Source organism: Ignisphaera cupida (assembly GCF_030186535.1).
GTDB lineage: Archaea > Thermoproteota > Thermoprotei_A > Sulfolobales > Ignisphaeraceae > Ignisphaera > Ignisphaera cupida.
The window spans coordinates 1-115343 of the sequence record NZ_JASNVW010000001.1; the positions used below are offsets into that span (position 1 = coordinate 1).

Genomic DNA, 115343 nt, shown 5'->3' on the forward strand with positions numbered 1-115343 from the left:
AAGAGCTACTGGAGGAAGAATAGTAAGCAATATCGAGGATCTAACCGAGAAAGATCTTGGTGAATGTGCACTTGTCGAAGAGAGAAAGGTTGGCGAAGATAAGATGGTTTTTGTTGAAAACTGCAAAAACCCAAGAGCAGTTTCAATAGTGTTAAGAGCAGGTTTAGAAAGATTGGTTGACGAGGCTGAGAGAAGTGTTAGAGATGCTTTAAGTGCTGTAGCAGATGTTTACAGACTTCCCAAAGTTGTTTATGGTGCTGGAGCCTTTGAAATAGAGCTAGCTAAATACATTAGAGACTATGCAAATAAAGTTGGTGGTAAAGAGGGGTTAGCTGTAGAAGCATTTGCTAGAGCATTGGAAGGTATAGTGGAAACACTCATCACGAATGCTGGTCTAGACCCTGTTGACATGTTGATGAAGCTAAGAGCAGAACACATGAAGACTGATGGGAAGTGGATAGGCGTTGATGTATTCACAGGAAAACTTACAGATGCAAAAACATTAGGCGTTGTAGAACCTTTGCTTGTAAAAACCTCAGCATTAAAAGCTGGTACTGAAGCAGCTACACTAATACTTAGAATTGATGATGTTATAGCAGCAGCTAGAAGAAAGGAGGAAGAGAAGAAGAAAGAAGAAAAGAAGGAGGAAGAGTAGAGTATTTAACTAGAAATTAAACCAATTTTTACTAGTATAGGCTCTGGTAATTCAGGTATTATAACAAGAGCTTCGCCAGGTTTTAGCGAAGGAATCACCTTCTTATATTCTTTTTTAAGTATTGATAACCCCAACAGAGTTTTTATATCAATTGAAGATTTTATGGCGTGAATTATCCTAGTATTTGCATTTCTTAGAACAACAGGTGCTAATAATGAAGGTGTTTGAGTAACAATAACAAATCCCACACCCCATTTTCTAACCTCAGCAATTAAATTAGATATTGGATTATTCTTAGTAAAGATATTGTGTGCTTCATCCACTATTATTAGCAACGGTTTTTCAACTTCATTGTACTGAGCTTTTAATGTAGCAGTTTTTATAGCTATTGACGCTAAAATTCTTTTAACACGTGTATTAGGAATTGAGGACACATCAAATACTAATATCTTGCCTTTCTCTATTCCTACTTCTCTTACTCCTCTCCACTTTATATTCAAATACTCACTTGATAAAACCTTCAACTTTCTAATTAAGGCCTCTCTCGACTCTGAAACCCATCTTGCTGAAAGAGATGTGTTTTGTATAATATCCATTAGAAGATCTATATCATAAAGTTCCAACGCTTTTTTATTCAACAATGCTTTTATAGCTTCTTCCAATATATGCACTTGTGGTGGTGTTAACTCAAGAACATTTTCTAGAATTTCTATAAATGCTAATGGTTCGTATTCGATAATGCTTTTTAAATTTAAAAATGATGGTATAGTTCCCTCTACAGGATTTGTATATTCAATATTGTTGCAATCACTCAACAGTGAAGCATATTCGCCGTGCCAATCAATAATAAAAACTGTGTAGTTAATTCTAGTAGCTTCACGAGCTATTATTGAGGCTGTAGTCGATTTTCCACTTCCAGTAGCACCAACAATTATAATGTGCTTCACTAAATGCTCTGGTTTTAATTTTGCTGTAATATTAGTTGAATGAATAATACCTAGTCTTATAGCATTATCACTATTATCAAATATTTTTGATAAATACTCGTATTTTTGAGGTTCTATATTTGGATATCCCCATTCAAAAGATAGTGGATGCTCAAGTAAAAACACATTATTAATATTGTTTGAATCCATTCTTTTTGAAAATACATTTAATAACCACTTCAGTGGATTCTCTATTGAATCTCCATATAGACACCTCTTCAAAATGTTAATAGCACTTTCTGATTTCTCTACTTTGCAATTAATACTGTTATTAGATAGATTTTCAATGATGGAACATATCACATCTGCTTCTTTATTTATCTCATTTTTTTCTTTTGACAATACCATTATATATGTAGAAACTTTGTTGGAATCTAAACAACTTAGTAAAAAATATCGTTGATTAGCATTTACAACTCTATTTAGCAAGGATTCTAATATCCTATGTTCAATGTTTTTCACATATTCATGTTCAACTTTACCTCTGCTAACATATCTCAACGAAACTACAAGACTATATGTAATAGCCTTTGGATAAGATTCAATGCGCAAAACATTATCATCATATTTCTCAATATAAATTGAAAGACCATTATTTTTGGTGCTGTGCATCACAACCCCATAATTCATAATAATAAAAATAAAATGTAAACAATAGATAGCTATTATTAAAAATTTGTACAAATTACTCAACAAAATACATCAACATCATAGCTTATGATTGAACCCAGAAAATTTCATCCAGCCTAGGATGTTTTTAATTCATCCCAGGTTCATGAATTACTACTGAGCCTGATCATATAAAGTTCAAATCTATGAACATAGTAACGGCTTAGAACATTATCTTCTTGTTCATTTTTAGAAAATAATATAGTTATCAATTCATATAAGCTTTTCTCTTAATCGCTAAAATTTAGCTTTGTTTCATAGAAATTGCTAAAATTTTCAATACTCAAATAAATTTAAACCTTGTTTAAATAACTCAAGCTTGGCTAGGAAAACTCTGTTTTATCACATCTTAATGAGCTAGGCTAATGAGACATTTTAACATAAACTTTATCCATTATATTAAAGCCTGAGATCAAATTTTCATTTGTTACTGAAATTATTATTAAGAAGCCCCACAAACTTATGTACATGTTTGTATTGTTATTCTCAGCTTTCTTCGCAATGATGAATCCATGGGCTACAAAATCCTTTCCTTCAATATATTGTGGCAATTCTTTTGAGAGAATAAATGTAATTTCCTCCTTAGGTTTAAAAAGATTTAACTTTCTATGAATATCCATCTTAATTTCAACTTCATTGCTACATTTCATTTCAAGTATTTGAATATCTGGTATACGAGATTTTGACACATCCTCTATAATACATTTTAGCATTAAACTCATACCATGTTACCTAATCAAATTTTATTTGTAAAGTATTTACATAGCGTGTGTTAATAAACCTAATTCTCACTTATGTGACCACTAACAAAAGCGAATAGATCTAATTAGCAATTAAAAACATTTATTAAAGCTTTTATTTCTATATTTCAATAACATAGATGTGTGGTGATGCTTATTGAGCTATAGTAGTAGAAGCATTGTTGGAGAACTTGCGAAGAATATAGACAAGAAAGTGTTGGTTAGACTAGTTGATGGAAAAACATATATTGGTAAACTAATTTCCTTTGACCAAAACTCTCTTCATATTGTGTTAGGCAATGTTGAAAGTAGTGATGGTGGAAAATACTACAGAGTTATAGTTAATGGGTCGAGAATTTCGGAGATAATAATTCAAGAGCAGCCAATATTTAATGCAGAAGAATTTGCATCACTACTAATTTCAAAACTTGGATTGCGAGCAGATGTTGTAAAAATTCTTTCTGATACAAATTCTGTTATAGTTTATGATAGAATAAGAGTTAGTGAGGCTGGTGTTGAAGGCTCTGGTAGTCTTGCTCAAAAAATCTATGAAATATACAATGAGTATATAGAAAGCAAGAGAAAAGGCTGAAATAAGTTGTTTTGAAATTAGAGATCAAGATCTTGCAGGCAGAATAGGAAGATTAAAAACAAGATCAGGAACAATTGAAACTCCTTACATATTTCCTGTGATCGATCCATCTCTTAAAGAGCAATTTATTAAGCCTTCTGAGCTAATGAATATGGAATTCAATGCTATAATTACAAATGCATATTTATTGAAAAAGCATTTTCCACATGTAAAAAATATACATAGTCATTTAAATTTTAATGGAGTTATTATGACTGATTCAGGTGCTTATCAAATTCTTAGATATGGCAAAATAGATGTGAGTAATAAAGAAATTATAGAGTATCAATGTTTCATTGGAAGCGATATTGGAGTTATACTCGATATTCCAACAAGATTTGATGTAAGTAAAGAAGAAGCTTATAATAGTGCAAGAGAGACATTGAATAGAGCAAAGGAAGCACTTAGTATAATATCTGGTGAAGCTTGCAGAAATACTTTATGGACCTTACCTATTCAAGGTGGGATTTATTTAGATGTTCTCAGCGAATCTGCAGCAAAATCTGTAGATTTATTTTATCAAGGTTTTAGCATTTTTGCACTAGGAAGTCCAACAACACTACTTGAGCAGTATTTATTCGATAAAGTAATTGACATGATATTCACTGTTAGATCAAAATTGCCATTTGCTGCTCCTCTTCATTTATTTGGTGCTGGACACCCACTGATATTGCCTTTTGCTGTAGCCCTTGGTGTAGATCTGTTTGATTCTGCTAGTTATATACTCTATGCAAAGGACAATAGATACATCACGCGAAGAGGAACTTATAGACTTGAAGAGCTAGACTATGCTCCATGCCAATGCCCCATATGTTCAAAACATTCACCAAAGGAATTATTAGAAATGACAAAAAATGAAAGAATAAGGCTTCTTGCAATGCATAATCTGTATGTAATTAAAGAGGAAATAAATGAAATTAAACAAGCCATAAAGGAGGGTAGGTTTTGGGAATACCTAGAATTTAAAGCAAATGCTCATCCATCTACTAAGAAAGCATTTACAACAATTCTTAAGTATGTAGAATATCTTTACAAGCATTCACCATTGTCAAAACCAAATGCTAGAGCAGTCTTAATTTTGTCTGAATATTCTATATTTAATCCGAGAATTGTTCACGCCAAAAGAAAAATGCTGTCTGAGGGAATTCATAGTAACAAAGATGTATTGATATTTCTTCCCTACATATTTAAAGAAAAATATGAAGTTAGAGACCTCATAAAAAGTCTTACAAAAGAAATTGATATGAATACTCAAAAAATAGGTGTATACCTCTACTATCCAGTTATAGGGGCTGTGCCCTGGGAGCTCAGACATGTCTATCCATATTCTCAGTTTGAGCTTAGTTTAGATAAGCTTACAGAAAACATTGTTATTGATTTAGCTCATCACATCTTCAAAATCATTATGATGTCGAAAAATGCTTCAATAATATATTTAGTAAGTAGTGGAGAAGAATGGCAAGAGGAATTGTATAAAAAGATAGTTAAACTAGTAGAAAACTCTGGTAAGAGATCTTCAATTAAATTCTTATTATTTGATAAACAGTAGCTAGGTGTGCATAACACTTTCTTTTTTCTCCAACCCTAGCAACATTTCTTGCACGCTTCTCTCTAACTCCTCAATTTTTTCGGCATACTTTATGAGCTCTTCAACATCAACTGATATATCTAGCAATGAGTTTAAAGCCTTAATAGCTATGGCAGTTGCTCTATGATCAACACTTTCAGGCTCTGTATATGGGAATATGGCTATGGCTGGTATATTATTTTTTTCTAGTTCTATTAACAACGATGCTATTGGCCCCACGATATATGCACCTTTTATAAAGTAAGGCTTATCTAATGTAACATTGCTTGCTTTTGTTTTTAGCCATCTAAATTCTTCATTTCCTTCACGAAAACGTATATCAAGTCCTCCTACTAGATATACACATTCTATTTTCAAGCTTTTTAACAATTTAGTAAATGCTTTAACAAAACTCGTTAAGTATCTTCTATCTGGATTTATTCTATTAAGCAACACAGTTATGCCTAAATTATTCAAATCCTTAAAGAATACTTCATGTGGCATGCTCAATCCATATTCTTCAACAGATGTAAAGTCTGGAATGTATGGAGGTTCTATGTATCCTATTAAACTCATGGCAAGTTTTGACACCAAGTATCTTGTTGTTAAATATCCTACTGTGCCAAATCCTTGAAAACCAGTAATTAAAACCATTTTCTCCTTTACTATGCTATTAGTATTGACAAGTAACCTTAGGTTATATTTTCTCTTCACAACCATCACCTTTCTACTTTTTCACGAACTTGCACCGCAGGACCTCTTAAACTAGTTATCATTGCCTCATAACTAATAATCGCTCTTCCCACACCTATGAGATTATCTTCTTCATCTACTATTAAGACTTCATCAAATGGCTTTATATTTTCATCACCTTGTATAACATGTTTTGAAAAAATAGTGTGAGATCCCATTATATCAGGCACAATTTCGTTAATTACTACAATACGGTGCTTTGGAAATGGTATTACTTTATGGAGCAAGATGGCTAGTGGAATGTGAGGTATTAATCTAAAGTCAGAAGCTCTAATAAAAGCAAACATCTCATTTCTATACATTATTGCTCTTAATCTTTTTGTTTTTTTAGAATAGCAAAAGGATAAGTCATCTAGGTTAAGATTCTCTACAATTTTTTGTGTATAGTCTCCATAAAAATAGTTTAGCAGCAATATTAGCATGTCTATTTCATCTCTTGTAGGTTTGGAGCAATATTGGATTTTGCTAAGAGAATTTGACATGTGTAAATCACAAATATACTTATAGGTGATATTCTATTGCTTCTCTACTTTGTGACATGGATTGAGCAATACCTGCATAAGGTCTAAATCTTTTCTTCAAAACTTTTTCTATTGCATATAGAAAATCCTTTCTTTCTATAACCAATCTATTGCTTCTTATAGCATGTAAAGCAGCTTCTGTACATATTGCTCTTATATCAGCTCCTGTAGCACCTTCTGTCATCTTAGCTAATTCTACTAAATCAACATCTATTGCAAGTGGCATTTTTCTTGTATGGATTTTAAATATTTCATAGCGTCCTTTTATATCTGGTAGTGGTATTTCAATTATTTTATCGAATCTGCCAGGTCTTAGAATGGCTGGGTCCAATATATCAATTCTATTAGTTGTTGCAATAATCTTGACATTGTCTAAGGGGTCAAAACCATCTATTTCAGCTAGCAGCTGTGTTAGTGTTCTATGTATCTCTCTTTCACCACTTGTTCCCACATCAAGTCTTTTAGCAGCTATTGCATCTATTTCATCTATTAGTACTATTGCTGGTGCTTTTCTTCTAGCTAATGCAAAAACTTCTTTAACAAGTCTAGCACCTTCACCAATAAATTTCTGTGCAAGTTCTGATGCCACAATTCGAATAAATGTTGCATTACTTTCGTGCGCAACTGCTTTTGCAAGAAGTGTTTTTCCACAGCCTGGAGGACCATAGAGTAAAACCCCTTTTGGAGGCTCTATACCCATAGCCTTAAATATAAACGGGTTTTTCAATGGTAGCTCAACAACCTCTCTAATCTCAGCTATTTGCTGCTCCAAACCTCCAATATCGCTATATGTGACATTAGGTCTTTCAATAACCTCAAATACCCTAACACTAGGATCTTCAACTCTTGGCAAAACCTCTACAATTGCTGAACCTCTTTGATTTAGGGCGACAGAAACACCAGGTCTTAATTTTGATTTATCAACAACCTCTAAAACATTAACTATTAACACAGGTCCTGATGAACTTCTTACAATAGCTCTTCCATCCGGCAAAACATCTATCAATGTTGCTTCTACAAGAGGTGGTGCAGTAAGTTTTTCTAGCTGAGATTTATAATATTCAAGCTCTTCCTTGTATTTAAATAGCAGTTCTCTTAGTGTGGAAATATCTAGCATATCTATGTTTATTTCCGCATTATCCTTGTATTTATCGATACTATTCTCAAATTCCATTTCAATACTTCGCCTCTATTTCTCCTAAGATACTTAAATAATTTAAAGCTAAAAACATTTTTCCCAGATACTTATATAGGTGAGCGCAACTGGGAATAAGCAAAAACATTGTTTACTGCGAATTGTGTGGCGAGCCCATCACCAATGGAAAACAACACAAAGTCTCTATAGACAATACCATATTGACGGTGTGTGACAGCTGCTTTATTAAACTAAGCAAAAATAAGTTTGATGAAAAAACAAACAAAAAAGCAACACAGAAAAAGCCTAGTACAGCAAGCATTATATCCAAACAAGTGCAGAGCTTGAAAACTCAAGTATCATCAACTCAAATCAAAAAAAGGAGCACCATTTCATATGATCGCTATGAACTTGTTGATGACTATGCTGAAAGAATAAAAAAGGCTCGTGAATCATTAGGATGGTCACAGTCTACACTAGCTGTAAAAGCTAAGGTTAGTGAAAACATTATTAAGAGGATAGAAAGTGGAAAGCTTCGACCATCATTTGACTTAGCTAAAAAACTTGAGGAAATTCTAAACATAAGGCTTCTTGTACCTATAGTTGAAGAAGAGCTAAAAAAAGGTAGAGACATAGTAAAAGAGGTTACATTAGGAGAGATTGTGAATATTAGAGGAGAAAAGGAGTAAGTACTAGCATAATGGGGATTGATAATTAAAGAGAATACAATTTTAGTTATTAAGAAGGAAGATATGCAATACATAGATGAAATTGTTGCAGTGGTTAAAGAAGCAGGGTTTGAGCCCAAGCTTGTTGTTAAAATATCGAAAATCGATACAAGCTGCTACCTTACATACGGCAAAATATTGAAACTTAAATATGAAATGGAGAGCAACAATGTAAAAAAGCTTTGTATATATGATAATTTGAAGCCTAGGCAGATAACGTGTTTGATGAAGGAATTGAATGCAGAAATCATTGACCATGTTATGTTATTGCTTAAAATATTTCAAATGCATGCAGGTTCTAAAGAGGCGTTGCTTCAAATTGAAATGGCTCGACTTTTGCATGAATTACCTCTCATTAGGGAATGGATTAGAAGAAGCAAAATGGGTGAATTACCTGGTTTCCTTGGTGGAGGCAGATATGCTATAGATGTTCAGTATGAGCATGTAAGAAGAAGAATAGCTAGGATACGAAAAGAGTTAAGTGAGATAAGAGCTAGGAGACAAATTGAAAGAGAAAGAAGAAGAAGTTCTGGATGGATACATGTAGCAATAATAGGCTACACTAATGCAGGAAAGACATCACTTTTCAATGCTTTAACTAATCTAAACAAACCAACTGGAAATGAAATGTTTACTACATTAACACCAAAATCATATGCTATAAATATTTGCAGTGAAGATGCAGAGAAAATTGTATTGGTAGATACAATAGGATTTATTAAGAAATTGCCTATTGAAATTATTGAAGCATTCAAAGTTGTTCTTGAGGAAATAAGACATGCGGACATATTACTACTTGTTATAGATGTTAGTAAAGATTTTGCCTCTATACATAACGAAATTGATTCTTCGCTTAACATTTTAAGTAATATAGGCTTTGAAGGCAAACCTATGATTATTGCCTTAAATAAGATAGATCTTTTAAATTCTCAACACAAAAAAGAGGGAAACATTGATGAAATTATTGAGGCTATTCACAAATATTTGCTAAGTAGAAATGTAAATGTGATAGGAATTATCCCAATTTCTGCTTTAAAAGGTTTAAACATAGATACATTAAAGGAGTTTATATGTCGAGCTGTATCTCAGTTGAAGATCTTAAAAAACATGTATATGTATTAAGGCTTGGCCATAGACCTCAAAGAGATCGTAGAGTCACAACACATGTTGCACTTGTTGCTAGAGCTTTTGGTGCTAGGGGAATCTACATAGCTAATGTTATTGACAAAAATGTTAAACAGTCCGTAGATAAGGTTATTAAGAGGTGGGGAGGATCATATTTTGAAGTAATAGATGGTGTTAACCCATTTGAGATTATAAAGCAATACAAAAAAGAAAAATCATGTATTGTTCATTTAACTATGTATGGACTCCCAATAGATAAAGCAATTACAAATATTATAGAGGAATGCGAAAAGATTTTAGTTATTGTTGGTGCTGAAAAAGTTGAGAGAGTTTTTTATGAATTGGCTGATTATAATATAGCTATAGGAAATCAACCACATTCAGAGGTTTCTGCGTTAGCACTATTTTTAGATAGATTATGGCAAGGACGTGAAATGAATTTATGTTTCCCTGACGCAAAATATTATATTGTACCAAGTGCTAAAGATAAGATGGTGAAACGAGTTGAGAGATAGCGAACTACTTAAAATTATAGAGCAAATGTATGGAGCTAGTGGAAGAAAGGTTTTAGAAACTCTTTTAAATTCCTCTAGCGGCAAAACAATTGATGAAATTGCACAAGAAACAGGTATCAGAGTAAATGATGTGAGAAGACTATTGTATGAGATGAGTAGTGGAGGATTTGTTGCATATATTCGTAGCCAACGAGGCGAAAGTCATTGGTATAATTATCGCTGGTTTTCAAACTACTCAATGATTAAAGCTGCTATATCAAGAAGAATTAAGGATGTTATTAGGGTTTTACATGAGAGATTAAACTATGAATCAAATAATACATTCTATATATGCCCAAATGATTTCAGCATATACACATTTGATGAAGCATTTGAAAACAATTTTCAGTGTATACACTGTGGTTCAGATCTTGTAGAATTCAATAACAAACTTATAACATCTTATTTAACTAATGTCCTTGAGAAGCTTAGAAAAATCAATAACAATCATTTGGCTGATTTAAATAATGAAGCCTAGAATCATAGACTTGTTTTGTGGAGCTGGAGGTTTTTCAAGAGGATTCAAAGAATCAGGATTTAATATAGTTTTTGCTATAGATAATGATCCTGCATGTGGAAAGTCATATAAAACAAACTTTCCTGAAGCAATAGTACTTATAGATGATATAAAAAATGTTTCGGGTTCTGACATAACCTACTTTACCCAGGGCAAATATGATGTAGTCATTGGAAGTCCTCCATGCGAACCTTTTACAGGAGCTAATCCTAATAGAGAACGCGATCCTCTTGATAGACTTTACAAAGATCCAATAGGTAGATTAACACTTGAGTTTATTCGAATTGTTGGTGAGCTAAAGCCCAAGGTATTTGTGATGGAGAATGTTCCTGCAATTTTAGATGAACCAATAAGAAATAGTTTGATTTATGAATTTCAATATGTGGGATATAACCAAATATATTTTAATGTTCTTGATGCTGAGAAATATGGAACACCAAGTAGAAGAAGAAGAGTTTTCATATCAAATGTTCCAATAAATCCAAAACCTGTAAAAAGACTTATACGTGTTATAGATGCATTAAGCGATTTGCCACCACCGTCGCAATCCAATATTCCAAATCATGAGTATGTACCTATATCAGATAAGAAAATGAAGAAAATATCAAGATTGCGACATGGCAAAGCCCTATATTATTACTATGGCGATTCAAAGGTGCTTCCAAATTTCATTAAGTTAGACCCTTATAGAATTGCTCCAACAGTTCTTGGATCCTCTAGATTTATACACCCATTTGAGAATAGACTTTTAACAGTTCGTGAACAAGCTAGGCTCATGGGGTATCCTGATGACCACATATTTTTTGGTGGAAAAGATCAACAATTTAATCAAGTTGGGGAATCTGTACCTCCAACACTATCATTTGCCATAGCAAAATTTTTAATGGAAACAATGTTCAAATAATCACTGTGTGAAGTAGATTATGACAAAAATATACTTAGTTGCGCACGCTCCATCAAGTCCGTATAGACTAATAGACCTAGCTAAACTTGCTTATTCATTTAATTTCATCAACGGATTTGTAGTTGTGAAACCTGTTGGCCTGGCTGCGCAAAATGGTCTTCCAGAAGTATTTAAGTTAGCTTATAAGCATGGTAAATCACTTTTCGTATTATCACAATTAAGAGAGTTAAAGGATCTTTTATCAATTGAAATGCTAGTATTCATTATTCAAGGACACAAAGATGCACCTGACATAGAAAATGTAATAAATCGAAATGTAAGTTCTTTGGCAATTATAGTTCAAGCTGGGGAAACACCATTTAATAAGGAGGATATCTCATTGGGCTACGTTTCTAAAATTAGTGAAATGAGTGAAATTTTTTCGCCTAATGCTGTTGCAGAGGCTGCTGCTGCTCTTCTAAAGATTTCAAAGATTCTAAGGTAGATGCAAGTGGAGAATGTAATTGTTGTTGATGCTAATGCTAGAGGAGAGGGTAGAAGAGTTTCAACATTAGATGTTATAGGTGTAGGCCCAAGACTAATAACATCAATTATAAAGACGTTTGGTCTTAAAGCTACTTTATATCCATATGAAGCTATTTTCAACAATGAAGAAATTCTGAAGGAATTCGATGCCATAGCCATATCATTTATGATTAGTGATTATAAAGCTGTAAAAAGACTTGTCAGCAAATGGAAAAGGATTAATGGAGGTATAGTAGTTCTTGGTGGACCTGGCACATTAAGTCAATCAATATTAAGATTGCTCGATTTTTCAATTGCATTTAAGGGAGAAGCTGAGGTTACACTACAAAAACTTTTGTCGAAGTTTAAAACATTTACTGAAGCATACTATGAATTATCCAAATCAAAGAATATACTAAAGGGATTAGCAATAAAAAATGGTGAAAACATTTTAGATGGTGGCATAGGCGAGTGGACACCTAAACAAATGCTGAATATAATACCCGAAATTAATGACCTTAAAAATTACCCATTTTTCTGGGCATCAAGAGTTTATGTAGAGACTGTTAGAGGTTGTAGTAATTTTCGAAGAGCTATTCAAACATTTGATGGTAAATACTGCAATAATTGTCACATATGCTACAAGGGCTCATTAAGCCTTAGAATCAATTGTCCTATGAATATACCTCCAGGCTGTGGCTATTGTAGCGTGCCTATGATTCATGGACCTGCAAGATCCCGCAATCTGTATAGCATAGTTGAAGAAATTGAGAAACTGATAAACATAGGTGTAAGTAGAATAGTGTTAAGTGCTCCTGATTTTCTAGATTTTGGAAGAGATGATTTAGTAGAGGGTCCTCTTACAGATCCCTGCAAACCTTCACCAAATATTAAAGCATTAGAAGATTTGTTGAGTAAAATATCTAAGATCAAAGCTATTGCGGAAGAAAAAGCCGTTGTATTAATTGAGAATATAAAGCCATGTTTAGTTAACAATGATGTAGCAGAGGTTCTAGGGAGATATGTAAAAGATACTGCAATATATATTGGCTTAGAAAGTTGTAGTGATGATTTACTAGAAAAAGTTGGAAGACCTTCAAAATGCTTCGAAAGTATCAATGCTATTAAGCTGCTTAAAGAACATAGGCTTAGACCATATGTTTATCTTATGCATGGACTGCCTTTTGAAAAGGATGAGGATATATTGAAAACAATTCAAACTATTGATTTGCTTAGGGATTTAGGTGTAGAAAGAATAGTTTTGTATAGATTTACACCATTGCCATATACAGCATTCGAATTTGCCCCAAGACCAAAAGCAGCTATTTTTGATCCCTTAAGAAAGATTTTATATGACAAAGTAAAAGAATTTAATATTAATCAAAAAAAGAATTTCATAGGCAAATTAATGAAAGCAATCATAGCTCATAAATATGGTAAGAAGAAAGGATATCTCATAGCATATCCAATGAAACATGGACCTGTTGTTATTGTTAAAGGATCTAGTAGCTTAATTGGACATAGAGTTACCATTAGAATAACTAATGTAATTAGTGATCGAGTTGTATTTGGAGAAATTATCTATGTTCATGAAAAACATATTTGATATATTTCCATATAGTATTAATTGAAAGTACTAGGATATGTATTAGTTAATTTTAGTAAATATCCTTATAATCTCAGTATAATATAGAAACATCTAGAGGATGAGAGCATTGGTAAGAATATCAACAATAGAACTTGAAACATTTGAAGACATGATACTAATGCTGCACTCTCGCATGTCAGCGGTTAGCATGACCTCATCACTTATGTGTACAGACAAGAATTGCTTCACTATAATAAGTGCTGGAGATGAGCAAGTATTTATAATATCATCTCCACCTCCAGCTACAAAATGTCGTTTTGCATTTGTGGATGATTTTGGAAAAGTTAAGTGTAGTGAAACTCCGCCTACAGGTAGACCAATAGTATTTGTAGTTTCTGTGAAAAATATTAAGGAATCAGACAGTATTTTAAAGGCGTTACTTACATGATTCAATTATATTAAAAAAATCCATAAAGAAAAAACATTTTTAACGTCTACACAAAAGTAAATTTTGGGGTATTAAATAGCTAGTGCGGGGGTGCCCGAGCCAGGTCAAAGGGGTCGGGCTGAGGCCCCGATGGCGTAGGCCTGCGTGGGTTCGAATCCCACCCCCCGCATCAAAACATAATTAACTAATGTGATTGTATTATGAGTTATAGCTGGGAACCTAAGTGGATAAGACGAAAAATTAAACTTGCAGAAAGTATTGAAATCGAGACATGTTATGATGAAGCAACAACTCTATTTCTGTGTCCTCTATGTATAGACATAACTAAGGTATGTCCTAGCTATACTGATTATTCAAATATTATACCCGAAAAATCTCTGTACTTTTTCTCAATAGAGGATTTAATGCATCATATGAGAACACATGGCAGGGAAGGAGATGTGAGCAAGCTTTATATTGTTCAAACCGAGTCTGAGGAAATGGAAGAGGAAGAAGCAGAAGAAGAATAGATGTTAAGAATTAGCAACTTAGTGTTTTGTACATATACTATTGTAAACATTGCTATTTAGTTTTAGCAATGCTATGAAAACTACCCTATAAGCTTCAGCACTTCTATTTGACGCAATAAACAGTTTAAATGGTTGTGAAATTCCTGCATATGCTAAGCTATATAGCGATTGATTTACATTCTTAATTGTTGCATATATGCCATAAGATTCAAAATATTTTGATTCAAGTACTGGTTCAACAACAACTGTGAAGCTAGAGCCTATAAGCTCATAGCCTAGTACCCATGGCACAATCTTTATGTTGTATGATGGATACATTTTTGAGAATGTTTGAAGAATAGACCATGCATAGAGTCTTGGCATAGTAGCATTTAAAACAGTTGAAGAATTCCAATTAAGACCTATTTCTACAGTATACTGGCTTCCTCCTACATATACTCTTTTTGCAACAACCCACTTATTTGATGCTAACTCATTATATCCTCCTAGTGATGATGCTGATGCAGGATAACTTGTAATTGTGGTAAGAGGTATGCTTAAAGGTGATGAGCCTGTTGCTAAATATATTATTGCACTAATGAATTTTGCCATATCCCCGAAACTAAATTGCGATGGCGAGTTCAGACCTATGTAAACATTTTTTGAAGAGTAATTAACATAAACATCTATAGGGCTAAATATGAGCACATAAACATCGCTTTTCTTGCATATGCCAAATTGATTTAGATATTGCAAAGCGCTTTCATATGGCATGGTAAAGAATTGTGCAAGAACATGTATTCTCGTAGAATTTATTGTTGCACCATCAGCAACAGTAGATCTATTGCCTATAACAGATATCCAGTAGCCATAATCCCACCAGCTTAGTATTAAAGCGTTTGGCGATGTATTAAACCTTATGAATTTTAACGTGTCAAGCCAAACAGTTGTTGGTAAGAAGAAGCCCTCTGCTCTTGAAATCATTGTATAGGAGATGTAGTATTGATTGCTTTCAGCAAATGCTACAGGTATTGATGCTATAAGCACTATAATTGCAACAATAATTCCAATAATCTGCATAAAAGAAACTTTAACTCTGGTTAAACGACCAACAACTCTAATTTCAGGTTTTAAATATTGAAACAAAACACCCAGAGACAAACCCACACATGCAGCTGTTACAAGTTTCATGTAATCAACAAAATAGCTTAAATTATATGTTGCATACCATGTTAAACCAATCCATATCAACATTATTAGCAAGCTAATGGTCTTTGATTTAATTAAAATGTAAATTGTCATTGGTATGAGTATAAATATCATTAACATAAGTGTTAATATCATATATTGAGGCAATGAACCAAGCTCATACAGAGGCTGGTACTCAGCTACAGTTGCAGGTACACCAGGAGGCCTTATTCCCAGGCCAAGCATGATCTTTCCAGCAATTGGAATAAACTTTGTGAATTGTTCATAAAGTCCTGGAACAGTATCAAACAATATTATGAGAGTTCCTGCTAGTATTATTGAAGCCACAAAAATTGCTGCATATATCTTCATAGCTTTTCTTCTTTTAAATAAGATGTGAAGAAGCCAAGCAAAAACAAAAATTGCTAACGCAATGTAATATGCTATTGCAAGTACAAATCTTCCACCGTGATATGTTGGCATTAAATACATGACAATGAATGGTATTGTTGATTCTATAGCAAAACCAGTTAAATATTCTTTGAAGACAGTTTTTGAGGATAAATCTTTAACAAAGGGCAAAAAAATCATTGATGCATATACCGGTATTGCTGTAAGTCCAATACCTGTCCACACACTAGCGCCATATGCAAGTGCAATACCAGCAAGAGCAAAATTATATATTTTAGGGGATTTCAAAGCTCTAAAATGTAGCCATAGCGCTATAGGGGCTATGAACAATCCAAATGAGTATTTAACTGTAAATCCTGCTACTTCTCTACTAATGAAGAATAGCGAATAAATCAATGCAGCTGTTATTGACGCGATTTTGCTGTTTGTTACTTCATTTACAGTTAATGCAATAAATATTGTTACAAGAGCTCCCATTACCGGAGGTAAAATCGCCATTAAATCATATAATGAAACTCCAAAAGATTTAAAGATTTCATATAGCAAGTATATAGTTAGTATATGCCCTTGTAAATCAGATGCAAAAACATTTCTACAAGAAGGATACCAAAACACACATGTAGCTGGGTTAGTGCTTGTAAGACTAGTCCATGATTGTAATCCATTTTTATCAAGATATGACACAACCCAATAATTAAAGAATGTATCGAGTTCATCCAATTTAGCTTCAGGATAAACAGATGCTATACCAGAACTTGTCACATTGAAATATTGTTGCATTCGCAACCAAAAGGCAATGAAAGCTATCAATACTACAACAATGGCTGTAACAATTCTTGAATGCTTATCCCAAAGCCTGTAAACCAAGATAAAAATGTTGTTTTTCACAAAGTATCACCACAAAGTCATTTCATTTATTTTCAATTCCATGTGTTGAATTCCAATCTCATTTTCTTAGCCAAGGTTTTCCATTATCGAATTCTGAAGTACTCATTATGTGTTGTATTAGATGGGGTATAAAAACTTTACAAGTTTTTCATCACCATAATCATTTTATGATTAACAAATATTGATAATGTGATTAGGTCAACAGTATATGAAGTTTCTTTCCACTATTCAATAATACATTCTTCTTTACAAGAACCTTATATATAATGCTTAAGTTTTCGATATTTGTTATTGCTAACTTTAAAATACTTAAAATATATCAATGACTTTTAAAGCTCTTGATGCAACAAAGCTGAAAACTTTAAGGGAATATATTAGCATACACGATAGTTCTCATTGCTATGACTCTTCAAAACTTCAACACCATATTCGCTTTTTATAATAATGGTAATTTTCTTATTTACATTGCCATTTAATATTTCATTTAATAACTTTATGTTTTGCATGTTATTTTCACTACTTGCTATCTGCTCCAATAGTTCTAGAACATACAATAATATTGCGTCAATGGTTAGTATGTTTCCAAACTTTAGCTGAGATACTTCAATTTTTATGTTAATCTCAGAAATTTCTATAATTGAGTCCTCAGGTACATAAATAAGTGTGTTAAGATCTTGAGGAGTTGCTATTTCAATTGCAATACACTTATTTGAGAAAGATGTAGCTATTGGAATTATAGTTGAAGTTTTAAATCCGCAATTCTCACATTTCATTGTCATAATAATGATTTTTTCATTGGGAGGTGTTTCATATGTATATATGTTAATTGTTGCTATAGAATTACATACAGGACATTTTTCCGTGCCTATTACAAAAGGCTTTGCATTATTTAATTGATCTTCAGTATTCATATAAACCACTATCTATGAGCTAAAGTTTCATTAACGGCATTGTAGCTAAACCTTGTTTAAGGTTACTTAAGCCTTGAATAAGATTGGTAAATATCAAAAAATTAATGTGTCTAAAGGTAAAGAGATTTAATGTTCCTTCACAACCCTTATTATCTTACCTTTTTTACTCTCTTTCTTCTTCTTCAATCTAATTTCTAAAACACCATTCTTATACACAGCCTCAGCAGAATCAACATCAACTTCTGTTGGCAGCTCTATTTCTTTCTTATATTTTCTATCATGATTAGATCCCTCAACAACTATATGGCGATCATCAAGTGCTTCAACCTTTATTTTATTTTCGTCAACACCTGGCATTTCAAGAACTACTCTAATTTTGTCTTCCTCTTCATAAATGTCAACCAAAGGCTCAAGTTCTTCACTTACAATGACTTTTGGTCTTCCTCTTCCACTTCGTTTAACATTGCCAAATTCATAAATTTTAGGAATGCCATCAGGACCAATTTCTATTCTGAAACCATATACTATGGGTTTGCCAAATTCGCTTTTATCTAGTGGTGCAAGACCTATTCTAAAAGATCTCTCTAATTCGTTTAACTCTTCTTCTAATTCGCTAAACAAGTCATCGAATAAATCGAAAATGCTTCTTCTCCTCCTCCCCCTACGTTCTTCTGGTTCTGACATTAAAATACACCCATATTATTTGCTTCTATCAATCTATTATATTTTAACCAGAGTTATAAACACTCGTGAAAAACACTTGTACATAGCATCATTCACTATACCATGACGCAACTAAAATGTAACATTTTGAGTTTTTGCATACTTGTCTCATTACATCTACTAAATCTGCATCTAAGCTAGCAACATTATTTGTGATCTCAATGCTTAACTCAAGGACTTTCACATTTGGCATTAAAATATTTTTCAATTTATTCATAATATTTTTAGCTTCATCAAGACTTTGATAAACTCCTAGTACAGTTTTCATGCTTTCTTTAGCTACAACACCTAATGGACTTTTTCTATATATAAACCACATGCTTTTATTCACACAATGTTAATAATAATACATCTTTATTATCATTATAAATTTGTAAACAATGCTATAAAATATTTTTTTAGAGTTCAACGCCATAACATTAATGAAAAGTTAATAACATATAATTTCGTTTTTGCTTTTATTTTTGGCTTAAAGCTTTTCATAATATAAATCATTGTCATCAATGTTTCTTTATAATCGATGAAGATAAAGAATAGAAAGGATTTTTAAATTTTAATTATCTACTTTAAAAGCAAGGCTTTTAATTTTAAAACATCTTCTTGACTGATTTGGGTCACACTTTATCTAAATTTGTTTAACTATGGCTAAATCAGGAAATGAAAATAGTTTAGTGTAATAGTTATGAAGGGCCTTGTTTTAGAAGCAACAATATTTATGGGACTTGATGAAATGAGTAATGTAGCGTTGGATAATCTTAAAAAAGCTAGCCAAATTCTTTACACAAAATATGGTGTGAAATTACTTTTAAACCCAGTAAATATATGGCTTGACCCAATAAAAGCTGCTTTAAACTCGCTTCCTATCATATTTATTGGTGATAGAAAATTATTTTCTGGGTATACACCATCTATCGATGAGATTGTAAGTGAAGTTATTAAATTGATTTCAACACAGCAACATACTTATGTTGAAACATTGATGCCTGCAGGTATATTTAGAGATGATTTTGTAAATGCTGCAATAATTGAGTAGAATAAGATTTTATATCTAAGTACTTTAAACATTATTGTAGGAAAAGTAAATAGGAAATAAAATAATTAAGCATATCATATTCAATAATTAAGTCACTTACACATATAGGTTGTGATGTAATGATAAATGTTGATATTGCTATTATAGGTTCAGGAGTTGCTGCACTAAGGATGTATAAAGATGCTAGCGAACAAGGGTTTTCAACTTTGCTTATAGATATAGGGCCTCTTGGAGGAAGCTTATCATCTATTGGGGCTTTGTATAAGTTTCCCAAGATTCCAATACTGTTCGATTATGATATTAGAAAGTTGTTCGATAAATGTAATTTTATGTGCTATTCCACAAAGCTTTACACAATAAAAACAGGAAGTATTATAGATAAAATAAAGGGATTTGAAAAATTTGAGGCTCAACGTCTATGGATTTTTGAATTACTTAACAAAAAAGAGCTATGCTTTATCAATGATGTTATAAGCTGTATTATATCAACTTTAAAGCTTTCTCATGAATCGATTAAAAAAATTGAAGGTAATGTAAGAAGAATATATGTTGATTCAAGAACTATTATGTTATCAACAGGTCTTGTAATAAAATACAAAGAACTTGTGTATACATGGCCTTTAACCATGTTAGGGGATCTAATTGTTACAAAAAATAAGGAACTGAAACTTTTTTTAGATAAGTTAGTTAATGAGCTAAAATATTCATCACTATTTATACGTAGCTATATTGTTGAAGAAAGAAATGACAACGAAAATGTAATTAGTTTATATATTCATGCAACCAAAGCTTCAAGACTGCATACCATAATTAAGATACCTCTTGCTAAAAATACACACTTATTTTATGCAATAACAAGTTACTCTAAAAATTATCCTTTGTTGCCAGGAATTGGGGAAAAAATTGATTCGGAACTTAGGAAACATAAGCTTTTCACAAACATAACCAAAATACTAGAATTCAACAACATCAACATTGTTTATGGTGTACTTAACAAAATTGATAAAGAGCTTATTAACTTGATAAAAAATGCGTTACTGCCTTACAACATAAAGTTATTTGGGAGAGTAGCAGAATGGATAGAATATGATATCCCCACAATAATTTTTAAGTCTAGACCAGGTTAAAAACATCAATAATCGTTTTATGCACTTCCCCTTCCACGATAATCTTAAGTAATTTTCAGCATTTTTAACTCTGTGGAAAGAGTCAATCCTTTACATAAGTTAACAAGCTTTATTATATCTCATAGAGGCTGTTTTCGATTTAGCGATAAATTTAAATGCTTTTGATTGCTTCTAATTATTTGATAAGAAATCCTCTGTGATCCGCTATGCGGTGAGAGGGGGTGAGGGAGTGAGAGTTGTAGATGGGAGCCTTGTGGCGTTGGGCTCGACAGAGTCCCATGAGGCTTGGGTGAAGCTGGTGAACCCAAGCCTAGGGCCAACCCCACTCACGAAGTTAAAAGTGATTGAAACCAATTAAAAGTACCGTGAGTGGGGAAACGCCTATTAAACTCACTATCATTAGATTTCCATTTAAGAACTTTCTAACCTAATATGAATTACATAATGTTGGCTTAGTTAGAAATTTACAAGCTCTCTTATTAAATGCTATGGGCACTTGTATAGAGGATTTCGTCTCAATGGCTGTGAAATAGCTACCAGAAATAGGAGACTATACCTAGTCAACCAGGAGACAAGCTTTGTGGTGCTCACCAATACAGTCTTTGATGAGCCTATGAAAAGTGGGTGGGGTGCTGAGGAGGAAGCCAGTGCCCATAGTAATGGGCACTGACGACCACTTATTCACATTCCATCAACTAGTTAAAAACAATTTTAAATCCCAAAAACGACTTTACACACTCTAGTTGTTACTGTTTTTCTCAAAATCCTTATTTATTATTGTGATTAATGGCTTCAGGAAATATAATAACTAAAGAACTTAAGTGTTTAACTAGGTTAGACTAGGTTAGAGTATGTTGGTGTAAAAATGAAAATAGACTATATTAAAAAATGTAACGATCTTTGTGAAGATATTGTGAATTGTGATAACTGTGAAAATGATTTTTGTGAAAGTATTTGTGAAGATGTTGAAAGATACTGTGTAACTACATGTGTTGAACAACTTGAGAATCAATAGATATTTTATTACCTAACTCAACATAATCAATTTTTTCTGCTATTAACTGAGCTAATTGTATTACCTCTCTCAAAACATTGATTTCAATAAACAATTCGTCTTCAAACTCTTCTGCTTGTTTCAAAATCTTTATAAGTTTTGGTAATATGGCAAATGAAAATCTCTGAAATATTTTTATATCAGCTTTTGATAGCTTCTCCTTAACACCCATGTTTTTTAATTTGTTTAGCCAATACCTAGGCCTTAGACTTCTAAACTGTATTTTTATCAATGTTATATCCGGATCTTCTAAATCCTCAGATCCCTTAACTATGCTATCTATAATGGATTCTAGAACTTCTATACCGTATCTAAATTTATACCAATGTTGATTGCTAGTCTTATACGATGTTTCTATTATTCTGTATTCTTTTTCAAGTGTTTTTAGAAGAAGAGATGGGTTGTATGAATACCCCATTGAATTAAGCTTCTCTACAACACCTTTATAATCAAAATCACCCATGGAGTTGCTTCCACGCAGTTTATTTTCTCTTGCGACAGAGAGAGCTGCTTTCATAACTAAAACAAATTTTTGGCCATACCTATGAAAAGCATCTAAAATAGCAAGCCTAAGAGCATCAATGCTCATTTGTAAGTCTCACTTAAGTGTTTTTATTGCAAAGAAGACAAAAAGATTGCACAAAATAACTTCCATATTTCCTCTAACAAAACTGAAGTAGTAACAAGGTATTACATATGTTTAACCATATTCTCATAACACATCTACATTCATAAACTACGGTATTACACTTAATTAAATACATAAATTCAGTTGGGTAAGTTTATATCATGCATCTTTCAATACGGGGATAACTCATCATCCATATTTTAATAATAACTAAATAGTCTTTAAAGCTTAATTAGCTTAGAGGGTATTAATAAAAATGGGTTTAACAAGAATTGTTATGAACGCCTTTAAGTCTATGGGAAAACAAAATATCATTGATATTGCTAATCAATTATTAAAGTTAGATGAGGTTAGGAATGTTAATATAAAGGTTAATGACATAAATGCTGAAGTTGTTTCTGTTACAATTATTATTGAAGGGGTGAACCTGGATTTTGAAAAAATAAGAAGTGTTTTAGAAGATATGGGTATTGCCATACATAATGTTAGTGAAATTATAGCATCTAAGGAATGAACAAATCCTACGTTATGTAGGTGAAACGCAATAGCAAGTGCTATTTGCTCTATATGTGGAAGAAATAAAGCTATTTTCTATCAAAGACATACTGGTTTAAGACTTTGTAAGAAATGTTTTATTGAGGATGTTAAAAATAGGGTTTTAGAGCAAATTAGTAAGTATCAAATGATATTGCCTGGAGATACTGTATTGGTAGGGGTTTCAGGAGGTAAGGATAGCTATGTCTTATTAAAAATTTTAGCTGAGGTACATAATCCGTCAAAAATAATTGGATTAATGATTGATGAGAATATTCATGGATATAGCAGAGCCGATGTTTTTGACTTTTTGAAGAAAACATGCCATGATCTTGGTGTGGATTGCATAAATACAAGTATTAAGAAAGAGCTTGGCTATGGTGTAGATGATTTTATGTTAATGCAGATAAAGAAGTATAGCAGTATAAAAGTAAGTGCTTGTACTTTTTGTGGTATTGCAAGAAGAAGAATATTAAATGCTTATGCTAGGACATTTAATGTGAATAAAGTTGCTACAGGACATAATCTAGATGATGAAGTTCAAACATATTTGATAAACATATTGAGAGGTGATTTAATGAGACTTATACAACTACATCCATTGAGTATGACACATAGTAAATTACTTGTTAAGAGAATTAAACCAATCAGAGCCATATATGAATATGAAACATCGTTTATGGCGTATATAGAGAATTTTAAATTTCAGGAAACAGAATGTCCATATATTCTTCAAAGACCTACACTAAGAGCAAGAATACGTGAACTAATTAAAGATATTGAAAAATTCTATCCAGGTATTCAAATAAAGCTTTTGAAATATGTAGATGAAATTCTAGAGCCATTAGTTAAATCAACCAATACAAAACCAATAGAATTGCCACTATGCTCGAAATGTGGAGAACCAACATCGCCAGGCAGAATTATATGCAAATTCTGTGAATTAGTAAATGAGGTACTTAACATATAGATAAATGGATATAAATTTGGATATAAATTTTGCTCAACTAAAACGGGTATAATAAATAAAGCATTTAAAATACTATCTTTATATATAGCGTTTAGTGGTTGTGTGTTATGAGGATTAGAATAGAAGAGGAGCATAAAAATTCAACATTTGCTATAACTAGTTTAGTTGAAGATTATGTACTGCAAGGCCAAGGTTCTCAAGTAATATCAAAAACCACTTTTCCACGGTATAAACCATTTAGGGGTTATCTAATTGTAATTGTCTCAAGTAATAATAAAGTTAGTGACATTATAAAGTGGAAAGTAGCACTAAATAACATTGCTCTAACAAGAGAATTTAGACCACACATAGATGCAAAAATAAATGAAAAATTATACCAAGCCATATTTGTATACGAGGTTTCGAAAATACTATCATCAAATGGTTTAACATTTAAAATAAGCTATGAAGGAAAGGAACGAATAAAAATAGATGGGGCAGTTCTAATAACACTTCATCAATATGATGATGATAATACCTATTTGTTGTGTAATAGTGAAATTATCCCATTAATTGACTATTATGAGATGGAGCTTCCAACTCAGAAATATAAAGATTATAGAACAGCATACATACATATGGGGATTATAGCACAAAAACCATCGCAATTACACTTCATTGTTGATAGTAATCAAAACATATTGTTTCCCTTAGGGGAAGGCTTTAATTTCATTGAAACTAACATTCATGATGTTTCATCTCTAACTAAAATTAAGTTGAAGTGTGATAACGAGATGACAAGACATGTATTTAATTGTGTAGTATTCTCTTCGGCCTTGCAACCTGATATAATTTTAAATCATTATGAATTAAATGAAAATAACTTGAAGCTTCAAGTAAGAAATGTTGGAGCGTCTAGGGCTGATGCCGTTGAGGTGCTGATAATAAGAAGTGGTTGGGTTATGCAAAGACTTAGCTTAGGTACTATGAACTCTAATGAGGAAAAGTCTATAAATATTGTGTTGCCCAAAGATATAGCCAGAAAAGTTATGGTTAGGATACTTTGGCGAAAAGTATTAAGAACATTTGTAAGAGATTATCAAATTACTCTTTAGCTTGAGCTACAACTGCTATTCTTGCTGGTTTCGTTTTCCTAGCATTTACAATTTCCTTAATTTGATCTAGAAACAATTTAAGACTTTCAACATTTTCTTTATGCACACTTTTTCTTCTTGAATCAACTGGTATATTAAGTTGACGTGCAAGTTTATAATTCAAACCTACTTCTTTAAGCTCTCCTAGACTATATCCCCTTCCAATTTTGAATCCTAATTCAATTCCTCTATACTTGACTAATGCTACTTTTTTAACCTTTGGAGCTGGAACCTCAACAACAATGCAACATGTTTCACTATTCATAAATGCAAAACACCTATTTAACTTCGTCATTTCTATATTGTGTAGGATTTATAAGCTATTCTCAAGCATTGCTTTGACTTATGAACTTGTCTAATCCTATAGAAAGTTTTTTTGAGATGTAAGTGAAAAGCTCTTCAGCATTGTCTATAACATCCCTACTTATCTTTATTCTCTTACCACTGTTCATACTTGCTGACAAAAACTGTGTTAATTCGATGACTTTCCAGCTCTTCAAAGAATCTATTTTTATTGCTAATAATGCTTCACCACCAGCTCTTTTAGCAAACTCAATTGTTTTTAGGATTTGACTCATTTCTATGTAAACAGTTTTTGGTTCTTTACGTCTCTTTACCTCAAAAACAAATATCTTTGAATCTTTAATAGCAACAACATCAGGGTATATTCCTCTTTTTATCTTCGCTCCACTAGCAGGACCTCTTATAACTGCAAAACCCATTTTCCAAAGCTTTTTAACAAGTTCACGTTCAGCACTAGTACCGCTACTTCTAATCTTTTTCACATTATTATTTGACATAGTATAACTCCAAAAACAGTGTTTAAGAGAGTTTCAGGTCTACGTCAAATCCAATTTTATCTAGTCTTTTCCTAATTTTTCTCAATATTTTTAAGGTGTTAGAATTATAGAAAGATCGTGGTATGGATATAACAACAGTTTTACCAGTTACATCAACATTGGCATAGGGCATGAGCTTTTTCACAATATTTGCAGCATTATCAGCAGCAATTTCGCTACGTATCTTCTTAACAGGTACAACAACGGTTTGTTCACCAAACACATATATCTCATACTCTAATTCGTTTGTTAAAAAATCTCTTACTTCAACAACAGGTCTTGCCAAGTCTGCTTCTCTTAAACCTGTAGGTAAACGAACTGTAAGTGTGAGTTCATATACCTTTGACACACGACCCTTATCTATGAATATCACGGTATCTATTATACTTGGTATCATACCTATATCGACACGTCTAATAAATCTTTGGATAGCGTCTATAGGTGATGTTGCGTGAACAACTCCTATCATACCTATTCCAGCTAAACGCAAATCAGTGTATATCATGAAGTCCTCATCATCCCTCATTTCATCAAAAACTGTATAGTCAGGACGGCTTAGCAAAAGAAGATCGTGAAGATCTTTTGATGAGGCATAATGTTTTGAGTATTGTGCAACTGTTTGAGGAAGTCTCATGTCTCTAGGAGACTCAATTGTTTTAACAATTTTACCCATTCTTGCATAGTACTCTGCTAGTGCTTGAGCAAATGTTGTTTTTCCCATGCCAGGTGCTCCTGCAATCAATATTCCCTCTGCTTTTTCATTCAATCTCCTCACTAGTTTGTCTGGCAAGTTATAGTCTTCTAGCCTTAGTCTTGCAATAGGCTTTGTAATAGTCATTTCATATGCTAATGAAATTGGAGGAGTTACAATCACTATTCTATAATCTTTTAACTGTACAATCATTAAACCTTGTCTCTCAATTTCAATAACGCCTTCCCCATTTCTAGCCCTTCTAACCACTTCCTCAATAAGCATTTCTATTTCAGCTTTAGCCATAGGCTTATCGGTAACATAAACAAGTCTCCATTCACCTGGCTTCCCCTTTTTAGCCATGATAGGCGCTCCCTCCTTTATGTGCAAACTCAAAGTCTCTTCATCAACATATTTTTCAAACCAGAGTCCAGCTCCCTCTACATTCTCAACAAACAATACGTCTATGCCCATAGCCTTGCAAACAGCTTTTTGCAGAGGATCACTTGTAACTACTTTACCGCCTAGTCTTCTAGCCAAATCCTTTACAATGCTATTGAGCATATCTTGGTTAAGCTCCTCTGTCTCTCTAACTCCACCTTCAACAATTTCTATTGAAACCCCTGTTTCCTCTACACTATAATTTCTTAGTTCAGATAACTCCTGTAAACCGATATATCCAACAGCACTGCCACCTCTAGCCATGAACTCAAAATATCTTACAAGCTCCTTAGGTATTACAATCTTTCCTCTAATCAAACCCTTTTTTATCATGTCAGATAAGCTTCTTGTAGTTAGTGCTGAAATATCAGGAATGTAAACATCTTCAAAAGCTATTTTAACCATTTCATCAAACCACGTATAATCCCATAATAATTATTGACACGTTGCTATAAATTCTCTTAGAGAGGCTTAAAAGTTGATTACACAGTTTAAGAATAAGAAAGTCTTTATTACCAATGCTTGTATTGATGAACTAGCTAAAACCTTAATCCAAGGTTCTTCAATCTTTCGTATATATGCAATGATTCATCCTGAAATAGCTCAATAGCATTTCTTAGTTTGTTTTTATCAATTTTTATATCATTCTTTTTTGCAAGTTCTATTACCATAGATAATTTTGCTAAATCCTGATTTGAACCTCTTCTTGCTTTTAATACCATCCAACACTCTTTTGATATACAGGAAATTTTTTCTCCACTTATTTCATATTCCTGTTTGCATAATTCTATTAGTTCTTGTGGTATGTAAAAATCCATGATATTTTCAAATAACTCTACAACTACTTCTTCATCATTTACAGTCATTGTTATTGATGGTGTTCCCAGTGTTGTTACCCCTATACTCCAGCCTTTTTCCCTAGCTATCTCATTTATCTTATTAGCTTCTAGTAACGGACTTGTGGAAGTTACAAAAAGATCTATATCTCCTTCAAAAGTCTTATTTCCCATTTCCATATTTAAGCATGTATCTCCTATTATTATTCCTTCAATGCCTTCATTGGAAAGCTCTTTAAGAGCTCTGACTATGTGTTTTAATGTATATTGCGTATATCATCCCCAACTCTATTTCTTCATAGCCACTTGTTTCTTCTTAAATCTGAGATTTGTACTTCTACATCTCCTACATCTCGTAGCAGTTGGCGGATTCAAGGCTCCACATCTGCGACATACTTTCTTATTTAAAATCCTCGCTTCTACGATCTTCATCAACTCTGGATCTGATACAGGCATTTAAATGCACCACATACTTTACCTTATAAACATGCTTCATATAAGCTCTAAAACGTTTTAAATTTATAAGCTAAACGTACAGCACATTACATAGGAGTAAACATTTTAGAAGAGATACATTATTGTGCTGAGTGGTATAACAATGAAAATACCCCTCGACACAATATGTGTTAAAAGTGGTGTTTTATGTCCTCGCTGCAGAAAACTCGTAGATAGCGGTACTTACACATTACGTGAAGTGGAGATAATGAAACAGTTACTTGAGTTAGAAGAACAAGACCCGAATTATAGATTCCTTAAAGATGTTACATATGTGAAAAGCTATGAAACAAATTCAATTATTGTAACAATATTAGATGTTGATGACTCAATTCCTCAATCAATGTTAATAAGACTTGGAAAAACTTTAAGTGAAAAAATAGGACTGAGGGTTCGTGTAATAAGAAAGTCCGATCCAAAAACATTAATAGCACAAATAATAGCACCTGCAAGAATCCATGGAGTTAATAGTGTGTGGACTCCAGATGGCGATGTGCAACACATAATCAGAATCTCTAGATATGATGCAAGGTTTTTACCTGTTGAAGTTAAAGAGTTGGAACAGCTTCTTTCAACAATATTTCATGAGAATTACAGAATCAAAATATATTGAAGGTTAAAGCCGCGGCCGGGATTTGAACCCGGGACCTCCGCCTTACCAGGGCGGCGCTCTACCAGGCTGAGCTACCGCGGCTTTTTCTTCGCATAATGGGTCTTAGTAACTTATAGTATATAAGTGTTTTTGTTCAACCAATTACTGAACACAGAGTTGAAATGAATTGCTGCATTTCAGCATCCATAGCTTACCTCTTTTTGCTATAACGCAAAAGGAGAGTTAGTTTCTTCTGCTACAGAGAATTGTTTTGATGTATCAGGCTTTCAGCACTATTTATTAAATCCTTTTCATATGTAACTGAATGGTACAGGTTTTTGTCTCTAATTAGATTTATACATTCTTCCTCAACTGGGTGAAGCTTCTTTGCAGGTATTATTAGTGTGTATAGCGTGTTTTCGTTAAATGTTTTTTTCATAGCTTCTTCTACACTTAATACAAAAACCTTTTGTTTACGGCTAAACGCATCTGCTATTACTATCACAATATCTTCATTTGCTAGAACCTTTTCCCCAAGTCCTTTCTGTATATTCATTATCAATTCTATACCTTCATTCGGTTTCATATAATATTTTTTCTCCACATCTATTTCTAACAGAAAAAGTGTGTGCAAGTTTTGTTCACGATTCATTTTTAAAACAGTGAATGGATATTCGTATACTACACCATTTTTGCTACTTACAATGGTAGCTACTTTGCCAAATCTATAGATCTGTAGACATGATATTGAGATAGCTGTATTGAATATCGATGTTGCAGGCGAGACGTCAACTTCAACACCTTTTTTCAATGCTTCAACAATTATGATACTATGTGTAGTTGCAATTAATGGATCTCCAACAACAGCAATACATACATCCTTTTTCATTGCCTCGTTTACCACATTCTCTATGGCAGAACCCTCTAACATGTATCTTTTAGCAATAATCACATCTTTCTTCATATTTAACAATGTTTTTACAAGAATGTTTATATCAGGAAACCATACACTTGTATATGCATCTACAAAGATTTTGTCGCATAGTAAAAGTAATTTTTTCAAATTGCCCAATGGTATGGAATCTATTGATAGACCCAAACCAATAAGTCTTAGCATTAACCCAAACCCTTTTCCCTAATTAATTTCATGACCTTGTCCCAAACATTGAAAAGAGCATACAATCGCTTAACATGGTATTTTCTTGGAAGCTTTGGAATTATACTATTCTCGATTTGGAAAACTGGTATAGATTGCTTATTGCCTAGAATAACCCTTGGAGCAGTATGAGGATCTACTTCAATGATTCTTATATCATCAACAAACATCGCTATTTCATATGGTCTTACATATCTTTCTATTTCATTCATTATGTTCCTAAGTTTTTTAATACCTTCATCATTTTCTAGATCAAGTGCAGTATTACTAAATTTTGATTCTTCTAACACAACCTTGTATCCTCTTCTAAATAGAAATGCTCTAATCAACTCTTTTACTTCTTGAGGTGTTGAAGAGGCTTTATATAATCTTGTTATTAGTCCTGTTAGCCAATCGTCGTGCCATAGAACAATATCACCACTTTCTACAAGCCTTTTTAAATCATCTTCACTTTTTGGCAATAGAGTGTCATTGCTATATCTATACAAAACTTCATATATACTTCTAAGCAGTGTTTCATAACCAACTACTGTTTTGTGATAGTACACTGTTTTATACATGTGCATTCTAGCTAAGTAGAAATTTTCAAGAGCATCAATACCTTTATCAAGTATAGCAATATTTCCATCACCATCAACAACAAGTGTAGATATTATTCTCTGTAAATCTATCATTCCATATGTTACACCAGTATGTGTAGCATCTCTTATTAAATAATCCATTCTATCGACATCAATATCGCTGGAAAGTAGTTGATTGTATAAAGGCTCTTTATATCTTCCTTCTATTATTGCTGTTATGGTTTTAGGATCATAGCCAAAATAGTTTAGAATATCCCTAATCTCACTTTCTAGTATAATCATTCTAGTGATTTCCTCATGTCCTATGCCAAGCAAATCTTTGTAGAAAGGCTCAATAGCATGGCTAAACGGTGTATGACCTATATCATGAAGAAGAGCTGCTAATCTCAAAATTTGTACATCTTCAAAAGAATGTATATAACCTAGTTCAGCAAGTTTTTCTGCGACTAATCCCATGAGATGTGTGGTGCCAAGGCTATGACTAAAACGCGTATGAGTAGCTCCTGGATAAACATACCATGCTACTGCCAATTGCTTTATGAATCTAAGTCGTTGAAAGTAGGGAGTGTCAACAATTTTAATTTCAACATCGCTTAAGTCTATATATCCATGAACCTCATCATAAATCTTCTTCACACTAAAGCCACTTACTGATTTACTTCTATACCTATGCACATTTTACACCAAGGCACTTTACAATCGAAAAACTGTTTTTGGTAAACAGCTAAGTAAATCTATATGCAAAATCCATATCTCTTAACAATGTTTAATAACCTTTCAACAATATCCATAGAAACATTCTTTTTTCTCGAAAACTCATCAACAACATTATCTGGAGCTGGATAAACATCAGTACAAAGCATAATCAGACTTGCCACAAGCTCTAAAACACGATGATCTAATTGACCAATCTCATGTTTTGCATCTAGCAACATGTTTTCAACTTTTCGAATTGCTATATCCTCTGATTCATCTAGCTCAATATCTTGCACATCACCTAGATGCTGAAATACGTGGTGATAGTAATTTTGAAGACCCTTTGAATAAGGGCCTCTTGACAACCATTCAAACTTAAATCCATAGTCTAGCCCCCCAACTTTTTGAATTAAATAACCTAGTTTTTGAACTACAATTTTGAATTCCATTGAATCTTCAGAGAAATTTTTTACAACATCAAAATCCTTAATAATCTTGGCAATTAATACCGCAATTCTCTTTTTATTACCATTCATAAAATAAACCTTCACTTACTACATCTAAGTTATGAAAATAATATATGCACGGAGGGATAACCGAAACAAAACATGTGAGCTATGAAAATTGGTGGACCGGCCGGGATTTGAACCCGGGACCTCTCGGATGCCAACCGAGCGCTCTTCCAGCTGAGCTACCGGCCCATGTACACAACAGTTTTTAATTATATAAACGCTGGTTAAAAAGCGTATAATGTGCATGTAGAGAATGATCAGCCAAAGGGGTCGCATCATCTCTTTCTATTAGGCCTGCGTTTATCATCATCTATTTTGTGTTGCTTGTCATAGTAATCCTATTGATTGCTTTATAAGCTTTGTGTTATCAGAAACAAAATCTATGTTGCAAAGAGTTCAGTTTAAAGCATGATTGTTTAGTTTTTCTATGTTCTAGGAAAAGTTCTTGCCAAGAGCTTAGAACTTATAAAAATATTTTAGGAAGTATTATAATCTATGCTGATTGTCTATAGATTTGGGTAGCTAGACTATGGAGACAAGATACAAAAATGTTATGTGTGGTGAAATTACAAAAGAGTTTAGAGGAAAGGAAGTGGTAATTGCTGGATGGGTTCATCAGATAAGGGATCTTGGTGGGAAAAAATTCATAGTTATTAGAGATTCTAGTGGTGTTGTGCAGGTTACTATATCAAAAGATGCTGCATCAAAGAATTTACTTAGTGTTGTTGAGGAGCTAACCTTTGAATCTGTTGTGCAGATAAGGGGTGTTGTTAAAGAGGATCCAAGAGCACCAAGAGGAGTTGAAATAGTGCCTCATGAAATCAAGTTACTTAGTGTTGCAAAAAAGCCACTACCTTTGGATATCAGTGGTAAGGTTCCTGCAGACATTGATACAAGACTTAGGGAAAGGGTTTTAGATTTGAGAAGAACTGAGATGAGAGCTATTGTTAAAATAGGTGACACAGTTTTGAAGACCATTAGAGAGGTGTTGCGAAGTCTTGGATTTGTTGAGGTTTTCACACCAAAAATAATAGCCTCTGCAACTGAGGGTGGGGCAAGCCTGTTTCCAGTGATATATTTTGGTAAAGAGGCTTTTCTTGCCCAAAGTCCTCAGCTTTATAAGGAGTTGTTGGCAGCATCACTTGAGAGAGTATTTGAAATAGCACCTGCTTGGAGAGCTGAGGAAAGTGATACTCCATATCATTTAGCTGAGTTTATTAGTATAGATATTGAAGCAGCGTTTATGAATTATGAGGATGTTATGAAAATTCTTGAAAAGGTTATATATGAAGTTGTAAAAGCTGTTAAGCAAGAAAATGAATATGAGCTCAAGGTATTAAACTATATACCACCTGATGTTTCCTTGCCTTTACCAAGAATAAAATATATTGATGCTGTGAAAATGCTTAGAGACAGGGGTGTAGCGATAGAACCTGGTGAAGACTTGTCAACAACGCATCTAAGAATTTTGAGTGAAGTCATCGAATCTCCTCTATACTTTGTTACAGAGTTTCCAACGAAAATCAGAGCTTTTTATACAAAACCAAAAGATGATGATCCTACCTATAGTGAAAGCTTTGACTTAGTGTGGAAACACCTAGAACTTGCTTCTGGTAGCTCAAGAATTCATCAAAAAGAACTGTTAATAGAGGCATTGAAAGAGCGTGGATTAAATGTTGAAAGCTTTAGCTTCTTCCTAAAATGGTTTGACTATGGAATGCCTCCGCATGCTGGCTGGGGCATGGGATACTCTAGGCTGCTTTTAATGCTTACTGGAAGAAGCAGTGTCAAAGAGGTAACATTATTCCCAAGAGATAAGAAAAGGCTTATTCCCTAGGTATATAACATTGGATTGCAACGAATTATCTCCCTTAATAATATTGTTGCATAGGAGCCTGGTGAAAGATTAAATGTGAGTATAAGTTCATTTTTATTGTATCTATAGTTAAGGTTTGTAGCTAAAGCGATAGAGTCTCTGTAATCACCTGAAAAACATAGCTGGTTCAGCTTTCTCAAACAAAACTTTTCTAGTGTGATACCCTCTATCTCCATAACCTCATCTAAAAACCTTCTAATATTTTCATTAACTTGTGTGTTATATCCTGGCAGGGGCACATATCTATATTCCTTTTTTAAAACATGAAAAGCATCTTTAATATTCTTTGTCTCTACAATGCTAAGCCATATTGATGATAAAATTCTATTGAATAGATAAGCCTGATAAGCATGAGTAAACAACCTTATAATTTTGCCATATAACACATGTTTTAGCAATTGACCAAGCTTTTTCTCGATGTCATGCAACTCTAAACTGCATATCAATTTCTCTAAGCTTTCAACAAATCCCTTTGGTGATTTTCCAAAGTTTATGCACAACACATTAAAAAATTTTTCAAAGTCTTCATTAATTAAAGCCTTACCTAAAATGTGTGTAACAGGTTTTCTGCTACCAAATCTTTGATACCCGAAGAAATTAAGAAATTGATTGTTATGTTCCCTAAGCAAGTTTATTGTCCTTGAAAACTCCTCCAGAAAGCTACTCGACTTTATCGAAAGTATAATATTGAATTCATTCATGTCATGCATTAAAACAGGCTTAATCTTATCACAAAACCATGCATATGCTTCGAAGCTGGCATCCTCATAAACTACTTTAAAACTAGGCCTAGGATCTCTACATCCACGTAACAACACTACTTGGTATGCTATTGCATGAGCATCTTTTAATCCAAGTAAGTCAAAGTCTTTACATCTAAAACTTTTCCTTAGAATTTGTCCTAGCGAGAAAGAGTCAATGTTTCTCTTCTTAACAACATAAGCACAGTAGTTGTTGTAATCATCTCTACTAAATTGTGCAACCCTTCCTTCTTTCTGTAGTTCATAAAATAGTTCTCTCAAATTAATGGAGTTAACATACTCTGTTACCACAAATCCCTCGGGTCTTCTAATTTCTACACATTCACTATTAAAACAATTATTTTGCGATGGATATGTATATACATGAAGACCAAGTAATATGTCGAGCATGTATTTCGATGAAAAACTCATAGAAGAACCTTCAGCATATTGTTATAGAAGTGGCAAATTCCCAGTTATTTTATCTATAAGCTCTGCAGGAGCTGGTCCAAGACCTAGTGCTGTAATTGTTCCTGGTTCTAGTTGTGTTAATCCTGCATCAGCTATGATAACAGTGTTTATTCCCATTTCCTCAGCCATTTTCTTTATCTGTAGTAATTCTTCAAGACTTTTGACTTTAACTACTATCTTTTTCTGTCCCTGTCTCCTCCACACATTAAGCATATCAACACAAGTTTTTTTCTCAAGACATTGAAAAACAGCTTCAACAGCTGCATGAGCAACTTGTGTTGCTAACTTACCTTTCCCCATTTTAATATCTGTTCTAACCACAATTACTTGTTTCACTTCAATCATTTTGATATCCACATTTGTTGCAGCTATACTGTTTAATTGCAAAGAATTAATAGGCTTTTAAATCTGTGTGTTTAGGAGATATTCACAGCAAATTTTAATTAAGACAAGGTGAATAGTGCTGGCAATTGCTGTTACAAAAATTGTGCTTTATGAAATAGCTGGTGCAAGAATATGCTCAAGTTGTAAAAAGCCTATTGCACCAGATGAAAAAGCTGTTAGTTTTAGATGTCCAAATTGTGGTGCTGTAACTATATGGCGATGCTATAAATGTAGAACCATGGGAGTTCCATACAAGTGTCCAAATTGTGGATTTGAAGGACCTTAAATGGTGGGATTGCATATGGCTGGTAATGTTATAGTTGTTGTGAGAGCTTTTCCAAAAGAGGTAATGAATGATTTTACAGCATTGCTTGATAAAATACGTATGAAAATTAAGGGAAGTGCATATGAATTAGCGAAATGGGAATCAGTGGATATAGCCTTTGGATATAAGGCACTTGATCTCTATTTTATAATGCCTGAAGATATTGAGGGTGGAACAGAGAATCTCGAAGAACTCATAAAAAGTGTTGATGATATAGACAATGTTGAGGTAGTATACATTACTAGAATAGGTGCATAAAATGGGGAGTTTCTGTAAATGTTTATAAAAAGAAGAATACAACAAAAAATACTGGATTATATAAAAGAAAATGGTAAAGCTGAAGATAAGGAGCTGCTGGAGTATTTAAAGAAGGAAGCTGAAATTTCATATAATGAGCTGCTAAATCTTGTAATGTATCTAGAGATAGAAGGTTTTATAGAAGTTAGAAGACAAAAAGATGGTTTAGTAGTAATACCAAAACAAGCAGCAAAAAAGATAGTAGCATAACAAGTTTTAATCTTCTACAGCAAAAATTTTTTGGAAATAATGTATGGGTGTTAATTTAAAGGATTTAATTCCACCTAACTGCAAAACTGAAGTAAGTGATTTGAGGCAATTAGCTCGAAAAATTGTAGCATTTGATGCTTATAATGCTTTATACCAGTTTCTAGCTGCCATTAGACAACCAGATGGAACACCTTTAATGGATTCAAAATCTAGAGTAACAAGTCATTTAAGTGGACTTTTCTATAGAACTATAAATCTTGTTGAAAATGGTATAAAACCTGTTTATGTATTTGATGGAAAACCACCTGAAATTAAAAGAATTGAGTTGGAAAGAAGAAAAGTAAGGAAAGAGAAAGCACAGAAGTTGGCTGAAAAAGCATATGAGGAGGGGGCTATAGAGGAGGCTGCAAAGTATGTTGTACAGGCAATTAATCTTGAAAGTCCTATGGTTAAAGATGCAAAAGATCTTCTAGAGGCTATGGGAATGCCATATGTTCAAGCATCTGAAGAGGGAGAAGCACAAGCTGCGTATCTAGCCAAGAAGGGTTTAAGCTGGGCTACTGCAAGCCAAGACTATGATTCTCTTCTCTTTGGATCTCCAAGACTAGTTAGAAATCTTACTATAACTGGAAGAAGAAAACTGCCAGGTAGAGAAGTTTATGTTGAGATAAAACCAGAGATAATAGAGCTAAATACATTACTAAAAGCGTTGGGGATAACAAGAGAACAGCTAATAGATATTGCAATATTAATAGGAACAGATTATAACCCAGATGGGGTTGAGGGAATAGGGCCCAAAACAGCTTTACAAATAATTAAAATGCATGGCTCTTTAGAAAAAGCATTAAAGTTTTTACCCCAAGCCAAGTTCCCTGAAGACCCACTGAAAATACGAAGCTATTTCCTCAATCCTCCTGTAAATGAAAATGTTGATATTGAGTGGAGAGAGCCTGACAAAAATAAAATTATTCAAATTTTGGTTAAAGAGCATGATTTTTCTATGGACAGAGTTGAGAATGCTATTAAAAGACTTGAGAAAGGGTATAGAGAGTTTATAAAATCGAGCACTACAAGTTTAGATCTCTGGTTCAAGAAATAACATGGTGATGAGTAAAATGTTTATCAACAGCTTGCGTAACAGAGATTTATTGTCTATTGCAGATCTATCTAGAGATGAGTTAAAATCATTAATTGAGCTAAGCTTTAAGCTTAAAGAGCTTTACTATAATGGTGTTAGATATTTAAATGTGTTAAATGGCAAAGTTGTTGCATTGATATTTGAAAAGCATAGCACAAGAACAAGGGTAAGTTTGCAGGTTGCTATACATCAACTTGGTGGCCATTCCCTCTATCTCTCTTCACAGGAGCTTCAACTAGCTAGAGGTGAGCCTGTAAAGGATACTGCAAGAGTTTTGGAAAGATATGTTGACGGTATAGCAGCTAGAGTTTATAGCCACAAATCTCTTATGGAATTAGCAGATTATGCTAAGATTCCTGTTATAAACGCTTTAAGTGATGTTGAACATCCGCTTCAAGCACTAGCAGATGTCATGACCATTTTAGAATTTAAGAAGAATTTAAAGAATGTAAAAATTGTGTTTGTTGGTGATGGTAGAGACAATGTTGCACATAGCTTAATGCTTGCAGTAGCAATGCTTGGAGGAACAATATTTATAGCAACACCACAAGGCTATGAACCTGAGCCAAGACTATACAATTTAGCTAGAGATTATGCAAATGAGTCTGGAGGGTATGTAGCTATAGTTAGAGATCCCATAGAGGCTGTTAGCAATGCTGATGTGATCTATACTGATGTATGGATTAGCATGGGACAAGAAAGTGAGAGAGACAAACGTGTAAAAGATTTAAGACCTTATCAAGTAAATAAACAGCTTGTATCGTATGCAAAAAAAGATTACATATTTATGCATTGTCTTCCTGCACATAGAAACGAGGAGGTTACAGAGGATGTTATAGAGTCTCCAAATTCTGTTGTGTGGCAACAAGCAGAAAATAGATTACATACCTCAAAAGCTGTTTTCGCATCAATTCTAGGGTAAAACACCAATTCTTGATAACAAAACCTCAAATCTGTTTTCTCTACATGTGTAAACACATTCAGAAAAACACTCATTATCTCTATAACCATTATGGTTATGGCACTGAGCGTTGCATTCATGTTCACAAAGCAAAACATTAGGCTCTAAAATAATGAAGTTTCCTGCTTTATTAATGCGAAAGAGATGAGCTAGATTAGCATTTCTCAGATAATCCCATATTTTATTGCCGTAATCAATTGAAGTTATTACGAAACCATATTGCCTAATCATTTTTTCAATAGATCTAATTAACTCAGATTCACTCATTTAAGCTCAGCCTCAACATACTTTAAAATATTCTTAATTAAATGCACAGCCTCTCTATCTCCAGAAACATATCTTAGTCTACCTCTAATGTATTTAACCTTTAGCAAGTCTAGGCCATCGCTATTCTTTACATTGATATACCCCTTCACATGTTTTCGCCAGTTTATTGTTAACTCAATTAATACAACAAACAAATTATCTTCTACATCAATATGAACACACCTGCTTTCACCCCTTGAATATACTCCTTTGCAACTCCAAGAACTAGAAATCTTTATTGGTAGCACTTCCCCATTCTCGTTAACAATAAAAGCTTTTGCAATTCTTCGATGCTTACCACTATTGCTTCTAGTATTCTCAATTCTAAACGATATTCTACTCAACTTTTAAAACACCTCCAAGCATTTTCCATTTATTCACATTCTCAGCAAATATACATATAATGTCTTTCCCCATACCCATAGAACTTATGTCTATTCTTGTAACACCACTTATCTCTACAAGCTTTACATTTTCATAGGCACTGCTATCAATACAAGCTCCTTCATAATTATATAAATCAATTTTCACAACTTGTTTAGATGTTGAAAAACATATTCTTGCATACATCTGATTAAGCACCAAATCATAGTCTTGTAACTTAAAGCCTCACCTTTTATGGCAAGAATAAATATTTATAAAATTTTCTTCTTTTGCTTTCAATAGTTAAGGATGTTTGTTTTGCAATTTCAAACATAAACAAATTTGTTGGGGATAAACGTAAACTTTATCAGACAACTCTATTCATAATATCTTGTGTGAAAACTCTATGTCATCTGCTATTAAAAAGTTTGAGGTTATAGATGTTCCAATTCCACATGGTGCTAATGTTATTGTGGGGCAAAGCCATTTTATAAAAACTGTAGAGGATTTATATGAAGCTTTGGTAACTTCTGTACCCAATATAAAATTTGGGATAGCTTTTAATGAGGCTAGTGGAAAAAGGCTTGTAAGATATGATGGAAATGATGAGGAGCTTGTTAAACTTGCTATTGATGTTGCTTTAAAAATTGGTGCAGGTCATGTATTTGTTTTGTATATAAGAAATGCTTGGCCCATTAATGTGTTGAATGCTTTGAAGAATGTTCAAGAGGTTGTCAAAATATATGCTGCTACTGCAAACCCATTGCAGATAATAGTAGTGGAAACAAATCAGGGAAGAGGAGTTATTGGTGTAGTTGATGGCTATACACCACTAGGTGTTGAAGACACTAATGAAAAACGTGAAAGATATGAGTTTCTTAGAAAAATAGGTTACAAGAAATGAGTACACAAAGCACAGTAATTATTGAGAAGTATTGTTTCCAACCACTTGAAACATCAATGTTTATTTTACATGTTCTAAAAAAATGTGGTGAGTCAACGGAGCAGGTAGAAGAGGATACTGCTAATAAGTTTATAGAAAATGATGATTTATTTCATTCTTGGATTCTTTCAATTCTTGAAAAAGATTTTCGTGGAGGCGTTATAAAGGCATCGATAAATTATCATGGCAAGAATTACTCAACTCTATTTTTTAAGGAACCAGAAATAGATTCTAATTACTTGATTATACCAATACCATATATGGCAAGGTTAATGAAAATTATAGTATTACAGAATTTAGATAGTGGAGAGGTAACAGTTAAGGAAACTATAAGTCAAGACTCTACAAATATTCTCGAGTTTTCTAATGACAGCATTTATGTGTTTTTCAATCCAATAAAAATACATAATAGCTTAAGTAATTTCATTATAGTTACTGATACAGGTGTAGAGAGGATTTCAGTAAACAATTTGATTAAGCTACCTTTAGAGAAAAAGAAATCAGTTTCCAAAAAGAAAAAGAAAAGAAAGTCCAGAAAGAGAAAAACTAAAAAGAAAAAGAAGAAACAATAATAGCTACTACTTCCTGCTTGAAACAATTATATTGTAGAGAACTTCTCTCAAAGTTTTTGATAAAGAGTAGCATCCATATCCTTGTTCAAGCAAACCTTTTTCCACAAGTTTTCTTATCACAAATTTTGGATCACTAACTTTGTACATGAATCTCAATTCTCTTAAAGCTATTAATGAACCAACTGAAATATTTTGTATAAAGTATTCTAAAACCTTTACCTCATCAGAAGAAAGTGACAATATTTTTTTCTTCAAATCATCATCTTTGATATATTGCAAAAGATTTGACAAAATCTTGCTCTCCATGTTGCTAACCAGTTTTAACAACTTCTATTTATCATTGTTTTAAGCATTATAAACTATTTTTACAATTAACAAACACATAGCACATATTTTTATAGGGGGTACAATAAAAATTAAGTAACTCGCTAAACAGTTTAAATAGGGTTTTTAAGGGTCCTCAATTAATTATTGATAGAAAAGTTTATAAATAGATTTGATATGTAGCTCTTGGTGAGTCGAAATGAGTGCAGCAATGAGAACAGTGCTAGTATATGGTAAGCATGTAGTAGGAAATTTGTATAATTGCAATCCAGAGAAGCTAGGGAATATGCTATACCTTATAAATCTAGTGAGAAATGCTGCAAAAGTTGGAAACATGACTCTTCTTGACATCAAGTCCTGGAAAATAGGAAATGGTGTTAGTATTGTGGGAATAGTGTTAGAGAGTCATATATCCATACATACATGGCCTGAACACAATTTTGCAACAGTTGATGTGTATAGCTGTGGTTCTCATACAAATCCTGAAAAAGCATTTGACTACATAGCTTCATCATTAGAAGCGCAAAGAATTGAAAAGAGAGTTATTGATAGAAGCTATGAGATTTAAATTCTCTTACATTTATCTATTCTTTCAAAGCAATATGTTTAAACCAAAAATTCTTATTATGTTGATTAGTGGGCCCGCGGGGATTTGAACCCCGGACCTCCGCCTCGTCAGGGCGGCGTCCTACCAGACTAGACGACGGGCCCCAGTACTAACTCTGATTTTATGTGAGCATTATAAGCTTTAATTCAAAACAATTTCTTAAAAAAAAAAAGAATTTAGTTTAGTGGAGCCGGGGCCGGGATTCGAACCCGGGAATTATCGGGTCTCGACAGGCGGTTTCTTAGCCGGAAAGCCCGCTGCAGCCCGACGCCTTAGACCTCTCGGCCACCCCGGCTCTGAAAAGCACATAATATATTTTTGCCTTTAGGAGTAATAAGGTTATCGCTATTTTAAAAATTGAAGTTAGAATGCCGCCGGGGGGATTTGAACCCCCGACCTCCCGGTCTTCAGCTTCGCCGAACACCTGTGCCAAAGTTTCCTGGCACAGGTGTTCACGGGCGCTCTCCCAGCTGAGCTACGGCGGCTATTTTTCATTTTCTATTTTTGTTCCCAGGTTTTTAATTTTTGTTGCAGTTGTGTTTCTATTCTATGAAGTCTTGTGTTTGTATTTTCATTGGTATGTAGGTGTCCATTAGAAAGTGAAGTCCTTTTCCAGTTAATGCCTCTATTTCTAGTTTGCTTTGTTTTTGTAGAAATATGTTTATTTCTTTACTCCATTTCTCTGTTTTGAACCATTCGTAATTTAACAGTTCTTGAGCTCTTTTGATATCTGTTTTCTTAGCTTTTATTATAAAGTTTCTTCTTTCCGATTCTGATAAGTATGGCTTTTTGTTTTTATCTCCAAATATGTCTGTCATGCTTACTCCTAAGAATTTTGCTTTTGGCGTTGCTAGTCTTTCGCTTTCATATGATAGTGTTATTGAGCCAATTTTGAAAACACTGTATATGTACCATCCATATGGATCAGCATCTGTTAATATATATACCGGCAGCTTTAGCTCCTCATTCAATCTTCTTACAAATCTTCTTGTTGCTCTATCTGGTTGCCCAGCGCTTGTCACAAGTATTGCTCTATATTTTTTCCAGAACCCAGCTCTATGCAGTTGCTGAAAAACAGCGTCCTTCTCAACAACAAGCACAAACTCTGCATTAACATCGATAAACTCTATTAGATCTGGTGTTGGCTCTATAGCATATGCTCCATGACCCATCTTACTCAAGTCAATAACATCATCACCTGATCTAATCCTCATATCCCCAACAACTTTCCCTTTCTCCTTGCTCAAAATAAGCATTTCCTCTCTAAGCAAATTCACCAAAACCTCTATATCCCTCAAAACAGAATCACTTTCTTTTTGCTCATCCCACGTATTCTCCTCCTCGACCCTGCCCTTATGATCTCTATATCTAATGCTATGCTTACCCCTATAAAACAAATCTCTTATTGTTGGATACTCATTATTTATAAGAGCATCGTATATTATCTTAGCCATTAGAAGTGTTTGCATAAACTTTCTAGCTTCTTTAACATCCAAAAAGCTTCTCTCAAATGTTGCTGGACCTAAGAGAAGCAACCCCTTTTCCTTATCATATATAGTGTTTGACAGTGTTCTCTTCGGTATTACAAGCCTTGGTTCCTCGCAATTCAAAACAGCTTTGACAACTTTCTCAAAAACTTCATTAAACTTTTCAGCAGCTTTTATCCTAGCCCTGATATCCACAGAAGATATGAATTTTTTGGTTTGCTCCATAGCCATGTATTTCACCACATCATTCAACTGATAAAACAACGTCTCTTGGCGATGAAATATTCTTTAAGCTATCTCTAAACCTGTTCTTGACTAATTCAAAAAGCTTTGACTCCAAAGTCTCCACATTAACTGGTTCAGGATTGCTTTTTGCAAATACCACTAAGGCGCTAGCAATTTCTGGAATGTATTTAATCAATGTTATTGCTTTTCTAGCTGCCTCCTCCTCTTTTTGTTTCCTAGCTAAATAAAGCTTTAGAGATCTTGCAACATGTCTAACACCCTCCTCAATCTCATTCTCCAATATGGGAACCTCAGCAATACTTTCTTTACCAACACCCTTATACGGTATTTTAGTGCCGCAAACATGAACAAGAATAGCTATTGGTGCTGGAAAAACTATGTCGTAATAACCCCAGTCAATATTTTCTGATACCACTTTCCAAGCAACATCACTTTTCTCATCATACAGAAGCGGTATCTTGTTTGCAAATCTCAATAGCAAAGGTTCTTCAACAGGCTCTATAGCACCTCCATAAGCAATGCCAACCTCAACTATCATGGAGTGTCCCTCGTAAACAATAGGCTTTCTTGTAATAGCATCAACAAATTCTGGTTTTAGAATTGAACTCAACCCAATTTTTATAAGATCTGATCCTATTGGCGAAAGATGGTCAGATCTAGGCTTTCTAAATTCGTTAAACTCCTTTAATGCTCTAACAAGCTTTTCTAAATCATCTTTTGATAACGTCTTGGGATTTGCATTTGGATCAAAATTATTTTTAGTAATAAATCTTTCAGCCAAAACCCTGCCAACACCTTGAAACTCTTCCGAGAGAAAGTCTAGAAGTGTTTGTGTCTTTGTTTCACTAATCATTGCTTTTAGCATCTCAAGATCTATTCCATGTGGATGTGGCTTTGTTTCCCTTGGTGGTGGTGGTAGTTTATCGACAACTCTTTGATAAATCTTTATCTCTCCATCGGGAGTTCTAAAAACTATATTTGCATAGGGAGTGACTATAGCTGTTCTCTTAACATACTCCAAAACTTTTTGTCTAGCCTTGCCCCAATCACCCTCAATAGCAACTTTTACAATAGTTCCATGCCAACTGGTTTTATTTGGCCACCAGCTCTTCTCAAGCACAATAGGCTTGTTCTCCTTAATATCTATCATTATTTTGTATTTGTAAATCTTTTTCGAGTTTATCGTTGCAGACACTATTTCTGCAGGTTCTCCAACAGTTATTTGACCATATAAAATAACCATTTTTGCTCCAAGACCGAAAAGCCCTCTTGTTTGCCTCAAGACATATTTTGAGCTGAAAAGAACTCTTCCAAAAGCATCTGGAACATAGTTTTCTGGAACACCAATTCCATTGTCTTTAACAGTTATCCTATAGACATAGGTTTTGTTAGGATCTCTATCTATTGATATTGAGATTTCTGGTAAAATCCCATGAGAATCTGTTGCATCTAAAGCATTTTCAACAAGTTCTCTAACAGATTGATACAATGCTCTTGCGGGATTTGCAAAACCAGCTATCTCCTTATTTCGATAGAAAAACTCTGCAGGGCTTATGCTTCTAAACTTCTCTGCTGTACTCATTACCATCTTGCGCCTCTAATACACACCCTAATACTCTAAATTCTAATGGAAGAAAATATAAGCAATAATATTAAAGATATGTAGAAGAAGAATTGAACACTACTTTAGAAAAATAGCTGCATAAGCTATTATAGGTAACACCAGTGTTGCATCTGCATAAACAACAACATTCTTTGCTTTTTCCTTCAGCTTACCCCATGTAATAGCTTCTTTGGGTCTTGCACCACTCAATGACCCATCCCATTCAGTAGCTGTGGTTATGTATATTGCGTAATCTAAACCTCCATGAAATTGAGCCCACCACAATGTGTGATGCTTGCTTATTCCACCACCAATTATTAAAGCTCCAATGCAATTTGCATGAAAAACAATATCTGCAAGTTCTTTCTCATCCTTAAACACATCAATGTTAAACTTATTGAATTGTGAAAAGGTTAGAAGAGCTGTTCCAAAAGCACCGTCAAGAAACCCTGGAACATATATTGGTGTATTTGAAAGTGCGGCATTTCTAAGAATTGACTTTTCGTCATATATTCTTTTTCCAATTTCATAAAGAATTTCTCTTACACCAAATGCTTTCAAACCATATTGAGACACTATTTCATGTAAGAATTTGTGAACAACCTTTTCTATAAGTGGCCCATAGCTATCAACAGGTATAAACACATTTCCAAGTCTGTGCATACCCTTCTTATACAACTCCACATCATCTGCATCAAAAAAGCCCTTTAAATATTTGCCACCAAAACTTTTCGCAATATCATGATCTACAGCACCACAGGTTGTTATTACAACATTGAATATCTTCTCTTTAATGAGCTGAGCTATAATGCTTCTTGCACCTGTAGCCACAATGTTTCCTGTAAACGAAATTATTCTAATATCGCATTTGTCTCTAACTTCCTTAACAATGTTTATAGCATCAAATAGATGTGAAGCCATAAAACCATGTATTTTTCCATATATACTAATTAGATCCTCTACCTTCATATCTTTTAACAGAAAAGGTTCTTCAACTTCATGCAACTCCATGTTCTATTACCTCAACAAGTTGTTTCAAATCCACTTCTACTTGGCTCCACTTCCTCAAGTTTCTAACAACAACACTTTTCTTCTCAAACTCTCTTTTTCCAATTATAGCAACATAGTCAAACCCCATTTTAGATGCGTATTCAAGCCACCTACTCATCCTACTTGGTGAGGACACTTCAAGCTGGGTTACAATACCTTTACCTCTCAATTCCTTTAGCAAAGCCCTTACAAAACCACTTTCTATAATTGATTCATCCAACAATAAAAAGAGAACAGAACGCCTATGCAACATAGTTTTCAAGTCTATGCCAAGATTTTGTAAAGCTAGCAATGTTCTTTCAACACCTATTGCAAAACCTGTTGAGGATAGCTCCTCACCTCCATAAACTACTGTAAGATTATTGTATCTTCCACCTCCAGCAATGCTAATGGCCATTCCAGGTACTTGCACTTCAAATATGATATTTGTGTAGTATGCTATTCCCCTGGCAAACCCAGGGTCAACAACAACATTAACACCAATGCTCTTTAGAAAATCAACGTATTTTGTTAACAACGTTACATCATTTTCTAACTCTTTGTAAATACCCATTTCAATAAGCTTTGAAATTATGCTGTTCATTCCAAGCCCTTCTCTATGTGCAGTAGCCAAGAACATTACTAGCTCACTATACTTTGCAAAGCCTTTTAAATCAAACAAACTTGCAGCTTCTCTAAACATGCCCTTATCAAGTAAGTGCAACATTCTTTCCGTTTCTTCATCACTAAAATTAGCTAGTTTAGCAATTTTCTTAAACAATGCAACATTGTTTACCTTGTAAATTCTTTTGCTTAAACCTATTCTACTGTAAAACTCTTCTAGAAGCTCTATCAACTCAATGTCATAGTAAATATCATCTCCTCCAAGAATCTCCACACCGGCCTGGGTAAATTCTCTGTATCTACCATACTGAGGTTCATCATATCTAAACACATTTGCTATGTAAAACAATCTTATTGGCTTTGGCCAAGACCTTAGCTCTTTTAGATAAACCCTTACAACACTTGGCGTAACCTCTGGTCTTAAAGCAACTTCACGATCTCCCTTATCTTTAAAAACATACATAGAATTTCTTATTTCCTCACCAGACTTTAGTGCAAACAACTTAAAGTTTTCTACTGTAGGTGTTTTAACTTCTTTATAGCCAAATGATTTAGCAACTTCTTTAAAGTTGTCACAAATCCATGTGATTGCCTCGCTTTCAGGTGGTGTATAATCTTTGAAGCCTCTTATAGGCTCTAACAAATCCCTCAAATGAATTCACCACTTCTTTCAATTTTTGGAAAACTCATTTTTGAAACCTCGTAATACGTTACATCACCATACATATCAACAACAGCTATAACTAGTTTATATCCCTGCTTAATAGCTCTATCAACAGTGTTATAAAGATTCTCAACATTTATTACAGCATCTTCATCGAGAACAAGTATTCTTGTTTTTTCATCAACAAGTACAAGCTCATTCTTAGAAACACCCATTGAAACCTTTTTGCCTCTTTTCAGCAAATCCATTAATACAAGAAATATTGATGTGTTTACACTGCTTTGAATTCTTTTAATAAACTCATCAAAACCAATCTTCACATTATTTTCATTTACCACATCAGCCACATTATTATATATCAAATAAAACGCTAATGCTGGGTCAATTTGCTTACCAGCTTCGGGTTCTTCTACAACAATTCTACCATCAGCTAATATCTTTAGTATAGTCTTTTTCTTGGAACCCATTGAAGATGCTGACACCTAGTCTAGATAAGTTTAATACTAAGTAGCATAGTTACTTTAATAAAAAGGTTTTTGTTTCATTATTTGAGGTGTTTTAAATGTATCCAATAAAGGTTAAGGCTATTGAGTGGACTGGAAAGGGTGTTAAGTGGCTTAACACTAATCTTTTACCTCATCAGGAGGTTTACGAGGAGAGTAGTGATTATGAACGTGTTGCGAAAGCTATAGAATCTATGGAGATTAGAGGTGCTCCAGCAATTGGTGTGGCAGCAGCATTTGCGGTAGCAGCTGCAGTTGTTAATGCTGATATAAATGATGTTTCTAAACTAAGATTGCTTGCTGTAAAGGCTATTGAAAGACTTAGCAGAACAAGGCCAACAGCCTACAACCTTTTCTGGGCCTTGGAGAGAATGAGAAAAGTTGTGATGAAAGAGTATAGCAATGGAGATGAGTTGAGAAAAGCTATTGTCAATGAGGCTTTAAAGATTTACAATGAAGATATTGAAACAAATATAAAAATTGGTGAAATTGGTGAAAAGCTTATAGAAGATGGAGACACTATTCTAACACATTGCAATGCAGGTGCATTAGCTACAGCAGCTTTTGGAACAGCACTTGCAGTAATTAGAGTTGCGTGGTACAAGGGAAAAAGAATTAGTGTTATAGCTACAGAGACAAGACCTGTTTTGCAAGGTGCTAGACTAACGGTTTGGGAATTGAGAAAAGAGGGCATACCTGTAACCCTAATAACAGATAACATGGTTGGATATGTTATGTATAGAAAACTTGTTAACAAGGTTATTGTTGGTGCAGATAGAATTTTGGGAGATGGCCATGTGATAAACAAAATAGGTACATACACTATCGCAATAGCTGCAAAAAGACATGGAATACCATTCTATGTGGCTGCACCAACATCTACATTTGATTTAAGATCTAGAATAGATGAGGTGAAGATAGAGGAAAGAAATCCTGATGAAGTTAGAAAGGTTCTAAATAGAGCACTTATAACGATAGAGGATGTTAATGTGCTGAACCCGGCATTCGATATAACACCACCAGATTTGGTTACAGGTATTATAACTGAAAAAGGTATTGTTACAGAACCTTATACAGAGAACATAAAGAAGCTGTTTTCCCTTTAAACTTCATTTAGATAGTACAGATTTCTTCAGCTTACTACCCCATCTACTTTTTCTTAATCGCGCTAATAATTTTTATTGCGTCATCAATTTTCTCTTCAACTACAGTACCAGTAACTATTATATCTGCACCAGCATTTACGATTTCCAATGCCTTGCTATAATCTCTAATGCCTCCACCAACAATTAGTATTGTATCATCAATAGCTTTCTTAACTTTTTCAACAAAATATGGTGGTACAGGTTGTGGTGCACCAGACCCTGCTTCTAGATAAACAAATTTCATGCCTAAAAACTTTGCTGCTAAAGCATATGCTACACCTATTCCAGGTTTGTCGTAGGGTAAAGGCCTTGCTTTTCCAATTACACTTACAGATGTATTTGCATTGCCAACAACTATATAGCCTGTAGGCAAAACCTCTAAACCAATTCTTTTTATAAGAGGTGCTGCAGTAACATGGGCTCCAACTATGTAGTATGGATCGTCAGAATTAAGCAACGATATGAATAGTATTGCATCAGCATTTCTAGCAAGACCCATTGGATTTCCTGGAAAGAGTATTGATGGAACATTGAATTCCTCAACAAGCTTCACAATTCTTTCAACATCATCAACATAAACTTGGAGACTACCACCAACAAGTATAGCATCTGTACCAGCATCAACAACTTTTCTTAAGGCATTTGAGAACTCCTTCAAATTTTCTATTTTCTCAGGATCTACTAAGGTAAAGTGAAGTTTTAGCCCCTTATCAACACCACTTCTTATCATCTCATATACTTTGCCTCTAAACCTCAAAACACTTCACCATCCACATTAATACTTAACACTTTCATGATTATACTACTTTCTCAATACACTACTTAAATGTTTTCGTAACGTTTTTGAGAATCCCTGCAACGCTATCTCCAACACAATATCTTTTATTGTGCTAAGATCCAGCTCTAATTTAGTTATCTTCTGCTCTTTATAGGCTATGTAAAAACCTATCACATGATAACATGGATACCCTCTTTTACCTTGAATAAAGTGAATCACGAAATCTGTACAAGTGCAAAGCCTGCAAGGAGAAACTACATAGTCTTTGTTAAAACCTTTGAAAACATTTATGGTTACACCAGAGTTTTTATCTACTAGCAAAACAAATCTTCTATTTCTCAACGCCTCTAACAATTTGTCATAATTTTTAAATCTATTCACATTATCTTCAATACATAGATCATTTACATTACTTCACCAATTCTTCAACATCATACTATAAAACTTATAAACAGTGCTATAAATACAGATGGTAGAATAGGAAAGAGGTCTAAATAATGTCATCAAGAAGAAGAAGAGCAGGACCTGGCTTAGCAAGTTATGTAGGGTTAATAAGATTCTATGAGGAAGTCGAAGAACAGATTAAGCTAAATCCATACCTTATACTATTTATCGCAATAGCAACTTCAATACTTGCAATAGCTCTCACAAAACTTTTCCCACCACCAGTATAAAACACTGCTAAATCGCTTTAACAAGACAACAAAAGAATAATAACCATTTAAAACTAAATTCCATTAGGTCCCTGGCCCACAAGCTGCTACGGAGCAAATCCGAGGAAACACCATCCTCCGCACAGCACCAGAGCCCCGCAAGGGGCTAGGGTAACACCCTAGGCTCTGGCACAGAAACGACACAACTGCAAACCAATGAAGATGAAGCGGCGAGGTCCCCTAGGTAACTAGGGGACAGAAAACCCGCAGATGAGGTTTGCAGATGTGGTGAAACGGCCATCCTCTGGGGAGTAAGGAAAAACCCCGATGAATAGCTGTGTGAAGGGGGTGAAACCGCTATAGCCAAATGCAGCTAAAAACAAAAGATGGGTTATTGTGGGCCAGGGACCATTCTTCTACACATTGTTCATAGTGGTTTCTCAATTTTTTCCTATACCCCGAAGTAAAATGAGGTTAAATCTAAGCTTACCATGTTTAAATTTTTATGAGCGTTACAAGCTCATGAGAAAACATAGACTAAGCAAACACATAACACTAAATTAAATGACAATATTTAGGACATCAGAATATCATATCTTTAAAAATCTGAGAAGATTGCGTATTAGAAACTGTTACAGACATTAAAACTAAACAACTTCCAAGCATTCTTGGATATAGTATTTTTCAAAGCAGCTATACAAGGTTTCTTAAAAGTAAATTGTGCAGGATTTAACTGATTAGTAATTGATATAGCTTCGCTAATTTATTGAGAGCTTTTCCACAGGAACCAACGGGGTTAGTAATACTAAAACAAGTGTTGATTGCTGATCTGTATTTGTTACTAGCTAGGAGTCAGAGCCCTAGACTTCATATGTATTTTGATGTAAATATCCAAAAACTATAAATCAATGAATTATTTTATATTGTTTGTATAATGATCTTGAAATAGTTTGAATATTACTTTAATACTATTTTTTGCAGTTTATATTTATCTTGAAATATATAATGGTTTATGTTGTGTTTCTGTTTTGAATCAGCCTCTGAGTATGTTTATATGCAGCAAGTGAACCTGTGGGGTCTCTGTTTAAGTGGGTAAAAAGTGTTCTCTACAGGAACTGAAGGGGTTCGATAATATTTGTTGTTTCTGAAACAGCTATTAGCTGGACTAATCTTGGTGTAAACTTCTTTTCTTTTGAATATCTCGCTAAGGGTTTAATCAAGTGTTTTTGTGCATGTAGAGGAGGTAAATACATTTTGCTTTCTACTTGCCTTGGCTTTTCTTTGCAAGTAAGTTTTGGGTTGAAGTCTACATACCCACATTTTTCACATTTGTACCCCTTACCAAATCCTTTTTTACTCATTTTTGAACCACATTGCGGACATGTTGGTGATGTACATATAAATTCTCTTAATGTTTTAAGCACCACCATTTTTTCAACATGAAAGACTGCAAGCTCATTCCATTTCTTCACATGTCCCTGTACCTCAACAAGGTCTCCAACACTTAATTTCTCTGCTATTCTATTTAACTGAGATGGTTTGAAGAATACCAAAACTATTTCACCTGTACCATCAAAAGCTTTTATAATTACTGCCCCTCCTCTTATACGATAAGGCTTAGAACCTATAACAATTTTTGCTTTTCCTGTTCTAAACGGTTTCAAATCACTAACACTTCTTTGCATAGCATGAGCATCTGTTGCCTGGTTGCTTCTAAATATTGTCCAAGCTACTACAGGTTCACATGTTTTTATAATGCTCAATGCTTTTTTCACATCTGATGGGGTTTCTCCTCTAACACCATATAGAACTGGGTCAAAACCTCTTGGAGTTATCAAAACTCTTTTCTCATTATAGTCATAGTTGTTAAATGTTGAATTCTTGGTTATGGAGTCAAAAACTTTTACACTATTCTCATCAACACATCTTTTAGTTCCATAGAATTTCTTTGATCTATAGGTTAAGAGCTCGTATGTGTAATCATCCTCCTTGTAAAACCATGCAATAGCTGCTAAAGCCCCTATAACACCGCGACCACTATACCTTTGAGAAAAGATAATACCTCTCTCTTCAAACTTTTTCTTCAAATAATCATCAAATATAATAACATCTGTTAAAGCTTTTTCATAAATCCATGTTAACTCACTTGAAACATTTGTTGCTATTACAAGTCCAGGCTCAAAATCTGGTGTAACAAGATCAAATTCCTTAGTCATTGAATCTATGTATTTATCAACAATGCTTTCAACAATGAGCAAAACATTTTCAGCATTTTCCAATTGATCGCATTTTGTACAAAACCTTATTGCTATTGCACCATTGCCTCGCGTTTTCCAAGGTATAGAAGGGTTTAATCTAACAAGATTTGGATAGTCAATTAAAAACACGTTACCTATCTTCTTAGGCAATTCGTTTAAAACATATGTGGCTAAATGTGTTGTACAGCCATATTTAAGTAAATCAAAATCGTCTAAACCTAGGTGAACACAACAAATATTGCTATTATAATTCATTGCATCATCGTTTGTGTTTAGCAATGCATTAATTACTTATTGTTTTTTGTGGACACTATTATCATTGTTATTGTTGATCTAACCTTGGGAATTTTTCTAATCTTTGATGAGACAATATCCTTTAGCTTCTCAATGGTATCTGCCTCAATTTTTGCATATAGGTCATAGATTCCATAAACTATAAAAGCTTCTTTCACACCTTCCACATTCTTTATTTCTGCCAATACCTCATCCTCGGCTCCAACATCTGTATTAATCAATATTAACGCTTCTGGCATAGCACAAATCACATTAATATAAAGCTTTCATGTGTTAGGTATATAAATTTTATATGGGTATTAAAAAATTGTTGTTTAGCAAAAAGCTAGTGGAAATAGCCACGTTGTTGCACAGGTGAGATAAACGATAAACATATTTATATATTCGAAACATGAAGATGATCCTAATCTATGCACAGCTGAGAAGCTGATCAGATATGGAATTGCGAAACAAATACATAGGTATAGCGAAATACCAGATTGTTCAATAGTTCTAAATCCTTTGGCAAACAAATATTTGAAGTCTTCTGACAGAATATACATAGAGAAGTGTGGTATTGTAGCAATAGATGTTTCATGGAAAAGAGGCTTGAAGATTCTAAGAAAAATTAGAAAGGGTAATCACAGAATTTTGCCAATATTGATAGCAGCAAACAATATCAACTATGGAAAACCATTCAAACTAAGCACTGCAGAAGCACTAATAGCAGCACTACTTACAACAGGTTTTCATGAAGAGGCAATGAAAATAGCATCGCTATTCAAATGGGGTCAGCAATTCATAGAGTTAAACAAAAATCGCATAGAAAGATACATGTTAGCTCAATCCGATGAAGAGCTAGAGCAAATTCAAAGAGAATTATTCAGCATAAGCATTTCACAAAATATTAAAATAATTGATTTATTACACAAATACGTAGTAGAAACTTAGCAAAATACTAAATTGCAAAGCTAAAAACATTTAATAGCTCAGCTCTTAAAGAATTTGATTGGGGCCCGTCGTCTAGTCTGGTAGGACGCCGCCCTCACAAGGCGGAGGTCCGGGGTTCAAATCCCCGCGGGCCCACCAATCAAAAAGATCAAATTGCATAACCTTTTTGTTGTGACGCACTCTTATATTTTCAGCTATGTAATAAGGTTTGTGAGTGTTTGCTATGGATCCTTGCGAAAGATTACGCAACTATATTGCAAATTTTAAAGAGAGTTTGAAAACACTTAAAGTAGTTGATTCAGAAGCTGAAAAGCTTTTGGATAATGCTGTTAGGTATTACCAAGATTCTCGCTACTATCTTGAGAAAGGTGATTGCATAACAGGTCTTGTAGCAATATCTTATGCAGAGGGTATTTTGGATTCTTTGAGGGAGCTGGGCTTAGTTGAATTTTCTTGGGTTAAAGCGAAGGAGGTGAGGGTTTTGGCTGCAGGCTCTTTTGACATTATTCACCCTGGTCATGTAGAGTTTCTTAGGTGGGCTTCTTCGCTTGGTGACAAGCTATATGTTGTTGTGTCTAGAGATTCTAGCTATAAGAGGCTTAGAGGCTATGAACCAATATTTAGCGATGTTGATAGAGCTTTTGTTGTTAACTCTATTCGATATGTTTACAAAGCCTCTATAGGTTCTGAAGAAGATTTTCTGAAACCTGTTGAGGAGATAAAACCTGATTTAATTGCTCTCGGACCTGATCAAATTGATGTGGAGTTTTTGGAGAAGTTGCTTAGGGAAAGAGGATTAAATGCCAAGGTTGTTAAGCTTAGTAGCAGAGTTTATGGCTACTCCTCGTCAAGCATTAAGGAGAAGGTGTGTAGAGTTTGGTGTAAAAATATTTGATTTTCACATGTTGTATGCTAAAGTAACAGAGTCTAGAAGATTTGGTGTAAGAACTGTGGCATCTCCAATTCCTAGAAACTTTCTTCTTTTCTCAACCTCGTTGGCTAGACTTGCTATAGCGTTTTTCTCTCCATGAACTAGAATTATTCTTGATGGCTTTGGCTGCACATGTCTAAGATAATCAAGTAGCTGATGTCTATCGGAATGTCCTGAAAACCCCTCTATCGAATACACCTGCATTTTAACTCTAAGAATCTCGACTTTGCCTTTTTCATTCACAAATGCTATTTCTCTAGCACCATCTCTTATTCTTCTACCCAGAGTTCCCTCAACTTGATAATTAACAAATATCATGCTATTATTTGGATTGGGGGCCATGAGCTTAAAATACTCTACAGCGGGTCCACCTGTAAGCATTCCAGATGATGCTATTATTATTGCTTGTTGCGGAGACTCAACAATTTCTGTTCTTGGCTCTCTCCCCTCTAACCTAACAAATGTTTCAAAATCAAATGGGTTTTCACCACCTCTAAGTCTTTTTCCAAGGTCTTTTGATAGCAAATCAGGGTATGCAGTATGTATTGCTGTAACCTCATGAACCATACCCTCTATATAAACAGGTATTTTAGGTATTTTCCCCTGTCTCATAGCATCTGCAAGTATCACCATAACTTCTTGTGCTCTTCCAACACTTAGAGTTGGTATTAAAACCTTTCCACCCTTGTTATATGTGTCCAAAACTATTTTCAGCAGCTCATTCTCAGCCTCTTCCCTCCTTGGCTGATCAGTTGCTCCATATGTGCTCTCCATTATTATTGTGTCAACACGTGGAAACTCATAATCTGCTCTATCAAGCAGCCTGGTTTTGCCAAATTTTAAGTCACCAGTGTAAACAATGTTGTGAAAACCGTTGCCTATATGCAAATGGACTATAGCAGAACCAAGTATGTGTCCAGCATTGTAGAGTGTAAGTCTTATGTCAGGAGCTATATCCGTTACAACATTGTATTTTAGAGCTACTGTATGCAGAAGCATCTTCTCAACATCTCTCAAGCTAAAGGGCGGCTCAACACCCTCTCTCTCAGTTACTTCCAAAAAGTCTTTTAGTAAAAGCGTTGTAAGATCTCTTGTGGCCTCGGTCATGTACACTGCTCCATTGAAACCATATTTAAATAGATATGGCACAAGACCTGCGTGATCCAAGTGTGCATGAGTTACTATAACAGCGTCTATATCCTCTGGATCAATTCCTATGAGATCTATTCTTGGAAAGGCATTTGGAGACAAGCCTCTTCCAGGATTCAATCCAAAATCTAGCAAAATCTTGCTTTCAGCAGTTTCAACAAGCACAGCTGATCTACCAACTTCTTGTGCTGCTCCAAGAAATGTTAATCTTACATAGTTACTTCCATTCTTTGCCAGTAGAACATCTCTATGTATAGCCTCTCCCAAAGCCCTTAAAAACTTTAGTCTATAATCGCTTTCAGATAGATAACCACTCATAATCTCCTCATATACTCTCGATCTCATGGGAGGTGATCTAATTATTTTAGGTCTCCAACCAGTGTAAACAAGTATTTGATTAGCCTTCTCCTCCACAAGCTGCGTGTTCCTAGCCTTTATCACAACTTCTCCAAGAACTTCATCAAGCTCAATACTCTCTATTCCAGCCTCAGCTGGTACAACACTCTTTATATACTCTATAACCTCTTTCCCCTGTTTTCTTATTGATGGATCTGTTCTAATAACAATTCTCTTCTTTATTAGCTTAGCAATTTGGGAAACGATATCTCCCTGTTCCAGCAAAAACTGTGGGTTTTTAACATAAACAGCTATTTCAGGTCCTTCAAATTCTAGTCTTGTTAGCTGTGCTGCTGGAGGCATCATCTTGAATATTACTGATCTTATGTATGAAAGATCTATGTTAAAGCTCATGCTTCTTATCTACCGAGAATTTTTTTAATATCATCAACAGTGTATGTGTATTCTCTATAGAAATCCTTTCCAATTACAGCAACATCAACTCCAACACCACCAGTAAAAACATCTCTAGCAATAGCTGTTGCAACAGCTTTAACTGCAAGAACAATGGATTTATCAACATCTAGATCTGGTCTATACTCAGCTTCTATAATTCCTATAGCTGTTGGTGATCCAGATCCAGTTGCTGTAAATCTTTCCTCAGTTACATCACCAAATGGCTCTATAGCAAAGATTTTAGGACCTTCATAGTAGTCGTAGCCTCCTAGAATTAGCTGGACAATGAATGGAAAGTACTTGTACTCATTTAGTATTAATCCTAGTAGAGAGGCCATGCTTTTTAGTGGCATGGGTCTATTATTCAATATGTGGTAGTATGCAGCTTGAGCTCTTATATAATCAGCAAGTGTTTGAGCATCTGCAACAAGTCCTGCAACAGTCATTGCAACTCTATCACTTATTTTAACAATTTTCTTCACATTCTTGTGGGCAACATAGATACCTGATGTAGCCTTTTTATCTGATGCTAAAACAACATGGCTATTGAATGCTATGCCAATTGTTGTTGTACCTTTATACACTTTTTCAATTACTTCCTTTAGCATTTCCTCGTTTTGATATTGAGTTTCTAAACCATGATAATACATGTTCAAAACCCTTTTCTATAGAAAGCTTTTTAGCAAAAACACCTGTAGCAAGTATCTTTTTATTGGAAAGCTTAATAAGTTTCTATGCTCCACAAAAAAGCTGTGGGTGTTTCATCTGTCTGCCTTGCATGAGATAACACTGCCCAAGAGATTTGTTGTTGGTGGCAATGTGCTTGAGAAGGTTTCTGAGTATGTTCTTAGTGTTGTTCAATGCTCAAAAGCATTAATTGTTACAGGATCTAGCGAAACTGCTAGATATGCGAGTATTGTTTATGATGGGCTTAGAGATACTCATGTTGATAGCTGGATTGTTTCAGTCAAGTCTTCTACAATTGGCGAGGTTAATAGAGTTGTTGAGGTAGTTAATGAGGTTGAGGCGGATGTTGTTATTGGTGTAGGTGGTGGAAAGGCTATTGATGTTGCCAAGTATTCTTCGTACATTGCTGCAAAACCCTTTGTCAGTATACCAACAGCTCCTTCGCATGATGGAATAGCATCGCCATTTGCATCAATAAAAGATGTTAACAGGGTTACATCTGTAAAAGCCTCAACACCTGTGCTCGTAGTAGCTGATGTGAATGTTATGGCGAAAGCCCCGAGAAGAAATATCGTGGCTGGTTGTGGCGACTTAATTGGGAAGTTTTCAGCTGTTTTGGATTGGAGACTTGCCCACAAGCTTAGAGGAGAGTACTATGGTGATTATGCAGCTTCCCTATCTCTCTTATCAGCAAAGCACATTGTTAAATATAGTAAAATGTTTAGTGCTAGGCAAATACCATTGGAAGCTGTAAGAGTTTTGGTAGAGGCTTTGATAAGTAGTGGTATTGCAATGGCTATTGCAGGTTCAACAAGACCTGCTAGCGGTTCTGAGCATCTCATTGCACATGCAATAGATGTTGTTGCAAACTTTCCAGCTCTTCATGGTGAAGAGGTTGGAATTGGTAGTATAATAGCTCTTTATCTACATGGAAAAAACTGGAGAAGAATTAAGAAGATGCTTAGTGATATGGGGGCACCAACAAAAATATCTCAAATAAATGTGTCTAGAGAGCAAATGGTTAAAGCACTTACAATAGCTCACACAATAAGACCAGAGAGATACACTATCCTAGGGGAAAAAGGGTTTAGTGAGGAAGCTGCAGAGAAAATAATTGATGCACTGGAGCTTGTATAACACCCAAAATTTGCATGTTGCTGCAAAATGCTTTGCCATATCCAAAAACTGTTTTTGGATTTTTAATAAGTTTTTGTCTACTTCTTCTCAGTTTCTTTCTCAAATTTCTCTATGTACATAACTGTGTTGTATTTTCCTATGAACCTATATATCTCCTCAGCTACAATGGCTTTAACCAGCTGCAAATCCCTGTCGAGGAGAATCTCCTTTGGAACTTCTATTGTTACAGAATTGGTGTTTTGATCTATAGATACTTTGAATCTGTCCAACGGTATTCTCCTATATCTTCTATGAAGCAAATGCCTTATCTTTTCAGAGTCATCTTCAATAATTTTAACTATTTTGTATGTGCATAGAAGGGTTTTTCCTGCAAGTGGATGGTTAAAGTCTATAAGCACTCTACCACCTGTAACAGCTTTCACAACTCCAACTTGCCCATTTAGCTCAACAGTTTTTCCAACTTCTGGAATAATGTTATTTCTTATGAGCTCTCTAACACTAACTATTTTAACTTTTGAAGAGTCTCTCACACCATATGCTTTCTCAGGTGGTATTTCAACTTGCATCTCCTTTTCAGCTTCGCCAAAATTTTCAATATGCTCCTCCAATCCTCTAATAATTCTATTCTCACCAACAATAACTAGAAGAGGCTCGTAAACTCTATCAACTTCATATTTGTTTTCCTTTTTTGCAACATCTTCAATTGTTGTTTCAATTAGTTCTCCAGTGTCCTTAGCTCTTATAACATAGTCTATTAAAATGAAACTGTTTTTGGATATGGCCATGTTGCTTAACACCCTTGCCTTTTAACCATATTTTATTGAAAAGGTAAAAAAGCTGTTATAAAGATATTGGATAGAGGTGTGGTTTTTGCTTGAAACAGAGATTAAGTTAAGAGTAAACAACCTAGATGATGTGGAGAAGAAGCTGTTGTCAATTGGAGCAAAGCTTGTTGATTTTGTTGAGGAAACTGATTACTATATTGATTTAAGGCCATGCATAGACTTGAGATCATTGGACATGGCTTTAAGAGTTAGGGTTTCGAGAAATATTTTAAATGGTTCTGTAAAGTGTGAGCTAACATTTAAGGGTAGTAGAGTATCTAGCTATCCAAAGATTAGAAAAGAAGTTTCTGTGAATATAGACAATGCTGAGAATCTTCTTGAAATATTTAAGGGGCTTGGCTTCAACAAAGTGTATGCTGTTTCAAAAACTAGGAAGGTGTATCAGTTTGAAAACTTTCTTGTTTTTCTTGATAATGTTGCGGAGCTTGGGAGCTTTGTTGAGGTTGAGACTAGAAATGTAACTGGTCAAAGCATTAGTGAATTGGCAAATGCTTTGAGAAGCTTTTTGCTTTATGCTGGTATTGCTGGCGAGGTTGTGGAGAAAACATATCTAGAATTATTATTAGAGAAAAAAGGTTTGGGTTAAAAATATTTTTGTGTTTGCAAATCATTATTTTAATGTTGTTATGCTGCTAATTTTCTGCCAAGCTGTATTGCTGCATATATTGATGTTGCAGCAGCTATTAGTGCTAGCACAAGTGTTATTATGATGTATGTTTGTAGTGTTGATGATGCAGAATCTAATTTGCTTGCAACACTATCAACTTTTGAAGCAACATTGCCAACACTTGATGATACTGCATCCACTTTGCCACTAACACTGTTAACAGCACTTGCAACATTGTCAACCTTCTTAGACACATCTGCCACGCTTGAAGCAACACTATCAACTTTTCCAGATAGTGCATCAACCTTGCTGCTTAAACCAGTTAAACTAGCTATGGCAGAGTCTAGCTTACTACTCAAATCACCTAAGGTCTTCACAGTATTTGCAATAGTATCAGCTTTGCTTGATATAGCATCGATTTTTCCAGATAATGTGTCAATCTTTTCAGGTAGACCAGCTACAGCACTACCAACATCTTTAACAGCAGCTGAAACACTATCAATCTTTGTGTTAATGGTGTTAACAGTTGCTGTTAAAGTATCTACCTTGGATGATACTGCATCTACTTTGCTACTCACCTTGCCCAGGCTATCACTTAAGCCTGCTGCTGAAGTGGTTATTGCATTGGTTAGAGAAGCGTTTACACTTGTTATAAGCTTTGATAAACCGTCTAACGCTGTTGACACCTTGTCTAGTGATGATGCTATTGCGGATAGTGATGCCATTAGCGATGAGTTAACAGCTTTAATACTCTTTGAAACATCTGATATTTGACTACTTAATGTAGCTACTTCCTTGCTGAAGTAGTCTTTGTCAACAAGTTTGCTAACATTGTTAACAACAAATACATAGCCTGGCATTGTTGAGCTTGGTGTACCTTTATCAGGCATTACATAGGCTAGGCTAATAGCATATGCACCAGGTTCTAGCACAGGTATGTAGAGCCCAAGTTTTTCTGTGAATGGACTTGATAACACACCTCTTGAATCAGAACTCCATCTCTGTACCTGTAGATTTAGAGAGTATCCAGCATCGGTACCGTTTATAAGCATTGCAAGTACAGAAGCTCCTGGTGGGAATCCTGTTCCAATAACTCTTACAATACCCTGTCCAACAAGTATTGGCACAACATCCTTGTTTAGATCTAGCAACAACAGCTTTGGCACTACCTGTGGATAAACTGGGTTTGTCTCATTTCCAAGGAATGCTGTTGTGTTGTAGAATGTGTTAACATAGATTGTGCCACTAACACTACCAACAGCAACTAGTGTGTAGCTGCCTTGTGGAACTGTTGGAACAACAAATTCTATTGAAACCACTGACTCATTTGCCTTAACTTTCTTTACAGTGATTCCACCAAAACGTACTTCAACAGTTTCTCCTGGTGATAAACCAGCTAGTGTCACTCTTATGATATCGCCTAGATAGTCACAAGCTGCTGCATATGTAACACACTTGGCACAGTAACTAACTCCAGTTACACCTGCACTTTCTGGGCATGGACACACAACAATTCTCTTGTTATCATATCCTGCACTAACCTTTGGCTCCACCTTTGCTGGTGGTGCAAATGGTGGTGGGTAGACAATTGTCCAATAAGCCTTTGCTCCAATTACAATTGCTAGTGAGTATTCATAGCCCCACTTGTCAACACCCCATATGTAGTGAACACCAAATGTTGCATCACTTGGTATAGTCACTGTGAATGTTGCATTACCATCCTTTCCTAGAGGAACTGTTGTTAGCAATCTTATCTTCTCCCAGTAAACATAAAGTGTGTTGTAACCTGGATAACCCCATGCAGCACCAGGTCCATAGCCATAAGCAGCAATTGTCACGGTGTCACCAGGCTTTATAATACCAGATTTTAGCAACACTAGCAATGGCCTTACAATATAGTAAACATTGCGGAATGTGAATGATGGTCCTTTTGTTGGCTGTCCTGTTACACTCAAGTAGGCTTTCCTTTCTGTTGCATTGTATCTCCATGATATTGACCAGCTAATATCGGCATCACTAAACTTTATAGTTTCTATCGAAACAACATCTTTTGTTACAGACATGTTTGCTGGATACACATAGAACTTCTTAATAGTTGTTCCAGTATCAACATTTGAATATGTAATTGTTAGGTTTGCTGCTGTTACAACAAAGCTCCACTGCTTAAGCTCCAAGTATATGTAATTGGTGTAGTTGTAGAATGTTGCCCAGAATGTGTATTCTCCAGGAGTTGACGGCGCAGTAAGGTTGTAGTCCGTACCTATGAGGTAGGGTGGAGTCTTTATATTAAATGATACATTAGCTGTGTAAGCACCATAATAGTTATTGTATAGGGTTGTTGTAGTATCGGTAAACATTGTTATTGGTGGAGTAACTGTTGTGTTATATAATGTAAATCTTACGACATTGCCTTCGATGTTTGCTGCTAGCATGTATTTCTTGCCAGCATATGTTATATTAACTCTCAGAACCTCTGTTTTTGTATAGGACATTGCAGATGATGCTACAACATACTTAAATGTTCCATTGACAAATGATTTTGCTGTAACAGATGCTCTTGTCCCTAGGGCATTGTATATAGCGCTTTGACTAATCACAACAGTTCCTGTTTTTCCGAGATCAATGGTGGAGCTATTTGATAGTGTCTTTGGTGTTGGAGCCTCATAAACAATTGGTATGTATAGACCAGCACTCATGTTTGTTCTTAGGACTTCCGCAAGATTACTCACATTGAAGAATCCATATTCATTTGTTGTTGTTAATCCACCAGATTTTGTGAATGTGTATCTAACGTTTGTGAAGTTCAGGTTCCACAAATCTATTTTGAGTATTGAAACATTGGGGTCGAAGCCATAACCAGTTATTGTTATGTTTATTAGATCACAGACTCTTGCATCACATCTTCCATTGCCTTCAGTTGGCTTTATAACAACTTGTGGAACTATTGTCAAAGTACCGTTCTTAGCCTTTGAAATACTTGTTTCACCAGCTACACCATAAACAGTGTATGTTCCTCTTGGAAGACCATAACCACCTGTTAACATGGTTAAGTTAGCTCTTGTTGTTGCCGTTCCATCATCTCCAACATATATTGAAGTGTCGTTGTATGTTGTGATAGGTCCTTCAAATACTGTTAGTGATATTGTATCACCTGGTATGTATCCAAGGAATCTTATTGTTACAAGCTGTGATTTGTTAAATGGATCAACATTTGCTGTTTGTGGTGGTGACACAACTACTTTTGGTGCTATAGGCACTTCCTTTACATCGAGAATAGAGGGAGCTTTGATACCAACAAACAGACTGCGCATCATACTAGGATGAATATTTACAGGGCCAGGTAGGGACTCTGGTAATGTTAGGCTTACTGTGTATGTTCCTGGTGATGGTGGTACAAACCATGTTGAAGCCCATACAGTAGTGCATGCAATATCTGCACAGAGATACACATAGACTGTTGTTGCCATGTTAACATCTATTGTTATATTTACTGGCTCTCCTGGGTATGCAACTGGTGGAACTGATCTAATTATTGCAAACTGTGCTTGCACAGGTACTGTTGATAGTATTAGTGGTGCTATGAATAGTATTGCTATGGCTAGTGAAGCTAGTGTTTTTAGATTTGGTTTCATAAATAGGTTCACCCAACTCATGTAAAAGGTTGGCATGGCCTGGTTTTAAAAGGGTTTTGCCTACAGGCTTCCAGCGTATTACTGTGTTTGTATACAGCTGTTTTGCTTTTATCTACAGCATTTTTCCATGAAAACCTTTTTGAATTCTAGAGAGCTAGAATAATTAGAAAGTGGTTGCCCATGCCCATTAGCTGGGTTACTTTTATTGTTTTAGTTGTTTTGGTTTCTATGGGCATGGGCTTCCCCCTCAGCACCCACTCACTGATCGTGGGGTCATCGAAGGCTACATAGACGGGCACCACTGAGCCCGTCTTGTGGAGAGCTAGGTATAGTCTCCCACTTCTGATGGCTGCTTTGCCGTCATTGAAGCGGGTTCACTCATATAGGTAACTCTAGTAGCTAAACTAGCTTAAAAATCTCTACCTATGAGACAGTCCTGGAGATATTTTGGAAGCGTTGCAGGATGACTAGATAAGCTCATGGGATAAACCCTAACAAGTCAAAATCCTTTCATCTTTAGTTTTAGTTGAGTTGCTAAACAAGTTTTTGTGTATGGAAACAAAGTGAAAACTAGCTAAATAATTGAAATTAAACTAAGAAGCGAGAAATTGACTGAAAAATGTGAATGTGAATATAAATAAAAAACTGTTAGTTGCTTGCTATTGTTTTTGCTGGGTTTTTGTTGCGTAAATGTCTAGAATTCCTTTGAATATGTTTCTTCTCTCAACTTTGTATGCCAAAGCCTCTAGAAAACCCTCTATAAACATTGATATTAGCTTCATTAGCTCTACTGGTATTTGTGGTGATACACATCTAACTCTCATTCCATTGCCCTCGTTCTGTATAACGAGATCGACGAATTCCCATCTAATTTCCTTAAGAATTTTTTCTAGGGATTGAGCATCTCTAAAGTCTTCTCTAAATCTAATTGTTACGTATTCCCCATACCATCTCCCAGCTTCTTTCCACAGCTTCTCAATTTCCTCCAAATCCCTTGGAGTAAGCTTAGAAACAATTGCAATTAATACATCAATTGGTACAAGCATTTGACCAGCACTCCTATTAGCTTTCAGCACTTCGTATGTGTCTAGAACATCTCTTAGTGTAACACCCATAGACTCTGCTCTTAATGCTTGCTCAATAATTTCATTTGTTAGAGAATATAGTGTAGAGCCTCTTTTCTTGGCTACAAGACTAAGAGAGTTAACCAAATCCTCTCTAGCAACAAGAACCTTTCTTTTTTGAGATGCTTCAGAGCTCAAAAGTATTCACTAACACTCTACAGATTTCTACGGAAATATAAAGTCTTTTGATCATTGAAAAATGAAAACATCCAATTCAACTTAAGCACTTCAAAATAATTTCCATGGTGATTACTATAAAAGCTTTGCTACAACAGTGATTTTATTGAATCTTTAATAGCAAATTGTTGTGAAAACTTTTGAATTCATTAATTGAAATTTTCAACTAGTAGAACTCGAGTTGGAATTGAATAGGTGAAATGGTTTTAGTCTCTTCCAGCAATTTCTCTAATTCTTTCAATGCCTTTGATTTCGTCAATGAATTTTGCAACAGATTGTGGAACAAGGCTTCTCCATGTTTCGTCGCCTATTAGCATCATTGTTCTTATTTTTGTTGAGCTATAAACCTCTCTATTGTATGGTGGTGGAACAAGAACTTCGTAACCAGCTTCCTTAAACAGTCTAACAACAAGTGGGTTTCTAGCTATTCCATATCTGAATGGTGGTGTGTACATTGCTACGTATTTTACCCAAACAACATTCATTAGAATATCTGGTACAGGTATTATGTAGATTCTTGACATGTCTACTCCAGCTTCCTTCAAAGCCTCTTTAACCATGACAACTCTTTCACCAGCTGTAAAAGGATTTGATAGTGTGTGACTTTCTTGAGCTGTTCCAATAACTATGACAACTTCATCAACTTTCTCAAGAGCCCACTTAACAACGTTTACATGGCCCCAGTGAATAGGTTGAAACCTACCTGGGTAAACACCTCTTACAACCATTTTTCAAAACCGCCTAAGAGCTTTTTCAACAATTTTTGTGTGTGAAGAAATTAAGGTTTTGGTGGAAACATGATTGTTGTTGATGGTAGTTTTGGCGAGGGTGGTGGGCAAATACTTAGAACAGCTATAGGTATTTCAGCTGCTCTTGGGAAACCAGTTAAAATAGTTAATATAAGGGCTAGGAGAAGAAACCCTGGTTTGCAGCCACAGCATTTAACTGCTGTAAAGGCTCTTGCTCAAATAGCTAGTGCAAGAGTTGATGGGGCTTACATAGGCTCTACACAACTTGTTTTTGAGCCAAGGGGTTTGAGAGGAGGGGAATACATATTCGATGTTGGAACAGCAGGTAGTGTAACCCTCGTTCTACAAGCTCTTGCACCAGTTCTTCCCTTTTTGGATAGGGAAACAGTTATTGAGTTGAGAGGTGGTACAGATGTTCCCTGGAGCCCACCAATAGACTACATAAAATATGTTTTTATACCGATTGTGAAAAGGCTTGGTCTAAACATTGGTGTTGATGTTGTTAGAAGAGGTCACTACCCAAGGGGTGGTGGAATTGTCAGAGTATATGCTCATCCAGCTAAAAAGCTTGTTAGTGTTGAGCTTGTTGAAAGAGGTTCTGTGATAAGAGTTGGTGGGAAATCGCATTGTGTTAAGCTTCCAAAGCATGTTGCTGAAAGACAAGCTAATGCAGCTAAAGAGTTTCTAGCATCTCTATCTATTCCAGTAGACATTGAGCTAGAGTTTTATGAGCCTGGTAAAGACCCTCATCTTGGTCCTGGAAGTGGTATAGTTCTCTATGCAGAAACTGAGAAAAGTATTTTGGGTGCTGATTCTCTTGGTGAAAAAGGGAAGCCTGCCGAGGTTGTTGGTAGAGAAGCTGCTGAAAAGCTTTTAGAGGAAATTGGTAGTGGAGCTGCTTTGGATAGCCACATGGGGGATATGATGGTATCTCTAGCTTGTTTAGCTAAAGGAGTAACAAAATACACAACATCTAAGCTAACATTGCATACAGAAACTGTTTTGAAAATTGCTCAAGACATTGCTGGATGCAACTACACTGTTTCAGACTATGGCAAGGCCAAGCTCATTGAGATTAGAGGTATTGGGCTTTAAAGCATTTTGCTATTTAACTCTAACCCTGTTATACTTTTTGTTTTGCCAACTATACCTCCTCATCTTGCTAGATCTTCCAAAACCACAGGCAGCGCAATAACCCTTGGAAACATTGAATGCGACTCTTCCACATCTTCTACACTTTATATGCGTAACCTTTTTGCTTCTTTTACCCATTGACGGTGTTCCTTTCAAATTTCTTCACCTCTACATAGGCGATATAACAACTATGTTTTCTCCTCTAATCAAAACAGTTCCAAGTTTTCTCCAATTGCCATCCCCATGCTCCTCCTCAGCATCATCCAAAACAATGTTTAGATGAAGATCATAGCTTCTCAGCCTACCTCTAATCGATTTACCACCTCTAAGCTTAATCAACACAAGCTGTCCAAGAGATTCCGCCAATATTTTATGGGCTGTATCAACTTGTTGACTACTCATAGCCACTCCTCGCAAGTTTTCACATGATAGGCTTAACTCAAGACAGAGTTATAAGCTTTTACAGCTAAAAAGTCTTTTGCCATTGTTTTATTTTTCAAAAGTTTATAGATATTAATACACAAGCTTTTTTCTATGGTTGCGGGATCTCTCTGAAGCTTCACCATCATAGGCATCTCAGGATCATTGCCGTGGATTGAGGTCGCCCAGAGTAGATGAAGCCCAATGATATGGGCTCTGATGGAAGAAGCTCTGAAGGCAATGAAGCCAAGGAAAGAGAGCTTGAAATCAAACAATATCAAACCCTATAAAACTTGAACTCCTAATACCACAATTTATAGTGAATATTTAACCATAGCAAAATCATGGTAAGGTGGTAATGCAAGTTTGAATGATATTATGATAACGCATTATAAAAACATAACTAAAAAGCATTAGCAAAACGTTTCTAAGGCTTATATGGAGACTCTAAACAAAGAAACTGGGGCGCCTACGAATCTCTAAAGCTCATTCGGTTATTATGAATTATGCTAGAGCAATGCATAGAATGTATATATTCATAGAATATATACATATCCTTGTTATCGACTTTACTTTACAAGCAGAAAATCGCATTGAAATTTAGAGCTATTTTCTGCTATATAATAAAATATATATGTTAGGAAAACATCAAACTTTTCTCCAGTTTAGTGGCATCATAAGCATTTGGGTAGATATGCCCAAATAAAGGAGAGCTTTTTCTTTGTCATATGAAAAAAGACTAAGCTTAAAATGCTTGTTTTTAAGCACATCAACAGTAATATGTTAATTTACTATTATTATAGTTCTGAAGAACCATGAGAGATTATATTATAAAAAATAGATTGAATTTAATTATATATGCTTAGCCTATGTTAAGTATCACCACCAATAGTAATACCAGTACCACTGAGATCCGCTCATTATCCAATCTTCAAATATGTACAAAGCGTCCCAGAAATAATAGCATCCCCTGTCCTTGTAGTATACTGGCAGTCCTGATGATGTTGGCATGTAGAGCACTAATATTAGAGAGATGTCCACTCTATTTGGATATATGTAGTTGTTGAACTTCAATGTAAACGTCAATGTGGTTCCAGGGGGTATGAAACCAGAATAATAGCTTGGAGTAACATTGGCATTGAAGTAGCTGTAAACAAATATTGGAAGCCATGGGCCAAGAGCAAAAGCCCAATATCGTGTAGCGCTGTAGGGCAGCTGAATTGTATAAGTAGCAGTTCCATATGGACCCAGCATAGCATTTGGAAGACCTGTTATTGTGAGTGGTTTAACAGTTAACAGGAATCTCTCCGCATTTGCGGATCCATCGAAGAGACCAGTTCTAACTATTAGTGTGTAGATTCCAGTATTTGGCTTTTGAGTTGGATAATTGATTAATCTGTATCTCGTGCTTGGGAAGGTTATAGCTGAACGATTTCCTCCAGCAATCCCTCCTGTAGCTGTCCAGAGGAATCTGCCTCCTCCGATGTAATCATGATAAGATATTGACTCGCCAAAATCAATATAACCAGCAAATTGCCCATCAGGTCCAAGAGCATATGTTATTAGGCTAGTATTGCTGTATGTCCAAGATGCTTTGAATTCAAAGGCAGCAAGGTATGGGGATTGAACGTTAACATAGAAATATCTCCAATCTCCAGCCTCATATCTCCATCCCCAGTCATTATTTCCTCTTATATGCGATGGACTCATCAATGTGCTTGTATCTGTATCTAGGTTCAAGTAGAGCGTTCCGCTAGAGGGCATGTCGGTGTAGACTGTGTAGCTCATTGGAACAAGGTATGTTCTTGAAGTTCCATCACTAAAGGTTGCTCTGACTTTCAGGAAGGACTGGTAGGTTGTTGGAGCTAGTGAGTAAGCATATATAGTACCACTCAATGAGACAGATTTTCCTGGGAGTAATGCCATGCTGACTGAAGGAACAGAAACAGCATAATCTTTGACTAACATGTACTGGGATATTGTTAAAGTAGCTGGGAAGTTTATTAGCGAAGCAGTGCTTGTATGTCTGTATATGAATACCCTTATAGCAAGCTTGGCATTAGGACCGAATTGTGATAGAAGTTGTCTGGGATTGCTGATTTCTACAGAATTGTAGTTTGAAATGGCATAGCCTACATTCACAAATGCTAGCTCGTTTCTGTCTGGAACTCCATTACCATTTATGTCATTTATCCAAACGTAAGCATAAACATTTATATCGAAATCAGGTATGTAATCATTATCATTGTCAAGTAACTTGAATGGAGCATTCACTTCAGCTAGCAATATACTTGTGCCTGTGTTGATGTCTAGTGGGGAAAGTATAACCCATTGGCTAGCTATCCATGCTGATGAAGACATGTTGAACTTAAGCTGTAGAGTAACAGGGCTTAACACTCTCTTCATTGTATACACTCCATCTACAGTAAAAGTAGCAGAATCTGAAGTTGGGTTCTGTATCATGAATGTGAAGGTTTTTCTTCCAAACTTTGGTACATCAGGGACATAAATTCCATAGGCATTCTGAGAGGAAAATGAGGCTGGCAGAGATGGATTAGGTACTGAGAAGGCAACACCGTACCACCAAAGGAAATAAGCTGGTATATGATCTTGAAATGTCCAATACCACATGTTGCTCATTTTCGCAGCACTCATGGAGTACACGCTCTGAGACGTTATCAAAAGCTCTTTGGATATGCCCAGGGCATATTGAACAGCTCTTGTGATGTTGACCCTTCCAGCACCTTGATCATATGGCATGTATCCCAAGCTATCTGCTGTGTTCATTAAAATCTGTTTGAGTGTTGATGGAGGAATGGAGCCAGCTAATGATCCTAACCTTATTCTTAATGCCTGTATGAGAAGGGCTGCAGCCCCTGCTGTGAGGGGTGTCGCGTAGCTAGTTCCTCCAAATATTACATAATAAATTGGTACAGGAGCTGCAGTTATGCCCCAGGCCCCAACACTGACAATATCTGGCTTGATGTATCCCATTGGTGTTGGGCCTCTAGCAGACCACATGATTATGTTATCCTTTGTATACCCTCCATAACCAAAGTAGTCCTTAAAGACTTTCCAGAGAGTTGAGGCGCCGACTGTGAGAGCTCCTACTGCTGCTCCTGGAGAGGTTACTGTTCCAAATCCAGGTCCTCCGTTTCCTGCTGCTTGCACAACTAAAGTTCCAGGGTAGGAGGGATCGAGGAAGCCAGGAGTGGTTATGGCATTTATAAGCATGGACTCGAAATCATATCCAAAGCCAGATATGTCATATATGAATGGGCTTATTCCCCAGCTGTTGCTTATTACATCAGCTCTCTTTTTTCCAGTATAGTATATGTTTCCATCATTGTTTACATCAAATCCCGCTGCCCATAAGAGGCCTATTTCAACATCTCCAAGCCATAAGGCTTTAACACCTATGATGCTAGCATCTTTAGCTATTCCATTTACTCTACCATTTCCAGCAGCTGCTGAAGCACATGCAGTTCCATGTCCATAGAAGTCATAGAATATGCTTATGTAATTTCCTTCGAGGTCCCATCCAGGATAGAATGAGCCAGGAAAGCCAAACCACCACCATATATCGTAGAAGAAGCCTCCAGCAACACCAAGGCTGAGATTAAGTGCTGGCGAGTATAGGATTCTGCTGCCGTCATAAGTCACATTAATATCTCCGCTATCTCCAAAAACTCCATTATCGTTGGCATCTATGACAAGCAGTGTGTAGTTCCCAGGAGTTTCTGGATCTGACATAACTACACCTACGCTTACAATTCCGGTCACAGTGTATTCAAGGGTCATGCCAAACTTGTAGATACCACTGGCTGAAGGAATGTTTCCAACATAGTAAGATGGGTAGCTTGGTTGAACTATCATGAAATAAGGGATAAGAACGATGAAGTAATTCTGACCAACATTTATATAGCCACTGATGTTGGCCTGGAAGCTATTTGTGAGTATTACCTGTGATTCATCAGCATCAAGAACAAGAGGTTCTCTAATGCTGGCACTTGTACCATATATGGTTCTGTAAGTTCCTGTGTAGTAAATTAGTTTGCTTTGAAGATCTGGATGCGCATAGTCTACTCCAGTATCTACTATTGCTATCTTTACCCCACTTCCTGTTATTCCATATGTGGATTCAACATAGCTAGCTCCAATAAGGTCCCTCACATCATTTGTTTCTGGCTGTATTGAGTGTAGGTTTATATTTGTCCCGAGGTCATCTACTGCTTTGAAGTTTCTTGGCTCAAGGCTTGGAAGAGGTTTAATAGATATTCCTGTGGCAATAGATATGGCAATAGTATTGATCTTGTTTGCTATTAGGTCTGCTGGTCCATAGAGGCGAAGGACATAACTGCCAGTTTTGAGTTTCATGGGTTTGCCAAAAAGTATTGGCACCATATGTCCGTGGAAGGAGAATTTTGTTGAGTTTAGCGATGATATTATGTATAATAGTTCCTGTTGCGAGATACTCTGTGGAAGAGTTAAGGCAACCAATACAGTTTCGTTACCCATTTGCTCTAGTGTAAGGATTGCTTTCATTATTGAAGCTTGTACTGAAATACTTGAAATACCTCCATTATATGTGGAAGCACTTACCGGTGTTATCATTAATATTATAAGGAATATAAACAGTGTTTTCATTAATTTTTTACTTCCTTTCATCAAACTAAAACTCACCCTTATTTTTTCATTTCCCCTACTGATATAAAAGTTTAACGCTTTTAATCTGTACTAGATTTTCTTTATCTTTCTTTATTTTACTTCGCATAGCATTATATGAAAAACTCTTATCTTAATTGGATATACATTAATATTTTTAGTGATGCTGAAGATATGAAACGTACACTTAATAGTGTATGTAATGGTTTCATATGAAAAACTATTCTCTAAAGCTGTTTCTGATCCAGATTTCAGCTGTGTTTGTGGAGGATAAGCACTTTCTATATAGCTTGTGCATAAGATGGCTTACCATAGTATTTAAGAGTTGGTGAAACAATTTTATTGCTTTCTACTCTCTAAAACCTTTAGGGGAATCTAAGATTGATAATATCTCAAAGCTTACTGCGAACATCTAGAGGCTCTTGGCAATCCTCAGTATTCACTGCCATGGAGAAATATGTTGCTTATCTTAAATCTATTTCCAGAGATGTGAATATGGTGTGAATATATTAGTATCAAATAATTGAAAAAGAGTATTTGCTTCTGCTCTTCAAGATTTTACATCAGACTAATCTTCAGAATATTCTTTGCGCCTTTAAGAAGGTTAGTTATTTGTAGTATTTCCCCAAGTTTTACATACACATTAACCATAAAGCAAAGAAGTTTCCATAAATAATTACTGCAAACAATTAATTATTTCTCTGAATGCGACAATGTAGCTTTCTTTAGAATTGAGATAGAATTTCTTCATTTTATGTTTTTTCTTCTATTCTAGTCTCGTGAATGTCATGAGCTCCCTCCTAGTTTCTGATTTTACTTCTTGAGGCATTAAAGGGTTATTTAATAAAAGAGTTGAAAATTTGTATTACAAACCCCTTACTTCTTCAGGGTGTAGATAGAAACCCAAGCTTTTTGCTTTAGTATTAGAGTAAAACCATTGTTTAGATAGGCATTCTTAACAACTCTAATTTCTTAACAAATGAGAGATGTAGATACAAATAGATGTTGAGAATCAATGAGTCTTTAAAGGATGCAATATTCATTCCTTAGAGGGGGAGGAGCAAGAAATGACATTCTCTATATGAGAAGAGAATTATGTTATTCAATAATTTGTTTAAACAATACTAATGATACTTTGAGTTTGAGAAAGCAATTTAAGTTTAGAATCTAAGGTGAGTTGTTTCTAGGTGAAGAAAATGATAATTGGAATTATGAGTGATTCCCATGATAATCTTGAAGCAGTTTCAAAGGCTTTGGAAGTTTTTAGAAGAAATGGTGTTGAAGCAATAATTCACTTGGGTGACATAATATCTCCATTTACATTGCTGAGGATTTTGGAGTATCCAGGGAGAATAGCTATTGTTTTAGGGAATAACGATGGTGAGCAAATAACATTGAAGGAGCTTGCTGTAAAAGCAGGAGCTATTCTGAAAAAGGATATGCATCAAATGGAGATTGGCAGAAGAAAGATTCTTTTAATGCATGGATTTGGTGATGCCGATCAAACAAAAACTGTTGCAGAAGCACTGGCACTTTCAGGTAAATACGACGTGGTGTTGTACGGGCATACACATAGAGCAGAGGCAAGGTACATGGGAAAAACACTTGTTTTAAACCCTGGGGAGGTGTGTGGCTGTTTAACAAATAGGAAAAGTGTTGCCATATTAAATACTGAAACATTTGAATACAACATAGTAGAATTTTAATATAGAGTTTTTTAACCTCTAAACAACAGCGATAATTGTATGGGTGGCCGCGGTAGCTCAGCCTGGTCAGAGCGCGGGACTGTGGGGCAATAAGCGCAGAGATCCCGAGGTCCCGGGTTCAAATCCCGGCCGCGGCCCTTTTTACAAATAATGTAGCTATTAGAGCTGAAGATGCATGGTGATTAGAGTTGGTGAACTATAGAAAATACAAAGAAGCTTTAGAGAAAATTGGGTTAAAGCAACTAAATGTGTATAGATATAAGGATAAGGATGTTTTAAGAGTTCAGAGAGTGCAGGATGGAAAAGTATTTCTGATTGATCTTCCCAGACACAGAAATGAAATGAGTTTAGAGGAATACATAAACTTCATTAAATCAAAACTTTCTCAAATTAAGTAATGTTTTAATGTTTTTGTGCCGTTTGTCCCTAGAGGCAGCCCTAAACAACCCTAAAAAACACGGAACAACCCTCTAGGGACTTCCGCCTCGCCCACAGGTCACGTGCTATCACTGTGGGCTCACCGGCGGCGGTCGAGCCCAACGGCACAGGGCTCCCATCTACGTTGAGGCCTGCGGGCTTGGAGCAGCGCTTCCATCGCCCCGCAGGCTTCTAACCATCTATAAAATTCCCTCAGTGACACTAATAAATTTTTGTGCCCCGTCTAACCGATCTCTCTACATCTCCATATCCATGAGTGGGTCTTTCAGAGAGACGTGAGGTGACGGGGCCTACGATAACTGTTTTCTCATTTGATTAATAAGTTTTTATTTCTTTTCTCTTTTTAGATCGCTTTAGAATGATTTGGTGGGGCCGATGGTAGCGGGGGGTGGATTTGAACCACCGACCTCGGGGTTATGAGCCCCGCGGGCTACCAGGCTGCCCTACCCCGCTATTTCACGGCCCCAATAATTCTGTTTTGTTTTTGTGCTTAAAAGCTGTTTGCTTCATAGACATTGCTTTATGCTATAGCTATTGGATTTGGTGTTGCTAGTTGCTTTAGGTTTTGTAGCTTTGGTTTTAAATATTTCATTCTGTTTTTCAATGTTGTAACAAGTCTGTGCATATGGACTTTGCTAACAGATGTTTGTTTTGCTATTTCATCTATGTCTGCTTCCCCATAGAGTAAAACATTTTTTATTAGCAGTGCTAGTGCCACTTTGCTTCTAAGTGTTCTTGATGATAGAATTGCATCTTCATTCAATATCTCAAGAATTTTCCTTATCAATGGATCCTTTTTAATCATTTCCTCGAGGTTAGAATCAAAAACATGTCTATATATTCTGGCTTTGCCACCTGATAAAACAGTTTTTAGTGCGTTTATGTCAACTCTGATACTTGTGCTTCTAGCTCTGTTCCAGTACTTCTCATATGCCTTAACCTCTCTGCTATAGTGTTTAAGTCTTGAGATGTAACCAGCGTTTTTCTTTAGGTTAATAGCTTCTTTAACTGAAGGCTTTGAATACTCCCACTCATAACCATTTGAAATACCTATGAACTGCTCCACAAATATTGTATCTACTACAGTACCACAGTTTCTACAAACTATGTAACTTCTTTCAAAATCATATAACAAGTCTAGTGAGTTGCAGTAGGGGCATTTCATATTGCATACCAGTTTCTAGAAAATGCTAAGCAAGTATATAAAATGGTATGTAAAGATCAATTCATACACAGTGTCTGCAGGCCGAAACTATTCATAAACAGTTTAAATCAGAATTCACATGCATCATCACAAATGCAGAGGGAGATCCTTCATCATCAGTAAATATCCTATGAATAAAACCACTTAAAAGTTTTGGTAGCACATATCTAAAGTAGGTGAAGAAGTCTTTGAGCATATCATTAACAATAGAGCCTGTAGTACTGTTTTCATATCCTAGTGCAAAAGACTTTACAAATATTTTGAAAACACTTTCAGAAATTGTTGATGAGGTTCTTCTTAAGGTTAGTGAAAAAGGTGTGAATGTTAAAGCTCTTGACCCAAGCAGAGTAGCAATGATATCTGTGACACTACCTGCAGAATCTTTTCAGGATTTCAAAGTTGAAAAAGAGCTGAGCATAGGCTTAGCAGTTGGGAATTTAGCAAAGATATTGAAACAGCTCAAAAAAGGTGATAAAATAACTATGTGTGCTAATGAGGAAAATGTTGAAATTCTTGTTGAAGGTACATCAGTAAGAAGATACAAGTTTAGAAACATAGAAGTTGTTGAAGAAGAAATTCCAGAGCTTTCACCACAATATGATGTAGAGGCTTCTGTACTTTCATCACCTTTCAGAACAGCTTTATCAGAATTGGCATCGATAACAAATACAATTGGGTTTACAGCATCACAAGATGCACTAACGCTTTTAGACTTTGACACTAAGAGAAGCACATATAAATTAACAACAGCATCAGGCAATGTAATTTCCTTGAATGTGAAAAAAGAAAATGTTTTAACACCATATGACAGTGAGTATCTAGCGAGAATAGAGGATATTCTAAGACTTAGCAACATCTTGGATGTGAAATTTGGTTCAGAAGCACCACTATATCTTGCAGCAGAGTTTTCAGGAGGCAAGGCAGAATACTATTTAGCAGCTAAAATATAAACACAAAACAATTTGTGCTAGGCTTTTGCATTTCTAAGAAACTTGTATGGATATTGAACAGGATTTTTCAAATTACATTCCCACTTGCACATACCCAAAGCCTTCATAGTATTGCAGCTATAGGTTAAATACCTCTTTCTAGATCCTCTCAAACCCGCCAAGTGCTCTATTTGATACCTTGTTATCTTCTCGTTAAAGTCAGGACTACGTCTAAAAAGATCAACTATAACATCTTGTGGCACACCTATATTAATTAGAAATGTGGCTAGAGCAAATCGTTGGTGATGAGACAAATTCTCGCCTTTGATAAGAATCTCCAAAATTTCTTTGATACATGGTGGAAAGAATTTGCTAGAAGCTTTGTACAATTCCTCAACACTGTTCACACTTTCAAAATAGGACTTGGTTAATGTTTCCAAAGAGTTTCTAGAATCATTATTAATAGTGACTGTTGCATGCATGTTGCTGTAAACACCAAAAATGTTTCTAATCAATTCACTTAGTGATGCTGAATCAATCAATTTTTTGATATGTTCGCAATTATTTTGAAGAGAGCGAAGCTTTGTTAGCAGCATGTTTCTAAGATACTCAATTACTAGTCGAATAACCTTATCTTTTCTATCAATATATACATACCCCTTTAGAATAGGATGTGAAATTATTCTCCAGTTTTCTTCTGTTAAAAGAGTTTTAGCCATGTTTATATAATCTGTAAAGCGAATTCTATATCTATAACATGTTTTTGTTACAATTTGCTTACCCTTCTTAACAAGCACATAGATACTGCTTGTAAAGCACTTATCACTAAAATCAGCATCAATTCCAAGCAATTTGAGAAAAGACATTAAAGAGTTATCGTCATAACCACTAAGCTCGTTGCTAACAACATTTAACACTTTATGAATAGCTTTATTCAGATGAATGCTACTTCCATACAACGAAGTGATTAAAAGCGATGCTATTATATGCTGCTCCTTAACATATTCAAATTCATTATCATCATTTCTACTCTCAACAAGCTTATTTAGAAACCTACTTTTTATAGCCTCTTCTACAACATTAACAAAAATTGAGTTATCATCAACAAAAACCTCTTTTACAACATCACTACACGAATCAATTTTTATGAGCATTTGAATAAATTTAGCTAGGCTCATTGCCTTGGTTCAACCTCTTCATTATACATGTTAATGTGTCTTCTTTAGAAGACGCATTCATTTTGCTGCAGCACTCATAAAAAGCATTGACTATGTGGATAATTTGCTTAGAGAGTTCAGCGAAGTTTTCAATTTGCAAACAAATAGTGTTAGAATTTTCCTCAGCTTTTTTCATGCCTATAACAAGCAATGGATTCATTGGGGGATCTGGAAGCTGATCAAAAGGCTTTTTACAGCCAAGATAAATCCATTTAATTTTCGAGTTTTTAACCTCAATTTTAAACCAGTACCGCCCAAAATAATAATAAATTTTCTCACCTTTTGCACTCTTCTTTGTAACAATATGCATAGGCTTTAGGTAAACCCCATAGCCTTTAATCATGCTATTGTATTCATAGAGCTGAACTTTATAGAAATCCAGTAAGTAATCAACCAACAGCTTTACACAGCTATGATCTAAACACAAACTCTGTGAGAAATTCACATCACCACACCAAAAACCTAGCTAAGACTTAAAGAGAAATAATAAGATATGAATCACAATAACGAATCTACATTATCACCTACAATAGTTTGTGATTTATTCAGCAACAAGTTTCCTGCTAAGCTCACTAATTATTGAACCAGCTCTTCGTATCTTCTCCTCACCAACAAAAAGATGAAGCCCGTTATCAAAAACGATTTCTCCACTAACTATAACTGTTTTAACTGTGTAAAAACCATTGCTTAGAGCATTCACAATGCAGTGTTCTGTTAATGGTATTGGCCCATGGGGAGGCTCTCTAAAACTCATTATCACAATATCAGCTTGCTCTGCTTCTCTTATAGATGATGAACCAAGTCTATTGTTTAACGGATTTTCATGAGATAAAATACTAACAGTATTGTATGCATTTCCCAATGCCTTGTGAAGCAATGGCAACAACTTTCTTGGATTAAGCATGCCAATATCATAGCTCATAAAACCACATCCCAGCTTCCAATCACTTACTGATGTATATATGCATGGGGTTGTCTGAGGTCTTGGATTAAGTAAAACAATGTTGTTTATTTCTCTTGTTAATGGCAGCCCCTCTGCAAATACCTCGCTATCTATATAAACAAACGTTTTGCTACTATTTATGGCATCTACAAGCTCTTTTGACAATCTAGATAAATCATTTTTATTTTCAATAAGAATACCTAAAGAGACTATCCTCTTTGCTATTGCATCTTGATCTACAACACCTTTAAACCAGGTTTTTACAACATGTTCATATTCCTGAGCTGTGGGTAGAAGAGATATTGGAATAACAGCTCTTACTCTTGTCCAGTTATTTGTTGATGCTGTTGCAAGTGTTTGCAAAAACTTTTCATCAACACTTCTAACCACAGTAACAACAGATGTTACACCATGAAATGTTAAAGATGCTAGAGAAACCTCTAACACTGTTTCAAACTCTACTCTAGATAATGTTGAAAGCATATCAAATACTGTGTTATCTTCCACAAACTGAAAAAGATAGTGAAGAATATTCCCCATTCCAACAACAAAACCCGGTAGTGCAACAGCAAAACTTTCGTTAATAACATAATCAGCAAACTCAAGTTCTAAAGGCGGAGAGCCTTCACCATACGAAATCACATTACCTTTATCTATAAACAAATACCCACTTTGCACAAACTGTTTCTGGCTATTCATTGTCAATATTGATGCATTCTCAATTAAAATTTTCATAGAGTTAACCACTAAGAAGTGCTATATATCCTAAATCTTTGCAATTATATCTCTATATAATTAACCTCTCCTCTTCTTTTCTTGCTTAGGTCTTTCAATAGCTATTATCCTAACCCCAACACCTATAAGCTTTCTCATTACAGCATCAAGGAATCTCACATAAGAACCTTTCTGCCCCACAGCAGCCCCAACAACATCCTCATATATCTTTATCTGGAGATTAGGACCTGCGAAATCAACTTCGTCTATGTGTTTCCAAATCCATGCTGTTGGATGCAAAGCTCTAACAAACTCTTTAAAATCTAGGTTTAGCTCCACTGCTCTTAATTTCTTATTCAATTCTTTTTCAGCAGAGTTTATTCTCTCACCACCTTTTCCAACAACTCTTCCAAGATGCCCCTGCTTAGCAATGATTAATGCATCAGGAACGTGCTCAGATGATATTTCATATTTCTGCTTATACTGCGCTACATCAACAACGGTGATTATATCTGCATCAGGTGCTTTAGCCTTGATTATGTCAAAAATCTTTTTCTCTTCATCGGACATTGCTCTAGACCTTAACTTGTATTCAAGTAGAAATCTAAGACCCCTCTTAGCACCTTCTCTAACAATATCCTTTATTCCAAGATCTACAACACGAGACTTTTCCTCACTTAAAAGAACTTCTCTAATCAATGCAGCAGGATCACTTTGAACTTCTCTTAAAGCTTGAAAAACAGGATCTCCAGCAACAATCAATCGACTATTTCTTCCCACTCTAACAATGGCTTCTATAATTGTTTCAGATTTCATTAACTGAATATCATCTATAAACACAATGGAATCATCAAATGTTCTACCCCTTAAATAATGTGGATCTACAATAACTATTTTACTACCTATCAACCCCTCTACCTGATTCCAATCAACAATAACTCCAATAACATCTTGCATATAGCTTTTAACTATTCCCATGAAAGCTTCTGGGGATTTCGCAATTGTTATCTCCTCACCAGTTGTTATATCAACTACTGGTTTTATTATTATGAATCTCTTGTATCCATTTGTTAACACATTGTGTATTCCATATGCTAAACTAAACAAAGACTTACCTGTACCTGTAGGTCCAAAAAAGCCTAGCACCTCATAGTTTTTGTCATTAAGAGCATTATACATTTCCTCTTGTCCTGGTGTAAGAGGCTTTATCTTATCCCAGATGCTTATACTCATAACAATCACTGTAGAGACTCTTTAAATTCTCTCTTCTAAATATCAACGTTTTTTAAAAACTTAAATAGTTTTTCAAGTTTTTGCTTCCCCTCTTTAAGCATTTCATTAGCAATATCTACTATGCGCTTAAAGTCATTCACAACAATGGTGTCACCATCTTTTAAAAGAAATGGAACCCATATACCACTTACAACCTCTACAACAATACCTCCACTACCAATAGACAATATGCCACTGTGCTTAAATCCAGCAGCGCGAACTATATTCAATAGCTTATTTGCAGAACTAAGATTAAGAGCATTAAAATGTATTATGGGTCCACTTACAATTAGCCATAGCCTATGCAAAGTTTTTTGATTAACAACATCTAGTAGTTCACTAAGTAACAAGGGTTGATGCTTTTTAAATATCACATAAGCTTCGTCTCTTTGCCACGGATACACAGAGTCAACAATTGATATTCTACCACTGCAAGAACTTGTGGTATATATGTTTTTCTTTGTGAACACTGTGAAAATAAGATCTTTTATATCTGCATCAACATATCCTATCTCAATATCTTCTAAAAATCTTTTATATGCCTCTTCTCTTCTGCGTCTCCAAACCTCTTCATTTACAGACTCTAAAAGTATTTGATTATCTGAATGAATCATTTAGAGAAATACCCGCTTAACCACTTCCTGAAAAGAATTTCTCAAGTTCCTCTTTAACTATAGCAGCAACTATTTTCCCATCAACACGCCCTCTAACTTCGGCCATCACCTTTCCCATTAAATATTGAAATGCTTTATCCCCTCTCTTCTTAACTTCTTCAGACACCTCATATAATTTTGTCCTAACAAGTCTCCTCAAATCCTCAACACTAATTTTCTGCATTTTCACACTTTTCACAACCTCGTCAACTGATGTATCAGGCTTTTGATGCAATATCAATGCTATTGCAACCAAATCCTCTTTACTGGCATCACCCAAATTACTCAAGATACTAGCAATTTTGTAGAAGAAAGAATCATCAACAGTGTCTAAATCAATACCTTTCTTTTTAAGTTCTCCATAAACAGTTGTGAAAAGCATTGCCAAAGTTTTTGGATTTACACCATAGTTTCTGGTTAAATATTCGTATAGTGACATGTAATCACTATAAACAAGTTGTTTAGCAAGCTCAGCGCTAAGCCCATACAAATTGATGAACTGATTTATTTTCTCATCTACTGTTGGCGGCATAATCTTCTTGGCTTCTTCAAGAAGCTCAGTAGTTATTCTTATTGGTGGTATATCAGTTTCTGGATACATTCTAGCAGCACCTGGCTGTGGTCTCATATACCTCGTTGTTCCATCTTCATTAGCAGCCCTAGTCTCTTTTGGTATTCCCTCAATAGCTACTGCACATCTCTCTTTTATGGTTTCCAAAGCCTTTTTCGCTTTCTCAGGCTTGTCAATAACTATAACAAACGCATCTAAAGGCTCTATATCAAGTACTTGTTTTAGCTTCTTTAAAACATCTTCATCAACTCCATAACCAGGTAGCTCATCGCTGTGAATAATTCCTTTTACACCTGCCCACTGCCTGGCATAATCAGCAAGCTCTGTACCAAATCTTCTATTGTGTTGAAGCTCTACACCAAGTATTCCATCGAATCTAGGCAGCTTCACCGCATATGCCTTGCCACCACTTTTTATATTGTCTAAAACAAGTTTGCTTGAGCTATGAAGCATCACATCTGTAACATCAACAATTTTTTGAGTGAGTACCTCAGATTGTGTAGCACCTCTTTTTCTAAGTTCATCTCTTATCATTTTCAAGCCTATTAACCGCCTAGCCTCCTCCTCAACAACCTTTGGAATGAGCTCCAATTTCTGAACACCTTTAATTTCTATCTTTGGGCTTTCAGCAATAGACAAGTTGAGATCTTGTCTAATGCTTCCAATACCTCTTCTAACCTTGCCTGTAAACCTCAGCATTAAGCCAATTTTCTCAGCAACTCTTCTTGCCTGCAAAGGAGTTGAAATATCTGGTGCTGTTGATATTTCAATTAATGGTATTCCAAGTCTATCAAGACCATAGGTTACAACACCTGCTTCTTCAGCTATTTTTCTTGCAGCATCTTCTTCTACAGCAATAGTTTGAATACCAACAGGCCCCTCATCATCATTAACATATCCACCAAAAGCTACAATAGCTGTTCTCTGAAAACCAGTTGTGTTAGAACCATCTATAACTATTTTCCTCATAACATGCACTTCATCAACAATAAAGGAGTTAAAAGATAAAGCCATTGCCAGCGCTACTACAAGAGCCTCCACATTAAGTGGATGTGGAGGCTCTTCATCAAGTTCAACTAAGCAAGAAGCAGCTATTGGTGCAAGATACTTAAATAAACGCTTTCTCTGAAACTCAAAAGCAGCAGCAGCATCAACTTCTCCAAGCTCGCTTCTTGTAGCACGCAAAAATCTTTCAAAAGACTGTGACTTGGTCAAATCATTGTCGTCAACTAGCTTCACAGGGCAATTGCAAAACAGTTTTGTATGTGTATTTAATTGCTGATGTATCTCAAGACCAACCTTTAAACCAATTTTTCTATAGTCAATATTTGTTGGTACAGTCAAGGTAGCTTTTGCTATAGGCAATCACCCAAGAAATTAGGCTTTAAACAAAAATTAATACTTTTATTGCTAAATAATGTTGTTAATGCTTTATACTAGTATGGCGCAAAAAACTCTGAAAAATCTATGACTTCTGTGCTGTTGCAGACTTTCTTGGAACAGATGATGGTGGAACAACTGTAGGTACAGGAAGACCCTGAGCTTTTCTTTGCCTTATCCAATGCTCTCGTCTATTTCTAATTCTAGGCACAAGATTTCTTTTGGGTTTTGGAGGTATTTTTGGTGTTTGGCTTCTTACCTTACCCGCTTTTGTCAATGATCCATGCGATGGCATAAAACATCGCCTATTCAAATCATAATTTCATTAATTAATTTATAAGGCTTTATGCTTATCATCTACATTGCTTCAAATAATGCCTACATTAAAGCATTTGTAATATATTTAACAGTCTTTGTAAACTTCTCAATATAATTTATATATCTTTTATATAAAATATAGAAAACATGCTGACATGAGGTGTGTTTGTGATGAGTGAGAAAGTATATGTTGTTGATACACCTATAGGGGTATTTGCATTAAATGCTGCTGGCGAAATCATAGATCAACTGCTTTATCCAAAAGATATTGGTAGAGTAGTTGAGGAAATGTTATCGCTGAGTGAAAGCAAAGTCAGTAATTCGTTACATCAGCTTTTAGAATCTTTGAAGAGCAAGGTTAGTGTGGAGAACACTGTTTTTGTTTTTGAGGATTCTGAAATTGCTAGACAAGTTGGTGAAAAAGGGTTTAGAACAAGTGTTGAAATAGCTAATGCTATTGCTAAGAATTTTAGAAAGGATTTGCCAACTTTGGCTATTAAACTAGGTTTATTTAAAACTGATGAAGAGTATAGGGATTATGTTCATCAAATTTCGCTTGAGCTTACACGAAGAAAACTTAGAAAATTTGCTCAGAAAAGAGATTTGCTTGCTATTCAAGCTATAAGAGCTATTGATGATATTGACAAAACACTAAACTTGTTTGCAGCAAGACTAAGAGAGTGGTACAGTATTCACTTTCCAGAGCTTGATGATATTGCTAAGGAGCATGAGGAGTACATGAGAATTGTTGCTGAGCTAGGGTTTAGAGACAATATAGTGACAGAAAGTTTGGTAAAGCTAGGTATTTCTGAGGGTAGGGCAAAGAAAATAGCAGAGGTTTCGAAACAGAGTATAGGGGCAGACTTATCTGAAATGGATATGAGCATTATTCAAACAGTTGCAAACATATGGCTGGAGTTATTCGAGCTTAGACAAAAACTTACAGACTATATAACCCAGGTCATGAAGGAGGTAGCACCCAATGTTACAGCCTTAGTGGGTCCACTTCTTGGCGCAAGACTTCTAAGCTTAGCTGGTAGCTTGGAGGAATTAGCTAAGCTTCCTGCTAGCACGGTACAGGTCTTAGGTGCTGAAAAAGCTTTGTTTAGAGCTTTGAGAACTGGTGGTAAACCACCAAAGCATGGCGTAATATTCCAGTTCCCAGAAATTAGAAAAGCGCCAAAGTGGCAAAGAGGCAAAATAGCTAGAGCTCTTGCCACAAAACTTAGTATAGCAGCAAGAATAGACTTCTTTAGCGGTAGATATGTTGGAGATGAGCTTAAACAAAAACTAATGGAGAGAATAGAGGAGGTTAAGAAGCTTTATCCAAAGCCTCCAAAAAAGGAAGTAAGAGAGGCAAAGCCAAAGCCACGTAGAGAAGGTAGAAGAGAGGGTAAGAAGTAATCAGCATAAAATTAGCTAGATAAGCTAAAATTCCAATTTAAACAATAACACATATAGAAAAGGTGAAGACCTTTGTCTTACATATCAGCAACAAACATCTACGAACATCCAAAATACCCTAGAGTCTATGTAGTAGAACTTGAAGATGGAAGTAGTAGATTAGCCACAAAAAATCTTGTTCCAGGAAAAAGAGTTTATGGCGAGCACTTGTTCAAGTGGAGTGATGGAGAATACAGGGAGTGGAACGCATATAGAAGCAAATTAGCGGGAGCCCTTGTAAAAGGGTTGAAGGAGCTTCCCATAAAAGAAGGACAGAAAATACTTTACCTTGGAGCTGGATCAGGCACAACAGCTAGTCACATATCAGATATCATAGGTTTAAAAGGAATGATATTTGCTGTTGAATTTGCTCCACGTGTAATGAGAGAACTTATTGTTGTTGCTGATGACAGACCAAATATAGTGCCAATATTAGAGGATGCAAGATTTCCAATGAGATATAGAATGGTTGTTGAGGAAGTTGATGGACTTTATGCAGATATAGCTCAGCCAGAGCAGGCAAGCATTGTTGCAGATAATGCAGACATGTTTTTGAAAAATGGGGGATGGTTATTGCTAGCTATAAAGGCAAGAAGTATTGATGTTACTGCAGAGCCTAGTGATGTCTATAAAAAAGAGATTGAAACATTGACTAGAAGAGGATTTGAAATTGTTGATGTGGTTCATTTAGAACCTTTTGACAAGGATCATGCAATGGTCTATGCTATTTACAGAAAACAACTCAAATAACTTAATATTTTTGAACTATACATTTACGTAGCTTAGTAAATGGGTAAATAATGTGTATAGGGGTACTGAAAATACTGGGGAATATACTTATAAAACTATCAAAGTAAATGTAGATAGAATTCTAAATGATTTAGCGAGTAATAGAAACGTTAACATCTTACATAGACTAACATATCCCAAGGATAGATCTGTTGACCATGTGCTAGAGTATAAAAATTGCAAAACATTATTAAAGTTTTCAAATAATGTATCATCAAGAAGCAAACTATATCAAGAACTCAAGAAGCTTTCAAAGGAGCTTAAGGTCAATTCATTGATAGTGACAAATAAATTTAATGATAATGATATAGTACATGATGTTCTGTACATAAGAGGTTTTATTGGAATAATATCAACTCAAACTATTCAACGCTATGCCAAAGGAGACAAGGTGTTTGTTTATGAATACAATGGAATGTTGTATGTAAAGATCAATGGTGCAAAGCTTAAGAGGTTAAGAGAGAACAAGGGTTATAGAATACATGAACTTGCTAATGTCATTGGAATTTCTGCTAAAACTTTGAAAAGCTATGAAAATGGGAAAATGGATATGACTATAGAAAAAGCATATAGATTTCTAGAGGTTTTAGGAAATGAGTTTAGTGATGCTATTGAGGAAGTTGATATTTTTAGGGATAGAATTTTGCAAAAAGATGTAGAAAGTCATGTTTATGTGAGAAACATTGTTGTTGATAAAAGATATAAAATAATTGATAAGCTTAAGAGCTATGGTCTAGAAGTAAACATCTATAACTTCATACCATCAGATATTATCACAGGCAATGAAAACACTAGATTCTTTATATCCTACATAGAGAGAAATCTAAATGAAGAAGAAGCAAAGACAAAGTGTAAAAACAACTACTTTTTTGCATTAACATTCAAAGGAAAACCAATTGTTGTTGCTGATGACGATGTGAATCAAAAAACATTAACAACAGTTGAAAGCTATGGACATGTTAGCAAAGTTTCCAATATAGAGGAGCTAGCTAAAGAAATTGTGGAAGATATTAAAAGATGATCACATGTGGTAGCAATTGCAATAACTGGAGAACCTGGTGTTGGAAAGACAACTCTATTACTAAAGCTAGTAGAGTATTTGAGATCAATGAATGTGACTGTTTACGGATTTTACTGTCCAGAGGTGAGAGAAGGAGGTAAGAGAATAGGATTCAGAATAGTTGATATAGCTAAAAACAATCAAGGGTGGCTTGCTCTCATACCTGAAAAAGCTATTGAAATGGGCTATGATATTGCATTTCTTAAAAGAATAGGAAGGTATGTTCTGATTAATTATGAGGCTGAGAAAGTAGGTAGAGAAGCCTTGAAAATGCAATGCAAAAACTGTGTACTAGCAATAGATGAAATAGGGCCTATGGAGCTTTCTATAGAGGGTTTAAGAAGAGAGATTATTCAAGCCATTAAAAACTGTGACCATTTATTAATAACACTTCATAGAAATATGAGAGATAGAGATATACTAAAGCTTTTGCAAAGCAAAAACACTGAAATCATAACACTCACAAAATTTAACAGAGATAAGATGTTCAATGAGATGGTCAATAAATTAAAGAATGAGTTTTTTAAATCAATCGATAGATAGACACAGCAGAATTGCCTATCCAAAGTCTTCTAACTATAGTGCTCTCTTAAGAATTTGAATAGTGATAAAATATGAGTATGTGTCCAACAGGTTATGAGTTAATATTCGAGGGATTGGCCAAGGTTTGCATACCAAGCCCTGAGCTATACAAGAGATCAAATGGTATATACGAACCTTCATGGGCTCCAACATTCTACAATCCTGAAATGGTTGAGAATAGAGATATTACAATGGCAGTTTTATTGAGTATTTTACGTGGATATAAAAAAAGCTTTGTTTTTGTAGATCCTATGGCGGCAACAGGTGTTAGAAGCATTAGATTTGCTTTGGAGATTGGAAAAGAGATTGATGTGCCTTTAAGTATTTATATAGGTGATATTTCTGCAAAATCAATTAATATAATTAAACATAATGTTAGTATTAATAGAATTTATGATATTCATAACATCTCTATTTCGATAAACTTAATTGATGCTAATGAGTATATCTACTATTTAAAAAGAAATGGTGTGGTGATGGACTATATAGATTTAGATCCATTTGGCACTCCAGCACCATATGTGCATTCTGCCATGGCATGTATAAAGAGGGAGGGAGTAGTAGGTGTTACAGCAACAGATGTTGCAGTTCTTGAGGGAAAGTATGCAAATACTCTGTATAGGCGATATGGTGTAAAAGGAGTTAAAACGCATATATCTAAGGAAATTGCTGTAAGAACTTTGCTATTATTTCTTCTAAGGGTTGTAGCAACTTTTGACAGGTTTATTCAGCCTGTGCTATCATATCAGTACAAGCACTATGTTAGAACTTTTGTAAGTGTTTCTGAAGGTGCTTTTAAAACCGATGCAGTTTTAGCCAAGTGTGTTGGGAGGTTGTGGCATTGTATGAGCTGTGGATATAGCATGTTTGAGTCTTTAAGTAATGGCAGTAACTTTGTGAAGAGGTGTCCCATATGTGGAAGTAACATGGTTGTTGTAGAGCCTTTGTGGATTTGCAATTTAGTTAATAAAGATTTTGTGAAATTAGTATATGCAAATGCTTTGAACATGCCATGGCTAAAAGAATCAACTATTAATATCCTCAGTAAATTGAGTGAGACAAGTTATGATCTTCCCACGATAAGAATTAGTGTTCTGGCACGAAAACTTAAAACAAGCATCCCGCAGGTGTCGAGGGTTTTGAAATGCTTAGAGGAATATGGTGTTGTAGCGTATAGGAGTATTTTCTATGAAGATGGCATCTTGGCAAATGCTTCGGAAGATTTGTTGATTAAATGTATTAAATCACAAAATGAATAAGCAGTAGAGTTGAAACATATTTTGCATGTTATTTAGTTTTTGTGTTCATAGCCTTGGAAAATAAATACTTAGTTAAAATTATGCATTTGCTTGGCTCATGTATTTTATCAATGCCACATACACTTAAATATCTACATGTTATGCAAGGTATTTCAAAAAGCTCTTGCTGCAACAAATCCAAAGCTTTATTGGCGCCTTCATCGCCTTCAGTTACTGCTTTTAAAAAGTAAGCTGTTTTCCCATTATTTTCAATCTTTATTCTCTTAACCAATTTCAGTTTAATCAACTTCTTCACAATATGTTGAAGAGTTCTAGGTTTAATGTTTCTAAGTTCCGGCATTTCCTTCAATTTTCTTTGCCAAATACCTCCAACACTCTCTGTCTCCTTCTTAATAATGTCATAAACAATCCTCTCTACATCACTCAGGTTATCCAAAGAGATTTTTCTCACCTTGTTTGCAGCAACCTCTATACTACTAGTAGAAATACTACAAAGTCTAATAAATGCATTATAAAATTTTTGAATAGATCTATAATAGAAAGGTGTTGACATAGCTCTGTTTAATTAGTTAAACATAGATGGTTATGTTTAATTTGTCTATGATATCTCTATACCTATTTCTAATAGTGACTTCTGTTACATTAGCAGCTTCAGCAACTTGTTTTTGAGTTTTTTTCTCATCAACAAGAATAGATGCTATATAAACAGCTGCAGCTGCTATACCTGCTGGGTCTTTTCCTTCGGCAAGCCCTTCTCTCTTCAATATATCTATTATTTTCGCAGCTAACACATATGCTTTTTGACTTAACTGCAAATTTGATATTATTGAGGGTAAATACTTGCGTGGATCTACATATGCTTTGAATTCATTTATGTCTGCTTTGAAGTAAACATCTGAAATAAACTTCCAGTATTCCTCCTCATCGATGTTGAATCTAGCTAAAAGTTCTCTTACTCTCACAGGTATTCCATGTTTTCTAGATGCTAAAACTATTGAGGCTAAAGCCAATATTTTTAGCTTATCAACTCTTGGTTGAATAGAGCTAAATATTTTTCGAAGAAGCAATGCAGCAGTTTCAGAAACTTGATCAGGTAGATTAATTAAAGCGCACATCTGATTTAAGTATGTGAGAGCCTCAACTATTTTTCTCTCGTTTTTATATACACGAGTTCTTCTTTGAATTAATGCAAGTTTCCTATTTTTAACAGACTCTCTATATTTTTTAATAGATAAATCTACTTCAGTTGATAATCCAGAATCATGAACTTTATATGTTATACTTCCCATGTGTGCTCTTTTAATCCACTCTTCTGATGTGTAAGCACGCCAATCAGGACCTATAAACACTTGCCCTTCTTCTATTACCTCACCAGTGTCTAAGCATATAACAGAACCTCTTTCATTATCAACAACAACATTTGTGCAGCTCAATGCTTCTTACCTCTACCAAGCTTTCTTATTCTGTAGAATAGAAGCATTGATGGTTTTATAAATGAAATCATGCTTAGTCTCAATGGCTTAACAACAGCATAGGGACTATCAACAGGTCCAATAACATCAACAACTTTTCCCATTAGCTCATTGTTTGCATCCACAACTTCTGATCCTATTGGTGGCAAAAACTTTTTTTCATGTATTTTCACAATAACATATTTAGATCTGGTAATATGTAAAACAGTTCCCAAAGGCCTAACAGCCAATTAAGTAACACCAAATAAAGTAGTTCTTGAGAAAGACTATTTTAAGCATTAGACTAATACTACCTTATTATGTTCTATGTAATTCAAATTCTATTATATTTTCAAATAACTTTATGAGTTAATCACAGAAGTTTTATAATGATTTTGAAAAGTATATAGACAAAATAGTTTTTAAATTTTCGATATTATGCTTTTATCTTCTCGCACTTCTTTTCTCATGTATGTACCTAGCTAGTAATTTGATTATGTGATATTTGCTAAAACTAGTTTCTACAACAATTAATCCACTTGGTCTATACCAAACCCTTGGATATTTTTTGTTCTGTACATACATACACTTTATACCAAGATTCTCACATGCCTCTAGCAATTCCTCAGGTTTTGGATTTTCAATACAAAATTGTTTAGAAAGTTTTCGACCCAATCTTCTTGGCAATGAGCAATCGAAGTATTGAAGCCATATTCTCCTCATAGGCATAGAATTACACATTAATAAAACTTTTATTTAGATTATTGATTATATAGCTGTTACTTAACTCTTTTTAGCCTCCTCAATAAGTACAGCGTTTACAACACCATCTTGAGAAGGTCTCGATATAACCTTTGCCTTTCCTACTTCAGTATTTATTATTGCTCCCTTCACTATTATACCACGTCTTGCCAACTCCCTATTTGCAGGAGTTTCAACAACCCCAAGTATTCTAGTCTTTGTATACTGTTTTGTGTTAGGGTTGTAAACATTTGCAAAAGCAACGTACTTCAATCTAATTTTGGTATTACCACCATAAACCCTTTCAATAACCCTTACATCAGCTTGGGATAGTCTCGTTTCTGTAGGGTAGCTACCTATTTCATGCTTTCTTGGCTTTCTATGCTTTCTCTTTAAACCACCTGATATCTTCCTTAAGTCATTTCCTTGGTAAAACCCCATTAGATTTAACACCTACTTGTTTAGCAACAAATTTTGTAAACATGACATCAACTTTTAAACTTTTATCCCTATCATCTATTGCATAGTCTATATGTAATTCGAATGCGTTTATAAAATTTTATGTGGTTTAGAATGAGTAGAAAAAAGTCATTAAATAACCTCAAGGACTTGCTTATAGATAAAATATTTGATATTCTTTTAAAACCACGAACCCAAAAATTTCTTCAGCCATTTATAGACACAATGTATTCTGTTTATGAGAAGTATCTCTATAAGCAGGTAATTGGAGGTTCAATGCCACGACACGTCGCGATAATACCAGATGGTAATAGAAGATGGGCTAGAGAGCATGGGCTAGATGTTAAAGAAGGTCATAGATATGGGTATGAGAAAATGAAAGAGGTTCTGCAAATGCTGTATGATTTGGGAATTAGAGTTGTAACAGTATATGCCATGTCATATGAGAACTGTATCTATAGAAATGAAGAAGAGAAAAACAATTTATTTACCATAATTAAAACTGGCTTGGAAACATTATTGAATGAAGGGGTGCTTCAGAGATACAAAGTAAATGTAAAAGTCTTTGGAAAATTAGATTTGGTGCGTAAAGATGTTTTAGATGCTGTAACACGTATTGAAAAAGAATCATCTCATTATAGTGATAGATTTCTCAATATTGCTTTATGCTATGGAGGCAGACAAGAAATAGTTGATGCTGTAAAAAATATAGCTAAAGATGTTTTAATTGGCAAAATCAGTGTTGACGATATTTCAGAGGAATTGATAAAGAAATACATATCAACTTCACATCTAAACGAGCTTTCCGAACCTGACTTAGTTATCAGAACATCAGGTGAAATGAGAATAAGCAATTTTTTACTATGGCAAATAGCTTATAGCGAGCTATATTTCTGCGATGTTTACTGGCCTGATTTCAGAAAAATAGATTTGCTTAGAGCCATAAGATCTTATCAAAGAAGAGAACGCAGATATGGAAGATAAGAAAACAGTTGTCTATTTTTCTTGTTTCTCCTGACCATATAAAACGTAAAGATCGTACAATGTTACTCTCTCTCCTCTGCTAATCTTATCTAAAACCTTTGCTTTTTTCTCTTGTAACATTCTTTGCTGAACACTTTTTTCATACTCATCCCTTATCCTCTTTAACTCTCTTAATAACTCATAATAACGCCTCCTTTTTTCCTGAATTTCATTATTTATTGTTGCAAGTCTATTCTTAATTTCATCTCGTTGATTCTTCAAAGTTTTTATATCATCTATAATATTACTAATCTCATTCTTTAATTTATCTCGCTGAGCTTTAAGATTATTCAACTGGTTTATAGCATCTCTCAAAACACTTCTTTTCTTTTCAATCTCACTTCTTAATTCTGAAATAGCATTCTTAGTTTTTTCATATCTACTAGAAATATCGCCATATCTCATATGCAGCGAAAGTAGTGTTTTTAGCTTCTGTTCTAATCTAGAAATTTCACTAACTATTTCTTTCTCCCTTTCTGGTTCTATATTAGGTGTTGTGATTAGTGTCCACTCTAACTGCTCTATCTTTGCTCTTAGCTCATCTATAGCAATAAGAGATTCTCTTCCCCTAGACAATTCTCTAAACTCAGTAGAAATCTGCTTCAATTCCTTAAACATCTCCCCAAGCCTAGATCTTAAAGTCTGAATGTCATTTTTTAGAGAAAATATTTTTTCTCTCAATTTAGCTATTTCATTTCTTATATTAGAAAGATCTTCTCTTTTCTTCTTCAACTCCTCTCTTCTCGCACTGAGTTTTTCCCTAATTTCACCTAATTGTCTTCTCAACTCATTTCTTTGAATTATTAGATTTTGTAAATCTTCTCTTAACGAACTTATTTCTAAGCTAATTATCTCTTCCCGATTTTTTGACAAGACTCTTACCACTCAAAATAGTTTGTTTACAAAATTTCACTAGGCTCCTCAGTATAAAAGTCTTCACCTCCAGCAAAAACTCGTTGCACTTCGGCGTAGAGCTCATCAATACCATCTCCAGTAAGAGCTGAAACCATAACTGCATTTTCTAAATAGTTTTCAACAATTTTTTCAACAAAGGTGTAGCTATTTTCGAAAGAAAACTCGCTAAGAATAATTTGTTCACTGCTTCTAAGTGTTATTATGAAATCTGATGGGTTTTCAATAATTTTTGCAATTTGCGTATATTCCTCCTTTGAAAGCAAATCAATTTTTGTAATAACAGATAGCTGTGGTTTTCTATGAGAAAAAGCTGTTGCTAGTGAAAGTATTGTTAAAGGAATTAGCGTTGCTGGTTTTAGAACCATTTGGGACTCGACAAGGAAAAGAACAACTGATTTATATCCCCTAGTCAAGGAATCAATTATTATAGGACCTGCCTTTCTAAAAGCAAAAACCTCTAACTGTCCAGGTGTATCAACAATAACATAGTTTGGTTTTTCTTCATTAATTTCCTCCACAAGATCATTAACATAGTTTAGCATTAAATCAACTGAAGCTATTAAAGCTCCATTGGGTCCAAGATTATATCTCTTCATAACATCATCTACTGTGACATAGTTTCTAATATCAACATCTGGAGTGTAGGGAAGCCAATCAGCAGCTGGATCAAGATTTACAACAGTTGTTGTCAACCCATGTTCTTCTAACCAGTTGTGAAAAGCCATGGCAAGAAAACTTTTTCCAGAGCCTGCAGGACCTAACATAAACACATAGTACATGGAGTATACACCCATTTCATAACCATGGAATAAACATTCACATTAATTGTAACAGCAAAGGCAATGTAATTATTTTCTTTGGAAATTTAAAAACATTATATTTGTAGCCACAGTACTTGCAACTCTTATCAGACTTTATGTTTAATTTAAACAAGTGACCTCCTTGTCTCACAATTATTGGGTTTTGACATGAGATACAACTAGTTGAGGCAATCTCAACGACGTCTTCCATGGGTGCTTGCACAATAATACCCATTTTTCTAAGCCAATCAATGATATAAAGCTTTTTACTAAGCTCCATAAAATCATTTGCGAATACAAAGTTTAGTGGTATTGTTTTCGTTTTTAAAAGGTTTTTCAATGCATCAACAAATTTGTGGAAAACATCCACAGCATTTCTTAGTGTTGTAATATAAACTATTTCAACATGCTTATTATTCTCTGTTAGGAAATTAAGAAATGATATTAATTCGCCATAATTAATCTCATCGTTATGAATATCAACAACTTCGATTAATGCAACATCAATGTATTGAGCAATTTGCTGTAGCAGAATCTTTTCTTTGGGTATTAAAACACTGTTTATTTTCATTCCAATGGAAGTGTTTCTTAATCTATGCAGTTCTTTAAGAAGATCAGTAACACCATTCTTTTTATAGGGTTCTCCACCATGCAGCATGACCAGGTCTGGATTATACTTTGTTATCAATTCCACCAAATATGTTGTTTCAACATTAACCTTCTGTGCACTTCGACTATCTAAATTAGCTTCCCAAGGACAGTAATCACATGGTAGGGGACATTCAATAAAGTTTATGTTTATGGCTACTCCACCACTGCAGCAAAAAGCCAAGGGTATTTTCTCAACATTTATTAGAGTTATTGAGGCAATGGAGCTCAGCATTATAAGATCGCATATTTGGTACAGTTTGCTAAACTTATATTTCTCTTGGGCCTTCCCTGTTTTTGTGACTAAAAATGTTATTGCCACTTTCAGGTGTTCCAAAATCTTTGGCTAGTGGATTGATGAAGCACTGCAACTTGAGTATTGTTGATTGGGTCTACAAAACTTTTCCTGATGGAGAGCAGTATCTGAGGCTATTATCAGATGTTGAGGGTAAGAAAATTGTTGTTGCGCAGTCGCTGTACCCCAATCAGGATAGTAAAGTTGTTGAGCTTTATCTTGCTCTTGAAGCTCTTCAAGGATTGAACGCTTCTACACCGGTAGTTGTTATTCCGTATATGGCCTATGCTAGGCAAGATAAAAGGTTTTTGAAGGGAGAACCAATAAGTGTGAAAGCTGTTTATGAGCCTTTGAAGCTATTCAATGTTAAGAAGCTAGTTGTTGTTGATATGCATTCGCAGAGCATATCTAATCTAATTAGTGTTGATGTTGCAAACATTTTGCCACATGCTTACATGATTAAAAGTGCTGGTGTCAAAATAGACTTTGTTTTGTCTCCAGATAAAGGAGCTCTTCATAGAGCTGAAAATGTTGCAAAAACTATTAATGTTGGATTCAACTACTTAGACAAGTTTAGAGACAGAGTCACTGGTGAGATAAGAGTTGATTTGAGGGAACTCGATGTGAAAAATTCAAATGTTGCCATAGTTGATGATATAATCAGCACTGGAGGCACTGTGGCTAAGGCTTGTCAAATACTCTATAATCTAGGTGCAAACAAAGTCTATGCAGTAGTAACTCATGCACTACTATCTGAGAAATCTCTAGAGACTTTATCAAAAGCTGGCTTAACAATGCTCATAACATCAAATAGCATTACACACACAATACAATTACCTCAATGGGTTTTAGTAACTGATTTAAGCGAATTGATATGTGAAGAAGTTAGGAAGATTATGTAATGCTATATGAGATGAGAGCAGATAGTGACTCATTTGTGTATAGCAATGTATTTGTTTTTAAGCTAAGCAATGAGCTGCTTTCACTAGCCTTGTCAGAACTGAACTCAATTATATTTGCTGATGCTCCATCGAGTAAAATCGTTAAGCGTTTTGACGAATTTGTTTTGATAGAGACAAGCGAGGTTTTGGCTCATCACATATGTAGCAGAGCTTCATTTATAATAGAAATGGGTATTCTTAAAAACATTTTTGATGAGGATGATATTGAAGGTTTAAGCAATGAAATTAAGAATTATCTGGATGAAGACAGCGTATGTGTAAGATTTGATGCGATTAGAGGCTTTGGAAAAGAATCTATAGAAAAACTATCGAAACTTATTGAAAAAACTGTTTGGAGCAGATGCAAGAAAACTATTAAAATTTCCTTTGTTGGGGGGCTGGCAATAGTATATGAGGTTTTGTATCGTAGAAAAGAAGCAAAGTTTTTTGATAGAGAGCCTCATAAAAGACCTTGTTACCGTCCTGGAACTATGAAGCCACAACTTGCCAGAGCCTTGGTTAATTTAGCAAAAATATCATCAGCTAAGAACCAGATTATGCTAGATCCTTTTTGTGGTGTTGGCGGAATTGTGTTAGAGGCATGTTCAATGGGTATTCAGTCTCTGTGTAGCGATATAGATGCTAAAATGGTTAAGTGTGCTAGTGAAAACATGAAGTATTTTGGTTGTTGCGAAAAAGTTGATATTATTCTTGCCGACGCCTCGTTTAGAAACATTAGAGGTTTGTGCGTAGATGCTATTGTGACAGATCCTCCATATGGTATACAAAGCACTCCAAGAGGTTTTAGCATATTAGATCTTTTAAGAAATTTTATCATAGTCTCTTCAGAAGTTTTGAAGAGAAATGGGTATGCAGTATTTGCAATACCTATTCAATATGAGGTAGCTATAGACATGTTGTTAGCGGATCAAGGTTTCAAGATAAAGGAGAAGCATGTGAATAGAGTTCATGGCTCCTTAACAAGAGTTATATATGTGGTGAAAAAGCTTTGAAACTTGTATTTCTGGGTACTGGTGCCACAGCCCCCTCGCGAGACAGGTTTTTGCCAGGTATATTACTATGTAGTGTAAAGGAGTGTATGCTGCTTGATTGTGGTGAAGGAACACAAATACAGTTGCTCAAAGCAGGTATTGACTTAGTTAAAATAAGATGTGTTGTGATAACGCATTTGCATGGGGATCATTTCTATGGGATTTATCCACTAATTGATAGTTTTGTTATGAGGGTGAAGACACAAGGACTAAGAGATAAAAGCTTAGCAATTTATGCTCCAAGAGGTTTTTGCAGTACCTTCAACTCTGCTTATTTCAGTGATATTGTTAAATGCTTTGAATTTTCTAAATCCAGTAGTACAGGTAATGAATTTGTTGAAGTAGGAGAATTCAAATTTACATGGCTTCCAATGAGCCATGGTGATGTAGAAGCCTATGGAATATTTGTAGTGATTAAGAACAGGGATAGGGAAATAAAATTGTTTTACTCAGGGGATGGTGTATGCAGAGATGAGTGTGTAGAATTTTTGAAGACAGTGAAGCCGTGCATAATAATTCATGAATCTTCCTTCCTTGACTATAAGGATGATGCTAAAAAGGCTATGGAGAGATTTCATGCAACAACTGCAGAGGCTGCTAACCTAGCTAAAAATGTTAATGCCAAAATCCTTGTGCTTACCCATATAAGTAGCAGGTACCGTGATGATGACTTGAAGGATTTTATTTCAAGAGCGAAGAGAATTTTCAATGGTGATGTATATATAGCGTCTGATCTTTCACTAATTCAATTGGATAGAGTTTTATGCTAAACATCTTTAGGTATTTGAAGATCCCATATCGGTTTTCCATGCGACGTTCTAGGGGCTAGCCAATCTATTATCAACTCTAATTTATTGCTTGAAATAAACAGGTTTATGGGACCTAAAGGACTCTCATTATCTGAATCAACAAAGCTTACAATTCCCTGATAAGCTGCTTGTTTATTGAGTTTAATCTCTATCGAATCACCCCTGCGATTCTTTAAAAAAACATTGCGAGCTGCATCAAGTATTCTTTGTCTTCGCAATGCCTCACGTAGTTTTGTTAGAACCTCTACATCATTTTCTTCAGCAATAACAAGTTTTCTTTCATTACCTATATCCTCTATCTTCATGTTTTTAATATTGAAAATATTCTTCAACGCTTTCACAACCTTGTTAAGATCTTCCGTTGGTCTAACCTCTGTTTCAATTCTTATGTACACCAATTTCTCAGCGCCTCGCTAAAGAATTTTCTTATTTCATTTATAAACTCTTCAATTCTACCCTCATTAACAATCATCTTATCAGCTAATGCAATAACATTTCCAATTCCCCATGAAAGCTCCTCAAAATCTCTTTTTCTAAATTCTTCAAATGTTTTTGGATCTCCCTCTCTACCTCTATTCAATATTCTTTCAAATCTTATTTTTTGTGATGAATGTATAGCTAAAATTATAACATCTTTCAATAAACTCTCTTTTATTGTCTCAATTTCATCTAAGCTTCTAACACCATCAACAACAACAATGCAATTACTTATGCATGCACTAGCTATTTTATTTATAGAAAGTTTAGCAATAGCGTTTTTCCCCAGAGCTTTTCTTAGCTCATTAGCAACACGAAGTATGTTATCCAGCGTTGGTTCTAACCCCTTCTTAGCAACCTCTTCCCTCACTACATCACCTAATGATATTACAGGTAAACCCATTTCCCTAGCTACATCACCAACAACGCTTTTTCCAGCACCTGGCAGCCCAGTTAAAACTATGATTTTTCTGCAAACAAGCATTTGACTAGTCATTTGAAGAACACTTTCACTATTCATAATCAAAACAAAGGTTTATAAACCTAATTTTGTTTTAATTTGCCACACTCTTTGTGAAATGTTCATGAATTTTGAATTACTGAAAAACGCTTAATTTAAAAACTAGAACATAGGCATTTACATTTGGTGGAAACTCTTTGAGTTACAAGGTAAAGGATCTGAGTTTAGCAGATAAGGGAAAGGTGCAAATAGAATGGGCTCGTAAACACATGCCTGTTCTAGACATTATTCATGAGGAGTTTAGTAAAGAAAAGCCATTGAAAGGCATAAGAATTTCAGCAGTTCTTCATGTTACTAAGGAAACAGCTGTTTTGGTTGAGACTTTGATGGCTGGTGGGGCAGAGGTTTGGCTTGCAGCAAGCAATCCTCTTTCTACACAAGATGATGTTGCTGCGGCACTAGCTGTTGAAGGTGTACATGTTTTTGCGTGGAGAGGTGAGACGCAGGAGGAGTATTTCGATGCTATAAAAACAATTGCTGAGGCACAACCACACATTGTTATTGATGATGGTGGTGATTTGCATGCATATCTTCATAGCTCTGCAGAGGAAATTGCTAGAAAAGTGTTTGGTGGTACTGAGGAAACAACTACAGGTGTTCACAGGTTAAAGGCTATGGAGAAACAAAAAATTTTGAAGTATCCCGTAATAGCTGTTAATAATGCGTTAACAAAATTCATGTTTGATAATAGATATGGTACAGGTCAAAGCACAATAGATGGAATATTAAGAGCTACAAACATTCTTATAGCAGGTAAAATTGTTGTTGTTGCTGGATATGGCTGGGTTGGGCGTGGAATTGCTTTAAGAGCTAGAGGAATGGGTGCAAGAGTAATAATAACAGAGGTTGATCCAATTAGGGCATTAGAAGCTGTAATGGATGGTTTTGAGGTTATGAAAATGGATAAAGCAGCTGAATTAGGAGATATATTCATAACCGCAACTGGAAACATTGATGTGATAACAAAAAGACACTTTGAAAAGATGAAGGATGGAGTGATACTAGCTAATGCAGGTCATTTTGATGTTGAGGTTAGTGTAAGGGATTTGGAGAGCATTGCAGTTTCAAAGAGAGAGATTAGGAATTGTGTAACTGAGTATGTGCTGCCTAGTGGTAAAAGGCTTTACCTTCTTGGAAAGGGGAGACTAGTAAATCTCGTGTGTGCCGAGGGTCATTCTAGCGAAGTTATGGATATGAGCTTCGCTAACCAAGCTTTATCTGTAAGATATATTGTGGAGAATAAAGATGTTTTGGAAAAAAGAGTATATGACGTTCCAAGGGAAATAGATAGTAGAGTTGCGGAGCTGAAGCTAAGATCCATGGGCATAGAAATAGATTCCTTAACTGAGGAGCAGAGAAGGTATTTGGAAAGCTGGAAATAATTCAATGAATTATTTTCAGTATTCTTCGTAGTATAATCTTCCAAGTAATGAAGCTATTCTATCTGCTACGTGAAGAGGGTAGGGATATGAGTAATACCGACACAAAAAGTTTAGAATTGCCTCGGCTTGGTGTATTGGTAAACCTATTGAGAAGTATCTTAATGTTGTATCACCAACTCTTATCCTGTTTGATGACATGTAAACATGTTTTATAACTGAGTACCTGTATTCATGATCCGGAAAATGTTTTTTCAATGCAGCATATATTTTCTCCAAGTCTAGGGGGTATCTAAACACTGTTATTACTGGAATGGAGTATATTCTATAGATTTTAGTTGGATCAACAATGTTAAACCCTGCATATGTTACACCATCGAGAAACACAGCATTTACTTCATGTAGTGATAAAGCATCTTCAACTATTTCCAAAACTTTTTGTGTTCCATCCAACGAGTCTATCGTTATGTTGTTGAAAATAATGTCAACAATTCTTCTATTTCTTGTAAGAACACCAACAAGAATTGTTTTTCTTTTTGGCTCAACTCTTTTGTAGAGAATGTTGAAATAACCATCATCTATTCCCAGAAAGTAGTTGTGAAACATATGGATCCTCACTCAAAGCCTTTACCACAACATCTTCTGGTACGGCTAAAGATATTACTCTTGTTTTTCCATATCTTCCTCTGCTTATAACTCTAGCTGTTATTATGCCAGTCATATCTAGCTCGCTTAGAATATCGCTTACTCTTCTCTGTGTAACACTTTCAATACCTATTTTCGAGCATAGAGACTTGTAGTGAGTATAAACCTCTCCAGTTGTTGTTTTTCCATTGCTTGTTTTTGTCAGGTTTAGAATAGCTAGCAAAACTAGTTTGCTGTGAAGAGGCATTGTGGATATGACTTCACTTGCTCTATCAACTTCTATTTCCCTCAAAGCCTTATACACATGCTCTATTAAAACCTTTTCACTTCCCTCTCTCTCAGCTATTTCACCTGCTACTCTTAGCAAATCAAGAGCTCTTCTAGCATCGCCATGCTCTCTAGCTGCTAAAGCTGCGCATAAGCTAATAACGGATTTGTCTATTGCTCCTGGTTTAAAAGCTATTTTTGCTCTTCTCGTCAAGATGTCTTCAAGTTGTACTGCGTTGTATGGTGGGAATACAAGCTCCACTTCTCCTAAACTGCTTCTAACTCTTGGATCAAGGTCTTCAACAAGTTTCAAATCATTTGTTATACCAATTATAGCTATTTTGGAGTTTGTTAGCTCATCGCTACTTCTAGTCAATCTATACAGTATCTCATCACCACTTCTCTTAATCAGAAAATCGATTTCATCTAGAACAGCAATCATTATAGAGGATCTCGAGTCTAAAACCTTTAAGAATCTCCTATAGGCTTCTGCCGTGGATATTCCTGTAAAGGGTAGTCTCAGTCCTACACACTCAGCAAGTTTAACAATAACTCTATATGTTGTATCATCCTGTCTTGTATTCACATAGCATGTAACAATGTCTACTCCAAGCTCTAGCGACTTGCTATGCAATCTCTTCAAAACATACTTCGTTACAGCAGTTTTGCCTGTACCAGTCAACCCATATATAAACACATTACTTGGTTTAGAACCTTTTAGCGATGGCGCAAGTATAGAACCCAACTTAGCTATTTGCTCCTCCCTATGGGGAAGCTCATCAGGAATATACTCTGGTCTAAGAACATCTCTATCAATAAACACAGTGGATTTAAGTGTATTTACAAAAATCTTGTCAAGCAAATCATTTATTGCACTACTCATGACAGCTGATCACATAATATATGTTGTATATAGCAAATAATATAATTTATGAGTAACATTAACTAATTGAAAATAGCTATAGACTCAGCAAAACATTTCAAAATTCTTGCAACACCAAAACAAATTATTTATTTTTTTCATAATAACGATTAAAAACTTATAAAGGTTGAAAAATCACTGTGTCCATTGATTAACTAAAGCTGTTTCTGATTTAGCGATAAATTTAAATGCTTTTGCTCATATACAAATGCTTGATGATGAGTGAAGAAGTTGCGTAAGCCCATCTCTGTGATCCGCTATGCGGTGAGAGGGGGTGAGAGAGTGAGAGTTGTAGATGGGAACCTTGTGGCGTTGGGCTCGACAGGGTCCCATGAGGCTTGGGTGAAGCTGGTGAATCCAAGCCTAGGGCCAACCCCACTCACGAAGTTAAAAGTGATTGAAACCAATTATAAGTATCGTGAGTGGGGAAACGCGGGCCGGTAGCTCAGCTGGAAGAGCACTCGGTTCGCACCCGAGAGGTCCCGGGTTCGAATCCCGGCCGGTCCACCAAACCACTACACTCAATTATGAAAATAAGCGTTGCCCCGATTTTCACACTCTGAAGAAGGTTATTGATATCTATTCCTAATTGCAATAGGTTTTTTGTGAAAAAGTGGATTTGATTTAATTAAAAAAGGTTTGTCTTATAAACCAAATAGTATTAAAGGTATTATTACTGATGATGATACTGCCATAACTTTGATCATAATGTTTATTGCTGGTCCTGCTGCGTCTTTTAATGGATCTCCAACTGTGTCTCCAACAACTGCTGCCTTATGTGTTTCTGAGCCTTTGCCTCCAAAGTTTCCTGCTTCAACAAATTTCTTTGCATTGTCCCATGTGTTTCCAACATTGCCTTGGAATAGCCCTAGTAGGAGTCCTGATCCTATAGAGCCTGTTAATAGTCCTCCTAGCATTGCAGCTCCTTTCCATATGTCTCCACTTGCAGGTCCTGTTACTGCTATTACTATTGGGGCTAGTAGTGCTAGAACTCCTGGTGCAATTAGTCTTCGTAGTGCATAGAATGTAACTATTTGTACAGCTCTTTCATAATCTGGTCTCTCCTTCCATTCTAAAATACCTGGCTTTTCTCTAAACTGCCTTCTAATTTCGTCAACAAGTCTTCCAGCAGCAGCACTAACTGCTTGAATAACCATGGCAACAAACACAGCAACTATTACAACACCAATTATTATTCCACCTATGAAGTATGCTCCATATTCTGCATGTCCAGCATTGAATATTGTTTGCATAACCTGATCTACTCTAAGACCACTTCTACTTGAAAGCACGCTTGCAAAGCTAAATAGAAGTGCCAAAGCTGTTAATGCTGCTGAGCCTATTGCATAGCCTTTTGATATAGATTTCATTGTGTTGCCTGCAGAATCAAGCATATCTGCAAGAGATCTCACATCCTCTTCATAACCAGCCTGTTCTGCCAATCCAGCAGCGTTATCAACTATTGGGCCATAGGCATCAGCAGCAACAACTATTGGTGCTACAGCCAACATACCTGTACCAGCTAATGCAGCTGAGTATATCCCAGCTAACAGCTTTTCAGTCGTGCTTAGAACAGAGCCTATTGCGTAAGAAGCTACAGCAGCTAAAGCAATTGCAATACCTGGTATGAATGTGCTGTAAAAGCCCATTGACAAGCCACTTAAAATTGTTAGTGCAGGTCCAAACTGAGAGTTTTGTGCAACTATTTTCACTGGTTTATAGAGTGGCGATGTGAAGTAGTCTGAAGTAAATCCAACAACAGCTCCGGCAACTAGGCCTAGAACTCCAACAATAAATGCTGGTGCAATTGTTGGTGCCATGGCATATGTAACCACACCATTTATTAGTGCTGCTGCAATGATTGACAATATAGATGTTGCTGTTAATGTTCTTCCTGGTTGACTAAATGGTGATACTGATACAAATTGCGCTATTGCTATTGATGCTATAAGTGCAGTAGCACTGAATAGAACTGGGTATGCAACCAGATCAAGACTTCCTAGAACAGCTGCTATAGCCATTGGAGCTATCATACCCTCCACATAAGACTCGAAAAGATCAGCACCCATGCCTGCGCAATCACCAACATTATCACCAACGTTATCAGCTATAACACCTGGGTTTCTCGGATCATCCTCTGGAATACCAACCTCAACTTTTCCAACAAGATCAGCACCAACATCGGCAGCTTTAGTATATATACCTCCACCAACTCTAGCAAACAAAGCTGCTGTACTAGCACCAAATGCATAGCCAAGAAGTATCTGCGTAACATTAACAGGATCTGCAAAACCATTCAATGCTATGAACAGTCCAGCTGTTCCCACAAGCCCTATTCCACCAACAAGAAAACCTGTTACAGAACCTCCTCTAAACGCTAATGACAAGGCGCTTTTCAGACCCTTTTTAGTCAATGCGTTTAAAACTCTAACATTGCTTAAAACCCCCATGATCATGCCAACAATGCTTACAGTAGCTGAGCTAAGACCACCAAGCAAATAAGCTACACCAGTCCATAACACTAGGCTGCTTCCAGTTACAACACCTATAACAATTAGTATTATGGATATTATTGAGATTATAGACAATATTACTGTGAACTGAGCTTTGATATATGCCATTGAGGCACTCTTTATGTACTCATGTATTTGAGCAGCTCTCTTGCTATTTTCGTCATCTTGAAGAATTCTAATCCTTGTTATGTGTACTATTAAGCCAACAACATATAAAATACCTATTAGACCAGATGCTAAACCAAGCCACATACTCATCTCTATAAGGCCCATGTTAAAACACCCATTCTTTGCATTCTTCACATTTAGCCAAACTTTAAAGTACTAAAAACTGTTGCCTAATATACTCTATATACAATTGTATACAAAAAATATAGAACTATACATGAGAACAAGCATATTTTTCGCATTTTGGATAAGGCGTTGAATTCAATGGTCATGCTATAAAGCAGGGAAAGATTAAAAAAGTTAAAGAGGCCAGCACTTTATATTTTATTGTCTCGGCTAAGTCATGTTTTGGTGCCTTAGTTGTACTCATCACTAGAGAGACTCTACATAGACTATTTATATTCTGTGTTTGGTTTCTATGCAGAAAATTTATTGAGTATAGAACCTGGAAGAATTATATTAAGAAATACTGAAAAAAGCAATTTGTTTGAACATGAACATGTTATTACCTGGCACAATTTCCTACTCGAAATATTTCATTCAAAATTTACACAAAGAAGATATGCATTGATTTTGCCTTGTAGTAGTGTAAAGCCCTATAGACTCTCTCCTACACATCAGATAGTTGAGAAAAGACTTAGCAATAGTTATGCACATAACAAGATACAGGTTTATGTGCTTTCAGAACCAATGATATTGGTTCCTAGAGAGCTTGACATATACTACCCATTTGCAAACTATGATTACCCACCTAAAGAGCTTGATCAGAAGCATAGAAACATGTTCATCGAGATTCTCTCAAATGTCTTAAAAAAACTAGAATACCATAAACATATCGTGGCGTTTCTGCCCAAGCATCATATGAACATTCTTCAAAACGCTTTATATGGATGTGGACAATGTGTAGATGTGACAATCTATGAGTATGGGAAAAAAGCCTTTCAACAAATCAAAAAAGTTGTTGATTATCTAATTGATTTAGTTGCTAATGATACTAGTAGTTAACCACTTTTCTCTTTGCTAGCTTCAACCATGTCGCCATAGTATTGTCTTAGAAGTCTTCTAATGTCTGCTGATTGTGTAAATGTTTTGTATGCATTGAATGCTACTTCATAATACTTCTCCTTGTCCTCATCAAATATACTTACTATTTTCTCAAGTTTCTTGAGAAAATCTGTGTAATCCTCTTCATCAACTTTTTTAGCAAAATCTGATTCCAGATCTATAAACTGGTCAAGTTCTTTTCCAAAGAACCAGCCATTAACATTATCCTCTATAAGCTCCAGACTTGCGCCATCTCTTGACGAAAGTGTTGGAACTCCATTAACTCCAGCTTTCATCATGCTTGTACCGCTAGCCTCCCAGCAACTAAATGGTGTAAACAGTAGAAGGTCTACTGATGAAAGTGTGTAATATGCAAAGTTCGTGTCGTAGCTTGGGTAATAGAAAAAGTTATTCATAACTCTGCTAAACTTTGTGAATATTGCTGCTAGCTCCCTACCCCACTGATCATTTGGATGAGGCTTTCCAGAAACAACCACAAATACTCTGTCTTTGAGATCGTTATTTTCCTCTAAAAGCCATTCAATGAAATAAGGTCTTTTATACTTCGTTATTCTTCTTGTCCACGCAACAATTATTCTATCATTAATTGACTTGCCAGAAAGAGCTCTAATCATAGACCTGTACTCATTTCTCAAATTCTCATGCGCCTTGGCAAGCTCTTCTGCAGACTTCAACTCTTTTCCAACTCTTTGCCACTTCTCAACATCTACAGCATTTGTTACATAACTCATTTTGTTTGCATACTTTGGGAAAAAGGTTTTTGTAATCTCAAAATGTTTTCGAGATACCGCAAAAACCTTTTCCACAACCTCCATAGCTGCTTCAGTCATTGTTTTAACATTTGGTAGCGATATTCCAAGAACCTCCTCAGCTTCTTTACACAATTTTGGATGGCCCCATGGACCAGGGGTGTGAGTAACAAACCTTGTTCTAATCTCCTTTGGCAAAAGATATGGAACAAAAGCCAAGTGAGCTTCCTGAACATCAACAACATGTATTTGGGTTTCTTTCGCAATTCTCTTTATTATCTCACTAGAAATTGCAGCAGCTGTTATATAGTATGTGCACTCGTCAATGTGATGTCTATACAAATATCTAAATAGTCTTGCTGCAGAGGTTGGTCTTTTAACTCTATATAAAATGGCTTTGGCAGAGCCATAGCTATATTCAAACAGATCTGCCTCAGCCAAGAACCTTCCATCACTTCTCCTAGCCTCTAAAGACCCTATATAGATTAGTTTAGACAAAAAAGTCGTGCTATGCCTATGCCTTATCTCAACAAAAACTCTTGTTTTGTTAACAAAATCCCAATCAACATATCCATTGGGATAGAAAGGCGCTATTAAAATATATGGAAGACCAAGTCTAGCGGCTCCATAAAATTTATCAGCCTCCAAAACTCCCAAACCACCAGCATAATTAGCCGAACCCTCCAAAGCAACCTCCATAGAAACACTTACAACAGCTTTCTGCATTGCAAATCCTCGTTAAACTCTCCAAAAATTAAGCATATATAAGCCATGAATCAAATCAATGAATAGAATTAATAAACAACCATTAATAAGCAATAAAGACATAAAAATTTAGAAGCAAACAAAATAAAAGGGCCCGTAGCTTAGCTTGGACAAAGCGCCGGCCTGCGGAGCCGGAGACCCGGGGTTCAAATCCCCGCGGGCCCGCCACAACCAATTGTCTATAAGCTTATTGCAGACCTTCATAAGTATGGTCAACTGTGAAGAACTTGAAATAGAAATTGAAACTAAACTGTACTGCATTTACGTGTTAAGTATAGAATTTGTAACTCATTTTGATTCACTTATGCCAAGCACAGAATGTGCTTTCTACAGCAAGTCTTTTATTATCACTGATTCTCTCATCAGATATCACATATAATTGTTATTGCAATTGAAACATGATGCATTTCATGTTGGTAGAAAATGGTTAGAAAAATAAATAAAGTTGAGAATTAGTTGTTTCAAAGCTTTTTATTGATTACTAAACGATATCTCTATTGGAATGGGGTAGTGTATAGAATAGTCCCACTCCCACCAACACCACCATAGGAAACATTTTTGGTACCAGTGTCTAAATCCAGCTGAGGGACTTACTTCAACAACATACCTTATAGCGTTCGGTTTCTCTGGATATACTTTTGAATATACAGCTGTCACTTCAAATGTCCATGCCACTCCTAGTTCTGCGGAATTTGAAGGAGGCTCATTACAGTGCCAGAACTCCCAATGAGTTTTGGGATAAACATCTGTTAAACTCCATGAAACCCCATTTGGTTGCCAGGATATTGCAATTCCATATGTCGCCGATATTGCAGGACCATCTTTACTTACAGAAACTGACATGCTAAAGGATTCTGTGAGCTGTGTCACGCAACCTGCTGTTTGCGATGAAGAGGGTATTGATCTATCGAAACCAAGTGCGCCATAAACATCATAAATATATGGACCAACACCTCCACCTGTGGCTGACTGACCAGCCCTGCCTGCAACAGTCCATCCTTCAGTGTTGCCCGAGGGATTTACCGGGTCATTTGTATCCCGTAGGTATATAGCATACCATTCAACATATCCATTTTGAACATAGCCCGAGAACTTGTATATCTCTATAGTATAGTATAGAATACTATATGACCATAATTATCCTTATAATAATCATTTCGATAGAATATTAGAGTCCAATTCTGTTGGCTGAGGCTTGCATTTGCTGTGAGTGGGTGTAGCAATATTGATATTAACAGTGTTGTGGTAAATGCTACTACCTTTTTCGCTATCCTCATCATCTACCACTAAACTCTTTCTCCGCATTCATAATGCTTACAACAAGGCCCTCTAAAGCGTCGCTTACTAGCTTCTCAATGTTTTTATTCGCTGCATCAGATATTACGTGGCCTCCTACCCCTACTGGTATAAGCCTACCATTATCAATTTTGTATGTCATGCCTACAATACCAAACAATCTTTTCATAACAACATACTCTTTCTTACCACTACTCCACACCTTAGTTGCTGTAATCTCTGAGCTAGCATATGGGAAGCTAGTTCCAAAAAGTTTTCTCCACACCTCGCCAGCCAGCCTAGTATCGTTATAGGCTATCAGCACATAAGTTCCGTTCATCATGCATTCATGAAGTTTGTTGGGGAGGGTGGTAGAAGAGGTTAATTCGTTAGCAATACTGTTATCCAGCAAATCAATTATTAGAATCTTTGGGCAATCAATTAACTTTAGCTCATCAAGTGATTTAAGCCTATGAACATTAATGCCATGACTGCTCAAAGGCTTTAACATGGCTTGATACAACACGCCGCTACCATCAACAACAACGAATTTGCCAAAATTACTGCGAATATACTCAAAAGCCATAGTTACATTTGCATCTGCATTAACACTAGGTTTAGGTGCTGAGATAACACCACTGCTGGAAGCACTCCAGTGATGAAAATAGAGCAAGGAGGCTGAAACAACTATTGCCAACACTATAACTGTGGCTAATATGTGGACTGAGCCCAAAGCTTTGCTCAACCTAATTAACCTATGCATATAGCCACCCAAAATTCTCTATATAGCTACTCAGCTTATTTTTTTATGAAAATCAGCTAAAGAGAGGAATTATGGTTCTGACCTCCTCCCCACACTAAGGAACAAGGGTTTCTATAGCGGCTCATAGGTTTTTCAGCATCTATTTGTTTTCACATTTGTCATACGGGAGGCAGTCGGGAGGGTCGAAGCTTCCCCCATATGAATACTCTGGGTTGCCAAACCCTCATCAATTTCTTGGGGGCAACCCATCACCGAATAGTGAATATTATCAGATTCATCATCGCGAAGAATATTATGCACAAAACTTATAAACCTTCATCCCCACCATAAATGGCAAAACTTTCAGTTGTAAAATCTAATGACTGTAAACTTTTCGATAGTGTTTATAAGATGCATTGTTTTAAGGTTTGTATGGGGTTTTGAATGGGTTTTGAGCAGGATGTTGTTTATAGGTTTAGAGGAGTGGAGGTTATGAATAGAGATGTTGCAAAGCTTTTGGTTAATGTTCTTAGTTATGGCTCTATAAACAAGGCTTCTAAGGCTGTTGGTATTAATTATTCCAGGGCCTGGTCTATTGTTAGGAGGGTGGGGCTTGGTTTGGGTGGTATAGGATCTGTTTATAGGGGTGGTAGGTTTGGTGGCGGGGTTAAGTTGTCCAGTAGTGTAGTGGATTTATTGAAAAGGTACTTAGCGAGTTATCAAAGAATTAGTTTTGAGAAGCCTAGCTTTTCCCAAATGTTTTTGTACTATAGAGGTAGCCATGATATTGCATTAGAGTATTTGCTTCGTATGCTTGAGGAAAGAGGGTTTCTTGTCTTTAGCGAATTTGTTGGCTCTTTTGCTGGGCTAGCCTCACTCTCGCTGGGGGAATCGGATTTTGCTGGTATTCACATAGTTGATGAGAATTTAAGACCTTCTAACATAAGATTTGTTAAGAAGCTTGGTCTAGAGAATAGAGTTGTTGTTGTGAGAGGCTATGACAGGTTGCAAGGATTTATGGCTAGAAGCTCTATAGGAAGTCTAGAAGATGTTGCAAAGTCTATAGCAACAGGAGTCTACACAATTGCTTTAAGACCTGCTTCAACAGGTACTAGAATGATATTTAATGTGCTTTTAGATCAATGGATTGAGAAACTAGGTGGAAAAAATGTGATGAGGTTTGTGGAAGGAGAAACACATGTTGATGTAGCTAATACTATAAAAAGTGGTGTTGCCGATATAGGTCTTGGAATAGCTTATGCAGCAAAACTACATAACCTAAAATTTGCTCCTGTAACATGGGAAAGCTTCGACTTTGTATTCTTAGCAAAATCCATAGACCCTACTGTCATAAAGATATTCTCCTCTATTCTAAAAGATAAAGACTTTCAAAGCTTTCTAGAATCGTGCGAAGGCTATAGAATTCCAAAAGATATAGGAGAAATATTGGCAATAACATAACGAAAAAGCGTTATCAATACTCATAGATAACGCTTATAAACCCCTCCACAAGAAAAATTTTTCTTAGCGTGATTTGCATGAAACAAGCTCTAATGTACAGCTTAGTAATTGTTGCAGTGATTGTTGCTGGTGTCGCAGGATTTTTCGTGGGGTACTACTATGGAGGACATAGAGAAGCTGGGATGCAGACAAACTCTATAGTGGTCTCAACCACTACATCGCTTTACCAAATAGGTATACTCAACAGTTTCTTTAATGAGTTTAGAAACTTGACTAAGTTGAATATTCAATTCAATGTGTTGGCTAAAGGAAGTGGCGAGGCGTTAAGGCTTTTATCAGATGGCTCTGCATGCATAGGCTTTACCCATGCACCTTCTCTTGAGCTTCAATACATGAACCAAGGTAAGATAGAAAGACTAGCGATTTTCGGATACAACGAATTCATAATTGTTGGACCACCTGATGATCCTGCAAATGTGAGTAAGGCTTCGGATGCCGTCGATGCTTTTAAGAGAATATATGAGGCTGGGGAAAAAGGCTTAGCAAAATTTGTTAGCAGAGGTGACATGTCTGGTACAAATGTTAGAGAGTTGCAGTTATGGAAACTACTAAAACTTAATCCAGAGGGCAGGCCATGGTATCTGAAATCAGGTCAGGGCATGGCCCAAACACTTCTAATGGCTGATAATCTCAAAGCCTATACATTAACAGATGTAGGCTCATATTTAAATCTAAAGAGTCAAGGCAAGCTAAGCAACCTGGCTGATTTGAAGAGGGACTTCAAATACTTAATAAATGTGTATGCAATATATCTATCAAAAGCACCTTCATGTGATAACCAGTTTACGTGGTATGTAGCATATAAGCTAAGGGACTATGTGATGAATCAAGGCCAGGATCTATTAAATAATAAGTACAAGGGGCTTGTAAATCCTGCTAAAGGTAATGAAACTATGGTTGAAGAGGCCTGGCGCTCCCTAACAAAATTAGGCTAAAAAGAGTTTTTAACTTCTTTTTAACTGGGTTGTTTGATTATGGTTGAGTCCTTGCTATCTGTAACAATGAGAAGTTTGTATGTATCCTCTGCATCTTCTCTAATAGCATTTGTCGTAGCAATTGCTTTGAGTTTCTACATTACTAGAATGGGGAAGAGAATTGTTGAAATGGTTACAGGTATTTTTGAAGCGCTTGTGGGAGTTCCAACAACGGCCATAGGACTTGTTGTTTATATGCTTCTATATCCTGGTGGCCCTCTTGGACCTCTTAGAATTCTTTACACGCCTTATGCAATAATATTTGGAGAGTTTTTTGTTGCGCTACCTGTGGCCTTCACATTTATGATTAGACATGTTCATAGTGCTAGAGAATATGTTAGAGAACTTGTATTGTCCTTAGGTGGCCTGGAAAAACAGGTTACAGCATTTCTGTTGAGGGAGTTGACACCTGTTCTTCTATCCTCTTACCTCCTAGCTTTTTCCAGAGCTATTGGAGAACTTGGTGTTGCTCTTATTGCTGGTGGTGGCATAGAGGGATACACGAATGTTTTGACTACAGCCATAGCTATACAAACATCTATTGGAAACTATGAGTATGCTATTTACCTTGGGCTAATACTAATACTAATCACAGTAGCTATTGTGCTTAGCTTGAAAATTCTTGGTGAGTATATTATATGGAGATAGAGCTTAGAAATGTTTGGCATAGCTACGATGGTTTCACATATGCCTTAAAAGACATAAACCTAAATTTTAAGAAGCCAGGACTCTATATAGTTGTTGGACCCAATGGAGCTGGAAAAACAACTTTACTAAAAATAGTTTCTCTAATTCTAAAGCCTTCTCAAGGCTTTGTTCTTGTAAATAACAAGGATTTTTGGAAATTGAAAGAAGATGAAAAAACAGTAATTAGAAGAGATATTGTGTTTGTTCACGACAAGCCAATTCTCTTAAGAGGCACTGTAAAGTATAATATAGAGATTGGGTTAACAATTAGAAATGCCTACAATACTGCTACACTTAACTACTATGTGAATAAATATGGACTTGAAGAAATTTTAAACAGATCTTCACATAAATTAAGTGCTGGCCAAGCAAAAATAGTGTCGATAGTAAGAGCCTTAGTACTAAACCCATATGTGCTTATTCTTGATGAGCCATTCACATTTCTTGATGAAACAAGGCAAAACCTGTTACTAGAGGAAATCAAAAACAGGGTGAAGGAGAACAAAATAACAATTGTAGCAACACACTATATGTACAAAGAACTTATAGAAACATCAAATAACATCATAGAAATAATTTCAGGTAAAATAAAGTATTCAACATGAGGATGAAACATGGCTTAACCAGGGCACAAAAATTTATTAGTGTTACTGAGGGAATTTTGTAGATGGTTAGAAGCCTGTGGGGCGATGGGAGCGTTGCTCCAAGCCCGCAGGCTTCAACGTAGATGGGAGCCCCGTGCCGTTGGGCTCGACCGCCGCCGGTGAGCCCACAGTGATAGCACGTGATCTGTGGGCGAGGTGGAAGTCCCTAGAGGCAACCCTAAATAACCCTAAAAAACACGGAACAACCCTCTAGGGACAAACGGGATATTAACAACATTTTTTGTTTTGTTTCGATAGATTTTTAAGCAAATCTATACACACTATATAAGTTACTGTTTGGTGATGAGATAAAGAAATGCATCCAATATATGTTTCATTCATAATCAATTTTATTACATTGTTGTTAAAGATAATGGGCTTTATTGGCACGAACTCTGCTTCTCTACTAGCTGATATACTCAATGATGTTGGTGACTGCATAGGCTTGGGGCTAATAATTCTTGGCATGTTTATTTCAAGTAGAAGAAGCTCAATTGCTTATCCATTTGGAATGAGCAGAGCATTGTATGTGTTTGGCTTAATATCCATATCTATTATAGGTGGGTTCTTGTTTTCAACATCTATTGTGAATTCCATAAACTCATTTGCCAATCCCAAGCCCATTAATGCTGGCATTAAAACAGTGACCCTGGTTTTGCTAGCGCTTATTGTTAATGGCTTTAACTTGCTGTTAGCATTATCTACAAGAGAAGAAGAAAATAGTCCTGCTAATGTAAGTGCTTTAGTTGATGGTTTTGCAGATTTTCTTGGTAGCGCAATTGCATTCACATCAATTGCAACTATGAGCCATGTTATTGACTCTATTGGTAGCATCATAATTTCTATAATAGTTCTTGTATCTTCCACAGCAGTTAGCTATAGATATTATTCAATACTTATTGGAAGAGCACCGCCAAAAGAAGAAATGCTAAAAATAATTAATGCAGTTTTATCAGTTCCAGGAGTTCATGATGTAAACGAGTTAAAGGCTGTTATGATTACAGAGAATGAGTATTTGATTATGCTTGAGGTTGAGGTAGGAGAGGATAATGATGTTGAAGACCTTGAAATGCTTAGCAAACAAATTGAGGCACAAATTAAAAGTATTGTTCCAAATGCTAAGCACATAGCTATAGAATTTGTTTCGAGAAGAAAGGAGCCTCCAACATATAGAAAAATAATTGAGGAAATAAAAAGATTGGAGGACTAATCAATCAACTGTTTTAAACATTTGCTGCGAAACTTTCACTTGGCTATTCGCTTATGGGCTTCCCATTTCTAAGAACATATATCTTGTTTCCTAAGGAAAAACCCAAGTCTGTTGTTGTTATAAGCTGAGCACATTCATGGCTTTTGGCATAGTCCTTGAGAACATCAATCACCATTGCCATAGCCTCGTCATCTAAACTCGAAAAAGGCTCGTCCATGACCAGAAGCTTAGGGCTCTTTACAAGAGCACGAGCAATTGCAACTCGCTGCTGTTCTCCTGCTGATAGCTGCGATGGAAAAAGCTCTTCCTTTCCCTTCAACCCCAGCATACTTAAAATCTCCTCAGCTTTCTTTCTCCTAACACTTTTCTCCATGTTTAAGAGTCTTAGAGGAAGCTCAACATTGTCTATAACCTTAAGCGTTGGTATCAATGTGTATTGCTGATCCACATAACCTATATGCTTTAACCTCAACATGGATTTCTGGTAATCACCAAGCTTATTAACTTCAACTTCCTGAAATATTACCTCACCCAAGTCTGGTGACATGATTAAGGCTACTATTTTGCATAGAGTTGACTTGCCCACTCCATTTCTACCCTTCACAGTTACTATATCACTTTCTGATAGTAGAAGGTTCAACCCTTTCAGCAACTCCAGAGAGCCATACTTCTTAACAATATTTCGAAGCTCGAGAATAGCCATGTTCAACACCAATACATTGCATTGTTTGGTGATGAATAAACTCGTGAAAGAGTTGATTCAAGAAAGTGCAATGAAGCAGGCAAGCGATAAATGTTCAAAGCTATTGCAAAACCTCTTCTCACATTATCTATGCTAACAACTAGCAGGCTATTTGGATTTAATGCTCTAAGTCCAAGACTTGCAAATCTAAGCAGAGAACTTATATCAACTTCAAGCTTCATAGACTCCAAATAGCCAAGCTTATCGTCTCCAAGAACTTTTGTCGAAGGATTCAAGTATTTGATTAGGAATGCACTCAACTCTAAATCCTCTTGTCTATAGAGCCAGTAAAAACACACATTGTCAAGACCTAGAAGCAGTGTTGAGAGAATTAACATGGAGATAGTTGCTACAGCAACTGTTGTTGATATAGAGACTACTCTAGCTGCTTTGTTGTCAACTCTGTAGCTTGCTATGCTATGGTAAAACGCAAAGTAGTTGGCGATGCGATGAAGAATATTTGTTAGCATTGGCTTTGAAAATATTATAAACCCCATGATAGCAACAATTGTGAGTAAAAGGCTTTGATTCACATAGCTTACCTTGTTTTGTTTCCTAGGTATGAGAATTGGTAGCAAAGCACCTACGGCATACAGGTAGAGATTGCTTAGCTTAAGCTCTAAACCAGCAACAAGATGCAGTTGAGTAATAGCCACGAAAATTACCAGCCCAATTCCCACTATGAGAGATCCTAGTGCCAAACCCCAATCCCTCTTCGGCGGAGCTATAATTGG

Annotated in this window: 120 protein-coding genes, 11 tRNA genes, 1 other RNA gene and 1 pseudogene (1 of these 133 running past the window's edge); 59 read left to right on the forward strand and 74 right to left on the reverse strand. The window is 35.4% G+C overall.

Going from position 1 to position 115343, the window contains the following annotated elements:
* Nucleotides 1-655, forward strand: a 655-nt coding sequence (locus tag QPL79_RS00005; protein WP_285272745.1) for a TCP-1/cpn60 chaperonin family protein, incomplete at its 5' end; no start/stop codon positions are given.
* A 5-nt stretch (nucleotides 656-660) separates the two neighbouring features.
* Here QPL79_RS00005 and QPL79_RS00010 read toward each other — a convergent pair.
* Together QPL79_RS00010 and QPL79_RS00015 are read right to left on the reverse strand one after the other, a co-directional pair.
* Nucleotides 661-2253 (reverse strand): ATP-binding protein, encoded by a 1593-nt coding sequence (locus tag QPL79_RS00010; RefSeq protein WP_285272746.1) that lies wholly within the window; start codon nucleotides 2251-2253, stop codon nucleotides 661-663.
* Nucleotides 2254-2672: 419 nt separating this feature from the next.
* Nucleotides 2673-3032, reverse strand: coding sequence for a DNA-directed RNA polymerase subunit G (locus QPL79_RS00015; RefSeq protein WP_285272747.1), 360 nt, complete (start codon nucleotides 3030-3032; stop codon nucleotides 2673-2675).
* A 175-nt stretch (nucleotides 3033-3207) separates the two neighbouring features.
* On the opposite strand from QPL79_RS00015, the gene QPL79_RS00020 reads away from it, so the two are divergent.
* A complete protein-coding gene (locus QPL79_RS00020) occupies nucleotides 3208-3642 on the forward strand; it encodes an Lsm family RNA-binding protein (RefSeq protein ID WP_285272748.1) in 435 nt (144 codons plus the stop codon).
* Between the two features lie 16 nt (nucleotides 3643-3658).
* On the forward strand, nucleotides 3659-5230 hold the full coding sequence (tgtA, locus tag QPL79_RS00025; protein ID WP_285273386.1) for a tRNA guanosine(15) transglycosylase TgtA: 1572 nt from the start codon (nucleotides 3659-3661) through the stop codon (nucleotides 5228-5230).
* Here tgtA and QPL79_RS00030 read toward each other — a convergent pair whose 3' ends face one another.
* From QPL79_RS00030 to QPL79_RS00040, 3 genes are read right to left on the reverse strand one after another with little or no spacing between them, the layout of a single operon-like run.
* On the reverse strand, nucleotides 5231-5962 hold the full coding sequence (locus tag QPL79_RS00030) for a proteasome assembly chaperone family protein (protein WP_285272749.1): 732 nt from the start codon (nucleotides 5960-5962) through the stop codon (nucleotides 5231-5233).
* 5 nt (nucleotides 5963-5967) lie between these two features.
* The gene (locus QPL79_RS00035; RefSeq protein ID WP_285272750.1) at nucleotides 5968-6483 is read right to left on the reverse strand and encodes a PUA domain-containing protein; all 516 of its coding nucleotides are present in this window, start codon (nucleotides 6481-6483) and stop codon (nucleotides 5968-5970) included.
* Between the two features lie 19 nt (nucleotides 6484-6502).
* Nucleotides 6503-7639 carry a proteasome-activating nucleotidase gene (locus QPL79_RS00040; protein ID WP_285273387.1) on the reverse strand — a complete coding sequence of 379 codons (1137 nt, stop codon included), beginning with the start codon at nucleotides 7637-7639 and terminating at the stop codon, nucleotides 6503-6505.
* A gap of 179 nt (nucleotides 7640-7818) precedes the next feature.
* On the opposite strand from QPL79_RS00040, the gene QPL79_RS00045 reads away from it, so the two are divergent.
* From QPL79_RS00045 to QPL79_RS00090, 10 genes are all read left to right on the forward strand, one after another.
* The gene (locus QPL79_RS00045; RefSeq protein WP_285272751.1) at nucleotides 7819-8346 is read left to right on the forward strand and encodes a multiprotein bridging factor aMBF1; all 528 of its coding nucleotides are present in this window, start codon (nucleotides 7819-7821) and stop codon (nucleotides 8344-8346) included.
* Between the two features lie 18 nt (nucleotides 8347-8364).
* Entirely contained in the window at nucleotides 8365-9507 is a 1143-nt protein-coding gene (hflX, locus tag QPL79_RS00050; protein WP_285272752.1) for a GTPase HflX, read from the forward strand.
* Nucleotides 9456-10025, forward strand: a complete 570-nt coding sequence (locus tag QPL79_RS00055; protein WP_285272753.1) for a tRNA (cytidine(56)-2'-O)-methyltransferase — start codon at nucleotides 9456-9458, stop codon at nucleotides 10023-10025. The genes hflX and QPL79_RS00055 overlap by 52 nt, the downstream gene beginning before the upstream one ends.
* Nucleotides 10015-10542 (forward strand): hypothetical protein, encoded by a 528-nt coding sequence (locus tag QPL79_RS00060; RefSeq protein ID WP_285272754.1) that lies wholly within the window; start codon nucleotides 10015-10017, stop codon nucleotides 10540-10542. Before QPL79_RS00055 ends, QPL79_RS00060 begins: the two co-directional genes overlap by 11 nt.
* A complete protein-coding gene (locus QPL79_RS00065; protein WP_285272755.1) occupies nucleotides 10532-11485 on the forward strand; it encodes a DNA cytosine methyltransferase in 954 nt (317 codons plus the stop codon). The genes QPL79_RS00060 and QPL79_RS00065 overlap by 11 nt, the downstream gene beginning before the upstream one ends.
* A gap of 19 nt (nucleotides 11486-11504) precedes the next feature.
* Entirely contained in the window at nucleotides 11505-11969 is a 465-nt protein-coding gene (locus QPL79_RS00070; RefSeq protein WP_285272756.1) for a RecB-family nuclease, read from the forward strand.
* 6 nt (nucleotides 11970-11975) lie between these two features.
* Nucleotides 11976-13595: a B12-binding domain-containing radical SAM protein gene (locus QPL79_RS00075; protein WP_285272757.1), complete on the forward strand. Its 1620-nt coding sequence runs from the start codon at nucleotides 11976-11978 to the stop codon at nucleotides 13593-13595.
* A 109-nt stretch (nucleotides 13596-13704) separates the two neighbouring features.
* Nucleotides 13705-14025, forward strand: a complete 321-nt coding sequence (locus QPL79_RS00080; RefSeq protein ID WP_285272758.1) for a hypothetical protein — start codon at nucleotides 13705-13707, stop codon at nucleotides 14023-14025.
* Between the two features lie 84 nt (nucleotides 14026-14109).
* Nucleotides 14110-14194 (forward strand) — tRNA-Leu (locus QPL79_RS00085).
* Nucleotides 14195-14225: 31 nt separating this feature from the next.
* Complete coding sequence (locus QPL79_RS00090; protein ID WP_285272759.1) at nucleotides 14226-14534, forward strand: hypothetical protein; 309 nt, start codon at nucleotides 14226-14228, stop codon at nucleotides 14532-14534.
* 18 nt (nucleotides 14535-14552) lie between these two features.
* Here the strand turns inward: QPL79_RS00090 and QPL79_RS00095 are convergent, their stop codons facing one another.
* The 4 genes from QPL79_RS00095 to QPL79_RS00110 form a co-directional block, all read right to left on the reverse strand.
* Nucleotides 14553-17000, reverse strand: a complete 2448-nt coding sequence (locus tag QPL79_RS00095; RefSeq protein WP_285272760.1) for an STT3 domain-containing protein — start codon at nucleotides 16998-17000, stop codon at nucleotides 14553-14555.
* 374 nt (nucleotides 17001-17374) lie between these two features.
* Nucleotides 17375-17911 (reverse strand): hypothetical protein, encoded by a 537-nt coding sequence (locus QPL79_RS00100; protein ID WP_285272761.1) that lies wholly within the window; start codon nucleotides 17909-17911, stop codon nucleotides 17375-17377.
* Nucleotides 17912-18037: 126 nt separating this feature from the next.
* Nucleotides 18038-18595 (reverse strand): archaeal heat shock protein Hsp20, encoded by a 558-nt coding sequence (gene hsp20, locus QPL79_RS00105; protein WP_285272762.1) that lies wholly within the window; start codon nucleotides 18593-18595, stop codon nucleotides 18038-18040.
* An 88-nt stretch (nucleotides 18596-18683) separates the two neighbouring features.
* The gene (locus QPL79_RS00110; RefSeq protein ID WP_285272763.1) at nucleotides 18684-18953 is read right to left on the reverse strand and encodes a hypothetical protein; all 270 of its coding nucleotides are present in this window, start codon (nucleotides 18951-18953) and stop codon (nucleotides 18684-18686) included.
* Between the two features lie 363 nt (nucleotides 18954-19316).
* Here QPL79_RS00110 and QPL79_RS00115 point away from each other — a divergent pair, with 363 nt between their 5' ends.
* Together QPL79_RS00115 and QPL79_RS00120 are read left to right on the forward strand one after the other, a co-directional pair.
* Nucleotides 19317-19667: a hypothetical protein gene (locus tag QPL79_RS00115; protein ID WP_285272764.1), complete on the forward strand. Its 351-nt coding sequence runs from the start codon at nucleotides 19317-19319 to the stop codon at nucleotides 19665-19667.
* Nucleotides 19668-19786: 119 nt separating this feature from the next.
* Nucleotides 19787-20794, forward strand: coding sequence for a hypothetical protein (locus QPL79_RS00120; RefSeq protein WP_285272765.1), 1008 nt, complete (start codon nucleotides 19787-19789; stop codon nucleotides 20792-20794).
* Between the two features lie 983 nt (nucleotides 20795-21777).
* Here QPL79_RS00120 and QPL79_RS00125 read toward each other — a convergent pair.
* A complete protein-coding gene (locus QPL79_RS00125) occupies nucleotides 21778-22437 on the reverse strand; it encodes a hypothetical protein (RefSeq protein ID WP_285272766.1) in 660 nt (219 codons plus the stop codon).
* 295 nt (nucleotides 22438-22732) lie between these two features.
* Between QPL79_RS00125 and QPL79_RS00130 the strand changes: the two genes are divergently transcribed.
* From QPL79_RS00130 to QPL79_RS00140, 3 genes are all read left to right on the forward strand, one after another.
* Nucleotides 22733-22990, forward strand: a complete 258-nt coding sequence (locus QPL79_RS00130) for a DUF211 domain-containing protein (RefSeq protein WP_285272767.1) — start codon at nucleotides 22733-22735, stop codon at nucleotides 22988-22990.
* 51 nt (nucleotides 22991-23041) lie between these two features.
* On the forward strand, nucleotides 23042-23980 hold the full coding sequence (locus tag QPL79_RS00135; RefSeq protein WP_498371504.1) for a TIGR00269 family protein: 939 nt from the start codon (nucleotides 23042-23044) through the stop codon (nucleotides 23978-23980).
* A gap of 107 nt (nucleotides 23981-24087) precedes the next feature.
* The gene (locus QPL79_RS00140) at nucleotides 24088-25074 is read left to right on the forward strand and encodes a hypothetical protein (RefSeq protein WP_285272769.1); all 987 of its coding nucleotides are present in this window, start codon (nucleotides 24088-24090) and stop codon (nucleotides 25072-25074) included.
* Here QPL79_RS00140 and QPL79_RS00145 read toward each other — a convergent pair.
* From QPL79_RS00145 to QPL79_RS00165, 5 genes are all read right to left on the reverse strand, one after another.
* Nucleotides 25064-25378, reverse strand: coding sequence for a ribosomal protein L13e (locus tag QPL79_RS00145; protein ID WP_285272770.1), 315 nt, complete (start codon nucleotides 25376-25378; stop codon nucleotides 25064-25066). The two genes, QPL79_RS00140 and QPL79_RS00145, sit on opposite strands and share 11 nt — an antisense overlap.
* A gap of 61 nt (nucleotides 25379-25439) precedes the next feature.
* The gene (gene hjc, locus QPL79_RS00150) at nucleotides 25440-25913 is read right to left on the reverse strand and encodes a Holliday junction resolvase Hjc (protein WP_285272771.1); all 474 of its coding nucleotides are present in this window, start codon (nucleotides 25911-25913) and stop codon (nucleotides 25440-25442) included.
* 22 nt (nucleotides 25914-25935) lie between these two features.
* The gene (locus QPL79_RS00155) at nucleotides 25936-27489 is read right to left on the reverse strand and encodes an ATPase, T2SS/T4P/T4SS family (protein ID WP_285272772.1); all 1554 of its coding nucleotides are present in this window, start codon (nucleotides 27487-27489) and stop codon (nucleotides 25936-25938) included.
* A gap of 134 nt (nucleotides 27490-27623) precedes the next feature.
* Entirely contained in the window at nucleotides 27624-28172 is a 549-nt protein-coding gene (locus tag QPL79_RS00160; RefSeq protein ID WP_285273388.1) for a nucleotidyltransferase, read from the reverse strand.
* Nucleotides 28173-28208: 36 nt separating this feature from the next.
* Nucleotides 28209-28376, reverse strand: coding sequence for a 50S ribosomal protein L40e (locus tag QPL79_RS00165; RefSeq protein WP_285272773.1), 168 nt, complete (start codon nucleotides 28374-28376; stop codon nucleotides 28209-28211).
* 142 nt (nucleotides 28377-28518) lie between these two features.
* Here QPL79_RS00165 and QPL79_RS00170 point away from each other — a divergent pair, with 142 nt between their 5' ends.
* Nucleotides 28519-29028 (forward strand): transcription elongation factor, encoded by a 510-nt coding sequence (locus QPL79_RS00170; protein WP_285272774.1) that lies wholly within the window; start codon nucleotides 28519-28521, stop codon nucleotides 29026-29028.
* A 7-nt stretch (nucleotides 29029-29035) separates the two neighbouring features.
* Here the strand turns inward: QPL79_RS00170 and QPL79_RS00175 are convergent.
* The 5 genes from QPL79_RS00175 to QPL79_RS00195 all read right to left on the reverse strand — a co-directional run bounded on the left by QPL79_RS00175 (nucleotide 29036) and on the right by QPL79_RS00195 (nucleotide 32141).
* Nucleotides 29036-29109 (reverse strand) — tRNA-Thr (locus tag QPL79_RS00175).
* A 154-nt stretch (nucleotides 29110-29263) separates the two neighbouring features.
* Entirely contained in the window at nucleotides 29264-30124 is an 861-nt protein-coding gene (gene dph5, locus QPL79_RS00180; RefSeq protein WP_285272775.1) for a diphthine synthase, read from the reverse strand.
* The gene (locus QPL79_RS00185) at nucleotides 30124-31419 is read right to left on the reverse strand and encodes an HD domain-containing protein (RefSeq protein WP_285272776.1); all 1296 of its coding nucleotides are present in this window, start codon (nucleotides 31417-31419) and stop codon (nucleotides 30124-30126) included. The genes dph5 and QPL79_RS00185 overlap by 1 nt, the downstream gene beginning before the upstream one ends.
* 59 nt (nucleotides 31420-31478) lie before the next feature.
* Nucleotides 31479-31976, reverse strand: a complete 498-nt coding sequence (locus QPL79_RS00190; RefSeq protein WP_285272777.1) for a hypothetical protein — start codon at nucleotides 31974-31976, stop codon at nucleotides 31479-31481.
* 89 nt (nucleotides 31977-32065) lie between these two features.
* Nucleotides 32066-32141 (reverse strand) — tRNA-Ala (locus QPL79_RS00195).
* Between the two features lie 340 nt (nucleotides 32142-32481).
* Here QPL79_RS00195 and aspS point away from each other — a divergent pair.
* A complete protein-coding gene (aspS, locus tag QPL79_RS00200) occupies nucleotides 32482-33789 on the forward strand; it encodes an aspartate--tRNA(Asn) ligase (RefSeq protein WP_285272778.1) in 1308 nt (435 codons plus the stop codon).
* Here the strand turns inward: aspS and truD are convergent.
* Nucleotides 33786-35000, reverse strand: coding sequence for a tRNA pseudouridine(13) synthase TruD (gene truD / locus QPL79_RS00205; RefSeq protein ID WP_285272779.1), 1215 nt, complete (start codon nucleotides 34998-35000; stop codon nucleotides 33786-33788). The two genes, aspS and truD, sit on opposite strands and share 4 nt — an antisense overlap.
* Before the next feature lie 21 nt (nucleotides 35001-35021).
* A complete protein-coding gene (gene pth2 / locus QPL79_RS00210) occupies nucleotides 35022-35384 on the reverse strand; it encodes a peptidyl-tRNA hydrolase Pth2 (protein ID WP_285272780.1) in 363 nt (120 codons plus the stop codon).
* A 115-nt stretch (nucleotides 35385-35499) separates the two neighbouring features.
* On the opposite strand from pth2, the gene QPL79_RS00215 reads away from it, so the two are divergent.
* The 5 genes from QPL79_RS00215 to argF are packed head-to-tail and all read left to right on the forward strand — an operon-like array spanning nucleotide 35500 to nucleotide 38315.
* Nucleotides 35500-35709: a zinc finger domain-containing protein gene (locus tag QPL79_RS00215; protein WP_438839343.1), complete on the forward strand. Its 210-nt coding sequence runs from the start codon at nucleotides 35500-35502 to the stop codon at nucleotides 35707-35709.
* A gap of 15 nt (nucleotides 35710-35724) precedes the next feature.
* Complete coding sequence (locus tag QPL79_RS00220) at nucleotides 35725-36006, forward strand: elongation factor 1-beta (protein WP_285272781.1); 282 nt, start codon at nucleotides 35725-35727, stop codon at nucleotides 36004-36006.
* An 18-nt stretch (nucleotides 36007-36024) separates the two neighbouring features.
* Nucleotides 36025-36255, forward strand: coding sequence for a hypothetical protein (locus QPL79_RS00225; RefSeq protein ID WP_285272782.1), 231 nt, complete (start codon nucleotides 36025-36027; stop codon nucleotides 36253-36255).
* A gap of 43 nt (nucleotides 36256-36298) precedes the next feature.
* The gene (gene fen / locus QPL79_RS00230; protein WP_285272783.1) at nucleotides 36299-37354 is read left to right on the forward strand and encodes a flap endonuclease-1; all 1056 of its coding nucleotides are present in this window, start codon (nucleotides 36299-36301) and stop codon (nucleotides 37352-37354) included.
* 16 nt (nucleotides 37355-37370) lie between these two features.
* A complete protein-coding gene (gene argF / locus QPL79_RS00235; RefSeq protein ID WP_285273390.1) occupies nucleotides 37371-38315 on the forward strand; it encodes an ornithine carbamoyltransferase in 945 nt (314 codons plus the stop codon).
* Here the strand turns inward: argF and QPL79_RS00240 are convergent.
* Genes QPL79_RS00240 through QPL79_RS00250 form a run of 3 tightly spaced genes read right to left on the reverse strand, consistent with a single transcriptional unit; the run spans nucleotide 38307 to nucleotide 39230 of the window.
* Nucleotides 38307-38621 (reverse strand): hypothetical protein, encoded by a 315-nt coding sequence (locus tag QPL79_RS00240; protein ID WP_285272784.1) that lies wholly within the window; start codon nucleotides 38619-38621, stop codon nucleotides 38307-38309. The genes argF and QPL79_RS00240 overlap by 9 nt on opposite strands.
* The gene (locus tag QPL79_RS00245) at nucleotides 38618-39004 is read right to left on the reverse strand and encodes a hypothetical protein (protein ID WP_285272785.1); all 387 of its coding nucleotides are present in this window, start codon (nucleotides 39002-39004) and stop codon (nucleotides 38618-38620) included. The genes QPL79_RS00240 and QPL79_RS00245 overlap by 4 nt, the downstream gene beginning before the upstream one ends.
* The gene (locus tag QPL79_RS00250; protein WP_285272786.1) at nucleotides 38997-39230 is read right to left on the reverse strand and encodes a hypothetical protein; all 234 of its coding nucleotides are present in this window, start codon (nucleotides 39228-39230) and stop codon (nucleotides 38997-38999) included. The genes QPL79_RS00245 and QPL79_RS00250 overlap by 8 nt, the downstream gene beginning before the upstream one ends.
* Nucleotides 39231-39429: 199 nt before the next feature.
* Between QPL79_RS00250 and QPL79_RS00255 the strand changes: the two genes are divergently transcribed.
* A complete protein-coding gene (locus tag QPL79_RS00255; RefSeq protein ID WP_285272787.1) occupies nucleotides 39430-39927 on the forward strand; it encodes an adenosine-specific kinase in 498 nt (165 codons plus the stop codon).
* Nucleotides 39924-40538: a hypothetical protein gene (locus QPL79_RS00260; RefSeq protein WP_285272788.1), complete on the forward strand. Its 615-nt coding sequence runs from the start codon at nucleotides 39924-39926 to the stop codon at nucleotides 40536-40538. The genes QPL79_RS00255 and QPL79_RS00260 overlap by 4 nt, the downstream gene beginning before the upstream one ends.
* A gap of 6 nt (nucleotides 40539-40544) precedes the next feature.
* Here QPL79_RS00260 and QPL79_RS00265 read toward each other — a convergent pair whose 3' ends face one another.
* A complete protein-coding gene (locus QPL79_RS00265) occupies nucleotides 40545-40844 on the reverse strand; it encodes a PolB1-binding protein PBP2 family protein (RefSeq protein WP_285272789.1) in 300 nt (99 codons plus the stop codon).
* A gap of 217 nt (nucleotides 40845-41061) precedes the next feature.
* Here QPL79_RS00265 and speD point away from each other — a divergent pair, with 217 nt between their 5' ends.
* Nucleotides 41062-41430: an adenosylmethionine decarboxylase gene (gene speD / locus QPL79_RS00270; protein WP_285272790.1), complete on the forward strand. Its 369-nt coding sequence runs from the start codon at nucleotides 41062-41064 to the stop codon at nucleotides 41428-41430.
* A 69-nt stretch (nucleotides 41431-41499) separates the two neighbouring features.
* On the opposite strand, the gene QPL79_RS00275 is transcribed toward speD, so the two are convergent.
* The 8 genes from QPL79_RS00275 to QPL79_RS00310 all read right to left on the reverse strand — a co-directional run bounded on the left by QPL79_RS00275 (nucleotide 41500) and on the right by QPL79_RS00310 (nucleotide 47589).
* Nucleotides 41500-41573: transfer RNA gene (locus tag QPL79_RS00275), tRNA-Val, on the reverse strand.
* An 81-nt stretch (nucleotides 41574-41654) separates the two neighbouring features.
* A tRNA-Cys gene (locus QPL79_RS00280) sits at nucleotides 41655-41764 on the reverse strand.
* 74 nt (nucleotides 41765-41838) lie between these two features.
* Nucleotides 41839-41954, reverse strand: a tRNA-Phe gene (locus tag QPL79_RS00285).
* 57 nt (nucleotides 41955-42011) lie between these two features.
* On the reverse strand, nucleotides 42012-43187 hold the full coding sequence (locus QPL79_RS00290) for a DNA topoisomerase IV subunit A (protein ID WP_285272791.1): 1176 nt from the start codon (nucleotides 43185-43187) through the stop codon (nucleotides 42012-42014).
* A 13-nt stretch (nucleotides 43188-43200) separates the two neighbouring features.
* Nucleotides 43201-44784, reverse strand: coding sequence for a DNA topoisomerase VI subunit B (locus QPL79_RS00295; RefSeq protein WP_285272792.1), 1584 nt, complete (start codon nucleotides 44782-44784; stop codon nucleotides 43201-43203).
* 99 nt (nucleotides 44785-44883) lie between these two features.
* Nucleotides 44884-45816 (reverse strand): deoxyhypusine synthase, encoded by a 933-nt coding sequence (locus QPL79_RS00300; RefSeq protein ID WP_285272793.1) that lies wholly within the window; start codon nucleotides 45814-45816, stop codon nucleotides 44884-44886.
* Complete coding sequence (gene hisS / locus QPL79_RS00305; RefSeq protein ID WP_285272794.1) at nucleotides 45803-47110, reverse strand: histidine--tRNA ligase; 1308 nt, start codon at nucleotides 47108-47110, stop codon at nucleotides 45803-45805. The genes QPL79_RS00300 and hisS overlap by 14 nt, the downstream gene beginning before the upstream one ends.
* Nucleotides 47107-47589: a hypothetical protein gene (locus QPL79_RS00310; protein WP_285272795.1), complete on the reverse strand. Its 483-nt coding sequence runs from the start codon at nucleotides 47587-47589 to the stop codon at nucleotides 47107-47109. Before QPL79_RS00310 ends, hisS begins: the two co-directional genes overlap by 4 nt.
* A gap of 95 nt (nucleotides 47590-47684) precedes the next feature.
* On the opposite strand from QPL79_RS00310, the gene mtnA reads away from it, so the two are divergent.
* A complete protein-coding gene (gene mtnA, locus QPL79_RS00315) occupies nucleotides 47685-48731 on the forward strand; it encodes an S-methyl-5-thioribose-1-phosphate isomerase (protein ID WP_285272796.1) in 1047 nt (348 codons plus the stop codon).
* Nucleotides 48732-48774: 43 nt separating this feature from the next.
* Here the strand turns inward: mtnA and QPL79_RS00320 are convergent, their stop codons facing one another.
* Both QPL79_RS00320 and QPL79_RS00325 read right to left on the reverse strand, forming a co-directional pair.
* A complete protein-coding gene (locus QPL79_RS00320) occupies nucleotides 48775-49527 on the reverse strand; it encodes a phosphoglycerol geranylgeranyltransferase (RefSeq protein ID WP_285272797.1) in 753 nt (250 codons plus the stop codon).
* 45 nt (nucleotides 49528-49572) lie between these two features.
* Complete coding sequence (locus QPL79_RS00325) at nucleotides 49573-49929, reverse strand: hypothetical protein (protein ID WP_285272798.1); 357 nt, start codon at nucleotides 49927-49929, stop codon at nucleotides 49573-49575.
* A 116-nt stretch (nucleotides 49930-50045) separates the two neighbouring features.
* Here QPL79_RS00325 and QPL79_RS00330 point away from each other — a divergent pair, with 116 nt between their 5' ends.
* Complete coding sequence (locus QPL79_RS00330; protein WP_285272799.1) at nucleotides 50046-50222, forward strand: preprotein translocase subunit Sec61beta; 177 nt, start codon at nucleotides 50046-50048, stop codon at nucleotides 50220-50222.
* 70 nt (nucleotides 50223-50292) lie between these two features.
* Nucleotides 50293-50607: RNase P RNA component (rnpB, locus tag QPL79_RS00335), an RNA gene on the forward strand.
* Nucleotides 50608-51307: 700 nt separating this feature from the next.
* Here rnpB and QPL79_RS00340 read toward each other — a convergent pair.
* Nucleotides 51308-52714: a tRNA(Ile)(2)-agmatinylcytidine synthase gene (locus tag QPL79_RS00340; protein ID WP_285272800.1), complete on the reverse strand. Its 1407-nt coding sequence runs from the start codon at nucleotides 52712-52714 to the stop codon at nucleotides 51308-51310.
* A gap of 32 nt (nucleotides 52715-52746) precedes the next feature.
* Nucleotides 52747-52992, reverse strand: a complete 246-nt coding sequence (locus tag QPL79_RS00345; protein ID WP_285272801.1) for an Lrp/AsnC family transcriptional regulator — start codon at nucleotides 52990-52992, stop codon at nucleotides 52747-52749.
* Between the two features lie 139 nt (nucleotides 52993-53131).
* Here QPL79_RS00345 and QPL79_RS00350 point away from each other — a divergent pair, with 139 nt between their 5' ends.
* The 3 genes from QPL79_RS00350 (at nucleotide 53132) to QPL79_RS00360 (ending at nucleotide 54578) form a co-directional block, all read left to right on the forward strand.
* On the forward strand, nucleotides 53132-53683 hold the full coding sequence (locus tag QPL79_RS00350; RefSeq protein WP_285273391.1) for a DUF367 family protein: 552 nt from the start codon (nucleotides 53132-53134) through the stop codon (nucleotides 53681-53683).
* Nucleotides 53684-53744: 61 nt separating this feature from the next.
* Nucleotides 53745-53821, forward strand: a tRNA-Val gene (locus QPL79_RS00355).
* An 85-nt stretch (nucleotides 53822-53906) separates the two neighbouring features.
* The gene (locus QPL79_RS00360; protein ID WP_285272802.1) at nucleotides 53907-54578 is read left to right on the forward strand and encodes a DUF357 domain-containing protein; all 672 of its coding nucleotides are present in this window, start codon (nucleotides 53907-53909) and stop codon (nucleotides 54576-54578) included.
* A 3-nt stretch (nucleotides 54579-54581) separates the two neighbouring features.
* Here the strand turns inward: QPL79_RS00360 and QPL79_RS00365 are convergent, their stop codons facing one another.
* Both QPL79_RS00365 and psmB read right to left on the reverse strand, forming a co-directional pair.
* The gene (locus QPL79_RS00365) at nucleotides 54582-56513 is read right to left on the reverse strand and encodes a beta-CASP ribonuclease aCPSF1 (RefSeq protein WP_285272803.1); all 1932 of its coding nucleotides are present in this window, start codon (nucleotides 56511-56513) and stop codon (nucleotides 54582-54584) included.
* A 5-nt stretch (nucleotides 56514-56518) separates the two neighbouring features.
* Entirely contained in the window at nucleotides 56519-57205 is a 687-nt protein-coding gene (psmB, locus tag QPL79_RS00370; RefSeq protein WP_285272804.1) for an archaeal proteasome endopeptidase complex subunit beta, read from the reverse strand.
* 124 nt (nucleotides 57206-57329) lie between these two features.
* Here psmB and QPL79_RS00375 point away from each other — a divergent pair, with 124 nt between their 5' ends.
* Nucleotides 57330-58379: an NAD(P)-dependent glycerol-1-phosphate dehydrogenase gene (locus QPL79_RS00375; RefSeq protein ID WP_285272805.1), complete on the forward strand. Its 1050-nt coding sequence runs from the start codon at nucleotides 57330-57332 to the stop codon at nucleotides 58377-58379.
* Between the two features lie 77 nt (nucleotides 58380-58456).
* On the opposite strand, the gene QPL79_RS00380 is transcribed toward QPL79_RS00375, so the two are convergent.
* The gene (locus QPL79_RS00380) at nucleotides 58457-59164 is read right to left on the reverse strand and encodes an FKBP-type peptidyl-prolyl cis-trans isomerase (protein WP_285272806.1); all 708 of its coding nucleotides are present in this window, start codon (nucleotides 59162-59164) and stop codon (nucleotides 58457-58459) included.
* Nucleotides 59165-59249: 85 nt separating this feature from the next.
* Here QPL79_RS00380 and cyaB point away from each other — a divergent pair, with 85 nt between their 5' ends.
* Nucleotides 59250-59810 (forward strand): class IV adenylate cyclase, encoded by a 561-nt coding sequence (cyaB, locus tag QPL79_RS00385; RefSeq protein WP_285272807.1) that lies wholly within the window; start codon nucleotides 59250-59252, stop codon nucleotides 59808-59810.
* 38 nt (nucleotides 59811-59848) lie between these two features.
* Here cyaB and QPL79_RS00390 read toward each other — a convergent pair whose 3' ends face one another.
* The 3 genes from QPL79_RS00390 to QPL79_RS00400 all read right to left on the reverse strand — a co-directional run bounded on the left by QPL79_RS00390 (nucleotide 59849) and on the right by QPL79_RS00400 (nucleotide 65492).
* Nucleotides 59849-63463 carry a methyl-accepting chemotaxis protein gene (locus QPL79_RS00390; protein WP_285272808.1) on the reverse strand — a complete coding sequence of 1205 codons (3615 nt, stop codon included), beginning with the start codon at nucleotides 63461-63463 and terminating at the stop codon, nucleotides 59849-59851.
* 659 nt (nucleotides 63464-64122) lie between these two features.
* Nucleotides 64123-64725 (reverse strand): hypothetical protein, encoded by a 603-nt coding sequence (locus tag QPL79_RS00395; protein ID WP_285272809.1) that lies wholly within the window; start codon nucleotides 64723-64725, stop codon nucleotides 64123-64125.
* A gap of 245 nt (nucleotides 64726-64970) precedes the next feature.
* Nucleotides 64971-65492, reverse strand: coding sequence for a nicotinamide-nucleotide adenylyltransferase (locus tag QPL79_RS00400; protein ID WP_285272810.1), 522 nt, complete (start codon nucleotides 65490-65492; stop codon nucleotides 64971-64973).
* A gap of 69 nt (nucleotides 65493-65561) precedes the next feature.
* On the opposite strand from QPL79_RS00400, the gene rtcA reads away from it, so the two are divergent.
* The gene (gene rtcA, locus QPL79_RS00405; protein WP_285272811.1) at nucleotides 65562-66608 is read left to right on the forward strand and encodes an RNA 3'-terminal phosphate cyclase; all 1047 of its coding nucleotides are present in this window, start codon (nucleotides 65562-65564) and stop codon (nucleotides 66606-66608) included.
* A gap of 9 nt (nucleotides 66609-66617) precedes the next feature.
* On the opposite strand, the gene QPL79_RS00410 is transcribed toward rtcA, so the two are convergent.
* The 3 genes from QPL79_RS00410 to QPL79_RS00420 all read right to left on the reverse strand — a co-directional run bounded on the left by QPL79_RS00410 (nucleotide 66618) and on the right by QPL79_RS00420 (nucleotide 71612).
* A complete protein-coding gene (locus QPL79_RS00410; RefSeq protein ID WP_285272812.1) occupies nucleotides 66618-66803 on the reverse strand; it encodes a 50S ribosomal protein L37e in 186 nt (61 codons plus the stop codon).
* A 12-nt stretch (nucleotides 66804-66815) separates the two neighbouring features.
* The gene (locus QPL79_RS00415) at nucleotides 66816-67049 is read right to left on the reverse strand and encodes an LSM domain-containing protein (RefSeq protein ID WP_285272813.1); all 234 of its coding nucleotides are present in this window, start codon (nucleotides 67047-67049) and stop codon (nucleotides 66816-66818) included.
* A gap of 897 nt (nucleotides 67050-67946) precedes the next feature.
* Nucleotides 67947-71612 (reverse strand): S8 family serine peptidase, encoded by a 3666-nt coding sequence (locus QPL79_RS00420; RefSeq protein WP_285272814.1) that lies wholly within the window; start codon nucleotides 71610-71612, stop codon nucleotides 67947-67949.
* 1316 nt (nucleotides 71613-72928) lie between these two features.
* Between QPL79_RS00420 and QPL79_RS00425 the strand changes: the two genes are divergently transcribed.
* From QPL79_RS00425 to QPL79_RS00435, 3 genes are all read left to right on the forward strand, one after another.
* Nucleotides 72929-73438: a metallophosphoesterase gene (locus tag QPL79_RS00425; protein ID WP_285272815.1), complete on the forward strand. Its 510-nt coding sequence runs from the start codon at nucleotides 72929-72931 to the stop codon at nucleotides 73436-73438.
* A gap of 46 nt (nucleotides 73439-73484) precedes the next feature.
* Nucleotides 73485-73575, forward strand: a tRNA-His gene (locus tag QPL79_RS00430).
* A 51-nt stretch (nucleotides 73576-73626) separates the two neighbouring features.
* A complete protein-coding gene (locus QPL79_RS00435; protein WP_285272816.1) occupies nucleotides 73627-73836 on the forward strand; it encodes a hypothetical protein in 210 nt (69 codons plus the stop codon).
* Nucleotides 73837-74252: 416 nt separating this feature from the next.
* Here the strand turns inward: QPL79_RS00435 and QPL79_RS00440 are convergent.
* Nucleotides 74253-74329: transfer RNA gene (locus tag QPL79_RS00440), tRNA-Met, on the reverse strand.
* Nucleotides 74330-74396: 67 nt separating this feature from the next.
* On the reverse strand, nucleotides 74397-75041 hold the full coding sequence (locus QPL79_RS00445) for a TFIIB-type zinc ribbon-containing protein (protein WP_285272817.1): 645 nt from the start codon (nucleotides 75039-75041) through the stop codon (nucleotides 74397-74399).
* 227 nt (nucleotides 75042-75268) lie between these two features.
* On the opposite strand from QPL79_RS00445, the gene QPL79_RS00450 reads away from it, so the two are divergent.
* The gene (locus QPL79_RS00450; protein ID WP_285272818.1) at nucleotides 75269-76030 is read left to right on the forward strand and encodes a beta clamp domain-containing protein; all 762 of its coding nucleotides are present in this window, start codon (nucleotides 75269-75271) and stop codon (nucleotides 76028-76030) included.
* A gap of 17 nt (nucleotides 76031-76047) precedes the next feature.
* On the opposite strand, the gene QPL79_RS00455 is transcribed toward QPL79_RS00450, so the two are convergent.
* From QPL79_RS00455 to QPL79_RS00485, 7 genes and pseudogenes are all read right to left on the reverse strand, one after another.
* Nucleotides 76048-77187, reverse strand: coding sequence for a hypothetical protein (locus QPL79_RS00455; RefSeq protein ID WP_285272819.1), 1140 nt, complete (start codon nucleotides 77185-77187; stop codon nucleotides 76048-76050).
* The gene (gene ubp, locus QPL79_RS00460) at nucleotides 77174-77671 is read right to left on the reverse strand and encodes a UBP family nucleoid-associated protein (protein WP_285272820.1); all 498 of its coding nucleotides are present in this window, start codon (nucleotides 77669-77671) and stop codon (nucleotides 77174-77176) included. The genes QPL79_RS00455 and ubp overlap by 14 nt, the downstream gene beginning before the upstream one ends.
* Before the next feature lie 96 nt (nucleotides 77672-77767).
* Nucleotides 77768-78904 (reverse strand): amidohydrolase family protein, encoded by a 1137-nt coding sequence (locus QPL79_RS00465; RefSeq protein ID WP_285272821.1) that lies wholly within the window; start codon nucleotides 78902-78904, stop codon nucleotides 77768-77770.
* A gap of 60 nt (nucleotides 78905-78964) precedes the next feature.
* Nucleotides 78965-80116 (reverse strand): PhoH family protein, encoded by a 1152-nt coding sequence (locus tag QPL79_RS00470; RefSeq protein ID WP_285272822.1) that lies wholly within the window; start codon nucleotides 80114-80116, stop codon nucleotides 78965-78967.
* 35 nt (nucleotides 80117-80151) lie between these two features.
* Nucleotides 80152-80769, reverse strand: coding sequence for a tRNA(Phe) 7-((3-amino-3-carboxypropyl)-4-demethylwyosine(37)-N(4))-methyltransferase (locus tag QPL79_RS00475; protein WP_285272823.1), 618 nt, complete (start codon nucleotides 80767-80769; stop codon nucleotides 80152-80154).
* 16 nt (nucleotides 80770-80785) lie between these two features.
* Nucleotides 80786-82744, reverse strand: coding sequence for a Glu-tRNA(Gln) amidotransferase subunit GatE (gene gatE / locus QPL79_RS00480; RefSeq protein ID WP_285272824.1), 1959 nt, complete (start codon nucleotides 82742-82744; stop codon nucleotides 80786-80788).
* 172 nt (nucleotides 82745-82916) lie between these two features.
* Nucleotides 82917-83054: pseudogene (locus QPL79_RS00485) on the reverse strand (30S ribosomal protein S30e); the annotation flags it as partial.
* Nucleotides 83055-83248: 194 nt separating this feature from the next.
* Between QPL79_RS00485 and QPL79_RS00490 the strand changes: the two are divergent.
* The 5 genes from QPL79_RS00490 to QPL79_RS00510 all read left to right on the forward strand — a co-directional run bounded on the left by QPL79_RS00490 (nucleotide 83249) and on the right by QPL79_RS00510 (nucleotide 88210).
* Nucleotides 83249-84481: a C/D box methylation guide ribonucleoprotein complex aNOP56 subunit gene (locus QPL79_RS00490; protein ID WP_285272826.1), complete on the forward strand. Its 1233-nt coding sequence runs from the start codon at nucleotides 83249-83251 to the stop codon at nucleotides 84479-84481.
* 72 nt (nucleotides 84482-84553) lie between these two features.
* Complete coding sequence (locus QPL79_RS00495) at nucleotides 84554-85270, forward strand: fibrillarin-like rRNA/tRNA 2'-O-methyltransferase (protein ID WP_285272827.1); 717 nt, start codon at nucleotides 84554-84556, stop codon at nucleotides 85268-85270.
* Nucleotides 85271-85322: 52 nt separating this feature from the next.
* Nucleotides 85323-86330, forward strand: coding sequence for a helix-turn-helix domain-containing protein (locus tag QPL79_RS00500; RefSeq protein WP_285272828.1), 1008 nt, complete (start codon nucleotides 85323-85325; stop codon nucleotides 86328-86330).
* A gap of 6 nt (nucleotides 86331-86336) precedes the next feature.
* Nucleotides 86337-86912, forward strand: a complete 576-nt coding sequence (locus tag QPL79_RS00505) for a nucleoside-triphosphatase (RefSeq protein WP_285272829.1) — start codon at nucleotides 86337-86339, stop codon at nucleotides 86910-86912.
* Nucleotides 86913-86983: 71 nt separating this feature from the next.
* Nucleotides 86984-88210: a hypothetical protein gene (locus QPL79_RS00510; RefSeq protein ID WP_285272830.1), complete on the forward strand. Its 1227-nt coding sequence runs from the start codon at nucleotides 86984-86986 to the stop codon at nucleotides 88208-88210.
* 28 nt (nucleotides 88211-88238) lie between these two features.
* Here QPL79_RS00510 and QPL79_RS00515 read toward each other — a convergent pair whose 3' ends face one another.
* The 5 genes from QPL79_RS00515 to QPL79_RS00535 form a co-directional block, all read right to left on the reverse strand.
* Nucleotides 88239-88646, reverse strand: a complete 408-nt coding sequence (locus tag QPL79_RS00515) for a hypothetical protein (RefSeq protein ID WP_285272831.1) — start codon at nucleotides 88644-88646, stop codon at nucleotides 88239-88241.
* 133 nt (nucleotides 88647-88779) lie between these two features.
* Nucleotides 88780-89643, reverse strand: coding sequence for a transcription initiation factor IIB (locus QPL79_RS00520; RefSeq protein WP_285272832.1), 864 nt, complete (start codon nucleotides 89641-89643; stop codon nucleotides 88780-88782).
* On the reverse strand, nucleotides 89640-89912 hold the full coding sequence (locus tag QPL79_RS00525; protein ID WP_285272833.1) for an H/ACA ribonucleoprotein complex subunit GAR1: 273 nt from the start codon (nucleotides 89910-89912) through the stop codon (nucleotides 89640-89642). The genes QPL79_RS00520 and QPL79_RS00525 overlap by 4 nt, the downstream gene beginning before the upstream one ends.
* A gap of 193 nt (nucleotides 89913-90105) precedes the next feature.
* Entirely contained in the window at nucleotides 90106-90390 is a 285-nt protein-coding gene (locus QPL79_RS00530; RefSeq protein ID WP_285272834.1) for a signal recognition particle subunit SRP19/SEC65 family protein, read from the reverse strand.
* A gap of 54 nt (nucleotides 90391-90444) precedes the next feature.
* Nucleotides 90445-90843 (reverse strand): 30S ribosomal protein S8e, encoded by a 399-nt coding sequence (locus QPL79_RS00535; RefSeq protein ID WP_285272835.1) that lies wholly within the window; start codon nucleotides 90841-90843, stop codon nucleotides 90445-90447.
* A 243-nt stretch (nucleotides 90844-91086) separates the two neighbouring features.
* On the opposite strand from QPL79_RS00535, the gene uppS reads away from it, so the two are divergent.
* Nucleotides 91087-91845 carry a polyprenyl diphosphate synthase gene (gene uppS, locus QPL79_RS00540; protein WP_350309060.1) on the forward strand — a complete coding sequence of 253 codons (759 nt, stop codon included), beginning with the start codon at nucleotides 91087-91089 and terminating at the stop codon, nucleotides 91843-91845.
* A 12-nt stretch (nucleotides 91846-91857) separates the two neighbouring features.
* Here the strand turns inward: uppS and QPL79_RS00545 are convergent, their stop codons facing one another.
* From QPL79_RS00545 to QPL79_RS00555, 3 genes are read right to left on the reverse strand one after another with little or no spacing between them, the layout of a single operon-like run.
* The gene (locus tag QPL79_RS00545; RefSeq protein ID WP_285272837.1) at nucleotides 91858-92757 is read right to left on the reverse strand and encodes a coiled-coil domain-containing protein; all 900 of its coding nucleotides are present in this window, start codon (nucleotides 92755-92757) and stop codon (nucleotides 91858-91860) included.
* A 26-nt stretch (nucleotides 92758-92783) separates the two neighbouring features.
* On the reverse strand, nucleotides 92784-93578 hold the full coding sequence (locus QPL79_RS00550; RefSeq protein WP_285272838.1) for a PRK13768 family protein: 795 nt from the start codon (nucleotides 93576-93578) through the stop codon (nucleotides 92784-92786).
* Nucleotides 93579-93615: 37 nt separating this feature from the next.
* On the reverse strand, nucleotides 93616-94482 hold the full coding sequence (locus tag QPL79_RS00555) for a radical SAM protein (RefSeq protein WP_285272839.1): 867 nt from the start codon (nucleotides 94480-94482) through the stop codon (nucleotides 93616-93618).
* Between the two features lie 74 nt (nucleotides 94483-94556).
* On the opposite strand from QPL79_RS00555, the gene prs reads away from it, so the two are divergent.
* From prs to QPL79_RS00570, 3 genes are read left to right on the forward strand one after another with little or no spacing between them, the layout of a single operon-like run.
* A complete protein-coding gene (gene prs / locus QPL79_RS00560) occupies nucleotides 94557-95444 on the forward strand; it encodes a ribose-phosphate diphosphokinase (RefSeq protein ID WP_285272840.1) in 888 nt (295 codons plus the stop codon).
* A gap of 11 nt (nucleotides 95445-95455) precedes the next feature.
* Complete coding sequence (locus tag QPL79_RS00565; RefSeq protein ID WP_285272841.1) at nucleotides 95456-96496, forward strand: TRM11 family SAM-dependent methyltransferase; 1041 nt, start codon at nucleotides 95456-95458, stop codon at nucleotides 96494-96496.
* Nucleotides 96493-97305 (forward strand): MBL fold metallo-hydrolase, encoded by an 813-nt coding sequence (locus QPL79_RS00570; RefSeq protein ID WP_285272842.1) that lies wholly within the window; start codon nucleotides 96493-96495, stop codon nucleotides 97303-97305. The genes QPL79_RS00565 and QPL79_RS00570 overlap by 4 nt, the downstream gene beginning before the upstream one ends.
* Here QPL79_RS00570 and QPL79_RS00575 read toward each other — a convergent pair.
* Nucleotides 97302-97739, reverse strand: coding sequence for an RNA-binding domain-containing protein (locus QPL79_RS00575; protein WP_285273392.1), 438 nt, complete (start codon nucleotides 97737-97739; stop codon nucleotides 97302-97304). The two genes, QPL79_RS00570 and QPL79_RS00575, sit on opposite strands and share 4 nt — an antisense overlap.
* Nucleotides 97730-98341 carry an AAA family ATPase gene (locus tag QPL79_RS00580; RefSeq protein WP_285272843.1) on the reverse strand — a complete coding sequence of 204 codons (612 nt, stop codon included), beginning with the start codon at nucleotides 98339-98341 and terminating at the stop codon, nucleotides 97730-97732. The genes QPL79_RS00575 and QPL79_RS00580 overlap by 10 nt, the downstream gene beginning before the upstream one ends.
* A 137-nt stretch (nucleotides 98342-98478) precedes the next feature.
* Here QPL79_RS00580 and ahcY point away from each other — a divergent pair, with 137 nt between their 5' ends.
* Nucleotides 98479-99723 (forward strand): adenosylhomocysteinase, encoded by a 1245-nt coding sequence (gene ahcY / locus QPL79_RS00585; RefSeq protein WP_285272844.1) that lies wholly within the window; start codon nucleotides 98479-98481, stop codon nucleotides 99721-99723.
* A gap of 15 nt (nucleotides 99724-99738) precedes the next feature.
* Here the strand turns inward: ahcY and QPL79_RS00590 are convergent, their stop codons facing one another.
* Together QPL79_RS00590 and QPL79_RS00595 are read right to left on the reverse strand one after the other, a co-directional pair.
* Nucleotides 99739-100326 carry an endonuclease dU gene (locus tag QPL79_RS00590; protein ID WP_285272845.1) on the reverse strand — a complete coding sequence of 196 codons (588 nt, stop codon included), beginning with the start codon at nucleotides 100324-100326 and terminating at the stop codon, nucleotides 99739-99741.
* Complete coding sequence (locus QPL79_RS00595) at nucleotides 100295-101503, reverse strand: ORC1-type DNA replication protein (protein ID WP_350309061.1); 1209 nt, start codon at nucleotides 101501-101503, stop codon at nucleotides 100295-100297. The genes QPL79_RS00590 and QPL79_RS00595 overlap by 32 nt, the downstream gene beginning before the upstream one ends.
* A gap of 485 nt (nucleotides 101504-101988) precedes the next feature.
* On the opposite strand from QPL79_RS00595, the gene QPL79_RS00600 reads away from it, so the two are divergent.
* Nucleotides 101989-102064, forward strand: a tRNA-Ala gene (locus QPL79_RS00600).
* Between the two features lie 134 nt (nucleotides 102065-102198).
* On the opposite strand, the gene QPL79_RS00605 is transcribed toward QPL79_RS00600, so the two are convergent.
* A complete protein-coding gene (locus tag QPL79_RS00605) occupies nucleotides 102199-104340 on the reverse strand; it encodes a sodium-translocating pyrophosphatase (RefSeq protein ID WP_285272847.1) in 2142 nt (713 codons plus the stop codon).
* A 255-nt stretch (nucleotides 104341-104595) separates the two neighbouring features.
* On the opposite strand from QPL79_RS00605, the gene QPL79_RS00610 reads away from it, so the two are divergent.
* A complete protein-coding gene (locus QPL79_RS00610) occupies nucleotides 104596-105240 on the forward strand; it encodes a DUF5591 domain-containing protein (RefSeq protein ID WP_285272848.1) in 645 nt (214 codons plus the stop codon).
* On the opposite strand, the gene QPL79_RS00615 is transcribed toward QPL79_RS00610, so the two are convergent.
* Nucleotides 105237-106775, reverse strand: a complete 1539-nt coding sequence (locus QPL79_RS00615; protein WP_285272849.1) for a glycogen/starch/alpha-glucan phosphorylase — start codon at nucleotides 106773-106775, stop codon at nucleotides 105237-105239. The genes QPL79_RS00610 and QPL79_RS00615 overlap by 4 nt on opposite strands.
* A 129-nt stretch (nucleotides 106776-106904) precedes the next feature.
* On the opposite strand from QPL79_RS00615, the gene QPL79_RS00620 reads away from it, so the two are divergent.
* Nucleotides 106905-106982: transfer RNA gene (locus tag QPL79_RS00620), tRNA-Arg, on the forward strand.
* Between the two features lie 303 nt (nucleotides 106983-107285).
* On the opposite strand, the gene QPL79_RS00625 is transcribed toward QPL79_RS00620, so the two are convergent.
* Together QPL79_RS00625 and QPL79_RS00630 are read right to left on the reverse strand one after the other, a co-directional pair.
* Entirely contained in the window at nucleotides 107286-107657 is a 372-nt protein-coding gene (locus QPL79_RS00625; RefSeq protein ID WP_285272850.1) for a hypothetical protein, read from the reverse strand.
* Nucleotides 107658-108090: 433 nt separating this feature from the next.
* Nucleotides 108091-108852, reverse strand: a complete 762-nt coding sequence (locus QPL79_RS00630; RefSeq protein ID WP_285272851.1) for a hypothetical protein — start codon at nucleotides 108850-108852, stop codon at nucleotides 108091-108093.
* A 423-nt stretch (nucleotides 108853-109275) separates the two neighbouring features.
* Here QPL79_RS00630 and QPL79_RS00635 point away from each other — a divergent pair, with 423 nt between their 5' ends.
* The 5 genes from QPL79_RS00635 (at nucleotide 109276) to QPL79_RS00655 (ending at nucleotide 113867) form a co-directional block, all read left to right on the forward strand.
* Nucleotides 109276-110292, forward strand: coding sequence for a substrate-binding domain-containing protein (locus tag QPL79_RS00635; protein WP_285272852.1), 1017 nt, complete (start codon nucleotides 109276-109278; stop codon nucleotides 110290-110292).
* Nucleotides 110293-110369: 77 nt separating this feature from the next.
* Nucleotides 110370-111287 (forward strand): ABC transporter substrate-binding protein, encoded by a 918-nt coding sequence (locus tag QPL79_RS00640; protein ID WP_285272853.1) that lies wholly within the window; start codon nucleotides 110370-110372, stop codon nucleotides 111285-111287.
* A gap of 39 nt (nucleotides 111288-111326) precedes the next feature.
* On the forward strand, nucleotides 111327-111974 hold the full coding sequence (locus QPL79_RS00645; protein ID WP_285272854.1) for an ABC transporter permease: 648 nt from the start codon (nucleotides 111327-111329) through the stop codon (nucleotides 111972-111974).
* Nucleotides 111965-112618: an ATP-binding cassette domain-containing protein gene (locus tag QPL79_RS00650; protein WP_285272855.1), complete on the forward strand. Its 654-nt coding sequence runs from the start codon at nucleotides 111965-111967 to the stop codon at nucleotides 112616-112618. Before QPL79_RS00645 ends, QPL79_RS00650 begins: the two co-directional genes overlap by 10 nt.
* Nucleotides 112619-112973: 355 nt before the next feature.
* Nucleotides 112974-113867, forward strand: coding sequence for a cation diffusion facilitator family transporter (locus QPL79_RS00655; RefSeq protein WP_285272856.1), 894 nt, complete (start codon nucleotides 112974-112976; stop codon nucleotides 113865-113867).
* A 43-nt stretch (nucleotides 113868-113910) separates the two neighbouring features.
* On the opposite strand, the gene QPL79_RS00660 is transcribed toward QPL79_RS00655, so the two are convergent.
* Together QPL79_RS00660 and QPL79_RS00665 are read right to left on the reverse strand one after the other, a co-directional pair.
* Nucleotides 113911-114570, reverse strand: a complete 660-nt coding sequence (locus QPL79_RS00660) for an ABC transporter ATP-binding protein (protein WP_285272857.1) — start codon at nucleotides 114568-114570, stop codon at nucleotides 113911-113913.
* 2 nt (nucleotides 114571-114572) lie between these two features.
* Nucleotides 114573-115343: the 3' portion of a hypothetical protein gene (locus tag QPL79_RS00665; RefSeq protein ID WP_285272858.1), read on the reverse strand. Its footprint extends 228 nt past the window's final position; only the last 771 of its 999 coding nucleotides appear in the window; its start codon lies beyond the right edge, outside the window — the gene reads right to left on this strand; its stop codon occupies nucleotides 114573-114575.

What these genes read in the sequence shown, in the direction of transcription:
- QPL79_RS00550 (WP_285272838.1), bottom strand. Translation starts at nt 93,578, where the DNA reads ATGTACTATGTGTTTATGTTAGGTCCTGCAGGCTCTGGAAAAAGTTTT.
- QPL79_RS00145 (WP_285272770.1), bottom strand. Translation starts at nt 25,378, where the DNA reads ATGAATAGTGAAACATGTTGCATTGTTGTTGAGGTTCCAGCTCCAAAG.
- prs (WP_285272840.1), top strand. Translation starts at nt 94,557, where the DNA reads ATGTTATTGCCACTTTCAGGTGTTCCAAAATCTTTGGCTAGTGGATTG.
- QPL79_RS00290 (WP_285272791.1), bottom strand. Translation starts at nt 43,187, where the DNA reads ATGGCTATGGAGCAAACCAAAAAATTCATATCTTCTGTGGATATCAGG.
- QPL79_RS00635 (WP_285272852.1), top strand. Translation starts at nt 109,276, where the DNA reads ATGGGTTTTGAGCAGGATGTTGTTTATAGGTTTAGAGGAGTGGAGGTT.
- rtcA (WP_285272811.1), top strand. Translation starts at nt 65,562, where the DNA reads ATGATTGTTGTTGATGGTAGTTTTGGCGAGGGTGGTGGGCAAATACTT.
- QPL79_RS00155 (WP_285272772.1), bottom strand. Translation starts at nt 27,489, where the DNA reads ATGGTTAAAATAGCTTTTGAAGATGTTTACATTCCTGATATTTCAGCA.
- QPL79_RS00220 (WP_285272781.1), top strand. Translation starts at nt 35,725, where the DNA reads ATGGCTGGTAATGTTATAGTTGTTGTGAGAGCTTTTCCAAAAGAGGTA.
- QPL79_RS00345 (WP_285272801.1), bottom strand. Translation starts at nt 52,992, where the DNA reads ATGCCAGAAGCGTTAATATTGATTAATACAGATGTTGGAGCCGAGGAT.
- QPL79_RS00530 (WP_285272834.1), bottom strand. Translation starts at nt 90,390, where the DNA reads ATGCCTATGAGGAGAATATGGCTTCAATACTTCGATTGCTCATTGCCA.
- QPL79_RS00330 (WP_285272799.1), top strand. Translation starts at nt 50,046, where the DNA reads ATGTCATCAAGAAGAAGAAGAGCAGGACCTGGCTTAGCAAGTTATGTA.
- QPL79_RS00110 (WP_285272763.1), bottom strand. Translation starts at nt 18,953, where the DNA reads ATGTGGTTTATATATAGAAAAAGTCCATTAGGTGTTGTAGCTAAAGAA.
- QPL79_RS00170 (WP_285272774.1), top strand. Translation starts at nt 28,519, where the DNA reads ATGAAAATACCCCTCGACACAATATGTGTTAAAAGTGGTGTTTTATGT.
- QPL79_RS00565 (WP_285272841.1), top strand. Translation starts at nt 95,456, where the DNA reads ATGAGAGCAGATAGTGACTCATTTGTGTATAGCAATGTATTTGTTTTT.
- uppS (WP_350309060.1), top strand. Translation starts at nt 91,087, where the DNA reads ATGTATTCTGTTTATGAGAAGTATCTCTATAAGCAGGTAATTGGAGGT.
- QPL79_RS00295 (WP_285272792.1), bottom strand. Translation starts at nt 44,784, where the DNA reads ATGAGTACAGCAGAGAAGTTTAGAAGCATAAGCCCTGCAGAGTTTTTC.
- QPL79_RS00250 (WP_285272786.1), bottom strand. Translation starts at nt 39,230, where the DNA reads ATGTATGCAAGAATATGTTTTTCAACATCTAAACAAGTTGTGAAAATT.
- QPL79_RS00455 (WP_285272819.1), bottom strand. Translation starts at nt 77,187, where the DNA reads ATGAGCCTAGCTAAATTTATTCAAATGCTCATAAAAATTGATTCGTGT.
- QPL79_RS00625 (WP_285272850.1), bottom strand. Translation starts at nt 107,657, where the DNA reads ATGTCAGTTTCTGTAAGTAAAGATGGTCCTGCAATATCGGCGACATAT.
- QPL79_RS00615 (WP_285272849.1), bottom strand. Translation starts at nt 106,775, where the DNA reads ATGCAGAAAGCTGTTGTAAGTGTTTCTATGGAGGTTGCTTTGGAGGGT.
- truD (WP_285272779.1), bottom strand. Translation starts at nt 35,000, where the DNA reads ATGAGTTTTTCATCGAAATACATGCTCGACATATTACTTGGTCTTCAT.
- QPL79_RS00645 (WP_285272854.1), top strand. Translation starts at nt 111,327, where the DNA reads ATGGTTGAGTCCTTGCTATCTGTAACAATGAGAAGTTTGTATGTATCC.
- QPL79_RS00300 (WP_285272793.1), bottom strand. Translation starts at nt 45,816, where the DNA reads ATGGAGTTGCATGAAGTTGAAGAACCTTTTCTGTTAAAAGATATGAAG.
- aspS (WP_285272778.1), top strand. Translation starts at nt 32,482, where the DNA reads ATGGAGACAAGATACAAAAATGTTATGTGTGGTGAAATTACAAAAGAG.
- QPL79_RS00475 (WP_285272823.1), bottom strand. Translation starts at nt 80,769, where the DNA reads ATGATTCATTCAGATAATCAAATACTTTTAGAGTCTGTAAATGAAGAG.
- psmB (WP_285272804.1), bottom strand. Translation starts at nt 57,205, where the DNA reads ATGTATTATCATGGTTTAGAAACTCAATATCAAAACGAGGAAATGCTA.
- mtnA (WP_285272796.1), top strand. Translation starts at nt 47,685, where the DNA reads ATGTATCCAATAAAGGTTAAGGCTATTGAGTGGACTGGAAAGGGTGTT.
- QPL79_RS00115 (WP_285272764.1), top strand. Translation starts at nt 19,317, where the DNA reads ATGAAGGGCCTTGTTTTAGAAGCAACAATATTTATGGGACTTGATGAA.
- QPL79_RS00055 (WP_285272753.1), top strand. Translation starts at nt 9,456, where the DNA reads ATGTCGAGCTGTATCTCAGTTGAAGATCTTAAAAAACATGTATATGTA.
- QPL79_RS00470 (WP_285272822.1), bottom strand. Translation starts at nt 80,116, where the DNA reads ATGAGTATAAGCATCTGGGATAAGATAAAGCCTCTTACACCAGGACAA.
- QPL79_RS00260 (WP_285272788.1), top strand. Translation starts at nt 39,924, where the DNA reads ATGAGTACACAAAGCACAGTAATTATTGAGAAGTATTGTTTCCAACCA.
- QPL79_RS00360 (WP_285272802.1), top strand. Translation starts at nt 53,907, where the DNA reads ATGGATCCTTGCGAAAGATTACGCAACTATATTGCAAATTTTAAAGAG.
- QPL79_RS00130 (WP_285272767.1), top strand. Translation starts at nt 22,733, where the DNA reads ATGGGTTTAACAAGAATTGTTATGAACGCCTTTAAGTCTATGGGAAAA.
- QPL79_RS00010 (WP_285272746.1), bottom strand. Translation starts at nt 2,253, where the DNA reads ATGCACAGCACCAAAAATAATGGTCTTTCAATTTATATTGAGAAATAT.
- QPL79_RS00425 (WP_285272815.1), top strand. Translation starts at nt 72,929, where the DNA reads ATGATAATTGGAATTATGAGTGATTCCCATGATAATCTTGAAGCAGTT.
- QPL79_RS00420 (WP_285272814.1), bottom strand. Translation starts at nt 71,612, where the DNA reads ATGAAAGCAATCCTTACACTAGAGCAAATGGGTAACGAAACTGTATTG.
- argF (WP_285273390.1), top strand. Translation starts at nt 37,371, where the DNA reads ATGTTTATCAACAGCTTGCGTAACAGAGATTTATTGTCTATTGCAGAT.
- QPL79_RS00630 (WP_285272851.1), bottom strand. Translation starts at nt 108,852, where the DNA reads ATGCATAGGTTAATTAGGTTGAGCAAAGCTTTGGGCTCAGTCCACATA.
- QPL79_RS00065 (WP_285272755.1), top strand. Translation starts at nt 10,532, where the DNA reads ATGAAGCCTAGAATCATAGACTTGTTTTGTGGAGCTGGAGGTTTTTCA.
- QPL79_RS00490 (WP_285272826.1), top strand. Translation starts at nt 83,249, where the DNA reads ATGAGTGAGAAAGTATATGTTGTTGATACACCTATAGGGGTATTTGCA.
- fen (WP_285272783.1), top strand. Translation starts at nt 36,299, where the DNA reads ATGGGTGTTAATTTAAAGGATTTAATTCCACCTAACTGCAAAACTGAA.
- QPL79_RS00390 (WP_285272808.1), bottom strand. Translation starts at nt 63,463, where the DNA reads ATGAAACCAAATCTAAAAACACTAGCTTCACTAGCCATAGCAATACTA.
- QPL79_RS00400 (WP_285272810.1), bottom strand. Translation starts at nt 65,492, where the DNA reads ATGGTTGTAAGAGGTGTTTACCCAGGTAGGTTTCAACCTATTCACTGG.
- speD (WP_285272790.1), top strand. Translation starts at nt 41,062, where the DNA reads ATGAGTGCAGCAATGAGAACAGTGCTAGTATATGGTAAGCATGTAGTA.
- QPL79_RS00070 (WP_285272756.1), top strand. Translation starts at nt 11,505, where the DNA reads ATGACAAAAATATACTTAGTTGCGCACGCTCCATCAAGTCCGTATAGA.
- QPL79_RS00650 (WP_285272855.1), top strand. Translation starts at nt 111,965, where the DNA reads ATGGAGATAGAGCTTAGAAATGTTTGGCATAGCTACGATGGTTTCACA.
- QPL79_RS00165 (WP_285272773.1), bottom strand. Translation starts at nt 28,376, where the DNA reads ATGCCTGTATCAGATCCAGAGTTGATGAAGATCGTAGAAGCGAGGATT.
- QPL79_RS00660 (WP_285272857.1), bottom strand. Translation starts at nt 114,570, where the DNA reads ATGGCTATTCTCGAGCTTCGAAATATTGTTAAGAAGTATGGCTCTCTG.
- QPL79_RS00590 (WP_285272845.1), bottom strand. Translation starts at nt 100,326, where the DNA reads ATGTTTCACAACTACTTTCTGGGAATAGATGATGGTTATTTCAACATT.
- QPL79_RS00445 (WP_285272817.1), bottom strand. Translation starts at nt 75,041, where the DNA reads ATGAAATGCCCCTACTGCAACTCACTAGACTTGTTATATGATTTTGAA.
- QPL79_RS00605 (WP_285272847.1), bottom strand. Translation starts at nt 104,340, where the DNA reads ATGGGCCTTATAGAGATGAGTATGTGGCTTGGTTTAGCATCTGGTCTA.
- QPL79_RS00340 (WP_285272800.1), bottom strand. Translation starts at nt 52,714, where the DNA reads ATGAATTATAATAGCAATATTTGTTGTGTTCACCTAGGTTTAGACGAT.
- QPL79_RS00190 (WP_285272777.1), bottom strand. Translation starts at nt 31,976, where the DNA reads ATGAATGGTAATAAAAAGAGAATTGCGGTATTAATTGCCAAGATTATT.
- QPL79_RS00415 (WP_285272813.1), bottom strand. Translation starts at nt 67,049, where the DNA reads ATGAGTAGTCAACAAGTTGATACAGCCCATAAAATATTGGCGGAATCT.
- QPL79_RS00140 (WP_285272769.1), top strand. Translation starts at nt 24,088, where the DNA reads ATGAGGATTAGAATAGAAGAGGAGCATAAAAATTCAACATTTGCTATA.
- QPL79_RS00535 (WP_285272835.1), bottom strand. Translation starts at nt 90,843, where the DNA reads ATGGGGTTTTACCAAGGAAATGACTTAAGGAAGATATCAGGTGGTTTA.
- QPL79_RS00225 (WP_285272782.1), top strand. Translation starts at nt 36,025, where the DNA reads ATGTTTATAAAAAGAAGAATACAACAAAAAATACTGGATTATATAAAA.
- QPL79_RS00015 (WP_285272747.1), bottom strand. Translation starts at nt 3,032, where the DNA reads ATGAGTTTAATGCTAAAATGTATTATAGAGGATGTGTCAAAATCTCGT.
- QPL79_RS00510 (WP_285272830.1), top strand. Translation starts at nt 86,984, where the DNA reads ATGAGTATGTGTCCAACAGGTTATGAGTTAATATTCGAGGGATTGGCC.
- QPL79_RS00655 (WP_285272856.1), top strand. Translation starts at nt 112,974, where the DNA reads ATGCATCCAATATATGTTTCATTCATAATCAATTTTATTACATTGTTG.
- hsp20 (WP_285272762.1), bottom strand. Translation starts at nt 18,595, where the DNA reads ATGTCAGAACCAGAAGAACGTAGGGGGAGGAGGAGAAGAAGCATTTTC.
- QPL79_RS00365 (WP_285272803.1), bottom strand. Translation starts at nt 56,513, where the DNA reads ATGAGCTTTAACATAGATCTTTCATACATAAGATCAGTAATATTCAAG.
- QPL79_RS00380 (WP_285272806.1), bottom strand. Translation starts at nt 59,164, where the DNA reads ATGGCCATATCCAAAAACAGTTTCATTTTAATAGACTATGTTATAAGA.
- QPL79_RS00240 (WP_285272784.1), bottom strand. Translation starts at nt 38,621, where the DNA reads ATGAGTGAATCTGAGTTAATTAGATCTATTGAAAAAATGATTAGGCAA.
- QPL79_RS00120 (WP_285272765.1), top strand. Translation starts at nt 19,787, where the DNA reads ATGATAAATGTTGATATTGCTATTATAGGTTCAGGAGTTGCTGCACTA.
- QPL79_RS00555 (WP_285272839.1), bottom strand. Translation starts at nt 94,482, where the DNA reads ATGCTGAGCTCCATTGCCTCAATAACTCTAATAAATGTTGAGAAAATA.
- QPL79_RS00255 (WP_285272787.1), top strand. Translation starts at nt 39,430, where the DNA reads ATGTCATCTGCTATTAAAAAGTTTGAGGTTATAGATGTTCCAATTCCA.
- QPL79_RS00125 (WP_285272766.1), bottom strand. Translation starts at nt 22,437, where the DNA reads ATGAGCATTGATGCTCTTAGGCTTGCTATTTTAGATGCTTTTCATAGG.
- QPL79_RS00640 (WP_285272853.1), top strand. Translation starts at nt 110,370, where the DNA reads ATGAAACAAGCTCTAATGTACAGCTTAGTAATTGTTGCAGTGATTGTT.
- QPL79_RS00035 (WP_285272750.1), bottom strand. Translation starts at nt 6,483, where the DNA reads ATGTCAAATTCTCTTAGCAAAATCCAATATTGCTCCAAACCTACAAGA.
- QPL79_RS00100 (WP_285272761.1), bottom strand. Translation starts at nt 17,911, where the DNA reads ATGAATACTGAAGATCAATTAAATAATGCAAAGCCTTTTGTAATAGGC.
- hjc (WP_285272771.1), bottom strand. Translation starts at nt 25,913, where the DNA reads ATGTCAAATAATAATGTGAAAAAGATTAGAAGTAGCGGTACTAGTGCT.
- QPL79_RS00465 (WP_285272821.1), bottom strand. Translation starts at nt 78,904, where the DNA reads ATGAAAATTTTAATTGAGAATGCATCAATATTGACAATGAATAGCCAG.
- QPL79_RS00090 (WP_285272759.1), top strand. Translation starts at nt 14,226, where the DNA reads ATGAGTTATAGCTGGGAACCTAAGTGGATAAGACGAAAAATTAAACTT.
- QPL79_RS00310 (WP_285272795.1), bottom strand. Translation starts at nt 47,589, where the DNA reads ATGGGTTCCAAGAAAAAGACTATACTAAAGATATTAGCTGATGGTAGA.
- dph5 (WP_285272775.1), bottom strand. Translation starts at nt 30,124, where the DNA reads ATGCTAAGACTTATTGGTTTGGGTCTATCAATAGATTCCATACCATTG.
- QPL79_RS00265 (WP_285272789.1), bottom strand. Translation starts at nt 40,844, where the DNA reads ATGGAGAGCAAGATTTTGTCAAATCTTTTGCAATATATCAAAGATGAT.
- QPL79_RS00580 (WP_285272843.1), bottom strand. Translation starts at nt 98,341, where the DNA reads ATGAATAGTGAAAGTGTTCTTCAAATGACTAGTCAAATGCTTGTTTGC.
- pth2 (WP_285272780.1), bottom strand. Translation starts at nt 35,384, where the DNA reads ATGATTGAAGTGAAACAAGTAATTGTGGTTAGAACAGATATTAAAATG.
- QPL79_RS00040 (WP_285273387.1), bottom strand. Translation starts at nt 7,639, where the DNA reads ATGCTAGATATTTCCACACTAAGAGAACTGCTATTTAAATACAAGGAA.